This is a genomic window from Aeromonas sp. 2MA4 (genome assembly GCF_029237305.1).
Lineage (GTDB): Bacteria > Pseudomonadota > Gammaproteobacteria > Enterobacterales > Aeromonadaceae > Aeromonas > Aeromonas salmonicida.
Genome location: NZ_JAACFY010000001.1, coordinates 1 through 114,220, shown reverse-complemented (window position 1 = coordinate 114,220; position 114,220 = coordinate 1). Strand labels below are relative to the sequence as shown.

Below are 114,220 nucleotides of genomic sequence, written 5' to 3'. Positions count from 1 at the left end.
GTTTGAAACTCAGGTCAAAATCATGAAGACCGCCGAGGAAAATGACGAAGCCCAAACCCAATTGCTGCGCATCAGCTAATCAAGGAGTTTTACATGAACCCTGCACTTTGGATCAGCAAGACCGGCTTGGATGCACAGCAGACCAACATATCGGTCACCTCGAACAACCTGGCGAACGCCAGCACTGTGGGTTACAAGAAATCCCGTGCCATCTTCGAGGATCTGCTCTATCAAAACATTAACCAGCCCGGAGGTCGCTCTTCGGCGGATACCGAACTGCCGTCCGGTTTGATGCTGGGTGCCGGTGCCAAGGTAGTGGCCACCCAGAAGAACCATGGTCAGGGCAATGTGCAGACCACGGACAACTCGCTGGATCTGATGATCAGCGGCCGCGGCTACTTCGAAATACAGTTGCCCGACGGCAGTGCGGCATATACCCGTAACGGCCAGTTCACCCTCAATGATGAAGGGACCATAGTGACCCCAGGTAACGGTTATCCGCTGCAGCCAGAGATCCAGATCCCCGAAAATGCCCAGAGTGTGACTGTGAGCACGGATGGTCAGGTGTCGATCCAGCTCAAGGGGGATGGCGCTTCCCAGGTTGTCGGCCAGATCAACCTGTCTGATTTCGTCAATGCTTCCGGTCTGCAACCCATGGGTGAAAACATGTTCCTCGAAACCCAGTCCAGCGGCGCGCCCATCGAGGGTGTGGCCGGTGCAGACGGGCTCGGGGTCATCAAACAGGGAATGCTGGAGACCTCCAACGTCAACGTGACCGAAGAGCTGGTCAATCTGATTCAGGCACAACGAGTCTACGAGATGAACTCCAAGGTTCTCTCGGCGGTGGACGGCATGATGTCCTTCCTGATCCAGCGCACTTAAGTTGGCTGTGGACGGAATGAGCTTATTTTTGATCTCGCGCACATCAGTAGGAGGCGCATGATGAAAACCATATGGATGCTGGGACTGCTGGCGCTAGGAGGTTGCAGCAGCACGCTCAATACCGCCAAGCCCGATGATCCCGAGTTTGCCCCCGTTTACGGGGAGTCGGATCCCGTGTCGGTCAGACCTACAGGGGCCATTTTTCAGCCCGATCAGGTCAACGGCATCTACTCGGACATCAAGGCGCACAGAGTGGGTGACATCATCACCATAGAGTTGGCAGAGTCCACCTCTGCCTCCAAGAAAGCCAACACCCAGAGTGGCAAGGATAACAAGCTGAGCATGGAGCCCGTTACGCTGGGCGGAGTGCCGGTCACGGCAGGTCCTTATGATCTGTCGGCGTCGCTGGGCCAGAACAGCGCCTTCAAGGGGCAGGCCAAGGCAGACCAGAGCAACAGTCTGCAGGGCAATATTTCGGTGAGCGTGGCCAAGGTGCTGCCCAATGGCAATCTGGTGGTGCGCGGCGAGAAGTGGATCATGCTCAACAATGGCAACGAATACATCAGGATCACCGGCATGATCCGGCCCGAAGATGTGACGTCCGAAAACAGTGTGTCGTCACAGCGGGTCGCCAATGCCCGTATCCATTACGGTGGTACCGGTGATCTGGCCAACAGCCAGGAGCAAGGGTGGCTTACCAGCTTTTTCAATGGCCCCTGGTGGCCGCTTTAGGAGATGTTATGACGTCACTCCGTCTTGTGACCCTGATCTGCTGCCTGATGCCTTTGGGAATGGCCCACGCCTCCCGAATCAAGGACATCAGCTCGGTGGAAGGCGTTCGTAACAACCAGTTGATTGGTTACGGTCTGGTCGTTGGCTTGCCCGGTACTGGCGAGAAGAACAACGCCTTCACCGAACAGACGTTTCGCACCATGCTCAACAACTTCGGTATCAAGGTGCCGGACAACATCAAGCCCAAGATAAAAGACGTGGCGCCGGTCGCCATCCATGCAGACTTGCCCCCCTTCTCCAAGCCGGGCCAGACCATAGATGTGACCGTATCGGCCATCGGTGAGGCCAAGAGTCTGCGGGGCGGCACCCTATTGCAAAGCTTCCTGAAGGGGTTGGACGGGCGTGTCTATGCGGTGGCGCAGGGCAGTCTGGTGGTGGGGGGCCTCGGAGCCGAAGGGGCCGACGGCTCCAAGGTGGTGATCAATACGCCGACCGTGGGCCGTATCGCCAACGGTGCGACCGTGGAGCGGGAGGTACCGAATTCCTTCGGCCAGGGGGATACCATCACCTTCAACCTGAATCGGCCGGACTTTACCACTGCTCGCCGCCTGGCGGATGTGGTCAATGATCTGGTGGGGCCCAACACGGCGCAGGCACTCGATGCCACCTCGGTCAAGGTCTATGCACCGCGGGATCCAGGCCAGCGGGTCTCTTATCTGGCGACCATAGAGAATCTGGAAGTGGATCCCGCCAGTGAGTCGGCCAAGATCATCGTCAATTCCCGTACTGGCACCATTGTCATCGGCAGCAAGGTGCGGCTCAAGCCTGCGGCTATCAGCCATGGCGGCTTGACGGTTACCATCGCCGAGAACCAGCAGGTCTCCCAGCCCAATCCACTGGCGGGAGGAAATACTGCGGTGACCAACAACTCGACCATCAATGTCCAGCAAGAGCCGGGGCGCATGTTCAAGCTCGATACTGGCGCGACGCTGGATGATCTGGTCCGGGCGGTGAATCAGGTCGGGGTGGCTCCCGGCGATCTGATGGCGATCCTGGAGGCGTTGCAACAGGCAGGCGCCATCGAAGGTCAGCTGGTCATACTGTAACAAGCGGCAAGGGGTTGCCACGGGCGGCAATGAGGTAAGCAAAATGGCAGAGTTTGACACCAACAGCGGCATGAACATGGGCATGGTGCAGGATATCAAGAACCTGGATCGCCTGCGTCAGTTGAGCCAGAGCAAGGATGGGCAGGCTGCCGCACTGCAAAGCGCTGCTCGCCAGTTTGAATCCATCTTTACCCAGACCCTGTTCAAGGGGATGCGCCAGGCCAATCAGGTGCTGACCCAGGACAATCCCATGAGCAGCAGCTATACCCAGTTCTATGAAGGCATGCTGGATGAGCAGCGTGTGTCCGACATGGCCAGCAAGGGTGGCATGGGGCTGGCCGACATGGTGATCAAGCAGTTCTCCCCCGAGACTTTTACCCGTCACGATGGCCGCGTACTCAAGCTGCCGCAGCGTACCGAACGGGTCTATAAACCCTACCAGCCACCCACCTCGGCAGCCAACGATCTCATCTCGGCTTCAAAAGTTGGCAAAGATTTTGCTGATAAAGAGATGGGTGAGACTGCCCAGCCGTTGGCCTCATCGCATCGCATTCATCGCACCGTCCCCCCCATGGGGCTGGTACAAGAGGGTCGTGCTGTACGGGGACCCAAGGCGCTGGACAAGACGACGAAGGTGTTCGAGACCCCGGAAGAGTTCGTCAATCGGCTTATGCCCCTTGCCAAAAAGGCGGCGGACAAGTTGGGCCTGAGCCCGGCGGTGCTGGTGGCCCAGGCGGCACTGGAAAGCGGTTGGGGCAAGCGGGTGATCAAGGATGGGGAGGGGCAGATAACCCACAACCTGTTCGGCATCAAGGCGGATCCGCGTTGGCAAGGCCCAAAGGCGGTGGTCAGCACCCTGGAGTATGAACAAGGGGTTGCGTCACGTCAGAAGGCGGCGTTTCGCTCTTATGAGTCGTTTGAGGAGAGCTTCAACGACTATGTGGATTTCCTGACCTCGGGCACTCGCTACAAGGGGGCCTTGGCCAAGGTGGACAGTCCGGATCGCTATTTCGAAGCCTTGCAACAGGCGGGCTATGCCACGGATCCCCAGTACGCCAGGAAACTGAAACAGGTGTTGCGCAGTGATGCCATTGCTGGCTACTCCGCTACCACCAACACAGAAATGGAGCTGTAAGTCATGGCAAGCGATCTGCTTGGAATTGGTACCTCGGGTGTGTTGGCACAGCAACGCTTGCTGCAGACCACCAGCAACAACATAGTCAACGTCAACAGCCAGGGCTATGTGCGTGAGCGTACGCTGATCTATACCAATTCCGTCGGTATGGGCACGGGTGACATGCTGACCGATCGGGTCATCAATACCTACGCCCAGGGTGAGGTGCGCCGTGATACGTCCGCCTATTACGCCTCGGCCAGTCGCTACGAGCAGCTCTCCAATACCGACATTTTGCTGGGGGATGCCAGCAACAGTGTCGGTGCAGCCGTTACCTCCTATTTCAAGGCGTTCCATACCGCCAACGAGGCTCCCGCCGACATCGCCGGCCGCAAGACCACCCTGAGCGAGCTCAGCGGCATGGTAAACCGCTTTCATACCCTGTCAGCCCAGCTGGACAAGCAGACCGACACCATCAACACCACCATAGGTGACGAGACCAAGAAGGTTAACAACCTCATCAACAGCATCAATGATCTGAATCAGGCCATCCTCCGCACCCAGGGAACGCCGGAAGAGAATCTGATGCTGTTCGATCAGCGGGATGAAGCCATTCGCCAGCTCTCCGAAAAAATGGAGATCAGCACAGTGCCTCAGGCCAATGGCAGCATGCTGGTCAACATGAGAACGGGCCACTCGCTGGTCCTCAATGGCGGGGTCGCCCAGTTCAGCGTTGTGTCGGGTAACCCGGATTCTCGGGAGTCCGAGCTGCAGCTGACTCTGGGGGCCAATAAAACCACCATCAATGACAAAGACATAGGTGGCGGGGTGGGGGGCTTGTTTTCCGCTCGCAATGATCTGGAGCCGAGCAAGCGTGAGCTCGGTCAGTTGGCGGCGGCCATGGCCGATGCCATGAACCGGCAGAACCGGTTGGGAATGGATCTGGATAACGAGCTGGGGGGGGATCTCTTCTCTCTTACCTCCAGCGATGGGCTGACCTATGAGCAGAACACCGGCACCGGAGCCGCCAAAGTCAGCTTCGTGCCCGGGAAAGGCACCGAGGTCACCACCTTTGATTACGAGGTACAGTTCAGCAGCGCCACCGGTTACGAGGTGTTCTCGCTGGACAAGGATGGCAATCGCACCTCGCTGGCAACTGGCAGCACACCACCGGCTACCTTCGAGGTTGCCGGGCATGGCATTCAGATCGACCTCTCTGGTACGCCCGCTGCAGGGGACAGGATCCTGCTGCAACCGACCAAACATGCTGCCGCTGGCTTGGGCCAGCTGGCCACCCGCCCGGAGGATCTGGCGCTGGCATCCCCCCTCAAGGTTGACAAGCACAAGGACAACTTCGGTTCTGCCGAGATCAAGCTTGGCGGCGTCTTCAATACAGGCACGGGTTCGGGTTTTGGCACTAATACGCTGGATCCGGCAGCGCCCCAGGTGGTGAAGATAGATGGCAGCGGCAACTACGAAGTCTATGCGGCAGATGGCACTACCCTCATCGGTGTGGCGCCGGCCTCAAGCAAGGGACAGGATCTGATGGCTGCCATCGAGAGCCCGTTGGGGGGACCCAAGGTATATGCCGATCCGACCCAGTCGCCTGGCTATGAGTTCAGCATCACAGGTACGGTAAGGGCCAATGACAGCTTCACCCTGAGCTACAACAAGGATGGTTTTGCCGACAACGCCAACGGGTTGGCTCTGGCGGAGCTGCAAAACAAGGACTTGGTGCGCAAGAGCACCAACGCCGGCACCAGCAATGACAAGATGACCTTCAACGAGGCTTACTCGGGCCTGGTGACAGGGATAGGCAACCAGACCAACCAGGCCAAGACCTTGCTCAAGGCCAACGAAACAAAATTGAGCCAGAGCACCAGTATTTTCGAGAGCGTCTCTGGCGTGAGCCTGGAGGAGGAAGCGGCCAACCTTATCCGCTACCAGCAATCTTATGCGGCATCGGCCCAGGTGGTCAGCACCGCCAAAACCATCTTCGATACCCTGTTGTCTTCAGTGAGGTAAGTGCATGCGTATTACCACCAACATGGTCTATAGCCGGAATATCACCTCGCTGAACAATGCCAACGAAAGGTTGAGCACGGCTTATGAACAGCTGCAGAGCGGGGACAAGTTCAAGACCTCGGGGGAAGACCCCTCCGGCATGAGCCAGAAGATGGCGTTGACCAAGGAGATCGATCTATTCAAGCAGTATGGCGTCAATGGCAGCCTGCTTGAGAACAGCCTGGGTCATGAAGAGACGGTGTTGACCGCGCTCAACAACGCCATGACCAGTGCCCAGACCCTGATCCAGAAATCCAACGACTCTGCGGTGAGCGCAGATGACCGTCTGGCGATTGCCAGTGAGCTGGAAGGGTTGCAAAAACAGATGTTTGACCTGATGAACAGCAAGAACTCTCAGGGCGAGTTTATTTTTGGTGGCAACCAGAGCAAGACCCAGCCATTTATCAAAGACGCCAGCGGGAATTATCTCTTTCAGGGAGATACCGGCCAGCGCAATATTCAGGTGTCACCGACGGTGCAAATTGCAGCCAATGATTCTGGCTTCAATTTGTTTGAGGTAGTCGCTACCCGCAGAACCGGCAGTGCTGCCAGTGCCAATATTCAAGTCGGGGTGGCCGATCAGGGAAACTTCGACAGTTTTTATCGCAATAATTATGATCCAGCCCTTGCCAGCAACCAATATACGGTAACCACGGCCGCGGGTACGCCGGATACGTATGAAATACGGGATGGCGGCGGCACCCTGTTGCAAAGTGGTGATTATGTCGCGGGCAACAAGATCCCCTTCAATGGCCTGGAGCTGACCCTGGATCTGCCTGCAGGCGGTGCGGCACAAGACTTCGTACTGGATCCCCCCCAGAACAACAATATTCTGGATGGTATGTCCGACTTTATTACCGCTCTGCGTGATCCAAATATTTCAGCGGACGATTTTCAGATAAAAGTCGCGGATGCGACTTCCCACATGAAGAATGCCCGCTTGAATGTCGATCAGGGGTTGGGTGAGATCGGCGGCAGAATGAACAGTTTGGAGCAGGTACTTGGCTCTAACGACGGTTTGAGTACCCTCAATCAACAAGCCAGGGCCAAGGTATCCGAGGCGGATTTGTATGAAGTGATCGCCACACTGTCAAAAGAGGATGCGGCATTGAGTGCCTCCCAGCTCTCTTTCAGCAAAATAAGCAAACTGACGCTGTTTGATTATATTCGTTGATATTTTCACGGGCCCGGTCACCGCAATTTCATTGCCAGGTGACAGGGCCCATTTGCTGAATATCCACTGCCAACCCCCATATGAATCCACTCTCGCCCTAATTGTAACAAGATATTGCAGCAGGCCAATTACCTTGTCCTGGTGGCTTGACTCGTATTGAGCATTCGATAATTATGCAGCCCGCACAACAAAGGGTTGTGCGTACTTTTGCAGCATCTCGTTAGGCGAGGCTCCTGTATAAACAAAGGCCACTGATCTCACGACGTCCAGAGACGCCCAAGATCAGGACAGTTTTCATCGGATTAAGGTGTAAACCCAAGTGGCTTCCGGCATGCCGGATACGTTATGCAGTGCTAAAGCTGGTACGTGGGGATGATGACACGCCGGACGGCGTCATTTCCTGCCTATTACTCGTCAATCAAATTGCTGTTTTCTTTCAGACGGCGACCGGATATCCGATCGCGCTCAGGCCCTGCCTGAAATCACATGAGGTCACTTGTGATGAAGAAAACACAGACTCTACTCAATCGTCATCAACTGCTCGATCTGGCCGCCCTGCAGGGCTGGCTGGAGAATAATCTGGATCCGGTTCAGCGCGCCGATCAACTGCTGACCCTGCGTCCGGAAGAGCTCAACTGTATCTTCGATACCCTGCCCACTGAACAAGGCGCGGCCCTGCTGAGCTCACTGTCGGCCGACGTTGCCGGCCGTCTGCTGCTGCGCTTGCATGCCAGCCTTATCGGTGTGTTGCAAGGGGCTATCCCTCGTCGTGATATGCTGGACATACTGCGCCGACTGGGCAGCAGCGAGCGCACCATGCTGCTTTCTCGCTTCCCGGAGCCGGCTCAGTCCACCTTCTACTCCCTGCTCGACTGGCCACCCGAATCGGTTGGCGCCAACATGCGCCATGAGTTTCTGGCCATCAGCGATCAGCAGACGGTGGGCAGTGCCAAGCAGTTGATCCACGATGCCTGGGACAATGCCCAGTTGTTCCAGAACCTGTATGTGGTCAATGCTGAGCATCGTCTGCTCGGCAGTATCGCGCTCAAATCCTTGCTGATTGCCGATCCCCAACTGCCCGTCAGCGACCTGATGGACAGGGATACGGTGCGCATCAATGCACGTGCGGATCAGGAGATGGCTGCCCGTTTGCTGATTGACCGCGACATCTCGACGCTACCGGTAGAGGAGAAGGGCAAGCTGGTGGGTATCTTCCACGTGGACGATGCTGCCGACATCCTGGAGCTTGAGTCCACAGAGGATGCCGAGATGCAGGGTGGCTCGTCGCCGCTCGATACGCCCTATCTGCAGGCGACTCCCTGGCAACTGTGGCGCAAGCGGGTGGGCTGGCTGCTTATCCTGTTTGTGGCAGAAGCCTATACGGGCACAGTACTGCGGGCATTCGAAGAGCAGCTGGAAGCCGCCATTGCGCTGGCCTTCTTCATACCGCTGCTGATCGGTACCGGTGGTAACAGTGGTACCCAGATCACCACTACCATAGTGCGGGCCATGGCGGTGGGTGAGGTGAGCATGCGCAACCTGGGGACCGTCTTGAAAAAGGAACTCTCCACCGGTTTGCTTATCTCGGCAGCGATTGCGGTTGCGGCATGGATCCGGGCCTGGAGCCTGGGTGTCGGCCCCGAGATCGGTATGGTTGTGACCTTGACCATCATCGCCATCGTGCTCTGGAGCGCTACCGTTGCTTCCATCATTCCCATGGTGCTGCGTCGCTTCCGGATTGACCCGGCTGTTGTTTCTGCTCCTTTCATCGCCACCCTGGTGGACGGTACCGGCCTCATCATCTACTTCGAGATGGCCAAGTGGTTGCTGCCCGAGCTGCAGTAAGCCGCCGTTAAAACGAGTGGATAACAGCAAAAAGGCAGCCTGGGCTGCCTTTTTGCTTGTCTGTTTACGGGGTGGAGAAAGGGGATCAGCTCAGCTGAAACAGCAGCGGCCACCCCTGCTCCTGACAATAACGGTGTTCTTTCTCCAGGTTCTGCATCAGCAGGCGGTTCTCGTCGCACCAATCGATCGGCAGGGTGACCACCAGCTGATCTTCGGCTGCCTGCACCTTCCATTCCGGCAACAGGTTGTCTTGGCGCCTGTGGTGCGCCGCCACGGCGAGGCGAAGGATGCGAATGCAACGCAGCACGGTCTGCTCGTCGTGGTTGGGCAGGGGAGGGAGCTCGGAGAGCTTGAGCCCCTTGCGCTGAAACCGCACCAGTGCCGCCAGCAGTGCCTGATCGTCCTGGTTGAAGCCGGGCAGATCCGTGTGCTGCAAGATATAGGCGGAGTGGCGATGGATGCCGCTGTAGTTGATGGCCAGACCAATCTCGTGCAGTCGCGCCGCCCAGCCGAGGATGGCGCGATAGGGCTCCTCCGGCATCTCCCAGGGACCGCTCAGCGCATCGAACAGGGTCAGTACGCTCTGCTCGACCCGATTGGCCTGGCGCTTGTCGATGCGATAGTGGGTGGAGAGGGCCAGGGCGGTACGCTCGCGAATGTCGTGGTGCTGCAAGCGCTCCTCGAATTCATACAGCAACCCTTCGCGCAGTGCACCGTCCGAATACTCCATTCTCTCTATGGGCAGAGAGGTAAAGAGTCCAAGCAGTATGGCCACAGCGGCGGCAAACACCTCCTGGCGCTCCTCGGTCAGGCCGGCGAGTTTCAACTGATCGACCCGCTTGTGGTCGAGCATCTCTCGCTTGAGACGTTCCAGTCCCGCCAATGTGATGCTGCCATCGGTCCAGCCTTCGCCCTGCAGCACGTCGCGCACGGTTCGAATGGAGCCGGAGCTGCCCAGGCAGCTCTGCCAGCCCAACTTGCGATACTGGTTGATGATGGGGGCGAGCTGATGTTGGGTCTCCAGCACGGCGGCGTTGAAGGCCTTCTCGCTCAGCTTGCCGTTGGCAAAGAAATGCTGGGTGAAGCTGACACAGCCCATCTTGCGGCTGGTGAGTGCCTTGCTGTCGAACCCCTCACCTATGATGAGCTCTGTGCTGCCGCCGCCGATATCCACCACCAGAACTTGTCCTTCAATATGCTGGGTGTGGGCGACGCCCTGATAGATGAGACGCGCCTCCTCCTGGCCACTGATGATCTCGATGGGATGGTTGAGCACAGTGGCCGCCTCGCGCACGAACTCGCGGGCATTGCTGGCGCGGCGCAAGGTATAGGTGCCGGCGATACGGATGTGATCCGGCTTGATGTTGGTCAGTCGTTCGGCAAACAGGGCGAGACAGTCGAGGCCACGTCCCATGGCCTCTGCCGACATGCGACGTTGCTCATCCATCCCCTCCGCCAGCCGAACCCGCTCCTTGATGCGATCAACTATCTGCATACGCCCCTCGTTGAGGCGGGCGATCACCATATGAAAACTGTTCGAGCCAAGATCCACGGCGGCGTACAGGCTATTGTCCATTGTTTGACTCTATGCGTTTGAGGTAGTCGTAAATCGCGACCTGGGAACGGATCTTGCGGCGGTTACCCCGCTTCACATATTCGTTCTTCTGATCCGCATCGATGACGCGAGCCTTGCAGGTGTCGCTCAGTTGCAGCTCGAGAATGTCCATGATGCGCTGTTTGAGGCGCTCGTCATAGATGGGCGTGGCCACCTCAATTCGGCCGTCGATGTTGCGGCTCATCCAGTCAGCGCTGGAAATATAGAGCTGGGGGTTGCCCTTGTTGTGAAACACCATGACCCGCGGGTGTTCGAGGAAGCGGTCTATGATGCTGATCACTTTGATGTTTTCGCTCAAGCCCGGCACGCCGGGACGCAGGGCGCACATGCCGCGGATGATCATCTGGATGTGTACCCCCGCTTGACCGGCGGCATAGAGGCGGTTGATGAGATCCCTGTCCACCAGGTTGTTGATCTTGAGAATAATGCCGCTGGGCTGTCCCACCTTGGCGTTGGTGAGCTCGTTGTCGATCAGCCGATAGAGCTGACGGCGGCTGTTGATGGGGGAGACCAGCAGGTGGTTGAACTTGTAACGCTTATAGGGGTACTCGATGTATTCAAACACCCCTTCCACTTCGGCCGTGATATCCGGATGGCGGGTCAACAGGGAGAAGTCGGTGTAAATCTTGGCCGTCTTCTCGTTGAAGTTGCCGGTGCCGATATGGGCGTAGCGCACCGCCTCGCCATTTTCGTGGCGGGTAATGAGACAGAGTTTGGAGTGGATCTTGAGGCTCGGCACCCCGAACACCACCTTGACCCCGGCGTCAGTGAGAATGTTGGCCCAGTCGATGTTGGCCGCTTCGTCAAAACGGGCCCGCAGCTCCACCACCACTGTCACCTTCTTGCCGTTGTTGGCGGCATCGATGAGGGAGTGAATGATGCGCGACTTCTTGGCGACCCGGTAGATATTGATGCGAATGGCACTGACCGCAGGATCGAACGCCGCCTGGCGCACCAGCTCGGTGAAGTGATGAAACTTGTGGTACGGGTAGTAGAGCAGTATGTCCTGCTTGGCGATGGCATCAAAGGCATTGACGAAGCCGTCAAAGTCGCGGCATTCGAGGGCAGGCAGCTTGGGGTTTTCCAGATAGTCCCGGCCCACGTTGGGGAAGCCGATGAAATCCTTGAAGTTGTGATAACGCCCGCCCGGCATGATGGCGTCGTAGGAGCTGATCTGCAGCTTGAGCTTGAGGAAGCTTATCATGGCGGCGGGCATCTCCCGCTCGTAGACGAAGCGCACCGGCATGGCGGTGAGACGCTGCTTCAAGCCGTCACTCATCTTGTCCACCAGGCTGAGATCCAGCTGATCGGAGAGGTCATACTCGGCATCCCGGGTCAGCTTCACCGCGTAGGCGGCAATCTCGTCATAGTCGAAGAAGCCCTTGAAGATCTCGTCGAGACAAAAGCGGATGACGTTATCCAGAATGATGATCTGCTTCTTGCGGCGGGTGCCTTCCGGAGGCAGCTGGAAGAAGCGGGGCAGATCATCGGTCGGTACCTCCACCAGAGCGTACTGGATCACCTGGCCATTCTTCTTCATCTCGATGGCCAGATAGGTGTACTCATCCTTGAGGAACTTGACCGGGTTGACCTCTTTGTTGAGCAGGATAGGAATGATGTGGCGCAGTACCTTCTCTCTGAAAAAGACCCGCAACCACTGATGGATTGACTCGGAGATCTGGGTCTCGTTGACCAAGAAGATGTTGTGGCGGGCCAGGGCGATCAACAGCTCCTTGTAGGTGTTGTCGAACGCTTCGCCGAGCGCCATCACCTTCTGCTGGATGGCGCGCAGCAGCACTTTGGCTTCGTCACCGCCGCCGTGTACTTCATTGATGAGAATACGGCGCTTGACGTCCGACACCCGCACCTTGAAGAACTCGTCCTGGTTGGAGGAGAAGATCCCAAGAAAACGGACCCGCTCTATGAGGGGCACCGTCTTGTCCATCGCCTCTTGCAACACCCGTTCATTGAATGAGAGCCAGCTCAGCTCTTTTTCTTCATACTGCTTGTCGGTGCTCATCTAATGCCTCTGTATCAGGTCGCGTCTGCGCGGCAGTTATGGCGTGTGAATATGACAGATTGATGACAATCCGCTCAGTCGGTGAAAGCCTGGTCGATATCGACGACAAGATCGTCAGATAGAGATTCAAGTGCCGCCACAAGATCGTCCAGCTCCAGCTGGGGTGGCAGGGCCACCAGGGCGTGAGCATAGAAGAGTGGGGCGCCCGAGTGGGGCGCAGGTTCGCAACCCGTGGTGAGATCGGCCACGTTGATGTTGAGCTGGCGCAGTATGCTGGCCACTTCGTGCACTATCCCTGCTCTGTCGTTGCCGGTGACGCTGAGCATGACCTGGCGTTCCGGTTCCTGGCCGAGCTGGCCTTCGGCAAAGCTGACGGTGAGGCCGGGCAACATTACCAAGGCCTCACACAGGCTGCGGTAGTGCTCATCGGGCACAGTGACGTGCAGGATGCCGGCAAATTGCCCGGCCAGCTCGCTCATGGAACTGCCCAGCCAGTTGCCCTGTTGCTGTGTGATGACATCCGCCAGACTCTCGACTATGCCGGGTTTGTCTGTACCTATCACGGTCACGACCAATTGCTTCTGCATCCTGCTCTCCTTGGAATTGGGTTTCTGTAGCATTGTGCCTGCTGTGGCAGGCCATATGAAGCCCCGTTCGGCCTAAACAGGCTGAAAAAAACCAGAGGGGAGGTTTGTGCCACGTTTCAGCGCTGCCGGGTATCTGACCCCTGTGGTAGAGTGATGCCCTCTTTCGTTTTGTGAACTGGATAGTGCATTCATGAATACCCTTGTCGTATCGGGATTGGTGTTGTTGGTGCTGCTCCTGCTGGTGGTCTTCTGGACCAGGAGCAAGAGAGGCAAGGCGTTGCCCTATGATCTGCAGGAGGCCCTGTTCAGCCCGGCCGAGCGCTCCTTCCTCGGTGTGCTGGACTTGGCAGTCGGTGACAAGGCCCGGGTCTTTGCCAAGGTGAGGGTGGCCGATGTGCTGACGCCACAGGCAGGGCTTGGCAAAAGCAAATGGCAGCAACACTTCAACAAGATCAGCGCCAAGCACCTGGATTATCTGCTCTGCCACCCGGCCGATCTCTCCTTTATTTGCGCCATCGAGCTCGATGACAGTTCTCATCGACATCAGAAACGCAAGGCCCGCGACCTTTTCCTGAAAACTGCCTGCGACAGTGCCGGTTTGCCGTTGCTGCAGATCCCGGCGAGTGCCCATTATCAGGTGGAAGAGCTGCGCGAGCAGATCCTGCCGCTGCTGGTCAAGACAACTGCACCGCTGGTCGACAATGTGATGCCGGGTGAGCGCCGCGAGCCAACCTTCAGCCCCTTGCTGCTGGACGGTGTCGACATGGACGAGACCCGCCATGGGGGACGCTCGCCTTCAAGCTCGTCCCCTGTGATCACCACGCCGGTCAGGAGTGCACTGGTCTCGACCGCCGACAGCGAGCTGGTGGATAACTTGTTTGCCGAAGTGGAGGACGAAGAGGACTCGCATTCGCACCAGGCACCCCATTGTCCTCGCTGCGATGCGCCGCTGGTGGAACGGGAGGCCAAAAAAGGTCCCCATGCCGGTCGCCTGTTCATGGCGTGCAGCCGCTTCCCCGAGTGTCGCTACGCCGCCCCCCACACCAACGCCCGTCACTGATCCCTTGTTGCATGTTCCCGGCCTGTCACTGGGCCGGAAACATGCAGTCAATATCCCTGCCTCGCGGTAGCGCCCCATGCCTCATCAAAAAAGAGGCGACAAAATTTATCTTATTACGCAGTTGCGTCGATAAACTTAAGTCAAATGCGACAAATTTTGACAATGCGTCGGAATTTTGGCACTTTGTGCGACCTGCATAAGGTGCGTGGCTTGACCACAGAAGCACATTAAAACAATAAGTTACGTCTATTATAAGAGGGATGGATATGATGGCGATGGGAGTATTGATTGTTGATGCCGATGCGCAGCGGCGCCAACAGTTGGGCACTGTGCTCTCGTTTATGGGGATCCCCTGGCAGGAGATTGCCGAGAGCGAGCTGGATGTGGCCATCGAAACGTCCGGCCCGCTGCAAGGGGTGCTGGCCGGTGCCTTGACAGGTCGTCCGTTGGACGAATTGCTGACCCTCTTTCCCCGCATTCCGTTTTTGTCGCTGGTTCCGGCTGATTTCCCCAACAGCAACTTCATCGGTGTCGCCGAAGCTCCCTTCACCTACGAATCCCTCACTCGGTATCTGCATTTCTGTCAGGCATTTGTCTCCTTGCATCCTCGCCAGCAGACCCATGACAAGGGCCAGGCCCTGCTGCGTCTGCTGGTGGGCAAGGGGCGTGGCATCCAGGAGGTGCGCCGCCTCATCAGCCAGGTGGCCGAAACCGACGCCAACGTATTGATCCTGGGTGAGTCCGGGACGGGTAAAGAGGTGGTCGCCCGCGCCATTCACGAACTCTCTTCACGCTGTGCCGGTCCCTTCGTGCCCATCAACTGCGGCGCCATCCCGGCCGAATTGCTGGAAAGCGAACTGTTCGGTCATGAAAAAGGGGCCTTCACCGGCGCCATCGCCTCCCGTCGCGGCCGCTTCGAGCTGGCACAGGGTGGCACCCTGTTCCTCGACGAGATCGGTGACATGCCATTGCCGATGCAGGTCAAGTTGCTGCGGGTGTTGCAGGAGCGGCTGTTTGATCGGGTCGGCGGTGGCAAGCCGATCCAGGCGGACGTGCGCATCATAGCGGCGACCCACAGGGATCTGGAGGTGATGATCCGTACCCAGGGCTTTCGCGAGGATCTCTACTATCGCCTCAATGTCTTTCCCATCGAGACGCCGCCGCTGCGGGAGCGGGTCGACGACATTCCGCTATTGCTGCAGGAGCTGCTCAACCGTCATGCCGAGCAGCATCATGGCATCATTCGCCTGACCCAGCGCGCCATGGAATCCCTAATGCAATACCCCTGGCCCGGCAATGTGCGCGAGCTTTCCAACCTGCTGGAGCGGCTGCTTATTCTCTACCCGCAACAGATCGTCGATGTGGCCGACCTGCCGAGCCGTTATCGTCTGCTGCCGTGTGAGCCGAGGGATGAGCGGTTGACCGAAATGGACGAGCGCGATGCGCTGGCCGCCGTGTTCCAGGATCCGCCCGAGCTGGATATGCACAACAGTCACGCCCGCGCCATGCAGCTGCCTGAGGAGGGGGTCAATCTCAAGGAGATGCTGGCCGACTTGGAGGTGGAGCTGATCCGCCAGGCGCTGGAATCCCAGGATGGTGTCGTGGCCCGTGCCGCCGATTTGCTCGGCATGCGCCGTACCACGCTGGTGGAGAAGATGAAAAAGTACGGGATGAGCAAGGAAGTCTAAAGGTCAAAGCCTTGACGCTTATGTTCAAGGCTTTGATTTATAGTGATATTTTTAGTGGCATGGAAATTGAATAACCTGACCTAATCGCCAGTTTGAGGTCAGGTTTATGACAGCCCAGCAGCAGGACAATCCACTCCAGTCTCACGAGGTGAGCCAGCTTTATGCCATCTTCACGGCGCTGCCGACCGGTGTATTGCTGCTCGATGGCGAGGGTCGCATCACCCGTGCCAACCCGGCAGCCCTGGCACTGTTGGGGGAGCCGCTGGAAGGTCAGTCCTGGCGCCAGATCATCGACCGCTGCTTCCAGCCCCGTGAGGATGACGGTCACGAGATCTCCCTGCGTGACGGACGGCGGGTGCAGCTCTCGACCCAGCCGCTGCCGGATCAACCCGGCCAGTTGGTATTCATCACGGATCTGACCGAAACCCGCAAACTGCAGGACAGAGTCAACCACATGAAGCGGTTGTCTGCCCTTGGCAACATGGCGGCCTCGCTGGCCCACCAGATCCGCACACCGCTCTCTGCCGCCATGCTCTATGCGGCCAATCTTGCCAACCGCACCTTGAAACCCGAGTCCCGCAGCCAGTTCCAGCAAAAGCTGATGGCCAGGTTGCAAGATCTCGAGAAACAGATCAACGACATACTGCTGTTCGCTCGCAACGGTGACAACCAGGTGGTGACCCCCATCTCGGTACAGGGGTTGCTGGCCGAGGTACAGGCCGGTGCCGAGGCATTCTGCAACCAGCAAGGCTGCGAGTTGCACATGGAGGCGCCGGAGCCGGATCTGTGCCTGCTTGCCAACAGCAGTGCACTGGCGGGGGCCATCAACAATCTGATCGCCAACGCCCAGCAGGCGGGGGCCACCTCCTTGCTGGTGAGTGCGGTGCGCAGCGGCGCCCGGGTGGAGATGCGCATCCTCGACAATGGCAAGGGGATGCCCGCTCACCTGCTCAACCAGATTTTCGAACCCTTCTTCACCACCCGCTCCCAGGGCACTGGCCTGGGCCTGGCGGTGGTGCAATCTGTGGTGCGTGCCCATCAGGGGGAGGTCAGTGTGGCCTCAGTGCCCACTGAAGGCACCTGCTTTACTCTGTCGTTCCCTCTGCATCAGCAACCGATGCAGCTTGGAGGTGTCGCATGACTCAGGCCCGTATTCTGGTCGTAGAAGATGACAATGGCCTGCGCGAAGCGCTGGTGGATACACTCTTGCTCGGCGGCTACGAGTGTCGTGAAGCGGACAGCGGCGAACGCGCCCTGTTGGCTCTGTCGCGCCAAAGCTTTGATATGGTGATCTCCGATATCCAGATGGGGGGCATGGATGGCCTGACCCTGCTGGCCGCTATCCGCCAGCAATATCCGCAGATCCCCGTGCTGCTGATGACGGCCTACGCCAACATCGACGGTGCCGTGCGCGCCATGCGGGAAGGCGCCATCGACTATCTCGCCAAGCCGTTTTCTCCCGAAGTGCTGCTCAATCAGGTCAGCCGCTATGTGCCGGCCCAGAAAGTGGAGAAGCGCGCCGTGGTATACGGGGATCCCAAGACCGCCGAACTGTTCCAACTAGCGACCCGGGTGGCCAGAAGCGAAGCCACTGTCATGGTGACTGGCCCGAGCGGTACCGGTAAAGAGGTGCTGGCTCGCTACATTCACGACAACTCCAGCCGCGCCGAACAAACCTTCGTCGCCATCAACTGCGCCGCCATCCCGGAAAACATGCTGGAGGCGACCCTGTTCGGCTACGAGAAGGGGGCCTTCACCGGTGCCGTGCAGGGTTGCCCCGGCAAGTTCGAGCAGGCCCAGGGCGGCACCTTGCTGCTCGACGAGATCACCGAGATGGATCTGGGGTTGCAAGCCAAGCTGCTGCGGGTATTGCAGGAAAAAGAAGTAGAGCGGCTCGGCAGTCGCAAGATGATCCCCCTCGATGTGCGGGTCATCGCCACCAGCAACCGGGATCTCAAGAAGGCGGTGCAGGACGGCCTGTTTCGCGAGGATCTCTACTACCGTCTCAACGTCTTCCCCCTGCGTTGGACCGCGCTCTGGGAGCGGCCCGGCGACATACTGCCGCTGGCGGAACACCTGCTGGCACTGCATGCCAGCCAGCAGGGGCTGCCGACGCCGCAGCTGGCAGAGAGGGCTCGCGAACGTCTGTTGGCCCACGCCTGGCCCGGCAACGTGCGCGAGCTGGACAACGTGGTACAACGTGCCCTGATCCTGAGCCCGGATGGCCTCATTGGCTGCGAGCACCTGATCCTGGAAGAGGTGGACGAAGAGGAGATCCGCTTCACTGGCAGCGACCGTATCAGCGGCAGCGAGCATCTGGGCAGTGAGCTCAAGCAGCAGGAGCATCAGATCATCCTCGACACCCTGCAAGACTGCAACGGCAGCCGCAAGGTGGTAGCCGACCGGCTCGGCATCAGCCCGCGCACCCTGCGCTACAAGCTGGCCCAGATGCGGGAGGCGGGGATAGATCTTCCCGCCTGAGTATGGGGGTCGAACCCGTCGTGGCCCTGGTTGCTTGGCCTGGTTATCAGGTGGCCGGGAGCCCCTCTGGGTTGCAAGGTGGTGTGGAAACTGTCGTGACCCTCATGGTCTGACCCTGTTGCCCAAAAGGAAGGGGTCGCCTGTTTGCGGGAAGGTGGGGGTGAGCAATACCCTTGTCCCTGGCTGTCCGGCTTGGTTATCAGTGCAGTCAGGGTGGCGTTGCGTTCGAGTGCCGAGGGTGGGAACTGTCATGGTCTTGGCGGCCTGGCTCGATTATCATGGGGTCCTTGGCGTTTGAGCCTGGCCCCTGCCGTATCGTTGATGCAGGGGACCGAGCCTTTATAAGGGACCCCTATGATCTCTCATCGAAAACTCGAAACCGTACTCAACCATCTACTTGAACCCCACGCCATCAAGGATTACTGCCCCAATGGGTTGCAGGTGGAAGGGCGCGCGCGCATTCGCAAGGTCGTGACCGGCGTCACCGCCAGTCAGGCTCTGATCGATGCGGCCGTGGCCCTCGACGCCGATGCCATTCTGGTCCATCACGGTTACTTCTGGAGCGGCGAGCCGGCCCAGATCACCGGCATGAAGCAGCGTCGCCTCAAGACCCTGCTGACCCACGACATCAACCTGTTTGCCTATCATCTACCGCTGGATGTGCATCCCGAGGTGGGTAACAACGCCCAGCTTGCCAAGCTGCTGGACATCAAGGTGCGCCGTGGCCTGGAGCCCTGGAACAGCAAGAGCGTCGCCATGGTGGGCAAGCTGGAAGAGCCGATGAGCGGTCGCGATTTTGCGAAGCTCATCGCCGAACGGCTCGGTCGTGAACCCCTTTATTGTGGTGATACAGGCCCCGAGCTTATCCGCTCCGTGGCCTGGTGCACTGGCGGTGGCCAGAGCTATATCAATCTGGCGGCGGAGCAGGGGATCGATGCCTTCATCTCCGGCGAAGCCTCCGAGCAGACCATCCACACCGCCCGCGAGATGGGCATGCACTTCTATGCGGCCGGGCACCATGCTACCGAGCGCTACGGCATCAAGGCGCTGGGAGAGTGGCTGGCGACCGTGCAGGGGCTGGATGTCACCTTTATCGATATCGACAATCCGGTGTAAGTTCGATTAGCCGCGTAGCGGCGTAATCGGACATGATTGCAGCAATTGAGCGAGTAGCTAGAAATGACAAGGGAGGCTGAGCCTCCCTTGTTACATTTTACATGCTGCGCTTGGCGGTTACTCGCAGGCATGACCTGCGGGGCCAAGGGCGGCACCGTCCAGCAGGACGGTATCGCCTTGCATTCTCAGCCTTCCCTCGCAGAACCACTGCACCACCAGCGGGTAGATGCTGTGCTCCTGGACCTGTACCCGGGCCGCCACTTCCTCGACATCGTCACCTTCGAAGATGGGGACGCGAGCCTGCAGGATCACGGGACCGCCATCCAGCTCTTCGGTGACGAAATGGACGCTGGCACCGTGCTCGCTATCACCAGCATCAATAGCACGCTGGTGAGTGTGCAAGCCCTGATACTTGGGCAGCAGTGAAGGGTGGATGTTGATCATCCGCCCTGCAAAGTGACGCACCAGATCGGCACTCAGGATCCGCATAAAGCCGGCCAATACCACCAGATCCGGCTGATAGTCATCCATCAGCGCCTGCAGGGCGACGTCATACTCCGCCCGGCTGGCAAACTGCTGCTGGGCCAGAATGGAGGTCGCCACCCCGGCCGTTTGCGCACGCACCAAGCCGTAGGCATCGGCCTTGTTGCTGATGACGCCGGCCACTTCGCCGGCAATCTTGCCGCTGGCGCAACTGTCGAGAATGGCCTGCAGGTTGCTGCCGCTGCCAGAGACAAGCACCAGGATGCGTTTCATAGGGGAGGGCATTTGGCTGCTGATCCGGTCACTCATTGAATGATGACCTGCTCCTCACCCTCGGCCGCCTTGGCGATATGGCCGATGTGCCATGCATTCTCGCCTTCGGCCTTGAGCAGGGTCAGCGCTTTCTCAAGCTGATCCGCAGGCAGGGCGATGATCATGCCGACACCGCAGTTGAAGGTACGGTACATCTCGTGGCGGGTGACGTTGCCGGCCTGCTGCAACCAGCTGAACACCGCCGGCCACTGCCAGCTCTGCTCGTTGATCACCGCCTTGGTGTTGGCGGGCAGTACGCGCGGTATGTTTTCCCAGAAGCCGCCGCCAGTGATGTGGGACAGGGCGTGGATCTCGCACTCCTTGATGAGCTTGAGCACCGGCTTCACATAGATGCGGGTCGGCTCCAGCAAGGCGTTGGCCAGGGTGGTATCACCCAGCGGCTGGCGCACATCGGCCTTTGAGACCTCAAGGATCTTGCGGACCAGGGAGAAACCGTTGGAGTGGGGGCCACTGGCAGCCAGGGCGATCAGGGCATCACCGTCACCCACTTTGCTGCCGTCGATGATCTCGCTCTTTTCCACCACACCGACGCAGAAACCGGCGATGTCGTAGTCTTCCCCTTCATACATGCCCGGCATCTCGGCTGTTTCGCCGCCCACCAGGGCACAACCTGATTGCTCACAGCCGACACCGATACCGGTGACAACAGCCGCGGCCGTGTCCACGTCCAGCTTGCCGGTGGCATAGTAGTCGAGGAAGAACAGGGGCTCAGCACCCTGTACGATCAGGTCGTTGACGCACATGGCCACCAGGTCGATACCGACGGTATCGTGCTTTTTCAGATCGATGGCGAGACGCAGCTTGGTGCCCACACCATCGGTACCGGAGACCAGTACCGGTTCCTTGTAGCCCGCAGGGATTTGACACAGGGCCCCAAAGCCGCCAAGACCACCAAGGACTTCAGGACGACGAGTGCGTTTTGACACGCCCTTGATACGTTCAACCAGTGCATTGCCAGCATCGATATCTACGCCAGCATCCTTGTAGCTCAGTGAGGTTTTGTCAGTCACGCGTATTCCCCGTCATATGAAGAAGTGGAGGGTAAAATTCGGGGCGTATTCTAACAGTGGCCGAGTAAAAGCAGAAAGGAAATCGTTTGCGCGTTTTTGCGTGGAAAAGCTCTACAAGCCGTGGCTTTTGTTGTATGATTCCGCGATTTTTTTCGCGGCAGTTAGAGGAGATAATAATGAAAGTCGTTGAAGTCAAACACCCCCTGGTCAAACACAAAATCGGGTTGATGCGTGAAGGCGATATCAGCACCAAGCGTTTCCGTGAACTGGCCAAAGAAGTGGGCAGTTTGTTGACCTACGAAGCGACCTCTGACTTCGAAACCGAGAAGGTTACCATCGACGGCTGGAACGGACCAGTGGAAGTTGACCAGATCAAGGGCAAGAAGGTCACTGTCGTGCCCATCCTGCGTGCCGGTCTTGGCATGATGGATGGCGTGCTGGAGCACATGCCGAGCGCCCGCGTCAGCGTGGTCGGTATCTACCGCGATGAAGAGACTTTGCAACCGGTTCCCTACTTCGAGAAGATCGTCAGCAACATCGAAGAGCGCCTGGCGCTGGTCATCGACCCCATGCTGGCCACTGGCGGCTCCATGATTGCCACCATCGACCTGCTGAAAAAGAAAGGCTGCCAATCCATCAAGGTGCTGGTGCTGGTCGCCGCGCCCGAAGGCATCAAGGCGCTGGAAGCCGCTCACCCCGACGTTGAGCTCTACTGCGCCTCCGTCGATCAGGGCCTGAACGAGAAAGGCTATATTGTCCCGGGTCTGGGGGATGCTGGCGACAAGATCTTTGGTACCAAGTAATTCCTGATGCCTTGACCACCTTCTCTGTATGAGGGGTGAGAATGGAGCCGGCGCCTTGCCGGCTCTGCTGTTTATGGCATCCTCTGTCTTGCTGCAATGCGCGCCTTGCCGCTACCATAAGCAGCATCTCCCATTTCGAGACTCCTCTCATGCTCAAACGTGTTGTGACCGCCCTCTGCTGCGGCTTGTCATTCATGGTCTCGGCCGCTCAGGTGACCGATCTCTATCAGGGCAAGGCGCCCACCAGCGGCGACATGGTGGCTGCCCAGTCCCAGGCGCTGGGGGATGTGCTCGTCAAGGTGACCGGCAAACGGGACATCCTCACCCAGCCTGACGTGGTCAAGGCGCTGGCCGCCCCCGGCGACTATGTGCAGCACTATGGCTATCAGGATGTGGGGCCGGTCAAGTTTCTGAAAGCCGACTTCAACGTGGCCAAGGTCAACGCCCTGATCTCCCAAAGCAAGTTTGCCCTGCTGGGGCCTGCAAGGCCACAGATGGCACTCTGGCTGGTGATCAATGAGGGGGAGCGCCGCATCCTGCCGGATCAATCCAGCGATGGCTGGGCCAGCGCACTGCGAACCCAGAGCCAGGCCATGGGACTGCCGGTCAGCATTCCTTTGATGGATCTCGATGACAACATGGCGGTCAACGCCACTGACGTCTGGGGTCGTTTTGCCGCTCCCATACTGCAGGCGAGCCAGCGTTATGGCGCCGAGATGGTGGTGCTGGGCAAGCTGACACCGGAAGGTGACAAGTGGAGCATAGACTGGGGCCTTTATGGGCCCAAGGCCGGAGGCGAGCTGGCCGAACTCACCCGTGGCAGCAGCAGTGGTACCCAGGCCGAGGTGGCACAGCATTTTGCCGATGAGCTGGCTGCCTGGCTGGTACAGAACTATGGCGCGCGCATTTCGGGTGTCGCTTCCAGTCAGACACTGGTGGTGGAAGGTTTGTCCGGTATTGATGGCATGATCACGGTGCAGAAGATGCTGCAGGGGATGGCCAGCGTTACCAAGGTGACTATCGGCAAGCTGGAGGGGGACAAGGTGACCTTCGATCTCTCGTTGCAGGGCGACAAGGCCGAGCTCATCCGCGGCCTGCAACTGGAGAGCCGGTTGCGCCAGATTGATGATAATGACAGCGGTTTGCGTTACCAATGGTCGCAGCCCTGATCATTTCATCGTGTTCCCGACCGCCCGGCCAAGTCCGGGCGGTTCTCTATCTGCCTTTGCGATGGTACACTCTGGCACAAATGTCACAGTCAAAGCCTAACGAGTGAAGCAACCGGCCCAACTGTCTTTAGCCGTACAACTACCGGATGATGAAACCTTCGTCAGTTTTTATCCCGGCAACAATGCTCATCTGATCACCGCCCTCAAGAATGCGGCCATTGGTCAGGGATCGCCTTTCCTCTATTTCTGGGGTGCCAAGGGATCGGGACGCTCCCATCTGCTGCATGCAACCTGTGCCGAGGTCAATGCCCGCGATGCGGCGGCGGCCTATCTCTCCCTCGATCAATTTGAACAGCTGGATCCCAGCATGCTCGATGCCCTCGAAAGCTTGCCACTGGTCTGTCTCGACAGCCTGGAAGCCATCGCCGGCAATGCGCAGTGGGAACGTGCCCTGTTCGATTTTTACAATCGCTGGCAGGAGAAGGGGGAAGGTACCCTGGTGGTCACGGGTTGCAGCGCACCGCGCAAGCTGGGGCTGCAACTGCCGGATCTCGCCTCGCGCCTCGACTGGGGGGTGAGTTTCCATCTCGACGAGCTGGATGATGAAGGCAAGCTCAGTGCCCTGCAGCTGCGTGCCGAGCTGCGGGGCTTCAAATTGCCCATTGATGTGGGCCGCTTCCTGCTCAACAGACTCTCCCGCGACATGCGCACCTTGCTTACCACCCTCAATCAGCTCGATAACGCCTCATTTCGCGCCAAGCGCAAACTCACCATCCCCTTTGTGAAAGAGATCCTCGAACTTTGAGCGGGCTGTGGCTGCGTGTGCGGGTAAACCCGGATTGAAACCAAAAAGAAACCCCGGCACCAGGCCGGGGTTTTTGTCTGTGCGACTGTCGTGATCAGTGGAACTGATCTTCTTCGGTCGAACCCGTCAGTGCTGTCACTGAAGATTGTCCACCCTGAATGACGGTAGTGACCTTGTCGAAGTAACCCGTGCCCACTTCCTGCTGGTGAGCAACGAAGGTGTAACCACGGCTGGCGGCGGCAAATTCCGGCTCTTGCACCATCTCGACGTAGTGCTTCATCCCCTCGCCACGGGCGTACTGGTAAGCCAGTTCGTACATGTGGAACCACATGTTGTGGATGCCAGCGAGGGTGATGAACTGGTACTTGTAACCCATATCGGACAGCTCCTGCTGGAAGCGGGCGATGGTGGCATCGTCCAGGTTCTTCTTCCAGTTGAAGCTGGGGGAGCAGTTGTAGGCCAGTATGGTGTCCGGGTACTGCGCCTTGATGGCTTCGGCAAACTTGCGCGCCTCGTCCAGATCCGGCTTGGCGGTTTCACACCACACCATGTCGGCATAAGGGGCATAAGCCAAGCCACGGGAGATGGCCTGCTCGATACCCGCCTGCACTTTGTAGAAACCTTCGGCGGTACGCTCACCGGTCAGGAAGCCTGAATCGTACGGATCCGCATCCGTGGTCAGCAAGTCCGCCGCGTTGGCGTCGGTACGGGCGATCACCAGAGTGGTGGTGCCACAGACGTCGGCTGCGAGGCGTGCTGCAACCAGCTTCTGCACCGCTTCCTGAGTCGGCACCAGCACTTTGCCGCCCATGTGGCCGCACTTCTTGACTGATGCCAGCTGATCTTCGAAGTGTACGCCGGCGGCGCCCGCTTCAATCATCCCCTTCATCAGCTCGAAGGCGTTCAGCACGCCGCCGAAACCGGCTTCGGCATCCGCCACGATCGGCAGGAAGTAGTCGATGAAACCGGCATCCTGCGGCCCCACCTTGTTGGCCCACTGGATCTGGTCGGCACGGGCAAACGAGTTGTTGATGCGCTCAACCACCGAGGGGACGGAGTTGGCCGGGTAGAGAGACTGATCCGGATACATGGTGGAGGACAAGTTGTTGTCCGCCGCCACTTGCCAGCCGGAGAGGTAGATGGCCTCTATACCTGCCTTGGCCTGCTGCACGGCCTGGCCGCCGGTCAGGGCGCCGAGGCAGTTGACGTAGCCTTTCTTGGCGCTGCCGTGGATCAGCTCCCACAGTTTGTCGGCGCCGCGCTGAGCCAGGGTGTGCACCGGCTGCAAGCTGCCGCGCAGATTCACCACGTCTTCGGCGCTGTAGCCGCGCTTGATCCCTTTCCAGCGGGGGTTTTCTGCCCAGTCTTTCTCGATAGCCTGGATCTGTTGCTCACGGGTCAGTGCCATATCAGTTCCCTCTTTCATTGATTTCACGTTTCCATTGACTTGTTATTGGCGGGCTCCGCTGGGGAGACCCGGAGTTCAGAGCCGCTCGTAACCGGGCAGCGTCAGAAAATCGATCAGGGTATCGGCGCAGGTGATCTGCTCCATCAACTCGCTCGCTTCGGCAAAGCGTCCTGCTTGCCAGCGGGCGGCGCCCACTTCATGTTTGACCACCTCCTGCTCCTCGGCCAGCATCTGGCGAAACAGCGCCTTGGTCACCACCTTGCCGTTGGAGAGGCTCTTGCCGTGGCGGATCCACTGCCAGATGGAGGTGCGGGAGATTTCGGCTGTCGCCGCATCTTCCATCAGGCCATAGATGGGCACACAGCCATTGCCACCAATCCAGGCTTCCAGATATTGCAGGGCGACCCGGATATTGGTGCGCATGCCCGTTTCGGTACGTTCGCCTTCACAGGGAGCCAGCAGGTCGGCGGCTGTGATGGGGGCATCCTGTTCGCGCAATACGCCGATCTGGTTCTTGGCGCCAGCAGGAATGGTGGCGTTGAACACGGCCATGGCGGTGTCGGCGAGGCCGGGATGGGCGACCCATGTGCCATCGTGGCCGTTGCTTGCTTCCCGCTCCTTGTCCGCCTTGACCTTGGCAAAGACCTGCTCGTTGACGGCGGCATCCTTGGCCGGGATAAAGGCGGCCATGCCGCCCATGGCAAGAGCGCCCCGCTTGTGGCAGGTCTTGATCAGCAGGCGTGAATAGGCTGAGAGGAAGGGTTTGTCCATGGTGACCACCTGACGGTCGGGCAGCACTCTGTCCCCATGATCTTTCAGCGTCTTGATATAGCTGAAGATGTAGTCCCAGCGGCCGCAGTTCAGCGCGACTATGTGATCCTGCATCTGATAGAGCAGCTCATCCATCTCGAACACCGCCGGCAGGGTTTCGATCAGCACGGTGGCCTTGATGGTGCCGCGGGGCAGACCGAACTTGTCTTCGGTCCAGGCAAACACTTCGCTCCACCAGCGACCTTCCAGATGACTTTGCAGCTTGGGCACATAGAAGTAGGGGCCCGAGCCCTTGGCCAGCAGCGCCTGATGGTTGTGCAGGAAATAGAGTGCGAAGTCGAACAGGCCGCCGGGGATGGGCTCACCATCGAAAGTGACATGTTTTTCCGGCAGGTGCAGGCCACGCACCCGGCAGATGAGCACGGCCGGATTGGGATTCAGGGTATAGGCCTTGCCTTCCGGACTGGTGTAGGAGACGGTGCCATTGACCGCATCGCGCAGGTTGATTTGACCCTCGATCACTTTATTCCAGGCAGGAGCCAGGGAATCTTCGAAGTCCGCCATGAAGACTTTGACATTGGCGTTGAGGGCGTTGATGACCATCTTGCGTTCAACTGGCCCCGTTATCTCTACCCGGCGGTCTTGCAAGTCGGCCGGGATACCGCGCACCGTCCAGTCGCCTGCACGGATATGTGCTGTTTCCGGCAGAAAGTCCGGCAGCTCGCCGCCATCGATACGGGCCTGGCGTGCCACACGTTGTTTCAACAATTCGCCCCGTTGGGGAGCAAAGCGTTCCACCAGTTCGGATACCAGGGCCACCGCATCCGGCGTCAGAATTTGCGCGTATTCGGGAAGCATCTCGCCCTGGATGCGCAGACGGGCGCTACAGTGGGTCTGGGCCGGTGCCGACATAGGGTTCACTCCTTTGAGAATTACATTTTGAACTAATTAACTACGACTAAAGTCGATCCCTGTTTCTTTCAAACTTCCCGTAACAACGGGATAACACGATTTATAAGGTGCGAAATATTGCCCTCTCCGTCAACCACTTTTTTAAAACGCCTGTTTCTGATACATAGTTAAGGTTATGTTTTTAATGGAATTATGTGATTAGCGCAAATGCTCTATGCAGATGGATATGCTCTTGGTTTCCCACCCCCTGTGGTGGTGTGAGCCAGCGGTGTTTTGAATACCCGGAATGTAACTAATTACGTAATAAAATTACAAATTCAAAAACAAATCCCGACCTTACTCCAAGCTTTCAGAAAACGGTTGTATGAAATGAAATTTGGGAGCTCGGTGAATACTCAGCTCTGGCCAGTGTTGGCTATTGAACGTTTGTTTAAAACTTGAATAGGGAAGAGGGGCAGAATGGGGTTTATCTCGTCAGCAGGGGAAAAGTGACGAGCAATAACGTAGGTTTGTATCACCTTGGCTTGCTATTTGGGGTGATGAGGGGAGGAGGTTGGGGAGTGGATAAAACTGATAAGTCGTAGTTACGCAGCATTTTATTGTTATTTGTGTAAGTGGGCCTTCCTGGCACCCGGGGAAGGTAAAAGGGTGGCGAAACCCAAGGGTTCAGCGGCCACTTTTCCTCTTTTACTCTATCTTGAGCGGGATCAGTATTCGTCGTCCGGCGCCGCCAGATCGACCACATCCAGATGCACTATAGTGCCGTATTCATGCTCGCCGAGTTCGATGTCGGCTTGTGGCAGGGGGGCTGGGTGGGGCTGTGATTCAACTGCTTGCGTCATGGGTGCTTGCCTCATTGGATTGCAAGCCGGTCGGTGACTCCATCACCCGGATTCCCACCTCCCTGTTTCATTGCCGGCGGAAAAGTCGCGTATCCTAGCGACACTTGCCACAGGTTTCAAGTGATTCTGAATAAAAAATATACCAACAATGTGTGATGGCTCTGTGGTGGCGCCTGTCGGACAGAGTACTGCCAGGGTCATAAGGAGGGTGAAAGGGCTGGAGTGAAATGGAGGTAAAAAAATAGCCCAGTCGTTTGACTGGGCTATTTCTCGGGGAAAATGGTCGGTGTGAGAGGATTCGAACCTCCGACCCTCTACACCCCATGCAGATGCGCTACCTGGCTGCGCTACACACCGACGAGGTCAGTTCGAGCTGACGGAAGGGAGTCTAATGATATGAATCTGTTGGTGCAACTCCTTTTTTATCAGTGAGATGTCGATTGCTTCTTTATTGCTCAGTCAAGATGCTGCTTGGGCCGGCCACGGAGATTTGGCATAATCGCCGCCCCGTATTGCGGTGGAAAAATTGCGCCGCAGGCCTAGCTTGGCGACTGTGGTCAAGGCGCCAGCATCCACAGGCGTGGTGCCTGTCCCTGGTGCAGGCAAGCGCTGATGAGCGCAGTCACATGCAGGGCAAGCCGTCATGAACAACCAATCGGTCATGAACAACCAATCGAGAGAGGAGCAAGGGGTGGAACCATCAGCAGCCGCAGTATCCCTGAGCCAGACAGCGCAGCAAGCAGAGCAGGATGAGCGCTGGATGCGCCATGCCATGGCACTGGCCGCCCGGGCCGAGGGGATCGGCGAGATCCCGGTCGGTGCCGTGCTGGTGCTGGGGGACGAAGTGGTCGGTGAGGGGTGGAATCGCTCCATCAGCGAGCATGATGCGTGTGCCCATGCGGAGATCATGGCGATCCGTGCAGCCGGTGCCCGACTGGAAAACTACCGTCTGATCGATACGGTGCTGTATGTGACGCTGGAACCTTGCTGCATGTGCGCCGGTGCCCTCATTCACAGCAGGGTCAAACGGGTGGTGTTCGGGGCTCGGGACCTCAAAACGGGAGCGGCAGGTTCCGTATTCGAGATTTTGCAGGACCCCCGCCACAACCACAGAGTGTCGTTGACGGAGGGGGTGCTGGCAGATGCCTGCTCGGCTCAGCTCTCTGCCTTCTTCAAGCGCCGTCGCGCCGAGAAAAAGGCAGCCAGACAGGCATTGCAGCAAGCGACCGACTCTTCTTCTTGATGCAAGCGGGGGCGACTTTTGCCGCTCCTGCTTCTCACCATCCAATATATTTTCATATAAAACAGATGGTTGAATCTGTTTCTTGCCGAAAAGTGCCGCCATTTTCTTCTTCAAAAATAAGCTCTGCTCAAGGGGCTTTGATGTAACAAAACTGTCATGCAACCGCCATATAATGCCGCCAAGCCTAGCTCACATTGAGGTCTTGCATGTCATCGGAATCGATCAACCTGGTCATGGCGGGCAGTAGAAAACGCCGGATCAAGGATAAGTTGGCCAAGTTCGGGGTCACCACAGGCGGTGCCCTGGTGCTGGTGGCCTTGTTGCTCATTTTTTTCTATCTGCTGTATGTGGTGAAACCTATTTTCAATGGCGCCACCATGGAGCCGACCGCATCGTTTACCCTGCCCATTGCGGGCAAGACTGCCTGGCTCGGGATGGAGGAGCAGAACGAGATTGGCTATCGCTTCAGCGATAAGGGGCTGGTCAACTTCTTTGCTCTTCAGGGAGATGGCAAGGTCAAGGTGGGACAAGCCATTGGTCAGGCCCAGGTTGCCGGTGACATCACGACTGTCACCAGCCCGGCGCCGGGTCAGAAGCTCATCGCCTACGGTTTTGCCGATGGCAAGGCTCTGGTCATGGAGCCCCATTTCAAGGTTTCCTATCCCAATGACGTGCGGGTCATCGAGCCCAGCCTGAGATATCCCTTCGGCGAAGAGCCGGTAGTGATCGATCCCCAAGGCAAGGCGCTGCAGTTCATGGTATTCGAAGCCACCAAGGACAAGATGGCCACCGCCGCCGTGACCGAAGATGGTCGCGGCGTGATGACGGTGATGAGCGGCGAGGAGAACTTCATCTCCGGCGACGTGGAGTGGAGCGCCCAGAACTACAGCATTCCTTCTCTGCCGAGCCATGTGGATCAGATGCTGCTGACCCCCAACTTGCGCATCCTGTTTGTGCGTGAGGGCAACCGCCTATCTGTCTACGACATCCACAACCTCAATAATATCGCCCTGCGCAACGTGCTGGAGATCAACGCCCCCAATGCCAATGTGACCCGGATTGAGCTGCTCGCCGGTGCCTCCTCTTTGCTGGTGGGCAACGACAACGGTGTCATCTCCCAGTGGTTCGAAGTGGCCAAGGATGGCAAGCGTCAGTTCACTCAGATCCGTGACTTCAAGAGTGATGGTTCTGTGGATCTGCTGACCCCGGAGCACTTTCGCAAGGGCTTTGTCAGCGCAGGCAAGGATGGCACCATCAGCTTCTTCCACGCCACCGGCGAGAGCAAGCTGCTGAGCGAGAAGATAGAGGGGGGCGCACTGTTGGCGCTGGCCATCTCGCCCCGCCACAACGTGCTGCTGATGCAGCAGGACGATACCTTCAAGCTGTTTGCGGTCGAGAATGACCACCCTGAAGTGACCTGGTCTGCCCTGTGGCAAGAGGTGTGGTATGAAGGCTACCCGGAGCCCATGTATGTGTGGCAATCCACCTCTGCCAGCAACGATTTCGAAGCCAAGCTGAGCCTGATCCCCATTTCGTTCGGCACGCTGAAGGCGGCATTCTACGCCATGATGTTTGCGGTCCCGCTGGGGGTCGCCGGCGCCATCTATACCGCTTATTTCATGTCCGCCGGCATGCGCAAGTTTGTCAAGCCGACCATAGAAATCATGGAGGCACTACCAACCGTTATCCTCGGTTTTCTGGCTGGTCTGTGGCTGGCACCCATTGTCGAGGATTACCTGCCTGGGATCTTCATGATGCTGGTGATGCTGCCGATGGGGATGTTGCTGGCCGCCCTGGCCTGGCATCTGCTGCCGGGCAAGCTCAAGCAGTGCGTGCCGGAAGGGAGCCAGGCTGTCTTGCTGATCCCCGTGGTGTTGTTGGTCGGCTGGTTGTCATTGACCCTGAGTCCTGTGGTGGAAAATGCCTTCTTTGGCGGGGATACCCGTAGCTGGCTGACCCATGAAATGGGGATCAAGTTTGACCAGCGCAACTCCCTGGTGGTTGGCATCGCCATGGGCTTTGCGGTCATTCCCACCATCTTCTCCATCGCCGAAGACGCTGTCTTCTCCGTGCCCAAGCATCTGACTCAAGGATCGCTGGCACTGGGTGCCACTACGTGGCAGACACTGAGCCGTGTGGTGATCCTCACCGCCAGCCCGGGCATCTTCTCGGCAGTGATGATGGGTCTTGGCCGCGCCGTGGGCGAGACCATGATAGTGCTGATGGCGACCGGCAATACCCCCATCATGGACTTCTCCATGTTCCAGGGACTGCGAACCCTGGCCGCCAATATCGCGGTGGAGATGCCGGAATCGGAAGTGGGCAGCTCCCACTACCGGGTACTGTTCCTCGCGGCCTTCGTACTGTTTGTGTTCACCTTTTTCTTCAACACCCTGGCCGAGTTCGTGCGTCAGCGGTTGCGTGAAAAATATAGCTCCATGTAACGGGCAAGGAATCGACAATGGGTAAGTGGTTTAAGTCAGGGGCCCCCTGGATCTGGATGACAGGCGGTGCAGTCAGCCTGAGTCTGGTGGCGGTACTGGGTCTGTTGCTGCTCATCGGCTGGCGTGGTCTGATCTATTTCTGGCCTCACCCCATCTATGAGTGGCAGATCCAAGATGTCAGCGGCAACAAGAGCGTCTTGATCGGTGAAATCAATGACAGCGAACTGGTGCCGGTGGAGCGGCTGCGGGCTGCGGGTATTCCGCTGGAAGGTGAAGATCGCGAGGTGTTGACCCGCTATCTGGTCAAGACCGGCAACCGTGAGTTCGTCGACCTCGATTTCCGCTGGGTGCTGGAGACTGACATCAAGTCCCAGTCACTGCCTGCCGAGATGGCGGTGATCGAACGTACCACCAATGGTAACTTCTATGGTTATGTGGTGCAGGCCAAGGAAGATGGCGTGGTCCATGAGCAGGATCTGCACAAGGTACTCAAGAGGATGCTGGCTCGCAGCAACGGTCTTTCCGAGCAGGCCAGCAAGCTGCAAAAAGGTGCCATAGGATCAATCAACTACCAGTTGGAGAAGTTGCGTCTCAAAGAGCGCAAGGCCGAGCTCAATGATGAGCTGACCGATCAGCTTAAAGCCGAGCTGGTCGAAGAGCGCAAGGCACTCAACGACCGCTATCAAATATTGGAAAAGGAACTCTTTTCCCTGCGTGCCCAAGCGGATCGTGATGCCATCACAGTCAAGGACATGCGTGGCGAGCTGGTGACCATGCCCATGTCCAAGGTACTGGATGTGACCTGGCCCAACGCCATGGGATTGCCTGCCAAGGTGGGCCACTGGTTCCATCAGATAGGCAAGTTCGTCACGGGTGAGCCTCGCGAAGCCAACACGGAAGGCGGTGTGTTCCCGGCCATCTTCGGCACCGTCTTCATGGTGATCCTGATGGCGATCATCGTCACGCCCCTCGGCGTGGTGGCGGCGGTCTACCTGCACGAGTATGCGGGCAAGAATAGCCTGACCAAGCTTATCCGCATCGCTGTGATCAACCTGGCGGGTGTGCCCTCCATCGTCTATGGCGTGTTTGGTCTGGGCTTCTTTGTCTATACCCTGGGTGGCTCGCTGGATCAGCTGTTCTACCCGGAGGCGCTGCCAAGCCCGACCTTTGGCTCACCCGGTGTCATCTGGTCGGCACTGACCCTGGCCATCCTGACCCTGCCTGTGGTGATCGTCTCCACCGAAGAGGGACTGTCCCGTATTCCCAGCACCATCCGTCAGGGTTCACTGGCGCTGGGGGCCACCCAGGCCGAAACCCTGTGGCGTATCGTGCTGCCCATGGCGAGCCCGGCCATCATGACCGGCCTTATCCTGGCGATAGCCCGGGCCGCCGGTGAAGTGGCTCCGCTGATGCTGGTGGGGGTGGTGAAACTGGCGCCGACCCTGCCGATGGATGGCAACTTCCCGTACCTGCACGTGGAGCGCAAGTTCATGCACCTGGGCTTCCACATTTACGACGTGGGATTCCAGAGTCCGAACGTCGAAGCAGCGCGGCCGCTGGTGTATGCCACCTCCTTCCTGCTGGTGACGGTGATCGTTGGCTTGAACCTGACGGCCATCGGCATTCGTAACCACTTGCGTGAAAAATTCCGCTCTTTGGAACATTGATGCGGCAGTCCAGAGGGATGTTGAGACAATGGATGAACAGCATGAACCTGACCGACATCACAGGCATTCGCAACCACTTGCGTGAGAAATTCCGGTCGCTGGAGCATTAATCCGGCGTCCTTGAGACAAGATCGAGAAAACAGATGCGCGGTTCAGAGAGTGCCGCCATCTGTCAGCAGCAATCATGGCGGTCGCTGGCAAGAGTCCGGCCACTCCAGACTGATTTTGAGGTAACAGATGATCAACGTAACGACCACATCCATTCAGCACACAGCGCTGGACCTGCTCAACCTGACCCCGGAGCAGACAGCGCTGGAGGTGAAGGATCTCAACCTCTACTACGGCAACAAGCAGGCGCTGTTCAACGTCAACATGAAGATCCCGAAAGGGCAGGTGACGGCCTTCATAGGCCCGTCCGGCTGCGGCAAGTCGACCCTGCTGCGCTGCATCAACCGGATGAATGACCTGGTGGAGATCTGCCGCATCGAGGGTGAAATCCAGCTGCACGGCCACAACATTTATGACAAGGGGGTGGATGTCTCCGCCCTGCGTCGTCAGGTCGGCATGGTGTTCCAGCGTCCGAACCCCTTCCCCAAATCCATCTACGAGAATGTGGTCTATGGTCTGCGCCTGCAGGGCATCAACGACAGACGCACCCTGGACGAGGCGGCCGAGCGTTCACTGCGCGGCGCTGCCCTGTGGGAAGAGGTGAAGGATCGACTGCATGACAATGCATTCGGTCTCTCCGGTGGCCAGCAGCAGCGTCTGGTGATTGCCCGGGCCATCGCCATCGAGCCGGAAGTCTTGTTGCTGGATGAACCCACCTCGGCCCTCGACCCGATTTCGACGCTTACCATCGAGGAGCTGATCAACGAGCTCAAGAGCCAGTTCACAGTGGTGATCGTGACCCACAACATGCAGCAGGCTGCGCGAGTGTCGGATCAGACGGCGTTCATGTACATGGGCGAGCTCATCGAATACGCGGACACCAACACCATCTTCACCACACCGGCCAAGAAAAAGACCGAAGATTACATCACTGGTCGCTACGGCTAAGGCAAGATTGGTGCAATAAGGTGATTGATATGAACAGCAAGAAACAGATTACCGGCCAGTTCAACGGCTAAGGCATAATCGGAGCATCAAGGATTATTTGTATGGACAATATGAACCTCAATAAACACATCTCCGGTCAGTTCAATGCCGAGCTTGAGAATGTGCGCAATCAGGTGCTGGTGATGGGCGGTCTGGTGGAGCAACAGCTTACCGACGCCATCGCCGCCATCCACGATCAGGATCTGGACGCGGCGCGCAAGATAGTGGCCAATGACCACAAGGTCAACGCCATGGAAGTGGCCATCGACGAAGAGTGCACCCGCATCATCGCCAAACGCCAGCCCACAGCGTCCGACTTGCGTCTGGTGATGGCCATCATCAAGACCATCACGGATCTGGAACGCATCGGCGACGTGGCGGACAAGATAGCCCGCATGCTGACCGACAACGCCAACAAGCCACAGCCGCCGCTGGTGTCCCTCGAGAACATGGGGCGCCGCACCATCAAGATGCTGCACGACGTGCTCGATGCGTTTGCCCGCATGGATCTGGAGGCGGCCATCGCCGTCTACAAGGAAGATGACAAGGTAGATCGGGAGTACGAGTCCATCATCCGTGAGCTGATGACCTATATGATGGAAGATCCGCGCACCATCCCCCAGGTACTCAACGTACTGTGGGCGGCGCGTGCCATCGAGCGGGTCGGCGATCGCTGCCAGCACATCTGCGAGTACATCGTTTACTACGTCAAGGGCAAGGACGTTCGCCACACCAAGGTTGACGAGCTGAGCGATCTGCTTGGCAAGAGCTGATGAAATGAATAAAAAGGCGCGTTTCGCGCCTTGAAAAATCAACTTATAGAATTGAAATAAATGGATTTATTTCAATTCGTGTCCACGCAATGACCACATTGAGACAAAAAGCCCTGGTATGCCGGGGCTTTTTACTGAGTTTTTGAATGTGAATAATTGTGTTGGATTGGCAATGTTAAACTGGAGTCATTTTGTAAAAATTTACATGGATGATGTCGCCGCCCTACTGAAACCTGATCCTAAGTGCTTCACTCGTGAAATTCTGGATCCTTGCCCAAACTACCCGCCAAGCCATACAACATAAGGCTTACATACTTTCCCTTGTGGTCGCACCAGATCCACTGCGCAGCCTCAGATCCTCACGGAAAGTAATCACTATCTGTTTATCCTCAATGACTTACCTTTTCTCTTGCCGAGATCTTTCGTGATCGTTGTCTTGAAAAACGATCGCAAAATGCATTTTTGTGAAATTCTGAATGCCCCCCAAGAACCCAGCCACGGCGCGGCTTAGTCGATAGATTTTCACCATTTTATTTGTGCAAAAAATGCCACATTTTTAGCGCGAAGGTGGGGGGGGAGGAGTGCGGATTTCGTGAGCGGAGCGTTTCCTCTGTCGTGTCTAGGCTGTATGTAGGGCTGGGGACTGGCCACAAAAAGCGACGCAGATGCGTCGCTGTCGTGTACGATGATGTGCCCTCACTGGCTTGCTCCAAGTGGCCCTACGACAACCCATCGCCAGGCAAGGCGAAACCTAACTTGCTTGGAGAGGAACAATATTACAAGGCTCTGCTGGATGTAAGTGGTGAACGAATGGAGGCGCAATTAGATAGGCCAGAACTTGCCAATATTGCCAAAGAAGCTATGCAGACAGTGGTAAAACGTCAACGGGGAAGGCCATAAATAACAGACCAGAGGGATGAATCCCCGTCGCCAGTTGTTCAAGCGGTCATCACTCAGTGGCAACAGAGAAGGCGGTAGAATAAGGCTTATAAGATAAACGAGGCAGGGTTTCCTCTGCCTCGTGCTACCCAATTTAATAGACGTTAATTCATAGCGTAAATATCATGGACCAAGCAATACTGCGAATGCATACATATTGCTAAATATGGTCTGCACATTGGTGAGCTGTGCTTGCACAGCACTGCTGTCGCCACCATTGTTGGCATCTCCCCACGTCACTACTGTGCCATCCTGTTTGAGGGCGGCAAAGGCGCCACTAGATGAGAAAATAGTCTGCACATTGGTGAGCTGTGCTTGCACAGAACTGCTGTCGCCACCACTGTTGGCATCTCCCCACGTCACTACTGTGCCATCCTGCTTGAGGGCTGCAAAGGCGTTACTAGATGAAAAAATGGTCTGCACATTGGTGAGCTGTGCTTGCACGGCACTGCTGTCGCCACCACTGAAGGCATTTCCCCACGTTACCACTGTGCCATCCTGTTTGAGGGCGGCAAAGACACCAGGAGATGAGAAAATGGTCTGCACATTGGTGAGCTGTGCTTGCACGGCACTGCTGTCGCCACCACTGAAGGCATCTCCCCACGTCACCACTGTGCCACCCTGTTTGAGGGCGGCAAAGGCGCCACTAGATGAGAAAATAGTCTGCACATTGATGAGCTGTGCTTGCACGGCACTGCTGTCGCCACCACTGAAGGCACTTCCCCACGTCACTACTGTGCCATCCTGTTTGAGGGCGGCAAAGGCGTAATCAGATGAGAAAATGGTCTGCACATTGGTGAGCTGTGCTTGCACGGCACTGCTGTCGCCACCACTGAAGGCATTTCCCCATGTCACCACTGTGCCATCCTGTTTGAGGGCGGCAAAGGCGCCACTACTAGATGAGAAAATGGTCTGCACATTGGTGAGCTGTGCTTGCACGGCACTGCTGTCGCCACCACTGAAGGCATCTCCCCACGTCACCACTGTGCCATCCTGTTTGAGGGCGGCCATGGCCTGACAGTTATGATTAATGGTCTGCACATTGGTGAGCTGTGCTTGCACGGCACTGCTGTCGCCACCACTGTTGGCACTTCCCCACGTCACCACTGTGCCATCCTGTTTGAGGGCGGCCATGGCATAGCATCCGGGATTTGCGAACAAAGCCTGGACATTTGTCAGCTGAGGCTCCACCGAACTACTGTCCCCCCCTGAAAAGCTTGAGCCCCATGTGACTACAGCACCATTCTGTTTCAATGCTGCATACGCACCATTGTTGCCGATCACGGTTTGAATATTTGTTAATTGTACGGAACTACTATCACCGCCCAAAGTTGGGTTTCCCCAAGTGACAACACTCCCTTGGTTTGTAACAGTCAGATTTCCCGTCGCACTGATGCTATCAAAAAGAGCTGTTATCATGGTGCTACCAGCGGTGACGCCTGTTGCAATCCCAGCGGCGTTGATGCTGGCAACTGCAGGCGAACTGCTGCTCCAGGCAACCAAGCTGGTGACATCAAGTGTGGAGCCATCACTGTAAGTCCCCTGCGCCGTGTAACTCTGGGTCAGGCCTTTCGGGATGGTCGCACTTGGCGGTGTGATGGCGAGCCCGGTCAGAACCGCAGCGGTGACATTCAAGTTGGCACTGGCATTTTGTCCATTCAGCATGGCGGTTACCGTGGTGCTGCCCTCGGTGACGCCTGTTGCAATCCCAGCAGTGTTGATGCTGGCAACTGCAGGCGAACTGCTGCTCCAGGCAACCAAGCTGGTGACATCAAGCGTGGAGCCATCACTGTAAGTCCCCTGCACTGTGTAACTCTGGGTCAGGCCTTTCGGGATGGTCGCACTTGGCGGTGTGATGGCGAGCCCGGTCAGAACCGCAGCGGTGACATTCAAGTTGGCACTGGCATTTTGTCCATTCAGCATGACGGTTACCGTGGTGCTGCCCTCGGTGACGCCTGTTGCAATCCCAGCAGTGTTGATGCTGGCAACTGCAGGCGAACTGCTGCTCCAGGCAACCAAGCTGGTGACATCAAGAGTGGAGCCATCACTGTAAGTCCCCTGCGCTGTGTAACTCTGGGTCAGGCCTTTCGGGATGGTCGCACTCGGCGGTGTGATGGTGAGCCCGGTCAGAACCGCAGCGGTGACATTCAAGTTGGCACTGGCATTTTGTCCATTCAGCATGGCGGTTACCGTGGTGCTACCCTCGGTGACGCCTGTTGCAATCCCTGCAGCATTGATGCTGGCGACTGCAGGCGAACTGCTGCTCCAGGCAACCAAGCTGGTGACATCGAGCGTGGTACCATCACTGTAAGTACCCTGTGCCGTGTAACTCTGGGTCAAGCCTTTTGGGATGCTCGCACTCGGCGGGGAGACGGTGAGCCTGGTTAATGTATTGCCAGAAATATCAAGTGTTCGCTCACCAACCAGATTATCTAACGAAGCAATAATCTGCACGCTCCCAACTGCAACTGTCGAAACTATTCCAGATGCAGATATCGTAGCATTGGCATTAGAGACGGACCATTTGACTCCGTCTTTTGTCACTTTGGTAGAACCATCACAGTAAGTCAGCGTAGCCTCATACTGAGCACTCACTCCTGTTGGAAGTTGATCACTACTAACTCCTTTGAGCAATGGTTGCTGTGGAGCAACCTGAATAGATACGAGTCGATCACAGGTTTCTGGTTGAGAAGGTAATCCACCACTATTACCCCCACCACAGCCAGTGAGTATCATCACCCCAGCACTAATTAAAAATTTTATAATTGACTTTGTCATTTTAGTTGGCTCTTTATAATTTAATGGTCTTAGGACGCTTTGTTATATTCACCAGTGATAACTTAAACCTGCATAAAGTGTATTCAAACTACTACCACCGGTGTTACCACCACCAACCTCATTAATCCATTGGTATTCCAATCGTCCTTTCCATTTTTCTGATAAAGAGTACTCGAGACCAGCTCCGAGCAATGGAGACAAGCCTGTGTCATGAGCCTGATGTTGGAAATATACTTCTTGTCCCTTTACATCTGTACGCCAAGCCATTCCCCCTGCTTTTGCAAAAACACTTAACTCATTTATTTTAAATATATTGTATTTTATGGCCGCAGATAATCCTTGAACCTTCCCCTGATATGGAGCACTACGTTCTGGCGATCCCAGCGACGTGTACATCGCCTTAATCTTCCCGAAATAATCATATCCAACCTCAAGTGAGGCCTGAGGAGTTAAATAATATCCAGCATAAAGGCCTGCGCCCAGTTCATTATTGTCACAAGTAAGCCTGGATGGTTCACAGGCATTATGGGCATGAACCCATCCAGATTTCACACCAATGTAAAATGGCTGTGGTACTGCGAATACTTTGGGAATTAAAATCATGGTTGCCATAAACATGATGGTAATGTTTCTTATCATAAATTTTTCCTTACTCAAGCCTATAGATGTATTTTTATTGCATTTTTAATGATTAATGGATAGTCTATAGGGAAAATCCCAAATGAGACTCAAGTGGAATTTAAACTCTGACCTATCCGCTTGAACTCTATCAGTGGCACATACAATTTGACATACATCTTTTTATGTTTTGACAATCAGTGTTGCATGGACTGACCTCACGACAGTACACAGAGCTAACTCTACATAAGTTGACGTTCATGAGTTGTGAAAATCACCTTAATCAAGGTGGTGAAATGTTAGTTTTTTGACAGGTGGCGGCGGGTTACTGGCCGGCACTCCATCTCATCTTCTTGAACGCCTTGGCGGCGATGGCCAGCAGTTCGGCACTACTTGCCTCGGGCAGCATGGGGCGCGCGGGTGTCTCTACCGTCCATCGGTTCTTCCTGGTCTCACCGGTGGTGGTCCTGATAATGATCGCGGCACGGGTCCGGCTGACGTGCGCTTGTATCCATTTCAGGGACGGCTTGCGGTAGCGGCGGCGCTTGCCGCGTTCTGACAAGACTTTGTATCCCAGCGCACGCAGGCGCACCGCTTGGCTGCGGGTGCATGGCTCATCCGTGGGTTTGAATGGCGCTTGTCTCTTGCCCTTGCCTGAGGCTCTTGGTTTCGCGGGCTTAGGCGGGGCGGCGGTGAACTGCTGTGACATGCCCTGGTGTTGCTGGTTGGCTATCATCCCCGCAAAGCGGGAGTCGAAGTCGATGATGGCTGCATCGTCGGTACTGCGAGCGCGCAGGCGTTTGGACAGGCCGGTGAGCCGCTTGTGCTTTCGCTTGCTCTTGGTGGGCGCCCATTTGGTGCCATCAGGCGCTTTGCCTGCCCGGATGCGCTGGCGGTTCACCTTGACCACTTCCCGGCCTATCTGCTGGGTGATGCGTCGGCGCTTGGCTGGCGGCAGAGAGGCCGCTTCTAGGCGCTCCAGTACGCTGAGCATCGTACCTTGATTGATGGTGAGTGAGATCATCTACACGCCTTTATTCGATGATGGGAGATAGGGTGCTTGCCAGTTGGCCGGCCTGCTCGCTCTGGCCGATGAATGTATCGGCACTGGTTGGCGGTGGGCCGCCGTGGTTATGGCTGGCGGCGGTGGCGGCCAGTTGCTGCACCACGTCCATCAGCTGGTTGAGCAGGCGGAAGATGTTCACCCCATCGCTACCCATCCAAGACTTGGGCGACGCGAAGTGCTGCAGCTCGCCGGCAAGTGCCCGACGAACCAGGGCGATATCTTCATCCAGGTTACCACCCGCTGTCTGACTCATATTACCGGCGCTGCCCAGGATCATGTCTTCGGCGGTCAGCAGCTCGATGTCCCCGAGCGCCTCGATGCGCTTCATACCCCCGATCTTTTCCACGCTACTGGCCAAGACGCTCATCCGGTGCTGACCGAACTCGCCCAGGTACTCGTCCGCCTCGCGGATCATCTGCATGGCTTTGTCGTGCTGGCGGCGGTCAGTATGGCGTGACTGGTTGCCCACGGTATCGGTACGGCTGAACACCTCGGCCCGTTGCTGCTGCAGCTGCTCGCCCGGGGCGATATCCGGCAGAGGCCAGCCAGTGCCCAGGATGGTGCGGATGAACGGCCGGTCTGCCCGACCAAAGGCAAACCCCAGCTCGACCATGGTCCCCTCGATGGGGAACTGCATCAGCCCCTGCTCAGGCCCGCCGAACATGACCGGCAGCGGTACAGCTCGATAGAGCGGTGTCCCTTCATCTGGTTCGCCATTCTCGCCATACAGCTGGACATCTACCGCATAGCGAGGACGAAACGGGTCATTGAGCTGACCGGCGGCGGCCTGGTCGCTGATGGCCTCGACTCTGCCGAACTTGGGCAGGTGCATTTTGTCGGCCAGCTCGGGGAACTCCCCCTCCATCTTGCGCCGCTCCGGCGACTTCACCGGTTTACCTGGTGTGGCTGTGGTCAGGGTCATTTCGTCACCCTTGAGCCGTACCCGCTCCACCCGCTTGCCGTTGACGATGGCCCCCGGGCGCATGGCCGGGATCGGGGCCAGGGTGATGGTGTTACCCGCTTGGCGGGCCGAGAAGGCCGAGTCCAGCTCCACCGCCTTATCTGCCCAGCGGCTATGGGCATGACTGCCCACGAAGATGGCGCCATCCGGTTGTTGATGCCAGATGAAGTCCGGTACCGAGAAGGCGCGGCCCGCATTATCGAGCAGCTGATAGCCGGTGCCGGCGCTGGTGAAGTTGGGGATCGGGGTGTCGGTGTAGTCTGTCCCACCCGGCAGCAAGAAGGTGAGTTGGGTCTGGTCAGTCAGCCAGGCCAGCAGGCTGCGCAGGGTGGCATGCTGGATACTGACAGGGAACTTGCTGCCCAGGATCCCGGCCAGCTCACGGCATAGCAGCTTGCTGGCACCGTTGGCGGCGGGTTGTACGTCATAGACATAACCGGTGAACCAGCGACGCAGTTCACCGTTGTAGCCGGTATCCAGGGTCAGGGTCTGCCCCTTGGTCGCAGTCCCGTCGATGGTCAGGGAAGCACGGCCACCGGCAGAGAGGTCGAGCACGATATCATGGTCAACCAGGTGGGCCGGTTTACCCCCCAAGGTCAGATTGGTCGATAGTTTCACGCCATTACGTCTCCCAGCTTGTCATCCAGCCCCTTCATCACCTGCTCCCAGGAACTGAGCTGCTCCTGCTCAGACGCTGCCGTACTGCTGTCTGTTTTCGCCGGTGTGGCATTGGCGGTACCTTGCCCCACGGTGGCAGCAGCCTTGGGGAGGCGCTGCTCGCGCTTCTCCGGTACCGAGTTGTGCTCGCGCAGGGTGAACTGCACCTGCCACGCCAGCAGGCCTTCTTGCTCGCTGGCGGTGATGCGGCCGGCAAACTTGGCCTGGCGCACCTTCACCGACTTGGCGAGCAGTGACCCGACCCGGTAGATATGGCGCTTGCCGCCGTCACCCTTGGCATCAGCCAACTCAAACAGGCGGCTCAGGGTCTGGTCATCGTTGAACGGTACCAGCCCTGACACATCCAGCTCCTTGGCCTTCTCGCCCTGCTCAGAGCTGCTGGTGCTGCTGGTCTGGCCGCTGCTGTCTTTGTCCTGAAACTGCATCGATGCGGAGATCCGCATCGACTTCATCACAATAGGTTCACCGTCCAGGGTGAGCATGGCCGTTCTACTCATTGGGTTAACTCCTGCCAGAAGGTGAGGGGGGAAGGGGAGAGCAGCAGGGCGCCAACGGTCATGCTGTGACTGTGGTCAGGGTGGCCACTGTCGAGCAGCTGTGCGGCGAGGCTGGCTGGATCGCCATAGCCGTGCCAGCTCCACAGCATTCCGGCAAGGCTGGGCTTGTTGGCCAGTGCCTCATCCAGTTCGGCAGCCCAGGCTGCGCGCTTGGCGGTCAGCACGGCCAGCTTGTCGCGGGTGGTCGCCGGTGCCGGCGAATTCCCCTTGCTCTCCTGCAAGGCATCGTTGGCCGCTGTCAGCACCAAGCGGCGGCGCAGCGGATCCCAGATCAGCGGCTCGTCGACTTTCCAGCGCGGTACCATGGCCGCTGTTGGCTGGGCCATGGTGTCGTTGTTGGCCGTCAGACGGCGCAGTGTGGCGCACCACTCAGGCAGCGGCAGCACGGCGCACACCTGCGCCAGCTTGGTGGCCAGTTCCTGCTCGCTGGTACCGGTAACCAGCCAGACCACCGCATGGAGCGGGCCGACAGGAAGATGGGTATCAGCCCCGTCTTGCAGCTTGGCGGCCATGGCTTTGATGGCGTTGGGGGCCGCCAACGTACATTTCCCGCCTTGTGTCTGTCCCACGGTATGCTGAAACGGCGTCACCGCCAGCGCATGACCGCTCTCCTGCTCCACCTTGAGCAGGCTCATGGCCGTGATATCAGTGCCACTCCATGCCATCAGATCAGTTTTCCATCAGACCGAGTGACCACACATTCCCCTGGGGATGGTTGAAGTGTTCGCAGTTCACCTGCACTTGTCCCAGATGGACCATGAGTTTGCCTTTTGGCTGTTTGCGGATCCCGGACTCACCGCGATAGAAATAGAAACCCAAGGCGGTGGAGAGTGATGGAATAGAGCCATCGTGCTTTCTGAATTTCACCTTGAAGCTGTTGGAGCCGGCTTGCGAGGCGGCGGTATACACGTTCGCCCCGAGATCGAGCATGGTGACCGTCAAGGTCGGGCTGCCGACCAGCAGCTGATGCTCCACCAGGAGCACGCCATTTTCTTCATCCCAGGTGAATGTCAAATCACGGGTGTCCCACTGATCCGAACTGGCAACGACCCACTCTGTGCCGTTGTATGAAATGGTGCCCTCCACATCACCCAGCAAAAACAGGGAGGTCATGCCCGGGGTGGGGGTCTGTTGGTAATGGATCTGCAGGTTCTTGTCCGTTGAACTGGGGGCGACATAGCGCACAATCGCTTCCCGCATCAAGCGCATAGAGGGGTGCGTCAGCGTGACGACGCCTTGGGCACTGATGACCAATTTAAAGCGGACTTTGTCGAAGTAGTGGGTGTCAAAGTCAAACTCGCCCGTGGCCAGATCCACGCTGAACGAGCACGGTGCCCCCATGGACATCACGGCATAGTCATAACCGACCGAGCCTCCGACACTGACACCGTCCATTGCCAGGGTTTCATCAGGTGACAGGATTAGGGCGCCAATCCTCTTCCCCTGGTACTTTATCTTCGGGTTGACGCCGCCCTCGATGCCCCGGCTGTTGACCGGAATGTGCGCCGTGTCGCTGATGACGAACCAGTCACCTGCAACGGCTTTATCTCGCCGGAAAGCGGCCGCGCTCAGCGCATATTTGACCCCGTCATTGCCAAAAGGCAGCCCACCTTTGAGCAGCATGTCTTCCACGGTCTTACCGGTGGATGTTCTGACCTGCTCTGCTCCGGTGTTTTCATTGAGCTGCTCTTTGAGCTTCCCGATATCATCCGGCACCTCTCGCATGTCTGCCCATTGGTGGCTGTGTGTTTCCTTGCGGCGGTGATCGGTGATGCTACCGTCAGCCCCGATGGTGGCAATCTTGGCAACAGAGTGTAGATACCCCGATTGGTCCTGATAGTCATTCAGATCGCTGACACTGGTGACAAGAGAGAAACGGTTCTCCCAGGCACTCAGTAATGTGCCGGCACGGAATGCATCCACCCAGACACCGACCGGCTTTGCCCCCGGGTAAACGGTCTGCGCCTTTTCCAGGTGAAGATAGAGTCCGCCCACAATGGCCTTGCCTGGCATCACCTTGTAGATGCCGGATTGCTCGATCAGTTGGAACCCATCGTCAATGAAGCTGTGATGGCCGAAAAGCTGCAGGGCATGCTGGCGCTGCTCCTCTTCCATGCCATTGAGCCGCGCCGAATAGTCTATTTGCCACGTCCCGGCAGCCACGTTCGTCATGGTGGCGTCTGCCGCGCGGTCGTATTCCATCAGCATCGACTTGACCATGGAGTTTCCCGTGGTGTTTGTCGAGGCGTCGGTTTTTACTTTTTCCTCCCGGCCCTTGAAAACAATCATGCCGACGATGCCAGTCGCCTTGTTGATGAGGTACATGGCATTAAACGAGAAGTCCCCCACTGTGGTGTCCATCACGATGGTGTAGGCCACGGCGTTGTTGTTGACCCGGCCACGTTGATCGACCGGGTGTCGATGAACGATATATCCCGGCGCCGGCAAGCCGGTGTCAGGGTTGATAGGGACGGTGATGTCGAGATCGGGAATATCTGCCAGCACCACTTCATCGAGCACGACGGGAGACTGATCGGTTAAGCAACCCTGCCAGTACGTTTCAAATGCGTTAGTGATGACTTGGCTCATAGGCTCTCCTTATGCTGGAGCTTGGCTCCATAGACGTGCTGGATCATGTGAATTTGTCCTTGGCTTACCTGGCCTTTGGCCTTGTAGGGAATGAGGGTGGCGGCGAACACCTGCTGGGTCATCGAGAACTCGCCCGGGCGCAGTACGCCCGCCACCGGATAGACGACCTGAAAACGGTAACGACGACAGGTGCGGCCGTAGTGCTGGATGAGGGTCTCGACGAGTCGCTGGTTGTCAGCGAGGGTGCTGTCTGCCACCTCGATGGTGATGACGTCCCAGGGGGCGCCTTCTTGGCGTTCATGAAGCTCACACCAGCCGATGCCCAGACGCTCAAAGATGCGCTTGAAACCGGCTACTTCGCCCGAGTCCTGGGCGTTGATGAAGGCGTACTTCACCCGCTTGCGGAGCAGGTCAAGCGGCTCCCCCTTGAAGCGGGTGATGTCCCGCTCCCAGGCGAGCAGCGCCAGCATGGCCTCCGAGCAGGTCATCGGGTCTTGCTGGGTCAGCGGTTGCAGCAGCCAGCCGCGCAGGCGGCGCCAGAAGGCCATGATGCCTTTGGCCAGGAATGCCGGCTCTTGCACTCCCTCGGCGATGGTCTTGCCGTCTTCCCACCAGGGGGCTGTGCTGTCTGGCAGCGGTGGGGCCTTGTCCTGGTGGTTGAGCTCGGTGGTCTTAGTCATGGAGCAACACCTCCAGCGCACTCAGGCGCGGGATGGCAAGGCCTGAGACGATGTCCGACTCGGCGAAGTGCAGGCTTTTCAGCTCGGGGAAGGCCTGGTGCAACTCACGGCCAAGCTGGCTCAGGGAAAAGCGAGACTGCGGCCATGCCCGGGTCACGGAGGGATAGTCAGCTGACTGGCGAAAGGCCGCCTTCACCATCAGCTCCACCTCACGTTTGAGAGTCAGCCGCTGTTCGGCGGTCATGTTCTCGGCCGGCCACAGCTCCAGGTGCAGCGAGTGCTCGGTTTCCGGCATGGCCATCACCTGCAGGTCATCGCCGTGGCCGTGGTTGCCCTGGGTGGTCACGTAGTCATTTAGCTTGTCGACCAAGCTGGCGGGGGTGGACCCCACTTCCAGCAGGATGAAGGCATTGGCGGTACCCGGGCCCCGCGGTGCGTCGTGCTCGAAGAAGATGTGGTCGGTGCGGATCCCCGCCACGCTGGCAAGCATGGAGCGATAGATGGCATCGATGTGATAGCGACCCACCGCCGAGAACTGGTTCTTAATACGCAGGCCAAGTGCGTCATTGCTCTCGGCATCGGCACCTTGGGTGGTAATCCAATCCCGGTCAGCATTGCGAGCAGACAGGATGCCGGTCACCGGTTTGCTCAGCAGGTTGTAATAGCCGGGGGCCAGATTCCAGGCGCCGCCGGCGAACTCGGCCTCGCAGACTACCTTGGCCACGGCTTCACCGGCGGGGCTCACCACCTCTTGCAGCGGTTTCAGGCGGTAGAGGGTGCCGTTGATGCGCTCGGTGGTGATCCAGACATCGGCCGGGATGGTGACGGCTTCGCTCGGGTTGACCTTGATGAAGCTGACCAGGCCCCGAGTCTTCTGGGCGGCCTTGCGGGTGAGATCCACATCCCACGCCTTGAGGTCGAGATAGGCATCATTGGCAGTGGCGGCAAAGCTGGCTGGCAGCACATGGCCCGCCAGCAGGGTGCGGGTCAGCCACAGCGCCGGGGTGATGACTACGCCGCGCACCAGACGCCAGAACGGGCTCACGTCGCTGTCGTTGGTGATGAGGGAGCCTGCGGCCTCCACCTCCTTCTTGAGCTCGACCTCCATGGCCTGCTCGGTTGTCGGTACCCCGCTTTTTGCCAGCAGGGCCACAAAATCCACGGTTGGGCGCAGGTTCACAGGGTTACCTCCAGGGAGCCAAATTCATAGGTGCGGGCGGTGACCAGGAGGCGGTCTGGTGCCTCTTCGCTGATAACGATGGCGCCCGGGATCAGGCGCTCGTCGTTCTCGACCAGCAGCTCTATCTCGGTCATCACATCGGCGCGCAGGGTAGGGCTGCGCTCGCCGATGAGCTTGCGGGCCAGCCCGGACTCCATGATGCGGTGCTTGATGTCCTGGCCGATGCTGTGGCGGTCTTGCGTCATGCGCGGCTGGCCGCCGGCATCGAGCTGCCATGCGCCTTCTATCACCAGGATGTCGATGTACTTGGGATCGGTCATGGGGTGGTCATCCACAGTTCTTGCTCCATCTCTCCCGGTGATACCTGGTTCTGGAAGTGGTTGTGCACCTCGCCGATATGCATGGCCTTGGCTGGCTTCTGGTTGGCCGTGGTCGCTGCCGCGTTGGCTTGGATCAGTTGCTGGCCAATGCCACCGGATGGGATGCTGCTCTGGCCGCCCTGGCGATAGCTGGCTAAAGGGCTATTCAGTACGGATGTAGGGGGCTCTATAGTCGAAGGTGCCGAGGCCCATTTAGGCAGCACGTTCATGTCCAATGAACTGGTGTCGAAGTCGGTCCCGAGAAACTTATTTGAGGCGTCCAGCGCCATCTTGATGAGTTTGATCAGTCCCCTCCACGGAGTAAGCAGGGTATCGAATGCCGTGCGCAGTGCATCAAACACGCCGATATCTGCCAGAGTTGCCTTGATTTCATCCCAGTAAATGATCCCAGCGGCGATAGCCGCGATCATTGCAACGATGCCAAGCACGATCGCGGTGATTGGTGAAGTGATGATTGCCAAGGCGATGCCCAGCCCCAGGGTGGCCAACTTGGCGATCCCGGCTATCAACATCCAGGCGCCAGTGACCATACTCAGGCCCACGATGGCGAGCATGGCGTAGCTCACCACCTTGGTCAGGTTCGGGAAGAGGTGAGTCCAGCGCAGCACATCATTGGCGCCATCAGCAAAGGCGCCGACCACGGCATTGATGGCGGGTAGCACCACGCCAAAGGCGGCGGCACGGATGGCGAACCAGCCTTGTTCCACACGCTGCCACTGGTCTGTCATGGAAGCAGCCATCTGTTCGGCCTTACCCATGCCATGGGTGTTGGCCAGCGCGTTGATGTTGGTGGAGAGTGCCTTGGTGTTGGTCATAAGCAGCTTGATCATGGCCACTGCTTCATCCGAGCCGAACGCCTTCTTGAGCTCGTCCCCCTCGGCCACGCTCAGGGTCTCGCCGTAGCGCAACTTGAGTTTGTCCAACACAGTCAGCACGGGCAGCATGTTGCCTGCCGAGTCGGTGAACTGCATGCCGAGTGCCTTCTGAGCGCCACCGACACCAGCCAGGAACGACTTGAACTTGGTACCGGCCTCGCCCCCGCTCATGGTGGCTTGCAGTTGGCCGAGTACGGCGAACTGCTCATTCATCGAGATGCCGGCGGCAGTGGCGTTGGCACCAATCGCCCCGAAAGCATCAGCCATGCCCTGGCCGGTGGTCTTGAACATCTGCACGGCAGTGGCGGTTTTGCCTGCCAAATCTTCCACCCAGTTGGCCTTGCCCATCATCTTGGCCTGCTGCTCGAAGATGCCGTACATGGTGCCCATGTAGTTGGTAATGGTGGCGGTATCGGCCTTGGTGGCCTTGGCCAGGGTGGTCGATGCGCGGGTAAAGGCGGGCAGCTCGTTCCCCTCCAGTCCGGCGATCGCAGACTGGATATCGTAGGAGGAGCGGACAATCTCTGTGGCTGACTCGCCATACTTGACCGAGAGCGCGAGCGCCTCGCGCCCCAGTGCACCGAGCACATCCTTTTTCACATCAAGGGAGGCGACTTCTCCGAGCGCCCTGTCCATCTCGATGGCAGGGCCAAGGGCTGACTGTATGGCCATGCCGCCGGCGGCCAAGGTGGTTGCGCCCATGGCCATGTTGCTCCAGCCCTGACGACCGGCCTTGCTGACCTTTTCGATCTGGCTGTTGATGCCTTCAAGCGGCCGGGTGACGGCATCTATCAGGGCAATCCTCATGATCAGTTGTTCGGTGACAGAAGCCATGATTTATCCATTGAATGCGGCGGCGATGCCCTCGGCAACGGCGCGGGCGTCACGCTGGGCGTGGTATTTGTCTAACCAGATGGCGCGGGCCAGGCTGTCGAGGTCGTCACCCTCATGGGGCAGGTAATGGCGCCGCAGTGCCAATACCTGCTCCAGTTGGTTGTTGTCGATGGCCTCGGCGCGCGCCGTCAGTTTTTTACTTCGATATCCAGATCAGGGGCGAACTGCTCGTTGACCTTGGCGGCGACCTGCAGCGCGGCGCCTGGGCGAGCCAGCAGCGTATCCAGCGCCTCTTTGCTCTGTGTGCAGACGATGCGCTTGAGGTACTGATGGGACGGCGCCACCTTGTCGGTCATCGACAGCCCGTTGATGTAGCTGTTGTAGGCCACCAGGGTGGGCTCAAAGCCGATGTCGGTACCGGCGATGGTCAGGGTGATGGTTTGTTTGCTCATGGGGTGGTTTCCTCTTGTTCAATCCACTGATTCAGGGTGTTGAGTTGGGTTTGGCAGCGGCGCAGCGCGCCCTGCAGGGTGGGGATAAAGGCCACGGCCTCGCCCCAGGTAGTGCCGTTAAATTCAGGCTCTGGGCAGTGGGGCACTAGCCCCGGCGGTGGCAGGCGCTTGACCACCTGCGTTTGCACCACTGTGGTGGGCTGGCTGGAGCAGGCGCAGAGCGCCAGCAGGCAGAGGCTCGCGAGCACAGTCCGGGCGGCCCGCCGGCGGCGTGGCCAACGCTTGTTGCAGTTCATCGGCGGTTTTCCTGTTCTGGTTGTCGAGCTCGGCCAAGGCGGCGTTCTGGTGTTTAAGCAGGACGCGCAAGCCTGATTCTTTCTGCGAGAGAGTTTCGAGGTCTTCGGCCATCAACTGGTTAGCCAGCTGCAAGGTGCTGATGGTGCTGTCGGCATCAGCTAGCGCCTTGGTGCGTTCTTTTAGCACCTCGTAGCCTGCACGTATGGTTACCAGCAGGGCCAGCACCAGCACTAACTGCAGGTTGGAGAACAGCCACTTGAGGATGTTCATGCCAGCACCCCGCCAAACTCGGTGAACTTGGCCAGCAGGTCAGCCAGCCGATGCTCGCGCTGGCCATAGCCGGCGCCCGGCAGGCTGGCCCAGAGGTTGGCGCACTTGGCGATTGCCTGGGGGATGCGACCGGCCTCCACGTCCGGCAAGGCGCGGCGCTCACGAATAAGTTGGATGGCCCACTTGTCTTGCGACTCGGGGCCAAAGTCCGGCAGGCCGAGCTGGTCACGGTAGTGGGGCCAGTGTTTGGACAGGTGCTGATAGCGCCCGGCGGCCGTGCTGACCAGGCGCGGGTTCACCTGCACCTTGACATTGGGGTGGGTGCGGTAGTCGGTGAAGAACCCCGCCGGGTTGACCAGCTTGTCGTATCCATCATCGCCGAGCCCTTTGGTGCCCTCGGCAAAGGCGAGCATGTCCAGAAAGGCGGCCACTTGCGGGTGGCAGTTACTGCGCGCCATGGTGGGTCTCCTCCTGGCTGATGAGGGCCTGAAATTCCTGGCAGGTCTGGGCAAACTGAGGGGCTTCGAGCTCCACCCCGATAAAGCGGCGGCCGAGGCGCCAGGCAGCTTTGCCGGTAGCGCCAGAGCCCATGAAGAAATCCCCCACCACGTCACCCGGCCGGCTGCTGGTGCGCACGATGTGCTCCATCATGGCGGCGGGCTTTTCGCACGGGTGTTTGCCCGGGTAGGCCTGCACCGAGGGATAGGTCCACACATCGGTAAACGGCACCTCTTTGGTGACGCTGAACGGGCGGCGCAGCTGCTCATACTCAGCCTTGAGCTGGTCATAACTGGCGACCAGGGTCTGATAGGTACGATGCAGTCCCTGATACGTTTCCTTGAGCTCGCGGTGGGGCAGGCACAACGTGCGGGCTTTGCGGGCGAACAGGGCTTGCAGGCGGGCATATTGCGCTTCGCTTGGCAGGCTCCATTGGCTGCGGCCAAACCAGTGGCCCGCCATTTGGCAGCCCAGGGCCAGGTCGATCTCTTTGTTGGAAATACCGCAGGCGGCCTTGGCCTGCTGGAAGTAGTCGATCAGTGGCTGCATCACCTGGCCACGCAGTGCCTGGCAGGCTTGGCGATAACCGCTGGCTTGCGCACTGCCGTGAGCCCCTAGCTGCTCGGCAAAGATGATGCGTTCACTGGCGGGCCAGAAGTTGCGCAAGGCTGACTTGTCCGCCCGGTTCCACACGCCAGAGGGCTTGGCCCAGACGATGTGGCTCAGCACGTTGAAGTGTTTGCGCACCAGCAGCTCGATGTCGGCATTGAGGCTGGGGCTGCAAAACAGATAGAGCGAGCCGTTGGGCTTGAGGATGCGGGCAAACTCCACCACGCACGCTTCCAGCCAATCCAGATAGGCCTCGACGTTGGGCCATTGGTTGTCCCAGTCCAGATCTTTGACCCGGTAATAAGGGGGATCGACGGCCACCAGGTCCAGGCTGTGGGACGGCAAGGTGGTGAGGTAGGCCAGCGAGTCGGCGTTGACCAGCTTGAGGCGCTCGTTGATTTTGTGGATCTGCATTTGATCAGTCATCACGTCTGTTCACTCCTTGAGTAATTTGGTGTTGAGCCAGCGTTTGGCAATACCGCGAATGGTCTCCACACCGATAAGGCCGACCATGCCACCGACAAAGCCGGCCGCTTCCCCCGGGATCCCGAACCAGCCAAAGGCACTGATAAATGCCAAGGTGATCGCCCCACACAGGACGGATTCCAGCAGCCGGCGGCGGCCACTGCCCCCTCCATAGGTGATGCGCAGCCAGGCGGTTAACACGGCCAGGGCGGTGCCATAGACAGTGGGCAGGTTGTCCATCAACCAGGCCAGCAGCAGGGCACTGATGAAGGGGTCTTTATGAGGCATGGCGTTCATGTCCGTTGCTCGGGTTAGCGGGCCAGCCGTTCAAGGCGGGTCTGGCAGGGGACGCACAGGCGCACTCCCGGCACATGGTGGCGACGGGCCGCGGGGATGGGGTCGTCGCACTCCTCGCATTGATGCAGGCTCTGGCCCTGGTAGTGCCCTTTGCCCACTTGGCTTGCCAGGTTGGCGGCCAGCATGCGGGCGGCGTGGTGGTTGGCGCGGTCGATATCGTCCACTGTTCCCCCTTAACCCAGCAGGTGGCGGGTGTCTTCCTTCGAGAGGTAAGGCACGCCGTCGATGTGAACGAAATCGGGGGAGGTCACAAAGCCTTTCACCTTGTGCACGCTCTTGCTGCCACCCTTGGGATCGATGTCGAGCAGGTCGGCTGCGTTGAGCTTGACGCTGAACGCTTCCACCCTGATCTCCTCGCTGCCGGTGTTGGCGTAGAACAGCACATCGTCCGGCTCCATCCCGCGCCAGCTGCCCGCCCGTTTGGCGGCACCAACCAGCAACTTGAAGTTCTTGGTGTCGAGCTCGAACTCACACTCGGCGGCGACGTCTCCATCCACATAGCCATCGGGAATGCCCCGGGTCTGGGCCACGGCGCTGTTGTCAGTGATGGAGAGGCTGGCCTTTTCGACGTGGACCATGGCTCCCATCAGGGTGGTGTCGAAGTTGATACCGGAAAAGCGTTTGGTCACGGGTTAACCCTCCCCGTTGTTGAGGCTCAAATCGAGCATGATGTTGACGGTGATCCCCTTGGGGCAGTCCACGGTGCGCACCACCACATAGACGGAAACCAAGTTCTTGGCAGTCCACTGGATGCTGATGTCGCCGTCTTGGGGGGAGGCAATGTCGCCCGGGAACGGCTGGCCGTTGATGGTGGTCGCCTTGGCCATGGCCCGTAGGTCCTTGCCAAAGTAGGTGATGGCGGCGGCGGTGCTGCCCGGGGTGGAGTTGAAGGCGCGATCACCGATGCGGGCGATGGCACGGATACGGGTTCGGCGCGCCACCTTGTAAGCAATGCGCAGGTTCTCGATCACCTGGTAGTTACCGCCCTCGGCATCGAGCTGGCGCCCGTCTGCCCAATAGAGGCCGTCATAGTCCGGGTACCACATCGGTACCGAGTAGCGGTTTTGTTCCAGGGTCTGCAGGGTGGCCAATGGCAGCGGGATCCCGTCCTTGTCCACCGGCTTGTTGCCAAGGCCGACCAGGGCGCCGGTCTTCACTCGGCAGGGGCTGTCGGCGATGCTCACTGCCCGGTTGCACAGGCGCCCGGCATAGACCCCGATGAGGTTTGGCCAGAGCATCGGCACCAGGCCAATCGAATCGGCCTTGATGCCCTCCTGCAGGGCGGCCAGGGTGGCCTCGTACTCGGGCCAGTCTTGGGCGCCTTCGCCGGTGGCATTGATACCCGGCACCGCCAGCAGCATGAACTGCCAGCGCCCCCACTTGGCGATCAGCTCCTGGTTGAGGGCGTGGGCGGCGTTGATGCTGGCTTCATCCCATGCTTGCCCCAGTACCACGACACCTTCAAAGGATTGGGTTTGCTGCGCTTCGCGCACCGCATCCAGCCAGGATTGGTCGGTGGGCAGCACGTAAGCGGCGGCGGTCCAGTTCTGGCCGGCGTTATCGCGGGCGGCCAGCAGGTTGGCCTTGAGCTCGCTGTCAGCGGCGCCCAGTAGCTGGTCAAAATCGGACTGGGTATTGAGGGAGAGCAGCTTGCCGGTGTTGCTGGCGGCGCTGCCGATAAACAGCAGGTGGCGCTCGACCTCGGTCACTGGCCCCTGCATCTGGTTCAAGTTGTTGATCTGTACATAAGGCCACATGGCGCGGGCTCCTTAAATCTTGGGGTCAGGGGGGTAGACGGGGTGGGCGCTGCCAGCCACCGAGAGGGTGATCTCATCGGCTACCCACACATCAAAGGGGGCGACGGTCCAGGTCTTGCCCAGCCAGTTAACTGCGCCGCGCGGGTCTTCCACGATGCGCAGGGGCTCGGCGAACTGCACCTCCAGCTCGATGTCCGCGCTGTGCTCGTCATTGGGCACCACGGCATAGCTGGGTTCTGGCAAGGCGAACTGCTCGCGGTAGTTGTCGTGCTCCTGGATCCAGCTGGCGGCCACGGCCAGCAAGGTCTCGGTCCGGCATTCGCGAAAGGGCAGGTTTTCCAGGGAAAACACGGCGGTGTAGGTGAGCCAGGCGAGATCCATGCCTGTGACGCCCATATCCTTGGGCTCCAGGCGCAGGGTGCCGCCTTCCATCCAGCTGTCGAGTGAGCGGGCACAACGTTCTGGCAAGACGCGCTCGAGCTCGCGGTGCAGGGCTGACAGAAAGTAGCCCTGGGCATGCAGGGCAAAGCCGGTCTCACTCATATCATCGAGACCCCGATCCGGTGTTTGCTCTTGATGCTGCGTACCAACTGCTGGCTTTCGGCTAGCAGTTGCTCACGCAGATCGGGGGCCCGCTCGGCCAGGTCTTTGCGGGCATCCCGCTCGGTGACCGTGGCGAACTCAGGGAGCAGCATGGCTTTGGCGCGCGCAAAGACGGCCGCCAGATAGGTCTCGGTCAGTGCGTTGTTGCCGCCGGCGATGCGCGGGCCCGGGACCTGCCGCGATTCGGTGTAGCCCTGGGCCCGCAAGGTGGCTTGATGGCGAACCAACTGCAGGTTGATTTCGCTGACGGCCGCCAGCAGGGCCGCACTGATGGCATCGCTGTCCATGTCGGCGGGCAGGGCGCGCCGGCGCTCGAAGTCGCCACACACCACGTCAGGCCAAAAGCCGTCATTGGTGATGGTCTGCTCGCTGTAGTGGATGCTTTTGCCAGAGATCATGTGCTGCCCTATCAATTGGGGCGCCCCTGAGGCCACGGGATTGAGCGCAGTGCGAGCGGTCAGGCTGCAGGCTCATTCCCGCCGGGGCGCGGTGGCGTGGGAGTCGTTATTCCGGATTGAGTGCCCGCAGGCGCATGGCAATCTTGTGGCGCAAGGTGCCGACCCCAATCTTGCTGTGGGTCTTCTCGGCCAGCGCCAGCCAGTGATCGGCTTGCTCCAGGGTGGCGCTGTCCGCCAGGGCGCTGGGACGGGCGATCCCGTCCTTGTCACGCAGCAGCAGACAGCCGGCCAGCTTGTACCATTTGGCGGTGGCCTGTTCGTTGAGGCGCCAGCTGCCCCGCACCTTGTCGAACACCCGGGAGAACCAGGGCTCGACGCCATGACTGAGGGCTGCCTGTTCCTCGGCCCAGCCCAGCACGGTGTCGGCGGTGAAGTGGGCCCAGTCGCGCTTGATGTTGCCCGGGGTGCGCTGGTTCTGCTCGATGGCCAGCAGCGCCCAGCTGATGGCCGTGTCCAGATCGCCGATATCAAACGCCCAGATGATCAGGCGCTGGAACAGCTCGTTCTGGTACACAGTGCCGAGCGCTGCCAGCTCCAGGTACTTGTCCACGTAGGGGCGATATTTGGGAAACAATTCATCGCGTTTCATCGCCACCTTGTCGCTCATCCGCGCCAGTGACTTGAGTCGTCGCATGTCCTGCTCCAGGGCAATCAGCTGCAGGTGCAAGCTGTTGGCCACAAGACCGGTGGCTTGCCCGGTGGTGGCGGCTTGCGCCGCCCCCAACTGGGCCAATACCTGTTGCTTGTGACGCATGCCAGGAGAGAGGGCCATGGGTTATGCCTCCGGCTCTGTCTGGGGGGCAGCGTCTGCCAGGGCGTCAGCACCAGCCGATGGGGCAGCAGGACGCGCCGCGATGACCACATCGGCCTCTTCGTAGCTACCAAAGGCTTCATAGTCGCCGATGGCGTAGCCTTCCTGGCGCCAGTACTGGTTTTCAAAGCCCTTGGTGTCGTCGTTGTCGGCGGCCTTGCGCTTACGTGTGTTGCGCTGGGTGTAGATGTGCAAGTTGGCCAGGGTGGTGATCATCATCCCGTTCGACGGGAAGTAGGGCGGGATGAAGGCCGGGCGACCGGCAATGGACTTGGCCAACTGCTGCGCGGCGATCTGCTCGGTGGGCTTGGTGGCTTCGCTGTAGAGCTTGGCCTGCGCTGCTGCGACCAGGTCGGTACCGACCAGGATCACCAGGCGGGGATCGGTGCGATAGAGCGGGTTGATGGTGGCGTTGATGAGGTCAGAGGCCATTTCATCCAGGGTCTTGAAGTCGCCATGGCCGTCCGGGTCAAAATAGATCTTGTCGCCGGCGGGGGCTTTGACGACCTGACTGCCCTTGTTCCACTCACGCGCCAGCTGTTGCCAGCCCTTGTTGACGTCTTCACCCAGCGGGTACTTGACCGGATCGGAGTCATCGGCGATGTGGGTGCCGTTAAAGCCGACCCGCAGCATGTCGAGCGCGAATGCCTGGTTGGTGAACTCGGACACCAGTTGCACGAACTGGCCCGGGTTGCCGGAGTTGGCCCAGGTGCACAAGGTGCTCCAGTCCAGACGGACACATGAATCGGTCTCGGTCAGGCTGAATTTGTTGCCATCGACCCCAATCTTGCGGCGAAAACGCCCGTCTACCTTGCGGCCGGTGTGCAGGGCACTGGCGCCCACTTGCACCACTTGGCCGGTCAGCTGATCCACGTCTAGGCAGGTGATGAGGCCGAGGAAACTGGTGGATTCAAGGATGGCGCTGCGCAGCACCATTTCCATGGGCTCACTGACCGAGAACTGTTTGGCCAGCGCGTTCTCGGGTACACCAAACGCCTTGGCGAGCAGCGTGTTGTAGTGGTTCAGGCACTTTTCTGCCTGCGGGGTTTTGGTTTGACTCACGGGGCGCTCCTCAGCAAACGGTCGGGTTGGTGTCGCTACCGCCCAGGCCATCAGGGCGCTGGTTCGGTGCTTCTACCGAGAATTTTTCAATCTTGTCGTTCAAGCTGGTGATCTGTTCCCCCAGACCTTTGAGGGTCTGCTCGAAGGCGGAGAATTGTTCGGTCGTGGCGGTGGCCGGTACGGGGTCCACCACGGGTGCCGGTGCAGGGTCTGCGGCATCCGGTTTCTTGTCGGTGGTCAGTGCATCGACCTTGGCGCCAAAGGTTTCAATCTGAGTGCCAAGCGCGGTGAACATCCCCGCCAGCTTGTTCATCTGTTCTTCGTTCATGTCGGTACTGTCCTCGGGTTGGGATCTGGTCGGGGCGTCGCTGGGCCGGGGGGCGGTGGGGGCGCCGTGGCCGCCCAGGAAGTTGAACATCTTGTGCAGGAGCGAGACGCGATCGGGGGCACCCTGCTCGTCCTCGGGGAAAGAGAAGCCGGACAAGTCCAGCGCCTGGCTTTGGCCCACGGCCGGGGAAGGGTGTTTGGCAGAAAACTTGAGCATGGTGGTGCCAGTGCTGGCCGGGATGTCGGTGACCCCCACGGCAAACAGGTAGGTTTTGCCCTGACCGGTGAAGTTATCCAGCGGCTCGATGGAGCAGAATTTGTATTGGCCCCGCTGGTTTTGATAGATGAGGTCGCGGGTCGGGCAGAGGATGGCGAACAGGGTGTGTTTGCCGTCTACCTTGTCGGCCTTGAGGGCCTGCACGTAGCCCAGGTTCTCGCCCCACTTCTCATGGTCTGGCCACAGCTGCGCGCAATAGAAGGTGGGATCGTAGGTGTCGGCCATGTCAGTGATCCACTTGGCCGAGATCTCGCGGCCATCCACGGACTGGCCTTCTGTGGCGATCACCACCCAGCCGGTGCGCAGTGATGAATCTATTGGTGTTGGCACGGCGGCCCCCTGTTGCGTCGAAGTGGCGTCAGGTTATCGGGGCAGAGGAGGGGGAGCACTCACATGCGTTCGGGCGATTTCGGATAGCGGGGGTGATCCGAATTCATCCGAATGAAGGCGGCGGGATGGGCGGGATCGGCTCAGTATCATGAGCCCCAGCAATCAAGACTGGGGAGCCTCATGGCCTATACAGAAGAGGTACGACAAACCGCCAGGCGGCTTTATCTGCGGCACTGGAGCGCGCAGGAGATCAAGGCCGAGCTGGGCCTTGGCAGTGTGCGAGTGGTGTACCTGTGGGCCGAGAAGTACGGCTGGACCGAGCTGCTGAGTGATGAAGCGCTGGAGGATGCGATCACCCGTCGCTACCAGGCGCTGGCCGCCAAGTCGAAGAAGAATCACGCCGACCTGGCCGAGATGGACCGGCTCATCAGCCACCACGTCGCCCTCAAAGAGCAGGCCGTCAAGCTGGCCGAGCGAGAGCACGCCCTCAAGGCCCGCCAGGTGGCCGAGCCACAAGACGAACCGAGCGAGGGGAGTCGCCGGCGCGGGGAGGGCAAACCGAAGAAAGGCGGCGGCAAGAAGACCAAGAACTGGGTCAATGACCTGACGCCGGAAGATTTTGAAGGGTGGCTGGCCTCACTGTTCCCGCACCAGCGGTACGTGCGCGACGTCAAGAATGACCCGACCATGCCGCGCACCCGCAATATCCTCAAATCCCGCCAGATTGGCATGACCTACTACTTCGCCGGCGAAGCGTTGGAAGATGCCATTCTGACCGGTGGCAACCAGGTGTTCCTGTCCGCCACCCGCGCCCAGGCCGAGATCTTCCGCTCCTACATCATCAACATCGCCCGCACGTTCCTGGGGGTGGAGCTCACTGGTAACCCGATTGTGCTCTCCAACGGGGCGCAGCTGGTGTTCTGCTCAACCAGTGCCAACAGTGCCCAGGGCTACACCGGCAACTTCTACGCCGATGAATACTTCTGGATCAAGAACTTCAAGGCGGTCACCGACGTGGCCACCGGCATGGGCTCGCAATCTCACTGGCGCAGGACCTTCTTCTCGACCCCGTCCAGCAAGGCCCACGGGGGTTACAAGCTGTGGACCGGGGATGACTGGAAGGGCAAGGATCCGGCGCGCCAGGCTATCGAGTTTCCGACCGAGGCAGAGCTGCGCGACGGTGGCCGGGTCTGCCCGGATCGGGTGTGGCGTTACATCCTCACCCTGGAAGAGGCGGTATCGAGCGGCTTTACCCTTATCGACATCGAGGCGCTGCGCGAAGAGACCGCGATCGAAGTGTTCGATCACCTCTACATGTGCGCATTCATTGACGATGAAGCCTCGGTGTTCAAGTTCCAGCACATGGAGCGGGCTCAGACCACTATCAGCAACTGGAGCGATTACACCCCGGGCCACCCCGAGCCGTTCGGCAAGCGTGAGGTGTGGCTGGGCTATGACCCGAGCCGCACCCGCGATAACGCCACCCTGGTGGTGGTTGCCCCGCCACTGTTCCCGGGTGAGAAGTTCCGGGTGCTGGAGAAGCACTTCTGGCGCGGGATGAACTTTCGCTACCAGGCGAGCGAGATCGAGAAGATCGCCAAGAAGTTTCGGGTCACTTATCTCGGGATCGACGTGTCCGGGGTCGGTAGCGGTGTCTATGACCTGCTGCAGCCGGTGTTCAAGTCCACCATCACCCCGATCAACTACAACGTCGAAAGCAAAGCGCGCCTGGTCCTCAAAATGGTGGATGTGGTCGAGTCAGACCGTATCGAGTGGGATCAGGAAGACATCGAGATCCCGCTCGCCTTCATGAGTATCAAACGCAGCACCACCGGTGGTGGTCAGATGACGTTCCGCGCCTCGCGCAGCAGCGAGACCGGCCACGCCGACGTGTTCTTTGCCATCGCCCACGCGGTAGACAACGAACCGCTCGACACATCACGACGCCGCAAATCCACCTGGGCCATCAGCAAACGAGGAAAACATGAGCCGCAAACAGCGCTTTCATCAGCGGGCCGAGCGGCCCAGCACCCCATCCAATGTTCCCAGCACCCGTTCCGCCGTGAGCTTTTCCATTCCCGAGCCCATCGACCCCACGGCCTGGATGACCGACTACACGGACGTGTTCTACAGTCCTTGGGGCGAGTATTACCTGCCGCCCATCGACAGGAAGGGACTGGCCAAGGTGGCCCGCGCCAATGCGCACCACGGCGCTATCTTGATGGCGCGGCGCAACATGGTGTCGGGGCGGTTTATCAGCAGCGAAGGCGTGCCCCGGGAAGTGATCACCGCCTTTGTGCACAACCTGCTGCAGTTTGGGGACGCGGCCTTGCTCAAACTGCGCAACGGGTTCGGCCAGGTGGTGGGGCTCTACCCGTTATCGAGCCTGTACGTGCGCCGCTGCAATGATGGCAACTTCCTGATGCTACAGCGCGATGGCAGCTACAAGCGCTATGTCAGCGAGGACATCATCTGGCTGGCCCAGTACGACCCGGTGCAGCAGGTGTATGGCCAGCCCGATTACCTGGGGGGCTTGCAGTCGGCCTTGCTCAACCAGGACGCCACTCTGTTTCGGCGTAAATACTTCCTCAACGGGGCGCACATGGGGTTCATCTTCTATGCCACCGACCCGAACATGGACGATGACCAGGAAGCGGAAATGAAGGACATGATCGCCAGCTCCAAGGGGGTCGGCAATTTTCGCTCGATGTTCGTCAATATCCCGGGGGGCAAGCCGGACGGGATCAAGCTTATCCCGGTGGGGGATATCGCGACCAAGGACGAGTTTGCGGCCATCAAGGCCATCACCGCTCAGGACGTACTGACGGCGCACCGGTTCCCAGCGGCGCTCGCCGGTATCATCCCGGCCAACGGCAGCGGGGGGCTGGGGAACCCCGAGCAGTACGACCGGACCTATGCGCGCAACGAGGTGATCCCACTGTGTGAGCTTATCCAGGATGCCATCAACGGGGCCAACCTGCCGCGCCGGCTGCAGGTGAGTTTCAACCGCTCGCTGGAGGTGGCTGCCACTGTATGAAAACCCAGCTGACGGGTATAATCGTGGGGTTTATGTCGTCGGGAACGGGGGGGATATGCGGGTATTTTGTCGGGAATGTGGGGAGTTGGGGCGCATCACCAAGACGCACCGTCTGAGCCGTGACACCTCGGATTTATATTGTCAGTGCACGGACGCAGAATGTGGCCACAGCTGGGTGTCCCAAATGTCATACAGTCATCCGTTGAGCCCATCGGGACGCACAACCAGCCAACTGGCCTTGAGTCTTATCAACTCACTCAGCCCGGATGGGCGGCAGATCCTGCAGCGAGAGCTTAACCTAGGACAATAAAGAAGGGGCGCATCATGCGCCCCTTGTTCATGTTGGCGGAGCGATAGCGCCCCTAGACATAAATATTATTCATACATGCCACGTATATTGAAAACTAATGGGTATGACATGGAGACCCTACTTGTCGTTTTATAGACTTTTTCCACAAATTTCAGTGTGACATCCGTGGTATTAGTAGACTCTGCATAATCATGGTTGTGGGGAGTTCCAATGAATTTAGCCCCTTGGTTTGTCCCTAAGTCTGGGTAGCATTCTGCCAGCGTAGAAACGCCAATCAAGTCAATGATACTGTATGGCTGTACAACAATTTGTGCATTTGACTTGATGGCGCATGTTGCACTTTCTGTTGCAGGGCATTTGAACTGACTAATGGTGATAGGTTTTAATTATTAAGATATTGCCATTATTATATATCAATTTGTATGATATCACCATTATTACATCCAGCATGCAAATATGTTACCTTCTTATTAAGTAAGTATGCAATTTTCAACATTGAAATTATTTCAGGATCGCCACTATAACCTTCACATGTAGTCGTGCCATCTAACCAAGTGATATGGTATAGGGTAGTTGAAGAGGGAGTATGTGTGGCCTTTAAAGTTTTAATCTCTACATTCTCAAATGTTGTATTTTCTGCATGTACTGTCAGAGAGAACATGAGAGCTAACAGTAGCGAACTTCCTGTCATTATTTTTTTAATAACGTGCTTCATAATATCAATCCTTATTTGTATTGTATATGTAGTTGTTTCTCAAATCAGCTATTTAGGAAACAACGTCGAGGTCGAGTACGGTGATTATTTTCTCTAATATATTTGGGGTCATGTCTACACAAGTATCATCATCTATTTTTTTCGTTTTCATAGCCTCTGTTGTAAAGTATCCTTTATTAAGTTGAGTATCTTTTAGCTTATACTTGCCGTGTATATACATCCAATCTTGAGGGTTTAAAGAAAACACACTTTTTTTCTGTGCCATTTGACTTAAACCAACAGATATGGCATTTAATAAACTTGAAGAATCATCTCCATTATTAAAGCGGATCATGTTTTGGTATACTCTGGAGAGAGTATCAAAATATGCGGCACCAACAACTACGTGCGCATTGCTTTCAAAACCTTCATGCGGGTCATCCGAACGCTGGGCTGGACCAATAAATAAATTACCTGGAAGCCATGCATAAAATTGCTCGAATGTGTCAAACCCTGGAGCCAATGCAGTTCCTCCTTGCCTTGCTAAACCATAACGATGGGCTAGGGCTAAATTACCAGCGTCAACAAGATCATTACCAAGATTGCCACAATCAATACCATTTCTACTTGCGTAAAAACGGAGATTATCTGAGTAGGTATAAAAAAATCCTCCCACATTAGAAAACTGGTTACGCTCAGCAAGTCGATTGTAAAAAGTACGTAGTACATTAAATGGTATTATGTGGTGTCTAGACACTTCAACAGGATATTCTGAACCAGAGCCCTGTGAAGTTAAATCTGTATTGTAGTTACGCATGGCTGGGTATGGTGCAGATGGCCTAGCACCTATATTTAACTCAAAATTACCAATAGGAAGTTGATCATTTTGATTAGCCAAGCTAATGCTTGGAAGTAATAACATCATTATAATGTGAAGTTTTAATCTATGTTTCATGGCTGGTCTCTGGATAGAGTGGGTATAATATTGCCGCATTAAACTAGCTCAGTCGGATTTCTATAATCAATGTTAATTTATTCCTTTTTGTCTAAACAAGAAATAAATCTGGCGGGGCCCGCTCGACCCCCATTTTTTCGAGGGGGTTCACATATTAATGCTTGGTGTGACAAAAAATGTCTCACCAAGCATTAATATGTGGATCTGATATTTTTCTATAAACCTTTGTGTCAACCATTAAGTTGTAACAAGGCATTTCAAAAGCTATCGAGCTTTAGATTTATTTATGTATAAAGGATTTGGTGTTTCTTCATTTTTTGCCGTAGGGCGAGCATATTGTTGAGTAGTATTCAGCACTATTTGCATAATTTTGATAATACTGCGCACGTCTTGATTGACGGAATATCTACACCACACGGTCATTATCCGATGTCCAGAAGAATTCGGCATTGGACAGCTTTTCTTGCCACGCCTCGATGGGAGGTTGTGGCCATGTCTGCAGATCAACCGTATCGCGTAGCCTACCGAGCTGGGCGCTGGCCGCTTCGGCGTTCCCATCCTCTAAGGCACCCAGTAACGCCAGAGCATAATCGGCGCCGGCTGCTGTCATGCTGGCCAGCCAGGCAGCTGGATCTCCTGACTGGGCCAGCAGGCCCCGCACATCCTTGAGCTCCGCCAGGCGTTTTGCCTCCTGGCGTCTGGCTTCGACCTCAATATGATACGGCGATGGCGCGCTGGGTTGTGAATACGGGTGTTGTTCGGTGACTTTCAAGTCACCATGCCGGATGCACACGAACCTATCACCAACCCTCACAACCGAGCCGCGCCGGATCATGGCCACATCATCCGCATCCAGTCCCAAATGGAATAGATTACTATCGCTCAAGAGATCCTCTTTAGATCCTTGGTGATCGCCGCGTACAGTTATTGCCAGAGCTCCAAGGGGGGAAAGACCCTCGCTTCGCTCGACACCCACTAACTCGCTGCGCTCGCCCACACCGACAGACACCCCAGCCTGTGCCACTGATGCGGCGTGTGAGCCACATTTACGCAGTACCCACTCTCCGGTGCGGGTCGGTTGAGTGATGCCGTCACAGGCCCTTACGCCCACGAGCTTTGTCATGGCTTCGCCGTACTGGTTGGGTTCGCTAAAGGCGGTGCGGTAGATACTCAAGGGGCGGGCATCACGGCGGCAGCAGGGGCCGCCCATGGCCTGGGTGAAGTTCTTCCAGTCCACGGCATCGGCGTAACGGCGGCACTCTTCCATGATGGGGCTGGCCAAGGGTGCAACGACGATCCCTTTGGCTTCTTGCAAACGGCCAGGCAGCCGGCGCAGCTCGCGCCATATACCGACCGGCGGCCCTTTCAGAGGTTGGAACTGGCGCAGGCCCCAGAGCGAGGCCCAGGCCCGCACCCGGCGGGCGCCTTCGGTGGCGGCCGTCTCGGCTTCCAGATCGCCTTCGTCGCCGACCCGGTACCCGTCGATATTCTTGGCGATGTACTTGACGATATAGCCCACGGCGCCGCCCTTCTCCTTGTCCATCACCTTCCAGTCAAAGCGGGGAGTGATATCGCTATAGGGCTGCTTGCTGTCGGGGTGGCGCTTACGCACCAGATCGCCTTTGTCGTGGCTCAGAGCGTAACGCTGCAGGATGCTGATCAAACGGTGCTGGTGTTCAGGTTTGACCCAGATCAGCAGGTGCCAGTGCGGTGTCCCGTCGTGATGAGGTTCAACCACTCGGAACCCGAAATATTCTATGGGGTCCTCAGTTGGGGGGAGGTCGCCAACCTGGGAAAGGTTGCGTGCCAGTGCTGAGCGGCAGCGTTCCCACAGCTTGCCGATATAGCGCTGGGTATCGCGGGGCGATGAGCCGTCATATTTGGGGTTTTCGGTGGTGCGGTCAGGCTGGTTTGGCTGTGACTTTTTGATGGTCTTCCAGGGGTGATATTTACTCGGCGCTGTCCAGGTAAAGAACAGACCCACATAACCCATTTCATCGGCCACATCAGAAAAGCCCCGAGCCCGCACAACCAGTTCATGGCGGCGGTTCTCGGGATTGGCGATGGACGCTTTGACCGCATCTTCCAGGCTGATGATGATCTCTTCCTGGGCGTTATAGGCTTCCATGTCCTTGAGCCAAGCTGCTGCCATCTGCTGGCGCTCGATGAAGGCCCGCAGCCCCTGGCTGGATACATAGGCAGACACCCCCCGGCGAACGTGGCCCAGTAGGATGGCGCAGTGCTCACCATACTGTTCCCATATCTTGCGCAGTTTGCGGGCCCACCACTTGGGGTCAATCCAGCGCACAAAGTGTGCGGCAATAAAGGCATCGCGGGTCTCGGCTGTTTTGAACTTGGGCAACCGTGGCAGCAACCCCCATGCAGCAAGTGGCTGGCTGCATACCTTCCAAAGCCGGAGCGCCGGTACCTGCTGATCGCCAAAGTCGGTGGTGGCATTAAACAGCCTCATGACCCGCTCAACGTAGTTCACGGCCAGGCGCTCGCGGTCTTCTTTGGTACGCAGAGACTCCAAGGGTTCGGGGATGGCGTTTTGCACTTGCCGCAAAGTGGTGATGCGACTTGATAGCCAGCGGTTGGCATCCTGGCAGATGGCCACACCCTTGAGCACATCCGGGGCACGGCGTATGCAGTAGCCAACAAATAGCTCGGCTACCAGGTCGTTTGGTAGTTGTACCCCTGGCCCACCTCCCTCGCGTGGAATGGGACGATCAAGCAAGTCAAGCGCCCAATCCAGTGCATATGCCCCGGTGATGCCGACAAAATAGGATTTGATGGTCTCGATCCTGGTATCGATATCGCCACCGGCGAACTCAGCACGGCGAGCAGCAGGCAGGCGAGCGGCAGACAATGGATAGAGAGAGACACGACGACACGCCATGATGCGGCGCGCCATGGCTTTTGTGGACACAGCCAATTTCCAGGCAGCGGGCTGCCTGGGTGGTATGGGCTTGGCGTCAAATAGCTCGGTGTAATAGTCCCGCATCAGAACGGCAGGTGCTCGTCACAACGCAGGTTGGCGAGATACCGCTCCTGGTGAGCAATGGTATCCAACGCATTCATGCGGTCGCGGCGCGTCCATCTGCATTCAAAGAGCAGGCGGCACAAGGCGAATTTTGGTGCTGGCAGGCGAGCCTCCCGCAAGGCAAGGAGCTCGCACTGGCACTGACGCAGGGCTTCCAGCTTTACCTTGGCGATGAATGACAAGGCGGCAATGTCGGCCTCAAGCTCCGCGTGCAGCGCTGAAAAGTCTGGGGTGTTCTTGGTCATCGGATCACCTCGCCTTGTTCATGCAGAGGGGCTGACTCTTTCCACCAGTCACCGATCTCGGTGGCCAGTGCCGTCTCACCCTGTCCCAAGGCTTGCCAGTAGATCGAACGGATCGCCCCTAGTGCGAGTAGCTCAGCTGTTTGCATCAACGGGGCTTCACGAGCGCCGATGAACTCAGCTCTTGCAGTAAGCCAGTGCATGCTGAGACGACTTGCAACAGGAACCGAGCCCAGTCCGTCATCCCCCTCTTCATCGCCATCGTCCATCAGGGTTGCCGGGTTACTGGTGGCAACCAGGTGTATCTGGATGTACTGCTGGCCAGAGTGGAGTCCACCCAGGCATATCCGGTTATCCTCGGCGCGGGCTGCGAACATATCGGCAAGCAACCCCTCGATCAGTTTGGGGGCCTGACGGGCAATCTTGATTGCGTCGCTCATGATGGTTTCCTCATGGATGGGGCTGCTTGCGCAGCCCCTGATGGGATTAGTAGGGTTGGGTCGGGCGTACTTGCTCGGGGATGATCAGCGAGCCTTTCATGAGCCAAACGGCATAGTCCGACAGGCCTGGGGTGTTAATGATGCGCAGCAGCAGGCCGCCACCAATCTCGCGATAGCCCAGCTCGTAGTTCTTGAGCGTGGTGGGGGGGATATCCAGCTGCTGGGCAAACTTGGGACGGCTTAATCCCAAGGATTCACGCAATTGGCGCAAGCGCTGGCGAGTTCCGTCGTTCAGGACGGTCATGGATGGCATTTCAGTGTTGGGCATGGTCATGGTTGTGACTCCGGCAATGGGCGATAGCGTTAAGGTGGCAATGGAGGTCGAACCAACGTACGGCCTCAATTTCCACTCTGCGCGGATGGAAGAAGTTGGATTTGGACGGCGGGACCTGTTGTGTTGCAGACAGACGCAAAGCCAGCAGAGTGCTCCTCACTCCATGGCCGGCTTCGCGAGGGCCGATAGGGAAAAACGTCACGCCACCCCCTCCACAATTTGAACCCGGCCACTGGTCAAGTTTTCAAGCCGGGCATAGCCATGCAGACCGCGCAGCCAATTGGTGCCGATACAGGTGTACCCCTGCAGAAAAAGGTATGTGTGCGCGTCTTTGATCCCGGGAACGGTACGGCGCGAAATCACGGCAGCACTTGCCATCAGAGACCCCCTTTGCGATGACTGACCAACGCAAACAGCGAGCCCCATGCGATAGCGGTAGGGCGTTCGGCAACAGCGATACGGTCAGGATGAAAAACGAAGTGGCGGCCAGCGTGACCAGCCAATTTGTGTTGTTGGAGTCGGGCATTGCGGACAGCCCGATCAATAGGTAAAATTTGCATGTCAACTTACCTTTCTAAAGCGGTTGATAAAGGACCCCGTTAGGTGTTTGCGGCACCAGTGATCGGGGTTTTCTTTTGCCCGTAATTTACGGGCGGGTGCTGGTTGACCAGCGTATTCAACAGATGTTTGCTTCTCTCCAGCCGTTCGGCCTGGTGTGTAATCTCCTTCGGTTTTCCTCTTGATTGTTCTGCTGGCACACAACCCTCGTGCCATTCGTAATGGGACATGCAGCCATGGAACAGAGATTGCCATTCGAGCCTGATCACGGCTTGGCGTATTGCCTCCCGGTCACCCTTAACCATTGCCGTGATGGCTTGCTCGGCGTGGGAATCTGGATTCAGGCGTGCGATGTAGCAGATGGCACTGCGCTGGTCGCGATTGGCGGTGAGCCAGTAACGAGCAACGGCTGACTTGCTGCCCTCGACCTGTTCACGCAGTAACGAAAGTCGTAATGGGTTCATGGTCGTGCTCCTCTTACATCGCCAGTGCTGCAAGTGGTGACATCACCTGGAAGCGCTGCTCGATGTCATTGATAAGCAGAGCAACAGAGCCCATCGCCGCAGTGGCAATACTCATGAAAGAACGGTGCTCGTTATTGGTAATGCGGCCGCGTTCTGTCAGCTCCAGCGTGCGCTGGCCGATGCTCGCTATCTGTGAGTTCAGCTGGATCACTTGGTGAGTGAGTGATGGAGCTCGCTCGGCACTGGGGATTGCGACAGCAGTCAGGCCGCATTCCAGCAACAGGGCATCGAGCAGCGTTTCGTCTTGGGTCGCGTGGTAGAGCGCGATCAGGTCTTCGCCTGAAAGCTTGTGTTTTTGTGCCTGATTGAACTTGTTACGCAGTACATGGGCAGACATGCCAATGCTGGCGGCCACTTGCTCTACGTTGTGATCCTTCGCGAAGCTGGCACAGGCTCCGCGGTAGTGGGGGTGTAGGCTTTTAGTGATATTCGACACTCTGATATCCCTCCAAAGGTCGCTATGGTTTGGTGGCAAACGAGCCACAAACAGAGAGGCATATATGCAGTTCATTCAGACACTCAGCCCAAGCCATGCGAGCCAGCCATCACGGATTTCCTTGGGCCGACTTTCGAAGGCCAATTTCAGCCCCGCATTCCAGGCGGGCAGGTATACGTAGTAGTCACCTTTGGCATTGGGATTTCCTGGAACCTTCATTTCTACGCCGGGTAACTTACCCATCTTGATCATCTCCACCACGGCTTTGCGGGTTTTGCCGATGGCATGGCCAAACGCATCGGCGGTCACTGCATCGGTGTGAACCAATGAAGGGGTTAGACCGACAGCAAACTTGGCTGGCACTTCGGTCTGATTGCTGGGGGTTTTGGTTGCATCACTCATATCTGATACCCTCTCTGGTTACCCCTGCTAGCTGTAGAGAGCTTTCAGGGGCTTTTACTGTGAAATTCCGAATGGAATTTCATATCCCGTTCGGAATAATATGTTTCGAGGAGAAGTTGTGTCAATAGATACATCAGAGAAACTGAAGCTGATCAGAGAGTCAGAGAGGATGAACCGAAAGCAGTTCGCCGAGCTTACTGGCGTTCCATACAGCACACTTACCGGTTATGAGACGTTGGGAAAGGAGATTGGGTTTACTGCAATCCAGAAAATATTCAGCCAACCTAGATTCAGGAAGTACCACAGTTGGTTCATGTTCGATGAAGTGTCACCAGAATCCGGCCAGATCGCGCCGGTTCTCGCACACGTTGGGCAAGACAGCAGTGCGTTACCGCACTCAGACCAGAAAACTGGCTAACCCTACATAGAGATTTTCTCGCCTATATAGAGGCGCGGAGCCTGAACCAGCAGGTATCAACAAGCAGTATCGGAGAGCTTCGCTATGTCGATTAAGAAGCTCGATGATGGTCAGTATCAAGTGGACGTTAGACCGAGGGGACGCAATGGAAAGCGGATCCGGCGGAGGTTTGCCAAGAAACACGAAGCTGTTGCCTTTGAGCGGCATGTGCTGGCGACGCAGCATGACAAGCCCTGGCAGAGTAAGCCTGCAGATGCTCGCACGCTGGCTGAGCTCATCGAAATTTGGTGGGCGCATAAAGGGCAGCATCAAAAATGGGGTACTCATGCGCGCCGCACTTTACTACGTGCAGATCGTTATCTGGGTGAGGTGCGGGTCAATCAGCTTAATGCCCATACTTTAACTTTGTTGCGCTCACGTATGCTGGCCGCAAGCATAACCCCCAATAGCGTCAACCGCCTGGTGGTGGAGTTGAGTGGCATGTTCAACTTCCTCATTGAGGGAGGGTTCTACCACGGTGATAACCCGATTCGGGAACTGAAAGCCTTGAAGGTTGCCCCCAGAGAGATGAGTTATCTTTCCCCACTTGAGGTACAGCAATTGTTAGCTGGGTTGAGCGGGGATGATCGGGGAATCGCAGTGTTATGCCTGAGTACCGGCGCACGGTGGAGCGAGGCTTACACTGTGCGGGCTGAGCATGTGGTCAACCGACGGGTAACGTTCGTAGCTACCAAAAACGGTAAAAATCGGACGGTACCTATCAGTGCAGAGGTTGAGGCTCAATGGGTGGCGAACAAACAAGGGGTGTTGTTTCCCACGGCGAGCTATCTGCGGGTGCGAGAGATATTAAGGGCTGTGAAGCCTGATTTGCCAAAAGGGCAAGCCTTGCATGCACTACGACATACCTTTGCCACTCACTTTATGGCGAATGGCGGGAACATCCTAGTGCTGCAACGGATCCTAGGTCATGCGTCTATCCAGCAGACGATGACCTATGCTCATTTCGCTCCTGATTTTTTACAGGATGCCGTGCAGTTCAATCCTCTGAAAGGTGGAGCTGGTTAGGTGTGAGGTGTCCACATTATTGACCACACCTGACCATTCATGAGGGGGAATGAAAGCTTATCAGAGCTTCCAGCTTAGCTCTTAGGGATTACGGTAGTAAGCCAGGCATAGCAAGGCGCCTGGCTGAATTCCTTGAGTTTGCAGGGCTTAGTAAGCCTGATGGCAGAATGCATAAAAAGGCGCGTTTCGCGCCTTTTTTGTTGCACTGCATGTCAGAGCAAGATATCGCCACCCGGATGGCGGTTTTCTGCTAGAATATGCCCCCTGTGTGAGTCTCGGATGGACTCACGGTCTGGTCTCCCAGGCCCAGTTTGCCGTCTTGTGCTAAGGCGGGTGTAGCAATAGGTTAATCATGAGTTTTGCCGATAGTATATTTCTTCTGATGCTGCTGGTTGCCGGCAGTGTGTTCTTCTCCCTTTCCGAGATCTCCCTCGCCGCCTCCCGCAAGATCAAATTGCAGGTGATGGCCGATGAGGGGAACCGCCATGCCGCCAAGGTGCTGGCACTGCAGGCCCAGCCGGGTAATTTCTTTACCGTGGTGCAAATTGGCCTCAACACAGTCGCCATCCTGGGCGGTATCCTGGGCGAGTCTGCCCTGAATCCGGCCATCAAGGGGTTCATCTCCGGCTTCTATCAAGGCCCCTGGCTTGGCCAGATAAGTTCTGCCGCCTCCTTCGTGTTCGTCACCGGCATGTTCATCCTGATCGCCGACCTGATGCCCAAGCGCCTGGCCATGACCATGCCGGAGCGGATCGCCGTGGTGGTGGTTCGCCCCATGCTGCTGTGCGTGACCCTGCTGATGCCGCTGGTGTGGTTCTTCAATGGCATGGCGAATGCGTTGTTCCGTCTGCTGCGGGTCTCCATGATACGCAACGACGAGATCACCTCCGACGATATCTATGCGGTGATGGATGCCGGCGCCGAGGCGGGCGTTATTCAGCGCGAAGAGCATCAGCTCATCGAGAACGTGTTCGAGTTGCAGTCCCTCGGCGTGACCTCCGCCATGACGGCGCGGGAGAGCCTGATTTACTTCACCCTGCAAGAGGGTGAAGAGAGCATCAAGGCCAAGATCGCCGAGCACCCCCACAACAAGTTCCTGGTCTGTGACCACAACCTCGACAGCATCAAGGGCTTCGTCGATGCCAAAGAGTTGCTGATCCGCGTCATCAGCGGCCAGAGCATAGATCTCAACAGCGGCTCCCTGGTGCAGAACGTCATCATCATTCCCGATACCCTCAACCTCTACGAGGCGATGGAGTATTTCAAGAACCACAGGGGTGACTTCGCCGTTGTGATGAACGAGTACGCCCTGGTTGTGGGGATAGTCACCATGAACGATCTGATGAGTACCGTCATGGGTGAGTGGGCCACCCACGTAGTGGAAGAGCAGATTGTGCAGCGGGATGAAAATTCCTGGCTGGTGGATGGCGTGACCCCCATCTCTGATGTGATGCGTGCTTTCGACATAGAGGCGTTTCCGGATAGCCAGAACTACGAGACCATCGCCGGTTTCATCATGTTCATGCTGCGCAAGATCCCCAAGCGTACCGACTCGGTCAAATACGCGGGCTACAAATTTGAAGTCGTGGATATCGACAGCTACAAGATCGACCAGCTGCTGGTCACTCGGGTTGAACCCATAGTGACCGACAAGTCCGCTCAGGAATCGTAAAGGAGCTACCAAGGAGTCATGAAGATGCAGTCTCATTCCCGTGCGCTGGCCTGTGTGGCGCTTGCCCTGGCGCTGGGCGCTTGCAGTCAGAGCGCCCCCCGCAAGGCGGTTGTCGTTGCCAAACCGGTTGCCGCCAAGGCAGAAGTTGTGCCGCAATCCGATCCCGATGCCGTGGTACAAAGCGCCGTAGTGGAGCCAAGTCCGGTCTTTGATGAGGAGTACCACGGCCCGGATCAGGGATCCCTGGAGTCGGTAACCGCCCTGTTTGCCCGTGGTTACATCGAATCAGCCATGCGTGAAACCATGCTGGCGGCGGTGCACAGCGACTATCCGCTGCTCGGCATGCGGGATGTGCGGTTGACCGATCCTGTCTCCAAGTTTCTCACCTCGACCCAGGCTGCCACCACGGCCCACGACTATCTCTATGCCGGTGTGCAGCGTCGTCTCGGTCGTCCTCTGAGCCCGGCCCAGTGGGCGCAGATCTGGCAGGGATTGCCCCAGCAGGGGCGGGTCTCTGACTGGACCAAGCAGATCAAGCGAGTGCTGGCAGGGCGTTAAACCGCCAGCTAACCAGACAGCAGTGAGGCCACCCTTGGGTGGCCTCACTCATTTCTACCTTTCCTCATCTTTGCGTTCTGATTTCTGTTGATACCGATTGCTGGCTGCACTGCTTTGCTTTATCTTATTTTAGCCATCTAAACATCTATATGCTTTTATGGCTGGTATTGATAGGGATGCCTCACCACGATGAGGCCCGGCGACGCACAGCCGCAGAGCAACGCTAAAGAGTGCATGGCAGCTCAAAAAAGCTGCAAATCGACAAAGCAGACAAACACAGAACAACAAAGAGACACGACAGATGGAAACACAGGCATTGTGGGTACTGGATGGTGGCATGGGACGCGAGCTGGCACGGCGAGGGGCGCCATTTCGCCAACCTGAATGGTCGGCGCTGGCGCTGATGGAGGCGCCACAGACGGTGCGCGAAGTGCATCAGGCCTATGTGGCGAGCGGTGCCCGTGTCATCACCACCAACAGTTATGCCCTGGTGCCGTTTCATATCGGTGCCGAGCGATTCGCCGCCGAGGGGGAAGCGCTGGCGGCGCTGGCTGGCCAGCTGGCCCGTGAGGTTGCCAATGAGCAATCGGGCTCGGTGCAGGTCGCAGGATCCTTGCCGCCGCTGTTTGGCTCCTACCGCGCCGACCTGTTCGAGGCGGACAGAGTGGGCGAGCTGGCCACACCGCTCATTCGGGCGCTGACGCCCCATGTGGACATCTGGCTGGCCGAAACCATGAGCCTGATTGCCGAGCCGCTGGCCCTCAAGGCGCTGTTGCCACAGGATGGCAAGCCGTTCTGGGTTTCCTTCACCCTGGAAGATGAAGCGCCGGGCTGCGAGCCTGCGCTTCGTTCCGGTGAGCGGGTGGCGGATGCAGTCACCGCACTGGCCGCGGTCGGGGTGGACGCCATCCTGTTCAACTGCTGTCAGCCCGAGGTGATCGAGGCCGCGCTGACGGTGGCCGGCGACAGCTTGCAGGCGCTGGGTCGAGGGGATATTCGCCTCGGCGCCTATGCCAATGCGTTTCCGCCCCAGCCCAAGGAGGCGACCGCCAACGACGGGCTGGACGAGATCCGCGCCGATCTTGGGCCGCTGGATTACCTCGGCTGGGCCGAGCGTTGGCGTGCCGTGGGGGCCTCTCTCATTGGCGGCTGCTGCGGCATAGGACCCGAGCATATTCAGGCACTGGCCAGCCGGCTGCGCTAAGGAGAACACATGAAAGAGAGCAAAATAGGCCTCTGGTCCCTCACTGCGCTGGTATTCAGCTCCATGGTGGGGGCGGGCATCTTCAGCTTGCCCCAAAACATGGCCGAGGTGGCCGGTGCCCGCGCCGTGCTGATCGGCTGGGGCGTGACCGGGGTGGGCATAGTGGCACTCGCCGCGAGTTTTCTCTACCTGTCGCGGCTAAGACCGGATCTCGATGGCGGCATTTACAGCTATGCCCGCGCAGGCTTTGGCGATCTGGTGGGTTTTTTCTCCGCCTGGGGCTACTGGCTGTGCGCCACCATAGGTGTGGTGGGTTACCTGGTGATCGCGTTCGCCGCCCTTGGCAGCTTCGTCGATACCCCTGAACACATCTGGTTTGGCGATGGCAATACCCTGGCGGCCTTTATCGGCGAGTCCTGCATCCTCTGGGCGGTGCATCTGCTGGTGGCCCGTGGCGTGCAGCAGGCCGCCCTGTTCAATCTGGTGGCGACCCTGGCCAAGAGCCTGCCGTTGCTGCTGTTCATCCTGTTCGCTTGCTACTGGTTCGACCCTGTGACCTTCGGGGCGGATCAGGGGGGCAGCACGCTTGCTGTGCCGGTCTCCGAGCAGGTGCGCAACACCATGCTGATCACCCTCTGGGTCTTTACCGGCATCGAAGGGGCCGCCGTCTTGTCGGCCCGGGCGAGGAACAAGCGGGACGTGGGCACGGCCACAGTGCTCGGGGTAGTGCTGGCGTTGCTGCTTTATGTGCTCATCTCGGTACTGGCGCTGGGGATATTGAGTCGCCCCGAGCTCGCGGCCATGCCCAATCCCTCCATGGCGGGGCTGATGGCCCAGATGACAGGCTCCTGGGGCAAGGTGCTGATCAGTGTCGGCCTCATCGTCTCTGTGCTCGCTTCTTACGTGAGCTGGACCCTGTTCTCGGCCGAGGTGCCCTACAGCGCTGCCCGCCACGGCGCCTTCCCGGCCATCTTCCGGCGCCAGAATCGCAACGGCACCCCCATAGCGTCGCTGTGGCTCACCAGCCTGACGGTGCAGGGCTGCCTGCTGCTGGTGTGGCTGCTCGGCAAGGGGTATACCAACCTGCTGCTCATCTCCACCTCCATGATACTGGTGCCCTATCTGCTGGTCGGCCTGTTCCTGCTCAAGCTTTCCTTGAGTGGTGAGGGCAATGGCCTGATGCGGACTGTGGCGCTGGTGTCGAGTGGTTACGGCCTCTGGCTGCTCTATGCAGCCGGTGTGGAATACCTGCTGCTCTCCTTGCTGCTGTACGGGCCGGGCCTGCTGCTGTTTCTCTACAGTCGCCGACAGCTTGGTGACCATCAGCGGCTCAGTGGTCGCGAGCGACTGCTGGCCGGGATAACCCTGGTGAGCCTCATTCCCGCACTCTGGTCATTTGCCTCTCCATGAAGGGGATAAGTGATCCTTGCAAAATGAGAGAGCGCCCTGGTGGCGCTCTCTTTTTTGCTCTGTTCCCGGGTTCTGGTTCAGGCGCTGCCGGGGCCGGCCGGTTTGCCAAACAGCACCTTGAGCTTCTCTGACCAGGGCAGGCTACGGGCCTCGCGCAGCATGTCGCGCCACTCGTGGAAGGTGAGGGTGAGCGGATTGAAGCTGCGAACCGGTTTGGTGATGCCAAAGCGGCATGGCTCGGCGGGATCCTCTTCCACAAAGGTGCCAAACAGCCGATCCCAGATGATCAGCACGCCGGCGAAGTTGCGGTCTATGTATTTGGCGTTGCTGGCGTGGTGCACCCTGTGGTGGGAGGGGGTATTGAAAACCCACTCAAGCCAGCCGAGCTTGCCCACCACCTGGGTGTGAACGAAGAACTGAAAACCCAGGCTCAGCAGCACGGTCGCCACCACGGCCTGGGGCGGGAAGCCGATGAGGATCATGGGGATCCAGAACAGCCACATGCCCGAGACGGGGTACATCAGGCTCTGGCGAAAGGCGGTGGAGAGGTTGAGTCGCTCCGAGCTGTGATGCACCACGTGGGAGGCCCACAGCCAGCGCACATGGTGGCTGGCAAAGTGGAACAGCCAGTAACAGCAATCCTGCAGCAGGAACAGCAGCAAGATGCTCCAGAGATTGAGTTCTATGTCGAACAGGCGCCAGCCCCACAGGGCGTCATACAGGTAAGCGATGGCGATGGCCGTCAGTGCGTCACCCCCCTGATGCATCAGGGCCAGGGTGGCGTTGGCGAAGAGATCCTTCCACTGGTAGGTGGCGGTGGGAAAGGCCGCCCCGTGCTTGCGCAGGTAAAGCATCTCCCAGCCGACAAATGCCAAAAAGACGGGGGAGAGATAAAGCAGCAGCAGTTGCACATCCATGTCGAGCGTCCGGTTTGGCCAGTTGTGTTCCAGCATACCGAATGGATTTAAAATTTCATTAACATATTGCACCGCCATCTGGTGACTGACTTATGGAAAAATTAGGGTAAGCATTTGTTTTAATGTGACAAATAAGATGGCTACGAGATTTGGCAGGGACGAAGTACCTGGCCCTGTGTTGCTGCAGGATCCAGCCCCATTAAGATGGCAGGCCAAGTCCGTGCTGGAAAAACAGAGGGAGCCATGGGCTCCCTCTTCTGCTTTCTACGGCTGTCAGCGTCAGAGCACCTGACTCAGGAACTGGCGCAGGCGCGGGGAGGGAGGATTGTCAAAGAAGTCGGTGGGCTTTTCATCCACCAGCAGCTCGCCGTTTTCCATAAACAGTACCCTGTCCGCCACCTCGCGGGCGAAGCCCATCTCGTGGGTCACCACCACCATTGTCATGCCCTCGCGAGCCAGCCCCTTCATGACGTCCAGTACCTCGCCCACCATCTCGGGGTCCAGCGCACTGGTGGGTTCGTCGAACAGCATGATGCGCGGCTGCATGGCAAGCGCCCGGGCGATGGCCACCCGCTGTTGCTGGCCGCCGGAGAGCTGGGACGGATAGCTCTCGGCCTTGTTCGACAATCCCACTTTCAGCAGCAGGGCCTTGGCCCTGTCCCGCGCGTCATTGCGCGACAGCCCGCGCACCTTCTGAGGGGCGAGGCAGATGTTGTCCAGTACGTTCAGGTGGGGGAAGAGGTTGAAGGACTGGAACACCATGCCCACCTCTTCTCGCAGCTTGTTGACGTCACCGGGCTCGGTCAGGCAGATGCCATCGACCACTATGTTGCCGTCGTTGATGGTTTCCAGCTGGTTGAGGGTTCGCAGAAACGTGGATTTTCCCGAGCCGCTCGGCCCGACGATCACCACCACTTCCCCTTCGGTGACTTCCGTGCTGACGTTCTTCAGGGCGTGCACACCACCGGCGTAGATCTTCTCCACTCCGCTGGCTTTTATGATGGGATCAGGCTTAGTTGCTGCGTGCATATATCACCTCCAGACGACGCACCAGAAAAGAGAGGGTGCCGGTTAGCACCAGATAGAGCAGGGCCACGGTGAACCACACCTCGAACGGGCTGAAGGTGGAGCTGACCACCTCACGCCCCGCCTTGGTGAGATCCGTGATGGAGATGACAGACACCAGGGAGGAGTCCTTGATGAGGTTGATGAACTGGCCTGCCAGCGGCGGCAGCACCCGCTTGAAGGCTTGCGGCAGAATGACGTAGCGCATGGTCTGGGCCGAGGTGAGCCCCAGGCTGCGGCCCGCTTCCATCTGTCCCTTGTGGATTGAGCTGATGCCGGCGCGCACGATTTCGGCCACATAGGCGCCGGTAAAGACGGCCAGTGCCGCCACCCCGGCGGTGAAACGGTCCAGGTTCAGCACAGTGCCGATAAAGAAATAGACGATGAAGATCTGCACCAGCAGTGGCGTGCCGCGAATGAGCTCCACATAGGTGACCGCCAGATTGCGCAAGGCCGGATTGGGGGAGAGGCGAGCCAGCCCGGCCAAGGTGCCGAGCAGGATGGCAAACACCCCTGCCACTAGGGAGAGCTTGACCGTGACCCAGACACCCCAGGCGATGGGGCCCGCGGTCCAGGTGAGTTCGGTATCCAGGGTATCGCCCCGGAAAATAGTGTCCCCTTCGGTGACCTTCACTCCTGTGCTGGCGATGGCCTGTCGCTGATTGGGGTCGAGATCATGTTGCAGGAACAGTTTGCCCTGCTCGGCGCTGGTGGTGCCGGCGATCACTGTGCCGTCAAATTCGGCCAGGTTGTTCTGCTCCGCCTGATAGGCGATGTATTGGGGAATTCGCTCCCAGCGCCAGGTGTAATCCACGGACTGAACCGCTTTATAGATGCCGAATACGGCAGCCAGCAGCATCAGCAGGAAGACGCCGTGCCAGAGCAACTGGTTGGGTTGTTTTTCCATCTGTCTTGTTGGGTTGTGCACTGTCGCAACCTCTTTGTAGTTATTGTGTGGGGATCTGCGTGAAGGGGCGGCAGGCCGCCCCTTGCGAGGTTACTTGAGCTGATTCAGCCAGGCGTTGGATTCGAACCACTTCTTGTAGAGGCGGTCGTAGCTGCCATCGCCCTTGATCTGGCGCAGGTAGTTGTTGAACCAGTTGAGGGTGTCCTGATCGCCCTTGCGGATGGCCCAGGCCAGGGGTTCGAAGGTGAACGGCTTGTCCAGGTGCACAACGGCACCGGTATTCTGGGAAGCGAAGATGGCGTTGTAGGGCAGGTCATAGACGAAGGCATCGACCTTGCCGTTGATCACTTCCAGCTTGGCGTCATCCTGGGTTTCAAACTGCAGCAGGGTCGCTTTGGGGATCAGACGTTTGACCGCCTGCTCGCCTGTGGTGCCGAGCTTGACCGCGATTTTGTACTTGGGATCGTTCAAATCGCTGAAGGATTTGATCTCGCCGGCCTTGTCCTTGCGCAGCACTATGGTCTGGCCCACGACTATGTAGGGATCGGCAAAGTTGACCCTCAGGTTGCGCTGGGGGGTGACTGTCATGCCGCCCATGATGACGTCGAACTTGTCGGTCAGCAGCGCAGGTATGATGCCATCCCAGGCGGTGTTGACGAACTCCACCTTGACGCCCATCTCCTTGGCGACCATCTTGGCGAGATCCACGTCAAAGCCGATGTACTGGCCCTGCTTGTTGGTCATTTCAAAGGGTTGATAGCCGGCGTCGAAACCGACTCTCAGCACGCCGCGATCGAGCACGGCATCCAGGGTGGAGGCAGGGGCGGCGGCGTTGGCGAGCCCGCACAGCAGCAAGGTAGAGAGAATGAGTTTTTTGATCATAAGTGACGTCTCTGTCGGTGGTGTGTTCGGCCTTGAACCTGATCCCGTGCGACTCCGTGGCACAAGAGACTGCTGCATCCGGCAACAGGCAAGACAGGATTATTGTCTTGGTTGAGGCAAAAGCCCCATATGAGATTCCATTTTCTGTGTGCTGAGTGAAAAATGTACCAAATTCCGATTGTGCCAGATGACTCAACAGGTTAGTGGCGCTTTTCCCCCGTGACTGCACTCATAAAATCACACGAAAACAACATATCTATCTAATGGAGCGGGTTCAAGTCCAAAATGCCGGCGGGACACTTTGTTACATCCGGCCTCGTCATCGGCAGTGCCAAACGTTACTCACTTTCTCAACTGCGGCACTGATGGGATTCTAATTGAGCATATTTAGCGGATTTTTATGCAATACGTGAACTTTTATTGAGGATTTAGTCAGACACCACTGGGTCTTGTTTTGCGCTTCAAATATACTCAGTTACCTTCGTTTAGTGGCACGGGTATGGACGCCTCAATACTGCTCAAGCTGGATGTATTCACCCTCATGGTCATGGCCCTGGGTGGCTACAGCCTCGGTTTTATCACCCTCTCCATCATATGGTTGACCCACAGGGAGATCCCCGGACTCGGATTCTGGTGGTGGTCGAGCCTGTGCGCCCTGGCGGCCCAGAGTCTCTTCTCCCTGCAGGCCTTCATGCCCAATCTGGCGGGGATCTGGCTGGCCAATCTGCTGATCACCGTCTGTATCGCCCTGATGCCGCTGGCACTGCAGCGCTTCTTCGGCAAGCCTCTCAGCTGGGGGGCAAGCGCGCTGTTCATGCTGGTTTATGTGCTGATCCTGAGCTGGAGCATCTTGTTCAACGACCATATGGCGCCCCGTGTATTGCTGGCCTGTCTGAGCTACATGGTTTTGGGGGCCGTGATCGTCTTCCTCATCTGGCGACACGGCTATCCCGCCTACCTGCCGGCTGTGCTGGTGTTCACCGTGGTCAATATCCTGCTTTATGGCTTCAATCTGATGCGGATGGGCTTCCTGCTGGAAGGGGATGCCAGGGTGCTGATGGATCAGAGCGGGGTCAACGTGCTGCCCTTTCTCTCCATGTTGATGGGCAGTTACCTCTCCACCTTCGGGGTGCTGCTGCTCTGTACCCAGTATCGTGCCCTGGCCCTGCGTCAGCAGGCCAGCCATGACTCCCTGACAGGTCTGTTGAACCGGCGCGGTTTCATGGAGCAGATGGGAGCTCGGCGGATTGGCGAGTTCGGCGCGCTGGCCGTACTGGATCTGGATGACTTCAAGCAGGTCAATGATCGCTATGGCCATGAGATAGGGGACAGAGTGCTGGAGGCGGTCGGCGCCTATCTCGGTGCTCAGCCTGAGCTGGTGGCCAGCCGTTTTGGTGGGGAAGAGTTCGTCTTGCTGCTACCTAGAGAGGATGAACAAGCCCAGCAGGCACGCTGCGAACGGATATTGCAGGATCTGGCGGCGCTGGATCTGAGCGGGATCCGCATCACGGTCAGCATGGGGCTGGCGCGCTGCCAGCACGACTGGCATTTCGATACCCTGTTCAGCCAGGCCGATAGCGCCCTTTATCAGGCCAAGCGAGAGGGCAAGAACCGCATCTGCCGACTGGCCTGAAGGGACTGGCTCATACTGCTTCTGCGGCGAGAGGGCGTGGTGCTTGGGCCTTGAGGAAGGGGAGCAGCAACAGGGCCGAGACCCCTGCCGCGACCGAGATCACCACGAAGAAGCCGTTCCAGTGCCAGATCTCCATCACCTTGGCCAGCGGATAACCCGACAGCGCCGCCCCCATGTAGGCAAACAGGCCGACGAAGCCGGTGGCGGCCCCCGCCGAGTTTTTATGGGAGCACTCGGCCGCCGCCATGCCGATCAGCATCTGGGGGCCGAACACGAAGAAACCTATGGTAAAGAAACAGGCTGCCTGCATCACATAGCTGAAGAAGGGCATCAGCCACAGCGACCCCACCGCCAGCAGTATCCCCACCGCGAAGATGAGGTTCATCGGCCCGCGATTGCCGTTGAACAGCTTGTCCGATCCCCAGCCCGCCACCAGGGCACCGATAAAGCCCCCTACCTCGAACATCGAGATAGCCGAGTTGGCGCTCATCAGATTGAAGCCGCGCTGCTCCGTCATGTAGAGATTGCCCCAGTCGTTGATAGCGGTGCGCACCACATAGACCAGCACGTAGCAGCAAGCAAGCAGCCAGATGTAGGGATTGCCAAGCACGTATTTGCGCAAGATCTGGCGATGGGAGAGGCCGGCATCCTGAGTCTGCTGGGCCAGCTCCATGGCATCCTGGCGCCACTCCCCGACCGTGGGCAGCCCCATGGCGCTCGGGGTATCTCGCAGTCGCCAGCACAAGAACAGCCCGGCCAGAATGGCGATGACGCCGGGCACTATCATGCCGTAGCGCCAGCCGTGCTGCAGAGCTATGGTGCTGACGATAAGGGGAATGAGCGCCCCACCCACGTTGTGGGCCGTGTTCCAGGCCGACCACCAGACGCCCCGCTCGCTGCGGGAATACCAGCTGGTAAGCAGCTTGGAGCAGGGGGGCCAGCCCCAACCCTGAAAGAAGGCGTTGGCAACCCAGAGCGTCGCGAACAGCCAGAGGGATGATGACAGGCCGAACAGTATATTGATGACACCGGTGGCCATCAGCCCCAGCCCCATGAAGTAGCGGGGGTTGGCCCGGTCGCTGATGATGCCGGAGAAGAACTTGGAGCAGCCGTAGGTGATGTAGAACAGAGTCCACAAGATGCCGATGTCGGACTTGTCCAGCATGCCGTCCGCCAGCATGTCCGGCATGGCGAAGTTGAAGCTCTTGCGGGTGAAATAGAAGACAGCGTAGCCCAGGTACATGGTCAGCAGAATATGCAGTCGCCAGTGACGGTAGCTGGCATCGATCTCGGCCTGATCACGGATGAGCGGCTGTGGCGGTGCGCTCCTCATAAAGCTCAACATAAGACGGTCTTCTCCCTGGATGGCGCGTCAGTCACGGGGATCTTCCCGTTTGCGATTGGGCAGGTGTACGGTCAGCTGGGTGCCGTGGATGCAGGAGAGTTGCAGGCTGCCACCCAGTGCCTGCACCCGCTCGCGAATACCGAGCAGGCCATAACCCTGGGGAGATCTGTGCTCCGGCAAGCCGCAGCCGTCGTCTTCCAGCAACAGCAGCAAACGCTCGGCCTGGCGATGGGCACGAATGGTGACCGAGCTGGCGTTGGCATGCTTTACCACGTTGTTGAGTCCCTCCTGACAGACCCGGAACAGGGTGACCCGCTGGGCGTCGGAGAGCCCCTCGTCCGTCAGCTGCCACTCGAGCCGGGTGACGATGCCGTGGCGTTCCAGCTCCAGCTCCCGCAGCAGGCCGCGCACCGCCTGCTCCAGACTCATGTCGTCTAGCTGGCGGGGACGCAGGCGGCCGAGCAGGCCGCGCACCGCATCATAAATACCCAGCGACAGGGTTTCGATGAGGGCGCTGCTCTGGCCGACCCCGGCATTGTCCGGCGCGAGACGCCGTACTATGCCGGCCTGGGTGCGAATGGCGGTGATGGTCTGGCCTATGTCATCGTGCAGCTCGCGGGCCACTTCCTTGCGGATGCTCTCCTCGGTTTCCAGCAACCGCTCTGTGAGTTGACGGTTATGGGCGAGCTGGCGGGTCAGCGCCTGATTGAGCTCACGCTGGCGCTGGATGCCGGCCCCCAGCAGCAGGCCGGTCAGGCTCTGGGCCAGCAGGGAGAGCAGCAGATCCAGCGGGTGTTCGTGCCAGGCCTGCCCTGCCATCAGGGCGACCGTGTTCATCAGGGTGGCGAGCAGGGCCCCCTGCCAGCCGTAGCGCCAGGCCATGGCCATGATGGGAATGGCCAGACAAAACGGGGTGAAGCGCACCAGCGAGTCCGGCAGGCCGAGCTGCAACCAGAGGCTCAATACAAACAGCAGCAGATACCAGACCAGATGGCGAAAACGCCAGTCCACCGGTTGATCCACCAGAGCGGGTCCCAGCGGCACCCAGGTAGCACGGGTGAGGTAGTGCCAGATCAGCATGCAGGTGGAGGTGAGGGTCAGGCCGCCGGTCAGGGTGAGCAGCAGGGCGGTGAGGCCATCTTCCCCGGCCAGATGCCAGAGCAGGGATTGCAGCAGCGCCGCCACCGTCACGGTGGCGAGCAATACCAGCAGTTGTTGCCAGTCATTGCGCACCTGCTGGCGGCGGGCGATGAGCAGTGGCAGCAGGGTGAGCAGGCTGCCCGCCTGAACAAGTGGCCAAGATGGCAGGCCGACTTCGCTGTCGAGCCAGTAGAGCAGCAGGGATTCACTGAGCAGCAGCGGCGGCCAGTAGGCGATCGGGCTTTGCAGCAGGAGACCCAGGCGCAGACCAAACGGGAACAGCAGCACCGCCAGTATGGGGGACCCCGCCAGATGCAGGCTGATGCTCCACAGGCAAAACCAGCCGGCGGCAAAGATGAAGCAGGCCGCCAGCGAGATGGCGACATAGCTGGCAAACCGGGAGATCACCAGCTGTCCAGCATGCGGTGGGCCAGCTCCACGTTGTTGCTGACTTTCAGTTTGTCCATCAGGTTGGCGCGGTGCACGTGGACCGTCTTGGGGGAGAGTCCCAGCTGCTCGGCAATGGCCTTCACTTCCAGCCCCCGCGCCAGAAGCTGCGCCACTTCCCGCTCCCGGTTGGTGAGGGGATCCTGACTGTTGCAGGCCAGCTTGTGGGCTATGTCCGGGGTTAGATAACAGCCACCGTGGGCGGCGGTGCGCACAGCGGCGATCAGCTCGTCCGGGCTGCAACGCTTGGAGAGAAAGCCCTTGGCGCCAGCCTGCAACGCCTGCTCGATCAGCGCCGGGCTGTCGTGCACCGACAACATCACCACGGCAAGGCCGGAAGGCAGTCGCTTGAGCAGGTCCAGCCCGGATTGATCCGGCATTGAGATATCGCACACGCACAGCTGCACGCCGCTGCCCGGCAAACCGGCCAGGGCGTCGGCGGCGCAGCCGAATTCGGCCACCACCTTGAGGTCTGGCTCGAGATTGAGCAGTTGGGCAAAGCCGGAGCGGACGATCTGGTGATCGTCGATGAGGGCAATCTTTATCATGATGTCAGCCTGAAATCTGCGGCCAGGGTGCTGGCGCGGCCAACAAGATACCTGCCGCTTTGCCCGGGCTCAAGGGGAAGCACAAATTGTGGTCAAGATAGGGGCGGATTAAGCCCTAAAGCTTGATCGGGATCAGGGGAGGGGATAGCTCAGAGCTTAGGGGGGACCGGGAGCAGACAAGAGCAAGCGCCGCCGCCGAAGGCTGTCGGCGCATGCCCGTGTTGGCAGCTAGCTAGCGGTGCAGCTCTCCCGCTCGTTCCGGCTGATAGACCACTTCCAGGATCTCGACCTGGATGGTGCGACCGGCGGGGCCCGGCCAGGCGATGCTGTCGCCCACCTTCAGCCCCAGCAGGGCGCTGCCGACCGGTGCCAGCACGGAGATCCTGGACTCATCCCCCTGTACATCCTTTGGATAGACCAGGGTCAGGCAAAATTCGTTTTCGCTGTTTTGCATCTTGAAGCGCACAGTGCTGTTCATGGTGACCACGTCCGGCGGCATGTCGGCCGGTTCGCGCATCTCGGCGCGATCCAGCTCCTCTTGCAGTGCCAGGTGTTGGGGGTGGTTGCCGAGCAATTGTTCGATACGATCCAGGTCCAGGCTGGAAATCACAAGATTAGGTTTTTGCATAAGATATTCCTTATCAATGGGTTATATGACCAGGATGGCAGGCAAGCTGGTCGCAAAAAGAGTATTGGATACGAAAAAACAGATCGGGAAGGCGATGCCCCCGAACGACTCGCTGTCAGGGGCGAGGGCGGGGGCTCAACGGGGTGTGAGCTGGCTTGGAAAAATCTTGAACGCTTTCATGGGGATACCATAACCATTCTGGACTGCTTTGGCAATTATCCTGATAGGGTTGTCAGGGGGCCTGATAATCGTACTGCTTGAGGATGCGGGCCAGGCTGCCATCGTCGTGCATGGCCAGAATGGTTGTGCGCCAACGCAGCGCGTCGGCAGGGGGAAAACGGGGGCTGGCGGCAAGATAGAGGGTGCTCTCTTGCAGAGTATCGCCACGCACCAGATCCGTCAGTGGCAAGCCCGCCTGCTGCTGGTTGTAACGGGCCGTATTCCAGGCAACGGCCCAGCCCTGAATGCGGTTTCGGGCCAGCTTGTTGGCATTGCTGACCTCGTCGGTGACCGGGTCCTGCTTCACCCGACCAAGCGGCTGGATCAGGTTCTGACCGTGGGAGCCACGCATCACCCCTATGGTCAGGCCTGGCAATGTTTTGACAGTGAGTGGCGCCGGGTGGAATTGGCGATGGCCCACCAGCACGAAGGCTTCGTCCAGCAGGGGGGCAACCCAGAGAAGCAGAGGTTCACGCTGGGGGGTTCTGGCCGGTGGCAGCAGCAGCACATCCTGGCGATAGTGAGTCTGGCTGAGGGCGCGGGCCAGCGGCATCAGCTCTATGGTCAAGGGCTCCTTGAGGCGACGGGCTGCTTCTTCCAGTACCTCTATGGCCATGCCGCTCGGAGCTCCCTGGTTGGAGCGAATGACATAAGGGGGGATCTCGGCTGCAAGGACCACGACGGCGTGGGCCTGAGCGCCAGCGAAGAGGGCGGTGCAGAGCAGCAGGAGCAAAACGGGAATGCGCATAAGAGGCCGGATCCGGGATGAGTACACAGAGTGTAACATCCCGTTACCGCAAGTCAGCTCACCCCATGCAGGGGACAGGATCAGTCGAAGAAGTCCCGCAGATCCAGAGTCTGATAACCGTCCAGTTGCAGCCAGGGCAACTGCTTTGGCAAGGATTTGAGAGTGACCTCCATCCGGTAGCTGCGATAACCGTCCAGGCTGGCGGATTCCACCACCAGGGGTATCTGCCATCGGCTGGACCAGAGGATGCGGGTGCGCTGTTTGCCCTCGCGTTTTTCATACCAGCGTGCCTGCTCGGGAGCCGCCTCATCGAGCGGGGTCATCTCTTGCAACAGGGCCGGGTTGATGAGGTAGCGGATCCGCTCCCAATCCGGTTTGAAGGCCACCTGACCATACTCTTCCACCGGCACCTCCACCAACTGGTTGTGCCAGGCGTCGGCGTAGCGCAGTTGCAGCTCACCGCGCGTGTCGCGGGTTACCCAGCGGGCCGCCATCTGGTGGGTAAAGTGCTTGTGGCCAGGGGTAGCATCGTGGGTGGCGTGATAGGCACGGGCCAGGGGCAGGGGGATCAATCGCTGGCTCCACACCTGGTTGTCGACCCGTATCCATTTTTCCTGCCAATGGTTCTCCCGGGCTATGCCATCGCTGCTGGTGACCCTGTCCTGATAGCTGATCCGGGCGGCGAGATCCGGGGGCGTGTCATCGGCATGGACATGAAAAGAGAAGGTGCTGCCGAGCAGCAATAAAGGAAGCAAGCATCGCATCATCATCTGTCGCTCGAAAGAGCCGGGGCCCGGGCTCAGGGTGAAGCCGGGCCCCCGCTGCTTACAGGCCGAGCGCCTCCCGCAGTTTGCCGAACACCTTGGTATTGTCCAGTGTGCCCTTGAAGCGGCTGCTGCCGGCGCCATCGGCGAACAGCATGACGTCACCGCCACCGTGGGTCTCGGAGCCCAGCTTGACGCCTGTCTCCTGCAGGTAGTCGTTACCCATCACCTCGTCGCTGGTGAGGGTCGGGCGCACATCGGGGCGGTTGGGGCCGTTGCCAAACACCAGGGTCGTGAAGGGTTTGCCATCCACGTCGTTCTGGGTCGAGCCATCACCGCTCTTGACCAGATCCAGCACAGGGTTGCCCTTGGCGGAGTAGCCGTTGATGGTCATGGTGTGGTCATGGTCGGCAGTCACTACGACCAGAGTATCTTTCAGATCCACCTTGCCCAGCGCCGTCTTGAGCGCTTCATCCAGTGCCACCGCATCGGTGAGGGCACGCTTGGCGTTGGTGCCATGCAGGGCGTGATCGATACGGCCCCCTTCCACCATCAGGAAGTAACCCTGACTGTTCTGGCTCAAGAGATCGATCGCCTTGGCGGTCATTTCGGCCAGGGACGGCTGGGTATTGGCATCCCCCTTGGCGACGCGGTCCAGCTCGTAATCGAGGTGGGATTTGGTGCTGAACAGACCCAGCACCTTGCCGCTGCTGACCTTGGCCAGCTCGCTCTGGGTGGTGACATAGTTGTATCCCTGAGCGGCCAGCTCGGCGGTGAGATCCCGACCATCGGCGCGGCCACCTTTATTGCTGGCGCTGTAAGGGGTCCAGTGATTGGCACCGCCCCCCATCAGCACATCGACCCCATCCCCGAGGGCGGTGTTGAAGCCGGCGCCGCCCGGCACCGCCTGTTCGGCGATGGCATAGGCTGCATCTCTGTGGCAGATGTGGGAATAGGTGGCCGCCGGGGTGGCATGGGTCAGCTCTGTGGTGGTGACGGCGCCAACCGACTTGCCGGCCGCCTTGGCCAGCTCCAGTATGGTGGGCGCCGGCTTGCCGTTGTCGGCGGTGCAGTTGTTGATGCCCTTGTTGCCGTTGGCATCCTTGCTGGGCGCCACGGCCAGGGTGTCGCTGCTCATGGCGATTACCTCGTTGTTCATCTTGACCCCCGTGGTATAGGCCGCCATGGAGGGGGCCGAATCCGTGGTCTGGGCATCGTTGGAGAAGGTCTTGATGCGGGCGCTGCGTGGCAGCTTCATTATCTCCAGGTTGCCCTCTTCCCCGACTTTGAACAGGCGGGTGGCGGTGAGCACTGTGGGGCCCATGCCATCACCGATAAAGAGAATGACGTTTTTGGCGTCACCGGCTTGGGCCTGGGTGGTTGCGCCCAGCGCACTGAACAGGGCGGCGCAGACCAGGGTGTGCTTGATGGATGTATTCATCTGTTTGCTCATGAAAGTGCTCCTTACAGCTTGGCTGCAGCCTTGACCTTGCCAAAGACGGCTGTGTTGTCGAGAGAGCCGTGGAAGCTGTCCGCTCCCTGGCCGATGGCGCCGAGGAAGACGTCGGTACCGCCGTGGGTTTCGTTGCCAATGTCGCCGACCTTGACCACGACCTCCTGGTGATAGTCGTTGGCAGAGACGGTGGCATCGTCCAGCGGTGCCACGCTGCTGCGCGGGCCATCCACCCGGTTGTAGCCGTTGCCAAAGCCGATGATGGTGTAAGGCATGCCATCGGCATCCTTGTTGGGTTCACCGGTTTGGTAGTTCTTCACCAGCCCGAGTACACCCGGGTTGCCTGTGGTGGTCTTGCCGGTGCGTTTGGCATAACCGTTGAGCACGAGCGTATGATCATGGTCGGCGGTGACCACAATCAGGGTGTTCTTCAGCTCGGGGTCGGTTTTTTTCACCTCATCGATGGCGGCCTTGATGGCGTTGTCGAAGGCGAGGGTATCTTGCAAGGCACGCTTGGCGTTGGTGTCGTGCAGGGCGTGATCGATGCGGCCCCCTTCCACCATCAGGAAGTAACCCTTCTCCTTGTCCTTGAGCTGCTTGATGGCGGCCAGCGTCATCTGTGCCAGTGAAGGCTCATCGGCCGGGCGGTCCAGTTCATATTTCATGTGGCTAGAACCGAACAGTCCCAGCAGCGGCTTGCCAGCCTCGGCCTTGTTCAACTCGCTCAGGTTGCTGGCAAACTGGTAGCCCTTGGCCTGCATCTCGCTGATGAGATTGCGGCCATCCTCCCGCTTGCCCTTGTCGGCTTTTGGCAGGAAGAAGCCGCTGCCACCGCCGAGCACCACATCCAGCCCCTCTTTCAGGGCGCCGTTGTAACCGGTGCCGCCCGGCACCAGCTGGACGGCGATGTCATTTTCCAGATCCCGGTTGCAGATATGGGCATAGGTGGCAGCCGGTGTGGCGTGGGTGACCCGGGTGCTGGTGACGACACCGGTACCGCGGCCGTCGGCCTTGGCCAGCTCCAGCAGTGTGGTGACCGGCTTGCCGGCACTCTTGCTGCAGTCGTTTTCATAGGTGGCATCGCCGTCCATGCTGATGACGCCGTTGTTGCTCTTGACCCCTGTCATGTAGGCCGCCATGGAAGGAGCGGAATCTGTGACCTGGGCATCGTGGGAGAAGGTCTTGATAAAGGCCGTCTCTGGCAGGTTGTCTATGGTGAGACTGCCCTCTTCGCCGACACCGTAGATGCGGGCCGCCGTCAGGGTATTGAGGCCCATGCCGTCACCGAGAAAGAAGATGACGTTCCTGGCGCTGGGGTCGGGTGTGGTGCTGTCGTTGTTGGAGTTGCAGCCGGCAGCCAGGGCGGCGCCGATCATCAATGCAAGTCCTGCCATTTTTCTCATTGGGGTTCGCTCCTTGTAAAACCTGAGCGCAGCCTAGAGGCAGGAGATGACACTTTTACTGATTATCGGTGACGGTTGTATGAAAAGATGAAATAAATGTTACATTATATCAGTGTGTTATGTGTCAATTGCTGAGGGAGATTGGTACCGGGCCGCCACTCTTCTCCCTTCAGGGCTGCTTGGTGGTTTTATGGCCTGATGGCTAGAATGACCTGTCAAATCGGGGCGCCAGCAGGTAAAATGCGCCCCCTTGCGACGCCTGACGTCTGCCATCGCCCGCCGCTCGTTCCATAGCAAGCCAGCGCCCGCAGCCCCTATTTAGAGAGTAACGGATATGTCCATCAACTGGTTCCCCGGCCACATGCACAAGGCCCGCAAAGAGATTGCCGAGGTCATGCCACAGGTCGATGTCATCATAGAGATGCTCGATGCCCGCATCCCCTTCTCCAGCGAAAACCCGCTGGTGCCCGAGTTGCGTGGCGATACCCCTGTTATCAAGGTGCTGAACAAGGCGGATCTCGCCGACCCCGAGATCACGGCGCTGTGGGTGGCCCACATGGAAAAGGAGAAAGGGATCAAGGCCCTGCCGCTGACCCAGCAGGAGCCCGAGAAGATCAAGCAGCTGCTGACCCTGTGCCACGAGATGCTGCCGGAGCGCAACCTGGAGTTGCGCGGCGTGCGGGCCATGATCATGGGGATCCCCAACGTGGGCAAATCCACCCTGATCAATACCCTGGCGGGTCGCATCATAGCCCGGACGGGCAACGAGGCAGGGGTGACCAAGTCCCAGCAGCGGATCAAGCTCGACAACAACGTCGTCCTGACAGATACCCCCGGTTTCCTCTGGCCCAAGCTCAACCCGCCCTCCTGCGGTTATCGTTTGGCCATCACCGCGGCCATCAAGGATACGGTATTCGATTATGCCGATATCGCCATGTTCGCCGCTGACTACTTTATCAAGGCCTATCCGGAGCGGATCAAGGCACGTTACCAGATAGCTGAACTGCCCGAGACCGAGATCGAGCTGCTGGAGATGATCGCCCGTCAACGCGCCTTCGTGCGGAAAGGGGGTCTGGCCGATCTGCACAAGGCGTCCGAGATCCTGATTAACGAGTTCCGCTCAGGCCTGCTGGGCCGCATCTCGCTGGAGACGCCGGAGATGGTGAGCGTCGAGATTGTCGAAGCCGCAGATGAAGCCGAGCAAAAAGCCAAAGAGAAGGCCGAGCGGGAAGATGAGCGTCAGGCGCGCGCCCGTCGCAAGTACGCCAGGAAGCGTCAAAAGTAGGTTCAACGTTATCCCGCCAAGGCAGGTTTGCGAAGTGTGAGCAGACTGTTTGACGCCTGTGTGGTCGAGGTAAAGAGACAAGATAATAAAGAAGAGGCGACCCAAAGGATCGCCTCTTCTCTATTATGAATCCGGGTACAGGGCAGGCATGCTGGTTTGGCCAAAGCGCTTGCGCGCCTCCTCAAACAGCGTCATGTGCAGCGGGATCAGCTGTTGCCACTCCCGACGGTAACCACCACCGGGTACAGCGGCGACAGGCAGCCCATGCTTGATTGCACAGTCAAATACCATGGCATCGCGCTGGCGAATGCCTTCATCACTCAAGGCCAGATAGCCGAGCTCGTCGGCATGGTGCACATCGGCCCCGGCCTGATAGAGAACGAGGTCGGGATTGTACAGGCGCAGCGCCAGAGTGAGTGCCTGCGCCAGGGTGTCGAGATAGGCATCGTCCTGCATGCCGCTTGGCAGGGCAAAGTCCAGATGGGAGGCCGGCTTGTGGCGGGGAAAGTTGTGCTCCCCGTGAAGCGACAGCGTGATGATGTCACGCCGCCCGGCACAAAGGGCGGCGCTGCCATCCCCCTGATGGACATCGAGGTCCACGATCAGCACCTGATCGCAGCGCCCCTCGTCCAAGCAGGTTTGCGCAGCAATCACCAGATCGTTGAACAGACAAAAACCGCTGCCGTGAGCCCGGTGGGCGTGGTGATAGCCGCCGGATATCTGCAGTCCGCAGCCCTGTTCGAGAGCGTGGCGGCTGGCGGCCAGGGTAGCCCCGACCGAGAGCAGGGTGCGCTCGATGAGCCGTGGCGACCAGGGAAAACCGAGCTGGCGGATGGCGTTATCATCAAGCTGGCCTGCAAGTGCGGCACTCACATAGTCACTGTCGTGAACCCGGTCGATCTGCGCTCGGGTTGCGGCTTGTGTCTTCTGGAGCGGATAGCCCCGGGTGCTGAGCGTCTGAAACAGGGCCTGGTATTTTGCCAGGGGAAAGCGATGGCGTTCGGGCAGCGCCAGAGAGGAGTAATAAGGGTGATAGAAAATGCGCAGTGACATGGGTGTCAGACCGGATGGGGTATGAAAAAGGGGAGCCAGGCTCCCCTTTTTGCACGATACGGCATTACTGCTGCTGGATAACCCAGATCTGGAAGGCTTTGCGGGTTTCCGCGTCGGCCTTGTTGTACCAGCTCTGCAGCTGGGTCAGGGCTTCCGGATTGCTCTGAGCCTTGCTCGGGGCAACCTGTACCGGCGCGCTGGCGGCGGCCATGACGGCGGCGGTAGAAACGGCGACTGTGGTCGGCTGGTTGAAGGCCTTGCCCATGCCCAGCAGCTCTTGCTGATAGTCACGGGTCAGCTGGAAGCCTTCGACCTTTGGCATCACGAACTGCTCGCTGGCAACGATTTGGCCGCTGTTCTTGTCTTTCAGAACGACTTTTTGATCCTTCACAAACTGCTTGGCTTCGCTTTCGTTGCGCGGCTTCTTGAAGTCCAGTACCAGTTTCTGGTTGTCGGCTGCGGTGAAGTTGATCACCAGCGGCTCGGCGGTCACCAGTTTGATGTCGCTACGGCTTGAGTAGTTGCCTTCGAAGGCGACGACCAGTTGATGATCACCCGCCTTGATGGGGTAGGTGTTGCTCTTGTCGAGCAGCTTGGGATTGATGGGTTGGCCATCGATCAACTGGGCAACATAAGGATTGGTGACTTCCAATTGGGCATCGGCCAGGGCACTACCTGCCCACAAAAGACCAGCCAGAGCCGGCACCAGAACAGTCAGTTTCATTTCATCTCCTTGAACAGTCAGGCGATTGCCCACTGAAAAACAGGGGCTCATTTTTACAGGTTTGCCCAAGGGCGGCAATAGGCGTTTATGGTGCCTCATATTTACCCTGCTGCTCACTTTGCTATGAAACAGTGGTCATGCCAGTGGGCCATGCTGGCCAGTTCAGAGCTGGCCCTATTCAATCCGGCGACTGAAGGGGGGCAATGCATCGAGCAGTCCCTTGCCATAGCGCTTGGTCAGCAGACGCCTGTCGAGGATGGTGACCCGGCCCCGATCCGCCTCTTTGCGAATGAGGCGGCCGCAGGCCTGGATCAGCTTGCGAGAGGCTTCCGGCACCGTCAGTTGCAGGAAGGGGTTGCCACCCCGTTTCTCTACCCACTCGGCGGTGGCCTCTTCCACTGGCGAGTTGGGCACCGCAAACGGCAGTTTGGTGATCACTAGGTTGGTGAGGTAGTGACCGGGCAAGTCCAGCCCTTCCGAGAAGCTGCCGGTGCCAAATAGAATGCTGGGCTGACCGCCATCGCATTTTTGTTTGTGCAGAGTGAGCAGTGCATTGCGGGATGCCTCACCCTGTACCAGCAAGGAGAGTCCCTTGGCCCTCAGCCCTGCCACTACTTCGTTCATCTGCCGATAGGAGGAAAAGAGCACCAGGCTTGCCTCCTTGCCTGCCAGTATGCGGGGCAGCACGCTGATGAGCTCCTCGGTAAAGGCGGGGGAGCTGGGCTCATGTTCCATCTTGGGCAGATAGAGCTCGGCTTTTTGGTAGTCAAACGGGGAGCGCAGGCGCAGATAACGGGTGCCGTCATGCTCTTTCAGTCCCACCTGATGGCGAAAATAGCTGAAAGAGGAGAGGGCTGTGAGGGTGGCTGACACCAGCACGGCACCGAGGCATTTGGACCAGAGCCACTCCTCCAGCAGATAACCCACCTCTATGGGGGAGGCGTGCAACCAGATGTCGCCATCATCGCTCTTGGCCATCCAGCGAGCGAGCGGTGTCTTGCCCTCGGGCACATGGCGCCCCAGCATCTCCCACAGGGCGCAGAAACTCTCCAGCCGTTGCAGGTAGAAGCCGCTCTCCGCCAGCAGGAGCTCGGCCTCCTTGCGCCGGATCTCGCCATCCTTCAAGGCTTCGCCAATGGCACCCTGCATCCTGTCCAGTGCCCGCAGCGCCTTCTTGCTCGCCTCTTTCAGATTTTCCGCCAGCATGGGCAGGGGATCGGGCAACACGCCTTCGGCGAATCGATAATGTGCCTCGCCATTGAACAGCTTGTCGTTGGCACCCAGCCACTGATCCAGTGCCTTGAGATCCGGTTGCAGTGAGGCCAGCGCATCCTGCAGCTTCAACTGGGGATCGAGCAGGCTGTCCTTGTTCAGCGTTCTGGCCAGTTTGCCTGCGCTTTGCGTCAACTTTTCCAGCCAGCGGCGGGAACCCTTGATGCTCGCCGAGGCGGCGCCGTGATCCCGGGCTATGGTGGGCAGGTGGTGGGCTTCATCCAGTACATAGAGGCACTCATCGGGTGGCGGCAAAATGATGCCGCCACCCATGGTGAGATCCGAGAGCAGCAGGGCATGGTTCACCACCAGCACATCGGCGGCATCCATGTCGTTGCGGGCGCGATGGAAGGGGCAGTGCTGATGATGGCTCAGCGCCTTGTTGCAGGTATGGCGGTCGGCAGCGATGCGATTCCAGCAGAGATCGGGAATGGGCGTTGGCCAGTTGTCCCGATCGCCGTCCCATTTTCCGTCTGTATAAGCTTGCCACAGCGCCTGATAGCGTTCCTTGTCAGAGTCGGATGGCTTGTGTTTGCTGAGTGCGTCGAAGTTGAATTCGAAGTTGGCCATTTCGGTACCGCTGGCAGCTTGCTCCAGCAGATGCTCGCAGCAGTAACGTTGACGGCCCTTGACCAGCATAAAGCGAAATGGCAGTTCGCTGTGGCGGTGATAAAAGGGCAGGTCCTTGTGGATCAACTGCTCTTGCAGGGCGACAGTGGCGGTGGAGATCACCAGCTTCTTCTGGGTCAGCCGTGCCACCGGAATGGCGCCCTGGGCATAGGAGAGGGATTTACCGATACCAGTGCCCGCTTCGGCCACCAGAATACGGCGCTGCTTGTCATATTCCCCGGTCAGGGTCTTGGCGATCTCCGCTACCAGAAAATTCTGCTCCTTGCGCGGTACAAAACCGGGTAAACCATCGGCAATTTGACGATAGGTATTGCGAATGGCGGCTTTGAGGCGGGTAGAGAGCATGAAAGAAAGGACCGTTTCGGGGAGTGAAGGGAGACAGGATACCTGTAACTGCCAACCCGGGTCGAGGCATGGCTCAGCGCACAAATTTGACCTCTTCTTCTATTTATAAGGCGCGCCGTCGCCATTGTGCGATAAATCACCAAAGTGGCCTGATAAAGCCAGCGATTATCGCTGTAAACGTTTTCCCTTGGCATGCAAATAATATGAGATTCAGATCACACTTTTTTCGCTAAGACCATGTGTTTGGTAGAAAGTTCCAAGTTTTTTCATTGCGGTTCAAAAAATCCGGTGCTAGTCTCGGCTGCATAGTGATGCAAAGAACATCGCTAACACAGGGAATAACAACAACTTAGTGTTTAATTACAGTAGGCATTGGAAACTATGAAAAAGACAATTCTGGCTATTGCTATCCCGGCTCTGTTTGCATCCGCCGCTAACGCTGCAGTGATCTATGACAAAGACGGTACCACCTTCGACGTATATGGCCGCGTACAGGCTAACTACTACGGTGACCACAACACCGCCGACGCTACCGCAGCATCCGGCTACAAGGATGTTGACGGTGAGCTGGTTGGTTCTTCCCGTCTGGGTTGGTCCGGCAAGGTTGCCCTGAACAACACCTGGTCCGGTATCGCCAAGACCGAGTGGCAAGTTTCTGCCGAGAACTCTGACGGTTCCAAGTTCGATACTCGTCACCTCTACGTAGGCTTCGACGGTACCCAGTACGGCAAGATCATCTTCGGTCAGACCGACACTGCTTTCTACGACGTGCTGGAACCGACCGATATCTTCAATGAATGGGGTGACGTAGGTAACTTCTACGACGGTCGTCAAGAAGGCCAGGTGATCTACTCCAACACCTACGGTGGTTTCAAAGGCAAGCTGTCCTATCAAACCAACGACGACAAGGCTGTTAAAGTCACTGACGTCGGTCAAGGCATCAAAGAAACTGCCGTTTATGGCCCGAATGTAAAGCGTAACTACGGTTATGCCGCTGCCGCTGGCTATGACTTCGACTTCGGTCTGGGTCTGAACGCTGGTTATGCTTACTCTGACCTCGAAAACTCTGTCACCAATCGCAACGGTGACAAGAAAGAGTGGGCACTGGGTGCACATTATGCAATCAACGGTTTCTACTTCGCCGGTGTTTACACCCAGGGCGACCTGAAATATGACACCACCACTAGTGGTGACAAGGACAAGGGCCGTGGCTACGAGCTGGCTGCTTCTTACAATGTTGACGCCTGGACCTTCTTGGCCGGTTACAACTTCACCGAAGCTAAGGTCAACTCCAATTCCGCTGGTTCCGAGTACAAAGATCAGATTGATGAAACCCTGCTGGGTGTTCAGTACAACTTCACTTCCAAGCTGAAAGCCTATACCGAGTACAAAATCCAGGGTATCGACAAGAAGGACGACGAGTGGACTGTCGCCCTGCAATACAACTTCTAATCTAGCTTTAGCGTAGATTGAGTTGATAAACGGCCAAGCTTGCTTGGCCGTTTTGCTTTATCTGATCCTGACTTGTTTTCTGCCTACTTCGTTCATGCTTCCCCCTTTCCGCCTGCGCCAGTTCACGTTGTCTCTTTTTTGCCCTTGGCTCTCTGCCTGTGAATCGCTAGATTATTCCACTCGTTGAAGGATGCTCGACAAACAGGGAAGGGCAACGCTTGATTGACTTCAGTCACCCGCAATGGCGGCAACTGGCCCGCCAGTTACTGGATCACTCTCCTGTGGTGATCCGGGCTCGTCAGTACCTGCCGTTGGTGGGTTTGCTCAAGGACAACCAGTTGCTGCTTGCCCTTGGCAATCACAGTTATGAGCTGACCCCGGCCGGACGGCGTTACCTGACTCGCGAGCTGATGCTGGCCGAGATTGCCACCGCGCCCCCTGAGCCTGAAGAGTGGCTGCAGGCCCATGGCTGGCAACTGGGGGAGCGAGTCAACGATCGGGTACTGGCAGCACTCTATCGTAAACCAGAGGCTACCTTCAGTCCGGTCGAGCAGATCGATTTCGAGGACAAGGGAATTCGGCTCTGTGCCGATCAGCTGCTGCGGCTGCGAGCGCCTGTGCCTTTCAGCCTGTTTTTCAGCGGTGGCACCTTGCTCGATGCAGCGCCCTGGTTGCAGGCGCTGGGGGAAGTGGCTGTGCCGGAGCGCACACTGTCAGGCCTTGGCAAGATACTGTGGGGGGAGGGGGAGATTGAGCGGGTGATCACCACCGACAGTGTCGGTGCCTTTGCTGAGCTAAGCCTTTGTGCAGGAACCCTGCTGGTATGGGCACCCGCTACTGCCCAGCTCGCCTTGCAGCAGATGGTGGCGGCGTTGCCGCCCAAGGTACAGTGGAGCCACCTCACCTCCCTCGATCCTGCCGGAGTGGATCGGGTATTGGCACTGGCCCAGCGGCTCGCTCGTCCTGCCAGCTGGTGGTTGCCAACCGGCTTGCCCCCCATCATGGCAGCCTATGCCCAGCCACTGACCGATTCCCGCCCCTGGGAACCGAGCCGTATTCCCAAGCCTTTGTTAGCAGTTTGTAGCGGTTTGGTTGAGTCCAATGGTGGCTTGTCTGCCGAGGTGTGCGCCCTGGCGCCAGCATGGCATGCCATCGGTTGATATTGCCGCAGATGCCGTTGAGAAAGCGGTTTTCCCCCATTGAGCGCAGTGATATAAAGAGTTGACGAAGCGCTCGTCAAACGGGCGCTTTTGTCTGCCACGTTTTTGCGTGCGACAGACGGTTTGCCAACACGCTTTGCCACCAACGAACTCAACGGAATACAGGGAATACCATGTTTGAAAAGGTTGTTGCCGCCCCAGCGGATCCGATCCTGGGCCTGACCGAAGCCTTCCGGGCTGACTCTCGCAGCCACAAGATCAATCTGGGGGTCGGGATCTACAAGGATGAGACCGGAGCTACCCCAATCCTTCACTGTGTCAAGAAAGCAGAACAGAAGCTGCTTACCGACGAGAAGACCAAGAACTACCTCGGTATTGAAGGCAATATCGAATATGGCCGCATAGTGCAGCAACTGCTGTTCGGGCCGCATTCTGCGCTGGTCGCCAGCGGTCGCGCCAAGACAGCCCAGGCACCGGGTGGTACCGGTGCCCTGCGCATCGCCGCCGAGTTCGTGGTGCGCAACGGTCTGGCCAAGACCATCTGGATCTCCGATCCCACCTGGGCCAACCACGTCAGCGTGTTCCAGGCCGCGGGTCTGACCGTCAAGTGGTACAAGTACTACGATGCCGCCACCAAGGGGCTCGACTTTGCCGCCATGCAGGCCTCGCTGGCCGAGGTTCAGCCAGGTGAACTGGTGCTGTTGCACGGCTGCTGCCACAACCCGACCGGTATCGATCCCACGAGCGATCAGTGGCGCGCCCTGGCCAAGCAGAGTGCTGCTGCCGGCTGGTTGCCGCTGTTTGACTTCGCCTATCAGGGCTTTGCCCGTGGTATTGAAGAAGATGCCGAAGGTCTGCGCATCTTTTCCGAGTGCCATGACGAGCTGCTGGTGGCGAGCTCTTTCTCCAAAAACTTCGGCCTCTACAATGAGCGGGTCGGCGCCTTCACTCTGGTCAGCGCGAGCAAAGAGATTGCCGATGTGGCCTTTACCCAGGTCAAGACCGTTATCCGTGCCAACTACTCCAACCCGCCGTCACACGGTGCCGCTGTGGTCACTGCCGTGGTGAGTGATCCGGCCCTCTATGCAGAGTGGGTAGAAGAAGTGGCCGCCATGCGGGTGCGCATTCGCGAGATGCGCGAGCTGCTGGTAGAGAAGCTGGCGGCCCTCGGCGTGAGCCAGGACTTCAGCTTTATCCGCGAGCAGAACGGCATGTTCTCCTTCTCCGGTCTCTCCAAGGATCAGGTTGAACAGCTCAAGAGCGAGTTTGCCATCTACATCGTCGGTTCAGGCCGGATCAGCGTGGCCGGGATCACCCGTGCCAACATAGATCCCCTGTGCGAGGCCATCGCCAGGGTGCTGTAAGCGAGCCCTCATTGTTCGGTGATGTATTCGCTCAGTAAAAAGCCCGCCAGGATCTCTGGCGGGCTTTTTCGTTCCTGCTGTTTGCACCTCAGCGACGTCGCTTGTTCCCCCCCAGCAGGGAGCCGAGCACCCCGCGTACCAGCTGGCGCCCCACTTCGTTGCCTATGGTGCGGGCCACGCTCCTGGCTGCGGTCTGCACCACACCATCATGCTGGCCTCCGCGCGGGCCTGTGCGGCCAAACAGAATGCCGTTGAGGGTATCGAGCAGACCTCCAGTCGCTGGCGGCGTCTCTGTTGGGTCAGTCAGCGAGCCTGCATTTTCCCTCTTGCCGTCATTGAGCCGCTCGAAGGCTGACTCGCGATCCTCGCGAGTCTCGTATCTGCCATAGAGCAGGGATCCCCGGATCAGGGCAAGTCGCTCTGCCTCGCTCAGTGGCCCGATGCGGCTGGCTGGCGGGGCGATAAAGGCGCGTTCCACTACGCTCGGGCGACCCTTCTCATCGAGCAGGGAGACCAGGGCTTCGCCCACCCCCAGTTCTGTGATGGCGCCAGCCGCGTCGAAGGCCGGGTTGGCCCTCAGGGTGTTTGCGGCGATACGCACCGCTTTCTGGTCACTTGGAGTAAAGGCGCGCAGGGCATGCTGCACCCGATTACCCAATTGCCCCAGCACGCTGTCGGGAATATCGGCCGGGCTCTGGGTCACGAAATAGACGCCCACTCCTCTCGAGCGGATAAGGCGCACCACCAGCTCTATTTTTTCCAGCAGCGCCTTGGGGGCATCGTTGAACAGCAAATGGGCTTCGTCGAAGAAGAACACCAGCACGGGTTTGTCCGGATCGCCCACTTCGGGCAATTGCTCGAACAGCTCGGACAGCAGCCAGAGCAGGAAGCAAGCATAGAGGCGGCTGGACTGGGTCAGTTTGCTGGCCGCCAGCACATTGATATGGCCGTGGCCGACCCCGTCGGTTTGCAGCAAGTCCTGAATGTCCAGCATGGGCTCACCGAAGAAGTGATCACCCCCCGCGCTCTCCAGGGTAAGTAGATTGCGCAAGATGGCGCCGATGGAGGCGGTCGACACATTGCCGTAGCGAGTGGTCAGGGATTTGGCGTTCTCACCGGTAAATTGCACCATGGCGCGCAGGTCTTTCAGATCGAGCAGCAGCAAGCCCTCGTCGTCCGCCACCTTGAATACCAGCTCCAGCACCCCGCTCTGGGTGTCGTTGAGGCCGAGCAAACGGGCCAGCAGCAAGGGACCCATGTCGGAGACGGTGGCGCGCACCGGGTGCCCCTGCTCGGCGAACAGATCCCAGAAAAGGGTCGGGCTGGCGGCAAAGGCGGGGGCTGGGATACCGAGCTGGGCAAGTCGGGCATCCAGCTTGCTCGACCTGGCACCGGCGGCGCCCAGGCCGCTGAGATCTCCCTTTACATCGGCCAGAAAGACCGGCACCCCGAGGCGGGAGAATCCCTCCGCCAGTACCTGCAGGGTGACTGTTTTACCCGTGCCGGTGGCACCTGTGATGAGACCATGGCGATTGGCCATGGCGGGCAGCAGGGAGTGCGGTTGGCCATTGGCATAGGCCAGTGTCAGTGGTGCGGCCATGGTGGACTCCTTGTCCTGGCAGGTGGTGTGGGGCAGCTAGCTACAAGGAGTGTGGCGGCAGAGCCAAATGATGGCAAGCGGGGGCAGGCAAGGGATAAGGGGAAGCAAGGGGATAGCCCCCTTGTCAGGACAAGGTCTGTCTTGACAAGGGGTTGCCGGGTCAGCGGGGACGGATCAGCTTGCCCAGTTGCAACAACAGTAGCGTCAGCACAGCCCCCAGAATGGCCGTCAGCACCGCCAGCAAGAGGCTACCGAGCAGGAAAGGGGGCACCAGGGTTGCCGCTTCGTGCTCAAGCCAGTGCAGGGACCAGGTGAGATGGAACGGTTCCGGCGTCTTGTGCAGCACCAGACAACCGGTGCGGTAGGCATAGAGATACATGAAGGGGAGCGTCACCGGGTTGTTGAACCAGACCGCCAGCAGGGCCAGTGGCAGATTCAGACTGAACGCCAGTGCCAGAGCGACGGCGATCAGCGAGTGCATGGGGACCGGGATCCAGCAGGCGAAGATACCGGCCGCCACGGCGCCGCTCAGGGCGCGACCGCCACCTTGCCACAAGGCAGGTGCCAGCAGGCGATCGCCGAACAGCGCAAACCACTTCTGCTGGCGCAGGGTATCGGGGTCGAGTTTGAGACGGGGCAGCTTCATGCACGGGCCTTGCGGCGGCGCCATTGACGAATGATGCTCAAACGCCACATCAGGCGGATCGTGACATAGCCGAGCACAGAACTCAGCATCGCCAGCGCCAGTGACCCCAGCAGCAGGGGCGGTGCCACGGTTTCAAACACAGAGCTCAGCCAGTGCCAGGTAAATTCGATATCGACATGCTGGGCGGGGTGGCCGAGCAGCAGGCAGCCAACCCGATAGGCGGCATAAAACAGGGGGGGCATGGTAATGGGATTGGTCAGCCAGACCAGGGCGACGGCCAGCGGCAGATTGACCCGGCAGGCGATGGCGCCGCCAGCCGCCAGCAGCATCTGGCAGGGCACGGGGATCCAGGCCATAAAGAGGCCGACCCCGAAGGCGCCAGCGGCAGAGCGGCGATTGAGGTGCCAGAGGTTGTTGTCGAGCAACAGGTTACCAAACAGCTGCAAGCGCTTGTTTTCTTTGAGCGTCTTCTGATCCGGCATCCAGCGTTTGATGATTCGTTTGGGCATATTGAAACCTTGCTAAATACTTGCACCATGGATCTGCGCTTGTTGTCGTTTGCCCTTGGGGCAAGCTCCTCGTTACTCTGGCCATGGTTGCCTTCCATCGCATGGGGGGGCGTGATGCTCTGCCTGCTGGTTCCCCTTGCATATTATCGTGCCTGGCGGCTGTTGTTTCTCCTGCTTGGCATCCTCTGGATGCAGGCCAATCTGTCATATCGACTCGCCTGGTTGGATCAACTGGGAGCGCAGGGGAACCACATCATAACCGCACGGCTGCAAAGTGCAGAGCCTCAGGGTGATAAATTTGTCCGGCTGCTGCTGCGGGTGACCTCTCTTGATGAGCGAGAGGTGACGCCTGAGCCCCTGATCCGGGTCAACGCCTATCAACAGTTGCCAGCCATGCCGGCGGGCAGCTCAGTGACCCTGGTGACGTCGTTGAAACCGGCCCATGGTCTTGCCAACGAGGCGGGGATGGATGGGCGACGTCTGCTGCTTGGCAAGGGGATCACCGCCACCGGCAACCTGCGCCGCATCATCGAGATAGACCTTGCTTCCCCGGGCTTGCGTGATCGCTGGCTGGCAAAGGCCACCGCCAGTTGGCAGGAATTGGCCCAGGCTCCCTTGCTCGCGGCCCTCACCTTTGGCGAGCGCAGCGGTATCAGCGATGAGCAGTGGGATCTTTTTCGTGGCGGCGGACTGACCCATATCATCGCCATCTCCGGCCAGCATATCGCATTGGTCGCCGTGCTCGGCTGGTGGCTTGGGCGGCTGTTCGGGCTGAGGGGGGCCATTGTAGTCGCCCTGCTGTTTGCCGCCATTTACAGCTGGCTGGCAGGGTTTGCAGTGGCCACAGAGCGAGCCCTCATCATGGTGCTGGTGTGGAGCCTGTTGCGCTGGAGCAAGCGGGATTGGCCCGCCTATCGGGTCTGGTTGTGGGCGTTTGTGGTGCTTTGCCTGTGGGATCCTTTTGCTCTCTATTCGGCCGGATTCTGGCTCTCGTTTCTGGCGGTCGCCATCTTGCTGCTGGTGGCCTATCTCAATGCCAAGCCACGGTTGTGGCAGCTCCAGTTATGGTTGTTACTCGGTCTGTTACCCCTGCAACTGGCACTGTTCGAGGGCGTAGCGCCACTGGCCATGATGATCAACCTGCTGGCGTTGCCGCTGTTCTGCATTGTCATTATTCCGCTGGCCTTGCTCGGTGTTCTCTGTTCGCTGCTTTCACCCGCAGTGGGCCATGGGCTCTTCTGGGTGGCAGATCTGGGTCTCGGTTGGGTGACTGGCCTGCTCGGCTGGTTGGCTGCCAGATTCCAGCTCTGGTGGCCACTTCCCGGCTGGTGGGTACCGCTGTGTGCCCTGCTGCTATTGCTCTGGCTCGGTTGGCGCTGGTATCAGGCGCGCTGGATCTGGTTGCCAGGCGGTGTCGCTCTGTTATTGGCTTGTTGGCCTGTTTCCGAAGGGTGGCAGTTGCGTGTGCTGGATGTGGGGCAGGGGTTGGCGGTGCTGATCAGCCGAGGTGAGCGGGCCATCCTCTATGATACCGGCGACAGTTATCCCGGCGGCTACAACATGGCGCAAGCGGTGATCTTGCCTGTGTTGGGTCATCTTGGGATCAAGCAGCTGGACCGGCTCATTATCAGCCATAAAGACAGGGATCATGCCGGTAATCGCCAACTGTTGCTGAAGGCATTGCCGGTACGGGGGGAGTTGTCCTCGTTTGCATTCGAGCCGGCAGTGTTGCTATGCGAGCGTGGCCAGCAGTGGCGCTGGCAAGGGCTGACGTTTGCGGTGCTGTGGCCGGAACGCCCGGGGCATGGCCGCAATAACGACAGTTGTGTGGTGCGCATCAGCGATGGCCAACACAGCGTGCTGCTCAGTGGGGATATAGAGCAACGCGCAGAGCAGCGCCTGGTGTTGCTGGAGGGAAAAGGGCTGGCCAGCACCCTGCTGGTGAGTCCTCATCACGGCAGTCGCACCTCATCCACTGTGCCCTTTGTCGAGGCTGTGGGGGTGGGCTATGTAGTACACAGCGCAGGGTATCTCAATCAGTGGGATTTTCCTCGCCCCGAAGTGGTTGCCAGGTATGGACAGGCTCGCCAATGGGTGACCGGACAGGATGGCGCCATCCTGATTGAATCCGCGTCTGGCGGGCTCAATATCCGCGCCGAGCGCGACTTGGGGCCCTGGTATCGACGAGGTGGCAGCTGGTGGACGCCCAAGCATTGGCTTGGGCATTAATCCGTCATTTCCCCCTTGGGTTGCGGGTATCGAGATGGCGGCGCCTGGTGGATGCCCAAGCTTTGGCTTGGGCATTAATCCGTCATTTCCCCCTTGGGTTGAGGGTATCGAGATGGCGGCGCTTGGTGGATGCCCAAGCTTTGGCTTGGGCATTAATCCGTCATTTCCCCCTTGGGTTGTGGGTATCGAGATGGCGGCGCTTGGTGGATGCCCAAGCTTTGGCTAGAATACCCCGTCATTTCCCTTATTAACGGCTATTCATGCAACAAGAAACCTCACAAGACAGCTGGCCTGTCTTCAAGCGTCTGCTCGGTTATGTCCGGGATCGCAAGTTGGGTCTGGTCGGCGGCATCATAGGGATGCTGGGCTATGCCGCCGTGGATACCACCTTCGTCTACTCCATCAAGCCGCTGATCGATCAGGGCCTCAATGGCAATGACAGCAGTGTGCTGAAGTGGATGCCTTTCTTCGTGCTTGGCATCGTTGCCCTGCGTGGCTGTGCCACTTTCCTCTCCAACTATTGCATGGCCTGGGTCGGCAACCATGTGGTGATGCGGCTGCAACAGCAGGTGTTCAGCCACCTGATGGCCATGCCCATGAGTTTCTTCGACCGTCAGAACACCGGCAACCTGCTGGCCAAGGTGACCTATGACGCGGGTCAGGTCTCCTCTGCTGCCAGCTCCACCCTGGTCTCGCTGGTGCGGGAAGGGGCGACCGTGATCGGTCTGCTCGGTCTGATGTTCTGGCACTCCTGGCAGTTGTCGGTGATCTTCCTGGTGGTAGGCCCGGTCGTCGGGATCCTCATTGGCCTCATCAGCCGACGTTTTCGTAAGATCAGCCGCCACATACAGCAGGCGGTGGGCGACATCACCACCTCGACCGAGCAGATGCTCAAGGGTCATAAAGAGGTGCTGATGTTTGGTGGCCAGCAGGTGGAAGAGAAACGCTTCTTCCGCGTCAGCAACCATATGCGTCAGCAGACCATGAAGATGGTCGCCGCCGATGCCATCGGCAGCCCCATCGTCCAGATGGTGGCCTCCGTTGCGCTGGCCGTCTTCCTCTACGTGGCGACCATCGACAGCGTCAAGGCGACCCTGACAGCCGGTACTTTCACCGTCATGGTCACCTCCATGATGATGCTGCTCAAGCCGCTCAAAAGCCTGACCGACGTGAACAACCAGTTCCAGCGCGGCATCACCGCCTGTCAGAGCCTGTTTGGTCTGCTCGACTCCACCCCGGAAGAGGACACAGGTACCCGTACCCTGGATCGTGCCCGTGGCGAGATCGAGTTTCGCAATGTCACCTTTACCTACCCGACCAAGGACACCCCTGCGCTGCACAACGTCAGCTTCAAGGTGGAGGCGGGTAAGTCCGTGGCCCTGGTGGGACGCTCCGGCTCCGGCAAGAGCACCATCGCCAGCCTGCTGACCCGTTTTTACGACGTGGAGCAGGGCGAGATCCTGCTGGACGGCGTCAACATTCGCGAGTACCGCCTGAGCGAGCTGCGCAAGCAGTACGCCCTGGTCTCCCAGCATGTGCACCTGTTCAACGACACGGTCGCCAGCAACATCGCCTATGCGGCGGAAGAGCGTTACAGCCGGGAAGAGATCCAGCATGCGGCACGCATCGCCCATGCCGACGAGTTCGTCAGCAAGATGACCCAGGGTTACGATACCGTGGTCGGCGAGAACGGGGCTTCGCTGTCCGGTGGTCAGCGTCAGCGTATTGCCATCGCCCGCGCTTTGCTGCGCGATGCCCCCGTGTTGCTGCTGGATGAGGCGACCTCGGCACTCGATACCGAGTCAGAGCGTCACATCCAGGCTGCCATCGACGAGCTGTGCAAGGCGCGCACCTCCCTGGTGATCGCCCACCGTCTCTCCACCATAGAGAAGGCGGACGAGATCCTGGTGATCGACGAGGGTCATATCGTCGAGCGCGGCAATCATGAGGCCCTGATGGCCAACCAGGGGACCTATGCCCAGCTGCGCGCCATCCAGTTCGGTAACACTTCCGTGGGTAACAAGGGCTAATGCTGCAGCAACTCTGGTACGGCAAGAGCGGCTGGCGCTGGTTGCTGGCCCCTTTTGCCCTGTTGTTTGCCATTCTTAGCGGCGCGCGCCGCTTCGCCTATCGGCGTGGCTGGTTCAAAACCTATCGTGCCACTGTCCCTGTGGTGGTGGTGGGCAATATCTCGGTGGGCGGTAACGGCAAGACCCCTGTGGTGATCTGGCTGGTGGAGCAGTTGCAAGCTCGCGGATTCAGGCCCGGAGTGGTGAGCCGTGGTTATGGTGGCAAGGCGCCCCATTACCCCTATCGGCTCGATGCCGCCAGCACGACCGCGCAGGCGGGGGATGAGCCAGTGCTGATCGCCCGGCGCTGTGGTTGCCCCGTGGTGGTCGCCCCCAAGCGAGCCGATGCGGTGCGGCTGCTGGAGCAAAGCGGTGAGGTGGATATCATCATCACAGACGACGGCCTGCAGCACTATGGGCTGGCCCGCGATATCGAGCTGGTGGTGGTGGATGGGGTACGCCGCTTTGGCAATGCCTGCCTGCTGCCCATGGGGCCGCTGCGCGAGCCTGTTACCCGGTTGAAGCGGGTCGATGCCATCATCTGCAATGGCGGTGAGCCTGCCAAAGGAGAGTATGCCATGCGCCTGGTGGCCGATGTGCCGCGCCGGGTGCGGGATGATGCCCAGGCCACCGAGCCCTTGCCCAGAGCGGTGGATGCCCTGGCCGGGATAGGTCATCCTCCCCGCTTTTTTGTTACCTTGGCCGAGCTGGGGTATGAGTTGCACCAGCAGGTTGGTTATGGGGATCATCATGCGTTTGACCGCGATGAGCTGGTCACACGCTTCGGGCAGCGTCCGCTGCTGATGACAGAAAAAGACGCGGTCAAGTGCCAGACGTTTGCGCTGGATAGCTGGTGGTATCTGCCGGTCAGTGCCGAGTTGCCTGCCTCCTTGCTCGATACCTTGCTGCAAAAACTGCCATCGCTGACAGTGCCGCGTTCAGGCTCCGGATTGTGACGCGACATCATTGGGGCCTGGCTGTATCACCCGCTCGACATGGTTGAAGGGGGGTATTTCGGCCCGAAATCGAATATTGAATAGCTCGACATCATAAGGGCCTGGTTGTCTTGCCCGCTCGACATCGTTGAAGGAGTTTATTTTGGCATTGGACATTAAATTGCTCGACATCATTGCTTGCCCGGTTTGCAAGGGGAAGCTGCATTACAACAAGGCCGTGCACGAGCTGGTCTGCCGCTTCGACAAGCTGGCCTATCCGCTGGAAGAGGGGATCCCTGTGCTGCTGGAAAACCGTGCTCGCCAGCTCAATAGCGATGAGATGCCGTCATGAGTTTCGTGGTGGTCATTCCTGCCCGCTACGCCTCGACCCGCTTGCCGGGCAAGCCGCTGGCAGATATCCATGGCAAGCCCATGGTGCAGCACGTGGTGGAAAAAGCCCTGCAATCCGGTGCGGATCGGGTGATCGTCGCCACCGATGACGAGCGGGTGCACCGCGCCCTGGCATCTTTTGCCGAACAAGCCGGTGTCGAGGTGTGCATGACATCGCAGGATCACCAGTCCGGCACCGAGCGACTGGCGGAAGTGTGCCGTCACTACGGCTTCCCTGCCGACACTATCGTGGTCAACGTGCAGGGAGATGAGCCGCTCATTCCCCCCGCCATCATTCGTCAGGTGGCCGACAACCTGGCTGCGGCGAGCGCGCCCATGGCGACGCTGTCCGTACCCATTCAGGACGCAGAAGAGGCGTTCAATCCCAATGCGGTCAAGGTCGTGACGGACAAGGATGGCTATGCCCTCTACTTCAGTCGCGCTTGCATTCCCTGGGACAGGGATCGCTTTGCTGCCAGTGATCGCGCTGCTGGGAGCCACGAGCAGATTGGCGATCACTACCAGCGTCACATCGGCATCTACGCCTATCGCGCCGGTTTCATCCAGCGTTACGTGGACTGGGCGCCGAGCGTGCTGGAACAGGTCGAAGCCCTGGAGCAACTGCGGGTGCTCTGGTACGGGGAGAAGATCCACGTGGCCCAGGCGCTGCAAGCGCCGCCGGTCGGGGTGGATACCCAGGCCGATCTGGACAAGGTGCGGGCGTTGCTGGCGAACTGATGCCAGTACAATCAATCTGACCCTCTGGACGGTGCCTGCAGGCACCGTTTTTTGTGTTGAATCTTTATATAATTATTTGATTACAAACACCATTTACGAGCACTTTCAAACTTTTCCCGCCCATGGTTTGCCAAATGAACGAGTTTGGTTATGATGCAAGACGCCGTGTTAACCCTAACTGGCGTATAACGAGATAAAAAACGGGGTGTTTGGGTGATTAATGTATTCCTGGTCGATGATCATGAGTTGGTGCGTACAGGGATAAGACGCATTTTGGAAGATGTCCGCGGGATCAAGGTAGTGGGTGAAGCACAGAGCGGGGAAACCGCCGTCACGTTTTGCCGTCAGCACCATCCTGACGTGATCCTGATGGACATGAACATGCCGGGCATCGGCGGCCTGGAGGCGACCCGCAAGATACTGCGGATCCGGCCTGATGTGCGCATCATAGTGCTGACCATTCATTCAGAAAACCCGTTCCCGACCAAGGTGATGCAGGCGGGCGCCGCCGGTTACCTGACCAAGGGAGCCGCGCCGGATGAGATGATCCACGCCATTCGCCTAGTGCATTCAGGCCAGCGTTACATCTCCCCCGAGATCGCCCAGCAGATGGCCCTCAGTCAGTTTGCCTCGGCGGACGAGAATCCCTTCAAGTCCCTCTCCGAGCGCGAGCTGCAGATCATGATGATGATCACCAAGGGACAGAAGGTGACTGACATCTCCGAACAGTTGAACCTGAGCCCCAAAACGGTCAACAGCTACCGCTACCGCCTGTTCAGCAAGCTCGACATCAATGGCGATGTGGAGCTGACCCATCTGGCCATTCGCTATGGCATGCTGGATGCCGACACCCTGTAACCGGCTGTCGTGTGGCAAGCAAAGGCGGCCCGGCCGCCTTTTTGCATTTCGCTGGCCTGGCGCAGTATGCTCTCTCCGTTGATGCTGACTTCTATCGTTTTCGCCCCTTTGTGTTGAATCGAGTAGCCTGATGACCTTTTCTCCCGAGCCCCTCTTTGACAGCAAAGCCTTTTTGAGTGCCGTGACCACCATATCGACGCCTGTTGCCGGAGCCATCATGACGACTTCTGAACCTCTCTTTGACAGCAAGGCTTTTCTGAGTGCCGTGACCCACCAGAGCGGCGTTTACCGCATGTATGACAGCGGTGGCACCGTCATCTATGTGGGCAAGGCCAAGGATCTGAAAAAGCGGCTCGCCTCCTATTTTCGTACCAATGTCGACAGCATCAAGACCCGTACCCTGGTGCGCCAGATCGCCGACATTCAGGTCATGGTGACCCACACGGAGACAGAGGCGCTGATCCTCGAGCACAATCTCATCAAGCAGTACCAGCCGCGTTACAACGTGTTGCTGCGGGACGACAAATCCTACCCCTGGATCATCATCACGGCGCACCAGCACCCCCGCATCGGCGTACATCGCGGTGCCCGCAAGATTAAAGGGGAGTACTTCGGTCCTTACCCTTCCGGCGGCGCCGTGCGCGAGAGCCTGCATCTGATGCAGAAAATCTTTCCTGTGCGCCAGTGCGAAGACGCCGTCTATGCCAACCGCACCCGTCCCTGTCTGCTCTATCAACTCAAACGCTGCGCCGGTCCTTGTGTCGCCGGTCTGGTGAGCGAGGCTGAGTATACCCAGCAGGTGGGGCTGGCCAAGCTGTTTCTGGCGGGCAAGAACCAGCAGGTGATAGGCGAGCTGGTGGGCAAGATGGAGTCCGCCAGCGGCGATCTGCGCTTTGAAGAGGCGGCCCGCTATCGGGATCAGATCCAGGCGCTGCGCCGGGTAACAGAGCAGCAATCGGTGAGCGGCAACGTGCTGGACGACCTGGACGTCATAGGTGTCGCGTTCGAGCAGGGCGCAGCCTGTATCCATGTGCTCTTTATTCGCCAGGGCAAGGTACTCGGCTCGCGCAGCTACTTTCCCAAGGTCCCGAGTGACACGCCCCTCGAAGAGGTGGTGCAATCTTTCCTGCTGCAGTTCTATTTGTCGGGGCAGGGGGGCAGGCAGATCCCGAGCGAGGTGCTGCTGGACGTCGCCCTCGAGGATGAAACCCTGATCGCCGACACCCTGAGCCAGACTGCTGGCTACAAGGTGCGGGTGGTGAGCCGTACCCGTGCCGAGCGGGCTCGCTTCATCAAGCTCGCCTCCATCAATGCCGAGACTGCGCTGCGCTCGCGCCTCGCCCACAAGAGCACCACCACGGCCCGCTTCAGCCAGCTGGAAGAGCTGCTGGAGCTGGAGCGCCCCATCGCCCGCATGGAGTGTTATGACATCTCCCACACCATGGGGGAGCGTACCGTGGCCTCTTGCGTGGTGTTCAACCGCGAAGGGCCGCTGAGCTCAGAGTATCGTCGTTTCAACATCGACGGCATCACAGGCGGTGATGACTACGCTGCCATGGAGCAGGTGCTGGAGCGGCGCTTTGGCAAGCTGCAAGAGCCGGACAAGGTGCCGGATGTGCTCTTTATCGACGGCGGGCTCGGTCAGTTGCGCCGCGCCGAGGAGATCCTGGCGCGTCAGCAGGAGTTTCTCGGCGGCAAATACCCGCTGCTGGTGGGCATTGCCAAGGGGGTAACCCGCAAGGCGGGGCTGGAGACCCTGATCATGGGGGAGAGCCACGAAGAGCTGCACTTGCCGGCAGATATGCCCGCTTTGCACCTGATCCAGCATATTCGCGATGAATCCCACCGTTTTGCCATTACCGGCCACAGAGCACGGCGCGCCAAGGCCCGTACTAGCAGTACCCTGGAGGACATTCCGGGGGTCGGGCCCAAACGTCGTCAAGCCCTGCTCAAGTATCTGGGGGGCTTGCAGGAGGTGAAAAAGGCAGGTGTGGACGATCTCGCCAAGGTGCCGGGTATCAGCCAGGAGCTGGCCCAGTCGATCCACGATGCACTGCGTTCGCTCTGAACATAGCTCTCAACCCCGGATCCTGATGCACAAGAGCCGTGACGCAAGGGGGCTGAAAATGCCATAATGGCCCGCATCCTGAGGTTATTGATGGATTAATAGACCAAGGCGGGCGCCTGTCCGGTTGCATCTGTGATCGGCTTGGGGCTACCATGTAGCGGCATACAAGAAGTGGCTGAAAATAATGACAAATATTCCTAACCTGCTGACGTTTTTTCGGATTTTGCTCATCCCCGTCTTCGTCATCCTGTTTTATGTTCCCTACCAGTGGTCCTATCTGGCGGCGGCTGTCGTCTTCATTCTTGCGGCCGCGACCGACTGGTTTGATGGCTATCTCGCCCGCAAGCTGAATCAGTCAACCGCCTTCGGTGCCTTCCTCGATCCGGTCGCTGACAAGATCATGGTGGCCGCGGCCCTGGTGGTCATAGTCGAACACTACAACACCATCTGGGTCACCATCCCCGCCATGACCATGATTGGCCGCGAGATCATCATCTCGGCCCTGCGTGAATGGATGGCCGAACTTGGCAAGCGTTCCGCGGTTGCAGTCAGCTGGATTGGTAAATGGAAGACCATGATCCAGATGGTGTCGCTCACCGGCCTTATCTGGCAATACGACATCTGGATGGTGTGGCTCGCTTACGTGCTGCTGTATGTGGCGACCGTGCTCACCTTCTGGTCCATGTTTCAGTACATGAAAGCGGCCTGGGGCGATCTGACCTACCACTCCCGCTTCTAGTTTCTGTCCTGGCAGAAAACGGCGTTTCCTTGTCGTTGGGGCAGGGAAACGCTCATGAGTGGTAAAAGTACAGGAAAAGGGTAAAAAACACCCGAACGATCAGGGTATTAAATATTTTTGGTTGACTGAGCGAGGAACATCGCTAGAATGCGTCCTCGTAGTCAGGCAGTCAGCCAGACCAATGCGGGAATAGCTCAGTTGGTAGAGCACGACCTTGCCAAGGTCGGGGTCGCGAGTTCGAGTCTCGTTTCCCGCTCCAAATTCAGACAATAGAGAGCCAACTCTCTTTTGCATGGCGCGTTAGCAAAGCGGTTATGCAGCGGATTGCAAATCCGTTTAGTCCGGTTCGACTCCGGAACGTGCCTCCATATTGACAAGCCCGCCACGCGGACTTGATACCGATTGCGGTGCCCGAGTGGTGAAATCGGTAGACACAAGGGATTTAAAATCCCTCGACGTTCGCGTCGTGCCGGTTCGATTCCGGCCTCGGGCACCATTAAAATCAAAGACTTACGAAGGCCACTAGCGATAGTGGCCTTTTTGTTTTCCTTCCAGTGTCCACATTTGATCCACACAGATTTTTCTTGCCATCACTGAGCCCCCTGTATTGCTCTAAGCATCTGACCGTACTGCAACCCATTGGATCAGCAGATCATGATTACCTGTGAGCCTATTTGTCTCTGACCCCAAAAATTCCCCAAGGAGTTCTACGCTCTTTAGTATGGGATTTTTAACATGGGAAAAATAATTCAAAAACAAGTGCTTACTTGCAGTCTTGCTAGTTGATCAAGCGGTTGTGGCGGCAACGAATTTGATGATCGATATCTGTTGATGGCACTGATTTAACAGAATGTCGCATTATGCGCGGTCAGGCTTAGGGGCATGACAAAGGGGCCGGAGGCCCCTTGATAGCTTGTTCAACCGCAGTCACTCAACAACAACGAGCGTATTTTGGTTAAAAATTGCTGATGATGGCGTTTGAGCAAGGTTACGATGCGCAAACCAAATACACGAAACTCGTTTTGAATAACCATCATCCTTAACGTATTCAACAGTCATGTCCGGTCCGCCACTGCGAAGCCTCACCATCTGGCCAGGATGAAGCTGCACCTCTGGATGCCCAGCCTCAGGCTCCCCATAATTTAGGCACAGACTCTCTGCGTAGAACGTCGCATCTAGCAGCTCTGCACTTTCAGGTGTATGGAACCAAACACACGTGACACCGCCAGTTTCAGCCCGAATGCTGCTGACAACCATATCTGGACCACCGCTTGGCAGGCCAACAACATGACCAACGGAAAATCGAACACCATCCTGCATACTTAACTCCTTGTTACGCCGATCACTGGATTTATCGGCATCATAAAGTGAACGTAATAGGTTTGCGTCTGACTGGCTCTATCGCACTAATGAATTGATGTATATCACAGATATGGGATTGCAAATCCCCGTTTTTATCGACGAAAGAATATCCAACCATAACCGGAGAATTGGGCTCTGAAATGATAGAGTCAATGGTTGCTTCTATCCCCAAAACCCTAAGCCTTACAATCCCACCTACGTTAAACCCCTCTACCATATAGCCTCCATGAATGAGCACCCTGCTCCATACGGATATTGGGGCTATTGCTTGAAAACCAAGCCCTTACTGACAAATAAATACCTCGTAAGAGATATTACTCCTGCCTCGTTGCTGTATCGAGCATGTGAGGATTGAATTCCCCCAATATTACTATTAGGGATTGCGACTGCCATTTTTCATTCTGGCAGTTCTTCCAGCTTCACTTCGAGTTGTACGCGGTTGGTGTAGCCCTGATTGGTGAGGTCGTGCACCACCTGGGTGAGCAGCCATGGGGCGGCGTCGATGTCGGGTTTGAAGCCCCTGACGGTGGTGGGTTGTTCCGGGTAGAGTTCTGGGCGGCCTTTGGCCAGGGTGATGTCGAACTCGGCCACCCCGCGCTGGATCCGTTCCCACTCCGCACGTGCGGCCCGCATGGCGTTCGCCTGGTTGGCGTAAACATGGCGCAGCTCTTTGACGTTCTCGCTGTTGCCGACCAGCAGTTCGTGTTCCTTCTTGTTGACGACGACACCCGGTGGCAGTGGCCGCTCCGGTTTCGGCTTGGTCTTCTTCTTGCGCTTCACCTCTATTTTCTTTTTCTCGGCGGCCTTGTTGTCTTGCCAGTAGGCGATGACGCCTGTGTAAGCGTCGCGGTCGGCCACTGAGAAGCGGTGCTGATCGCCATCTTGGCGGGTGATGGTGATGGCCGGCAGGGGTTGGCCGCTAGCTGTGTAAACCCACCAGGTTGTTCACAGATTGAAGACGACTGATGGGGGGCTTATAGCCCAGACTTGCATGAGGACGATGCCAGTTGTACTCATGCAGCCACGGTTGCAAGTGTTCTGCCCGTTGCGCTGACGAGTCATAGCTCCGTGCATACGCCCATTCACGCAGCGCTGTCTGAATGAAGCGCTCTGCTTTGCCATTGGTTTGAGGTGTGTAAGGTTTGGTGCGCAGGTGCTTGAGTCCCAAGCGACGACACAGCTTCTGGAAGCGTTTCGACCGATAACAGGCGCCATTGTCAGTGAGTAGCCGACGGAAGCGAATGCCGAGCCCGGCGTAGTAGCGAAGTGCCTGTAACAGCGCCAGGCAGGCACTGCGTCCCGTTTCATCAGGCAGCAGGGCGCTGAAGGCCACACGGGAATGGTCATCAATCGCCACATGCGCATACTCCCATCCAGCGCCACGGGAATCCTGGCGGCGGTCACCAGTCACCCGATGGCCGGGACGACGGAAGCGCCCCAA

The 114,220-nt window shown here is 58.5% G+C and carries 106 protein-coding genes, 4 tRNA genes, 1 pseudogene and 1 riboswitch (1 of these 112 cut by a window edge); of the genes and pseudogenes, 45 read left to right on the top strand and 66 right to left on the bottom strand.

Going from position 1 to position 114,220, the window contains the following annotated elements:
- From flgF to mgtE, 8 genes are all read left to right on the top strand, one after another.
- A protein-coding gene (gene flgF / locus GWQ31_RS00560) for a flagellar basal-body rod protein FlgF (protein WP_005320205.1) crosses the window boundary here: on the top strand, positions 1–79 show its final stretch. 668 nt of this gene lie to the left of the window's left edge; 79 of the gene's 747 nt are visible here — the last part of the coding sequence; its start codon lies beyond the left edge, outside the window; it ends in the stop codon at positions 77–79.
- Positions 80–93: 14 nt separating this feature from the next.
- Positions 94–882, top strand: coding sequence for a flagellar basal-body rod protein FlgG (gene flgG / locus GWQ31_RS00555; protein WP_021139243.1), 789 nt, complete (start codon positions 94–96; stop codon positions 880–882).
- A 60-nt stretch (positions 883–942) separates the two neighbouring features.
- Positions 943–1,614 carry a flagellar basal body L-ring protein FlgH gene (flgH, locus tag GWQ31_RS00550; protein ID WP_021139242.1) on the top strand — a complete coding sequence of 224 codons (672 nt, stop codon included), beginning with the start codon at positions 943–945 and terminating at the stop codon, positions 1,612–1,614.
- A gap of 8 nt (positions 1,615–1,622) precedes the next feature.
- Positions 1,623–2,720: a flagellar basal body P-ring protein FlgI gene (locus GWQ31_RS00545; protein WP_265462404.1), complete on the top strand. Its 1,098-nt coding sequence runs from the start codon at positions 1,623–1,625 to the stop codon at positions 2,718–2,720.
- Positions 2,721–2,763: 43 nt separating this feature from the next.
- On the top strand, positions 2,764–3,855 hold the full coding sequence (flgJ, locus tag GWQ31_RS00540) for a flagellar assembly peptidoglycan hydrolase FlgJ (protein ID WP_275908400.1): 1,092 nt from the start codon (positions 2,764–2,766) through the stop codon (positions 3,853–3,855).
- 3 nt (positions 3,856–3,858) lie between these two features.
- On the top strand, positions 3,859–5,859 hold the full coding sequence (locus tag GWQ31_RS00535) for a flagellar basal body rod C-terminal domain-containing protein (RefSeq protein WP_275908399.1): 2,001 nt from the start codon (positions 3,859–3,861) through the stop codon (positions 5,857–5,859).
- Positions 5,860–5,863: 4 nt separating this feature from the next.
- Positions 5,864–7,072, top strand: a complete 1,209-nt coding sequence (gene flgL, locus GWQ31_RS00530; RefSeq protein ID WP_265421219.1) for a flagellar hook-associated protein FlgL — start codon at positions 5,864–5,866, stop codon at positions 7,070–7,072.
- A gap of 209 nt (positions 7,073–7,281) precedes the next feature.
- A riboswitch (M-box (ykoK) riboswitch) is annotated at positions 7,282–7,451 on the top strand.
- A 122-nt stretch (positions 7,452–7,573) separates the two neighbouring features.
- Entirely contained in the window at positions 7,574–8,917 is a 1,344-nt protein-coding gene (gene mgtE, locus GWQ31_RS00525; RefSeq protein WP_005320192.1) for a magnesium transporter, read from the top strand.
- A gap of 85 nt (positions 8,918–9,002) precedes the next feature.
- Here mgtE and ppx read toward each other — a convergent pair whose 3' ends face one another.
- From ppx to GWQ31_RS00510, 3 genes are all read right to left on the bottom strand, one after another.
- A complete protein-coding gene (gene ppx / locus GWQ31_RS00520; protein WP_265462400.1) occupies positions 9,003–10,493 on the bottom strand; it encodes an exopolyphosphatase in 1,491 nt (496 codons plus the stop codon).
- Positions 10,483–12,552 (bottom strand): polyphosphate kinase 1, encoded by a 2,070-nt coding sequence (gene ppk1, locus GWQ31_RS00515; protein ID WP_275908398.1) that lies wholly within the window; start codon positions 12,550–12,552, stop codon positions 10,483–10,485. Before ppk1 ends, ppx begins: the two co-directional genes overlap by 11 nt.
- A 74-nt stretch (positions 12,553–12,626) precedes the next feature.
- Complete coding sequence (locus tag GWQ31_RS00510; RefSeq protein WP_021139235.1) at positions 12,627–13,139, bottom strand: ACT domain-containing protein; 513 nt, start codon at positions 13,137–13,139, stop codon at positions 12,627–12,629.
- Between the two features lie 190 nt (positions 13,140–13,329).
- On the opposite strand from GWQ31_RS00510, the gene GWQ31_RS00505 reads away from it, so the two are divergent.
- The 5 genes from GWQ31_RS00505 to GWQ31_RS00485 all read left to right on the top strand — a co-directional run bounded on the left by GWQ31_RS00505 (position 13,330) and on the right by GWQ31_RS00485 (position 19,484).
- Positions 13,330–14,199 carry a DUF2726 domain-containing protein gene (locus GWQ31_RS00505; protein ID WP_005320184.1) on the top strand — a complete coding sequence of 290 codons (870 nt, stop codon included), beginning with the start codon at positions 13,330–13,332 and terminating at the stop codon, positions 14,197–14,199.
- Positions 14,200–14,465: 266 nt separating this feature from the next.
- The gene (locus GWQ31_RS00500; protein ID WP_034523731.1) at positions 14,466–15,887 is read left to right on the top strand and encodes a sigma-54 dependent transcriptional regulator; all 1,422 of its coding nucleotides are present in this window, start codon (positions 14,466–14,468) and stop codon (positions 15,885–15,887) included.
- Positions 15,888–15,993: 106 nt separating this feature from the next.
- Positions 15,994–17,028: a sensor histidine kinase gene (locus GWQ31_RS00495; RefSeq protein ID WP_275908397.1), complete on the top strand. Its 1,035-nt coding sequence runs from the start codon at positions 15,994–15,996 to the stop codon at positions 17,026–17,028.
- A complete protein-coding gene (locus GWQ31_RS00490) occupies positions 17,025–18,368 on the top strand; it encodes a sigma-54 dependent transcriptional regulator (RefSeq protein ID WP_275908396.1) in 1,344 nt (447 codons plus the stop codon). Before GWQ31_RS00495 ends, GWQ31_RS00490 begins: the two co-directional genes overlap by 4 nt.
- A 354-nt stretch (positions 18,369–18,722) precedes the next feature.
- Positions 18,723–19,484 (top strand): Nif3-like dinuclear metal center hexameric protein, encoded by a 762-nt coding sequence (locus GWQ31_RS00485; RefSeq protein WP_021139230.1) that lies wholly within the window; start codon positions 18,723–18,725, stop codon positions 19,482–19,484.
- Positions 19,485–19,601: 117 nt separating this feature from the next.
- On the opposite strand, the gene purN is transcribed toward GWQ31_RS00485, so the two are convergent.
- Both purN and purM read right to left on the bottom strand, forming a co-directional pair.
- Positions 19,602–20,240: a phosphoribosylglycinamide formyltransferase gene (gene purN, locus GWQ31_RS00480; RefSeq protein WP_271774581.1), complete on the bottom strand. Its 639-nt coding sequence runs from the start codon at positions 20,238–20,240 to the stop codon at positions 19,602–19,604.
- Between the two features lie 32 nt (positions 20,241–20,272).
- Positions 20,273–21,310, bottom strand: a complete 1,038-nt coding sequence (gene purM, locus GWQ31_RS00475) for a phosphoribosylformylglycinamidine cyclo-ligase (protein WP_271774582.1) — start codon at positions 21,308–21,310, stop codon at positions 20,273–20,275.
- Between the two features lie 176 nt (positions 21,311–21,486).
- On the opposite strand from purM, the gene upp reads away from it, so the two are divergent.
- The 3 genes from upp (at position 21,487) to hda (ending at position 24,087) form a co-directional block, all read left to right on the top strand.
- Positions 21,487–22,113 (top strand): uracil phosphoribosyltransferase, encoded by a 627-nt coding sequence (upp, locus tag GWQ31_RS00470; protein ID WP_005320172.1) that lies wholly within the window; start codon positions 21,487–21,489, stop codon positions 22,111–22,113.
- A gap of 149 nt (positions 22,114–22,262) precedes the next feature.
- On the top strand, positions 22,263–23,282 hold the full coding sequence (locus tag GWQ31_RS00465) for a DUF2066 domain-containing protein (protein WP_099993830.1): 1,020 nt from the start codon (positions 22,263–22,265) through the stop codon (positions 23,280–23,282).
- 103 nt (positions 23,283–23,385) lie between these two features.
- On the top strand, positions 23,386–24,087 hold the full coding sequence (gene hda / locus GWQ31_RS00460; protein ID WP_005320168.1) for a DnaA inactivator Hda: 702 nt from the start codon (positions 23,386–23,388) through the stop codon (positions 24,085–24,087).
- A 94-nt stretch (positions 24,088–24,181) separates the two neighbouring features.
- Here hda and aceA read toward each other — a convergent pair whose 3' ends face one another.
- The 4 genes from aceA to GWQ31_RS00440 form a co-directional block, all read right to left on the bottom strand.
- Positions 24,182–25,495: an isocitrate lyase gene (aceA, locus tag GWQ31_RS00455; RefSeq protein WP_021139226.1), complete on the bottom strand. Its 1,314-nt coding sequence runs from the start codon at positions 25,493–25,495 to the stop codon at positions 24,182–24,184.
- Positions 25,496–25,570: 75 nt separating this feature from the next.
- Complete coding sequence (gene aceB, locus GWQ31_RS00450; protein WP_275908395.1) at positions 25,571–27,178, bottom strand: malate synthase A; 1,608 nt, start codon at positions 27,176–27,178, stop codon at positions 25,571–25,573.
- A gap of 707 nt (positions 27,179–27,885) precedes the next feature.
- Positions 27,886–28,020, bottom strand: coding sequence for a hypothetical protein (locus GWQ31_RS00445; RefSeq protein ID WP_005320161.1), 135 nt, complete (start codon positions 28,018–28,020; stop codon positions 27,886–27,888).
- 280 nt (positions 28,021–28,300) lie between these two features.
- Positions 28,301–28,377, bottom strand: a tRNA-Pro gene (locus GWQ31_RS00440).
- A 304-nt stretch (positions 28,378–28,681) separates the two neighbouring features.
- On the opposite strand from GWQ31_RS00440, the gene tadA reads away from it, so the two are divergent.
- The 5 genes from tadA (at position 28,682) to phoU (ending at position 35,242) form a co-directional block, all read left to right on the top strand.
- Positions 28,682–29,263, top strand: a complete 582-nt coding sequence (gene tadA / locus GWQ31_RS00435) for a tRNA adenosine(34) deaminase TadA (RefSeq protein WP_111587579.1) — start codon at positions 28,682–28,684, stop codon at positions 29,261–29,263.
- A 206-nt stretch (positions 29,264–29,469) separates the two neighbouring features.
- Entirely contained in the window at positions 29,470–31,707 is a 2,238-nt protein-coding gene (locus GWQ31_RS00430; RefSeq protein WP_021139223.1) for an ABC transporter permease subunit, read from the top strand.
- Positions 31,708–31,724: 17 nt separating this feature from the next.
- On the top strand, positions 31,725–33,374 hold the full coding sequence (gene pstA / locus GWQ31_RS00425; RefSeq protein WP_265463230.1) for a phosphate ABC transporter permease PstA: 1,650 nt from the start codon (positions 31,725–31,727) through the stop codon (positions 33,372–33,374).
- 237 nt (positions 33,375–33,611) lie between these two features.
- The gene (pstB, locus tag GWQ31_RS00420) at positions 33,612–34,430 is read left to right on the top strand and encodes a phosphate ABC transporter ATP-binding protein PstB (protein ID WP_159166747.1); all 819 of its coding nucleotides are present in this window, start codon (positions 33,612–33,614) and stop codon (positions 34,428–34,430) included.
- A gap of 101 nt (positions 34,431–34,531) precedes the next feature.
- Positions 34,532–35,242 carry a phosphate signaling complex protein PhoU gene (gene phoU / locus GWQ31_RS00415; protein ID WP_111587581.1) on the top strand — a complete coding sequence of 237 codons (711 nt, stop codon included), beginning with the start codon at positions 34,532–34,534 and terminating at the stop codon, positions 35,240–35,242.
- 1,062 nt (positions 35,243–36,304) lie between these two features.
- On the opposite strand, the gene GWQ31_RS00410 is transcribed toward phoU, so the two are convergent.
- From GWQ31_RS00410 to GWQ31_RS00285, 26 genes are all read right to left on the bottom strand, one after another.
- Entirely contained in the window at positions 36,305–38,959 is a 2,655-nt protein-coding gene (locus tag GWQ31_RS00410; protein WP_275908394.1) for an Ig-like domain-containing protein, read from the bottom strand.
- Between the two features lie 48 nt (positions 38,960–39,007).
- The gene (locus GWQ31_RS00405; RefSeq protein WP_275908393.1) at positions 39,008–39,598 is read right to left on the bottom strand and encodes an outer membrane beta-barrel protein; all 591 of its coding nucleotides are present in this window, start codon (positions 39,596–39,598) and stop codon (positions 39,008–39,010) included.
- A gap of 304 nt (positions 39,599–39,902) precedes the next feature.
- Complete coding sequence (locus GWQ31_RS00400; RefSeq protein ID WP_275908392.1) at positions 39,903–40,571, bottom strand: phage virion morphogenesis protein; 669 nt, start codon at positions 40,569–40,571, stop codon at positions 39,903–39,905.
- Between the two features lie 40 nt (positions 40,572–40,611).
- Positions 40,612–42,222: a hypothetical protein gene (locus tag GWQ31_RS00395; protein WP_275908391.1), complete on the bottom strand. Its 1,611-nt coding sequence runs from the start codon at positions 42,220–42,222 to the stop codon at positions 40,612–40,614.
- Positions 42,219–42,779: a hypothetical protein gene (locus GWQ31_RS00390; RefSeq protein ID WP_275908390.1), complete on the bottom strand. Its 561-nt coding sequence runs from the start codon at positions 42,777–42,779 to the stop codon at positions 42,219–42,221. Before GWQ31_RS00390 ends, GWQ31_RS00395 begins: the two co-directional genes overlap by 4 nt.
- A complete protein-coding gene (locus tag GWQ31_RS00385; RefSeq protein WP_275908389.1) occupies positions 42,776–43,504 on the bottom strand; it encodes a hypothetical protein in 729 nt (242 codons plus the stop codon). Before GWQ31_RS00385 ends, GWQ31_RS00390 begins: the two co-directional genes overlap by 4 nt.
- Before the next feature lie 4 nt (positions 43,505–43,508).
- Complete coding sequence (locus tag GWQ31_RS00380; protein WP_275908388.1) at positions 43,509–45,428, bottom strand: phage tail protein; 1,920 nt, start codon at positions 45,426–45,428, stop codon at positions 43,509–43,511.
- Entirely contained in the window at positions 45,425–46,108 is a 684-nt protein-coding gene (locus tag GWQ31_RS00375) for a phage tail protein (protein ID WP_275908387.1), read from the bottom strand. The genes GWQ31_RS00380 and GWQ31_RS00375 overlap by 4 nt, the downstream gene beginning before the upstream one ends.
- A complete protein-coding gene (locus GWQ31_RS00370) occupies positions 46,101–47,288 on the bottom strand; it encodes a baseplate J/gp47 family protein (protein ID WP_275908386.1) in 1,188 nt (395 codons plus the stop codon). The genes GWQ31_RS00375 and GWQ31_RS00370 overlap by 8 nt, the downstream gene beginning before the upstream one ends.
- A complete protein-coding gene (locus GWQ31_RS00365) occupies positions 47,285–47,608 on the bottom strand; it encodes a DUF2590 family protein (protein WP_275908564.1) in 324 nt (107 codons plus the stop codon). Before GWQ31_RS00365 ends, GWQ31_RS00370 begins: the two co-directional genes overlap by 4 nt.
- The gene (locus tag GWQ31_RS00360) at positions 47,605–49,377 is read right to left on the bottom strand and encodes a phage tail tape measure protein (RefSeq protein ID WP_275908385.1); all 1,773 of its coding nucleotides are present in this window, start codon (positions 49,375–49,377) and stop codon (positions 47,605–47,607) included. The genes GWQ31_RS00365 and GWQ31_RS00360 overlap by 4 nt, the downstream gene beginning before the upstream one ends.
- A 3-nt stretch (positions 49,378–49,380) precedes the next feature.
- On the bottom strand, positions 49,381–49,521 hold the full coding sequence (locus GWQ31_RS00355) for a hypothetical protein (protein ID WP_275908384.1): 141 nt from the start codon (positions 49,519–49,521) through the stop codon (positions 49,381–49,383).
- A gap of 44 nt (positions 49,522–49,565) precedes the next feature.
- Positions 49,566–49,829, bottom strand: coding sequence for a putative phage tail assembly chaperone (locus GWQ31_RS00350; protein WP_275908383.1), 264 nt, complete (start codon positions 49,827–49,829; stop codon positions 49,566–49,568).
- Entirely contained in the window at positions 49,826–50,017 is a 192-nt protein-coding gene (locus tag GWQ31_RS00345; RefSeq protein ID WP_275908563.1) for a hypothetical protein, read from the bottom strand. The genes GWQ31_RS00350 and GWQ31_RS00345 overlap by 4 nt, the downstream gene beginning before the upstream one ends.
- Entirely contained in the window at positions 49,953–50,396 is a 444-nt protein-coding gene (locus tag GWQ31_RS00340; RefSeq protein ID WP_275908382.1) for a hypothetical protein, read from the bottom strand. Before GWQ31_RS00340 ends, GWQ31_RS00345 begins: the two co-directional genes overlap by 65 nt.
- Positions 50,393–50,854 carry a glycoside hydrolase family 104 protein gene (locus tag GWQ31_RS00335; protein ID WP_275908381.1) on the bottom strand — a complete coding sequence of 154 codons (462 nt, stop codon included), beginning with the start codon at positions 50,852–50,854 and terminating at the stop codon, positions 50,393–50,395. Before GWQ31_RS00335 ends, GWQ31_RS00340 begins: the two co-directional genes overlap by 4 nt.
- Complete coding sequence (locus GWQ31_RS00330) at positions 50,841–51,929, bottom strand: site-specific DNA-methyltransferase (RefSeq protein WP_275908380.1); 1,089 nt, start codon at positions 51,927–51,929, stop codon at positions 50,841–50,843. Before GWQ31_RS00330 ends, GWQ31_RS00335 begins: the two co-directional genes overlap by 14 nt.
- 9 nt (positions 51,930–51,938) lie before the next feature.
- Positions 51,939–52,256, bottom strand: a complete 318-nt coding sequence (locus tag GWQ31_RS00325) for a phage holin, lambda family (protein ID WP_275908379.1) — start codon at positions 52,254–52,256, stop codon at positions 51,939–51,941.
- A 23-nt stretch (positions 52,257–52,279) separates the two neighbouring features.
- Positions 52,280–52,489: a TraR/DksA family transcriptional regulator gene (locus GWQ31_RS00320; RefSeq protein WP_275908378.1), complete on the bottom strand. Its 210-nt coding sequence runs from the start codon at positions 52,487–52,489 to the stop codon at positions 52,280–52,282.
- Positions 52,490–52,498: 9 nt separating this feature from the next.
- A complete protein-coding gene (locus tag GWQ31_RS00315; RefSeq protein ID WP_275908377.1) occupies positions 52,499–52,954 on the bottom strand; it encodes a phage protein in 456 nt (151 codons plus the stop codon).
- Positions 52,955–52,957: 3 nt separating this feature from the next.
- Complete coding sequence (locus GWQ31_RS00310; protein ID WP_275908376.1) at positions 52,958–54,082, bottom strand: DUF2586 domain-containing protein; 1,125 nt, start codon at positions 54,080–54,082, stop codon at positions 52,958–52,960.
- 12 nt (positions 54,083–54,094) lie between these two features.
- Positions 54,095–54,625, bottom strand: coding sequence for a phage tail protein (locus tag GWQ31_RS00305; protein WP_275908375.1), 531 nt, complete (start codon positions 54,623–54,625; stop codon positions 54,095–54,097).
- A complete protein-coding gene (locus GWQ31_RS00300; protein ID WP_155603651.1) occupies positions 54,622–55,083 on the bottom strand; it encodes a head completion/stabilization protein in 462 nt (153 codons plus the stop codon). Before GWQ31_RS00300 ends, GWQ31_RS00305 begins: the two co-directional genes overlap by 4 nt.
- Positions 55,084–55,189: 106 nt before the next feature.
- Entirely contained in the window at positions 55,190–55,915 is a 726-nt protein-coding gene (gene gpM, locus GWQ31_RS00295; protein WP_275908374.1) for a phage terminase small subunit, read from the bottom strand.
- Between the two features lie 3 nt (positions 55,916–55,918).
- Positions 55,919–57,016 (bottom strand): phage major capsid protein, P2 family, encoded by a 1,098-nt coding sequence (locus GWQ31_RS00290; protein ID WP_275908373.1) that lies wholly within the window; start codon positions 57,014–57,016, stop codon positions 55,919–55,921.
- A gap of 10 nt (positions 57,017–57,026) precedes the next feature.
- Positions 57,027–57,950, bottom strand: a complete 924-nt coding sequence (locus GWQ31_RS00285) for a GPO family capsid scaffolding protein (protein WP_275908372.1) — start codon at positions 57,948–57,950, stop codon at positions 57,027–57,029.
- A gap of 180 nt (positions 57,951–58,130) precedes the next feature.
- Between GWQ31_RS00285 and GWQ31_RS00280 the strand changes: the two are divergent.
- From GWQ31_RS00280 to GWQ31_RS00270, 3 genes and pseudogenes are all read left to right on the top strand, one after another.
- Positions 58,131–59,924 (top strand): annotated as a pseudogene (locus GWQ31_RS00280) (terminase family protein); the annotation flags it as partial.
- A 10-nt stretch (positions 59,925–59,934) separates the two neighbouring features.
- On the top strand, positions 59,935–60,987 hold the full coding sequence (locus GWQ31_RS00275; RefSeq protein WP_275908371.1) for a phage portal protein: 1,053 nt from the start codon (positions 59,935–59,937) through the stop codon (positions 60,985–60,987).
- A gap of 55 nt (positions 60,988–61,042) precedes the next feature.
- On the top strand, positions 61,043–61,297 hold the full coding sequence (locus GWQ31_RS00270; RefSeq protein ID WP_275908370.1) for an ogr/Delta-like zinc finger family protein: 255 nt from the start codon (positions 61,043–61,045) through the stop codon (positions 61,295–61,297).
- A 406-nt stretch (positions 61,298–61,703) separates the two neighbouring features.
- Here the strand turns inward: GWQ31_RS00270 and GWQ31_RS00265 are convergent, their stop codons facing one another.
- The 10 genes from GWQ31_RS00265 to GWQ31_RS00220 form a co-directional block, all read right to left on the bottom strand.
- A complete protein-coding gene (locus tag GWQ31_RS00265) occupies positions 61,704–62,012 on the bottom strand; it encodes a hypothetical protein (protein WP_275908369.1) in 309 nt (102 codons plus the stop codon).
- A 52-nt stretch (positions 62,013–62,064) separates the two neighbouring features.
- The gene (locus GWQ31_RS00260) at positions 62,065–62,946 is read right to left on the bottom strand and encodes a hypothetical protein (protein ID WP_275908368.1); all 882 of its coding nucleotides are present in this window, start codon (positions 62,944–62,946) and stop codon (positions 62,065–62,067) included.
- A gap of 406 nt (positions 62,947–63,352) precedes the next feature.
- A complete protein-coding gene (locus tag GWQ31_RS00255; protein WP_275908367.1) occupies positions 63,353–65,875 on the bottom strand; it encodes a replication endonuclease in 2,523 nt (840 codons plus the stop codon).
- Between the two features lie 74 nt (positions 65,876–65,949).
- Positions 65,950–66,234, bottom strand: coding sequence for a hypothetical protein (locus GWQ31_RS00250; RefSeq protein WP_275908366.1), 285 nt, complete (start codon positions 66,232–66,234; stop codon positions 65,950–65,952).
- The gene (locus tag GWQ31_RS00245) at positions 66,231–66,671 is read right to left on the bottom strand and encodes a hypothetical protein (protein ID WP_275908365.1); all 441 of its coding nucleotides are present in this window, start codon (positions 66,669–66,671) and stop codon (positions 66,231–66,233) included. The genes GWQ31_RS00250 and GWQ31_RS00245 overlap by 4 nt, the downstream gene beginning before the upstream one ends.
- Before the next feature lie 46 nt (positions 66,672–66,717).
- On the bottom strand, positions 66,718–67,005 hold the full coding sequence (locus GWQ31_RS00240; protein WP_275908364.1) for a helix-turn-helix transcriptional regulator: 288 nt from the start codon (positions 67,003–67,005) through the stop codon (positions 66,718–66,720).
- A gap of 198 nt (positions 67,006–67,203) precedes the next feature.
- A complete protein-coding gene (locus GWQ31_RS00235; RefSeq protein WP_275908363.1) occupies positions 67,204–67,383 on the bottom strand; it encodes a hypothetical protein in 180 nt (59 codons plus the stop codon).
- A gap of 221 nt (positions 67,384–67,604) precedes the next feature.
- Complete coding sequence (locus GWQ31_RS00230) at positions 67,605–68,027, bottom strand: hypothetical protein (protein ID WP_275908362.1); 423 nt, start codon at positions 68,025–68,027, stop codon at positions 67,605–67,607.
- A 13-nt stretch (positions 68,028–68,040) separates the two neighbouring features.
- Positions 68,041–68,523 (bottom strand): phage regulatory CII family protein, encoded by a 483-nt coding sequence (locus GWQ31_RS00225; protein WP_275908361.1) that lies wholly within the window; start codon positions 68,521–68,523, stop codon positions 68,041–68,043.
- A gap of 75 nt (positions 68,524–68,598) precedes the next feature.
- On the bottom strand, positions 68,599–68,925 hold the full coding sequence (locus GWQ31_RS00220; RefSeq protein WP_275908360.1) for a Cox family DNA-binding protein: 327 nt from the start codon (positions 68,923–68,925) through the stop codon (positions 68,599–68,601).
- 502 nt (positions 68,926–69,427) lie between these two features.
- On the opposite strand from GWQ31_RS00220, the gene GWQ31_RS00210 reads away from it, so the two are divergent.
- From GWQ31_RS00210 to GWQ31_RS00190, 5 genes are all read left to right on the top strand, one after another.
- On the top strand, positions 69,428–70,408 hold the full coding sequence (locus GWQ31_RS00210) for a tyrosine-type recombinase/integrase (protein WP_275908358.1): 981 nt from the start codon (positions 69,428–69,430) through the stop codon (positions 70,406–70,408).
- A gap of 352 nt (positions 70,409–70,760) precedes the next feature.
- The gene (locus GWQ31_RS00205; RefSeq protein ID WP_011898555.1) at positions 70,761–72,080 is read left to right on the top strand and encodes a hemolysin family protein; all 1,320 of its coding nucleotides are present in this window, start codon (positions 70,761–70,763) and stop codon (positions 72,078–72,080) included.
- Between the two features lie 18 nt (positions 72,081–72,098).
- Positions 72,099–72,638 carry a hypothetical protein gene (locus GWQ31_RS00200; RefSeq protein WP_005320140.1) on the top strand — a complete coding sequence of 180 codons (540 nt, stop codon included), beginning with the start codon at positions 72,099–72,101 and terminating at the stop codon, positions 72,636–72,638.
- 301 nt (positions 72,639–72,939) lie between these two features.
- Complete coding sequence (locus tag GWQ31_RS00195; RefSeq protein WP_059168689.1) at positions 72,940–73,842, top strand: homocysteine S-methyltransferase family protein; 903 nt, start codon at positions 72,940–72,942, stop codon at positions 73,840–73,842.
- 9 nt (positions 73,843–73,851) lie between these two features.
- Positions 73,852–75,252 (top strand): basic amino acid/polyamine antiporter, encoded by a 1,401-nt coding sequence (locus GWQ31_RS00190; RefSeq protein ID WP_265462269.1) that lies wholly within the window; start codon positions 73,852–73,854, stop codon positions 75,250–75,252.
- 77 nt (positions 75,253–75,329) lie between these two features.
- Here the strand turns inward: GWQ31_RS00190 and GWQ31_RS00185 are convergent, their stop codons facing one another.
- From GWQ31_RS00185 to GWQ31_RS00170, 4 genes are all read right to left on the bottom strand, one after another.
- Positions 75,330–76,169: a sterol desaturase family protein gene (locus GWQ31_RS00185; RefSeq protein WP_275908562.1), complete on the bottom strand. Its 840-nt coding sequence runs from the start codon at positions 76,167–76,169 to the stop codon at positions 75,330–75,332.
- A gap of 279 nt (positions 76,170–76,448) precedes the next feature.
- Complete coding sequence (locus GWQ31_RS00180; protein WP_275907275.1) at positions 76,449–77,198, bottom strand: amino acid ABC transporter ATP-binding protein; 750 nt, start codon at positions 77,196–77,198, stop codon at positions 76,449–76,451.
- The gene (locus GWQ31_RS00175; protein ID WP_275908357.1) at positions 77,182–78,141 is read right to left on the bottom strand and encodes an amino acid ABC transporter permease; all 960 of its coding nucleotides are present in this window, start codon (positions 78,139–78,141) and stop codon (positions 77,182–77,184) included. The genes GWQ31_RS00180 and GWQ31_RS00175 overlap by 17 nt, the downstream gene beginning before the upstream one ends.
- A gap of 90 nt (positions 78,142–78,231) precedes the next feature.
- Positions 78,232–79,023, bottom strand: coding sequence for a transporter substrate-binding domain-containing protein (locus tag GWQ31_RS00170; RefSeq protein WP_017412027.1), 792 nt, complete (start codon positions 79,021–79,023; stop codon positions 78,232–78,234).
- Positions 79,024–79,522: 499 nt separating this feature from the next.
- On the opposite strand from GWQ31_RS00170, the gene GWQ31_RS00165 reads away from it, so the two are divergent.
- Positions 79,523–80,656 (top strand): GGDEF domain-containing protein, encoded by a 1,134-nt coding sequence (locus GWQ31_RS00165; RefSeq protein WP_275908356.1) that lies wholly within the window; start codon positions 79,523–79,525, stop codon positions 80,654–80,656.
- A 10-nt stretch (positions 80,657–80,666) separates the two neighbouring features.
- Here the strand turns inward: GWQ31_RS00165 and GWQ31_RS00160 are convergent, their stop codons facing one another.
- The 8 genes from GWQ31_RS00160 to GWQ31_RS00125 form a co-directional block, all read right to left on the bottom strand.
- Positions 80,667–82,001 carry an MFS transporter gene (locus GWQ31_RS00160; protein WP_265467078.1) on the bottom strand — a complete coding sequence of 445 codons (1,335 nt, stop codon included), beginning with the start codon at positions 81,999–82,001 and terminating at the stop codon, positions 80,667–80,669.
- A 27-nt stretch (positions 82,002–82,028) separates the two neighbouring features.
- Positions 82,029–83,549, bottom strand: a complete 1,521-nt coding sequence (uhpB, locus tag GWQ31_RS00155) for a signal transduction histidine-protein kinase/phosphatase UhpB (protein ID WP_096118236.1) — start codon at positions 83,547–83,549, stop codon at positions 82,029–82,031.
- Positions 83,546–84,136 (bottom strand): transcriptional regulator UhpA, encoded by a 591-nt coding sequence (uhpA, locus tag GWQ31_RS00150; protein WP_021139640.1) that lies wholly within the window; start codon positions 84,134–84,136, stop codon positions 83,546–83,548. The genes uhpB and uhpA overlap by 4 nt, the downstream gene beginning before the upstream one ends.
- 232 nt (positions 84,137–84,368) lie before the next feature.
- Positions 84,369–84,764 carry a nucleoside diphosphate kinase regulator gene (gene rnk, locus GWQ31_RS00145; RefSeq protein WP_005320129.1) on the bottom strand — a complete coding sequence of 132 codons (396 nt, stop codon included), beginning with the start codon at positions 84,762–84,764 and terminating at the stop codon, positions 84,369–84,371.
- 232 nt (positions 84,765–84,996) lie between these two features.
- Positions 84,997–85,731 carry a transporter substrate-binding domain-containing protein gene (locus GWQ31_RS00140; RefSeq protein WP_275907279.1) on the bottom strand — a complete coding sequence of 245 codons (735 nt, stop codon included), beginning with the start codon at positions 85,729–85,731 and terminating at the stop codon, positions 84,997–84,999.
- 80 nt (positions 85,732–85,811) lie between these two features.
- Positions 85,812–86,498 (bottom strand): hypothetical protein, encoded by a 687-nt coding sequence (locus tag GWQ31_RS00135; RefSeq protein WP_058394315.1) that lies wholly within the window; start codon positions 86,496–86,498, stop codon positions 85,812–85,814.
- A 58-nt stretch (positions 86,499–86,556) separates the two neighbouring features.
- A complete protein-coding gene (locus tag GWQ31_RS00130) occupies positions 86,557–87,948 on the bottom strand; it encodes an alkaline phosphatase (protein WP_275908355.1) in 1,392 nt (463 codons plus the stop codon).
- Positions 87,949–87,959: 11 nt separating this feature from the next.
- On the bottom strand, positions 87,960–89,351 hold the full coding sequence (locus tag GWQ31_RS00125; protein ID WP_275908354.1) for an alkaline phosphatase: 1,392 nt from the start codon (positions 89,349–89,351) through the stop codon (positions 87,960–87,962).
- Between the two features lie 334 nt (positions 89,352–89,685).
- Here GWQ31_RS00125 and ylqF point away from each other — a divergent pair, with 334 nt between their 5' ends.
- Entirely contained in the window at positions 89,686–90,636 is a 951-nt protein-coding gene (gene ylqF / locus GWQ31_RS00120) for a ribosome biogenesis GTPase YlqF (protein WP_005320120.1), read from the top strand.
- Positions 90,637–90,759: 123 nt separating this feature from the next.
- Here ylqF and GWQ31_RS00115 read toward each other — a convergent pair whose 3' ends face one another.
- The 3 genes from GWQ31_RS00115 to dinG form a co-directional block, all read right to left on the bottom strand.
- Positions 90,760–91,689: a histone deacetylase gene (locus GWQ31_RS00115; RefSeq protein WP_275908353.1), complete on the bottom strand. Its 930-nt coding sequence runs from the start codon at positions 91,687–91,689 to the stop codon at positions 90,760–90,762.
- A 64-nt stretch (positions 91,690–91,753) separates the two neighbouring features.
- Positions 91,754–92,413 carry a DUF2057 domain-containing protein gene (locus GWQ31_RS00110; RefSeq protein ID WP_096118242.1) on the bottom strand — a complete coding sequence of 220 codons (660 nt, stop codon included), beginning with the start codon at positions 92,411–92,413 and terminating at the stop codon, positions 91,754–91,756.
- A 174-nt stretch (positions 92,414–92,587) separates the two neighbouring features.
- Positions 92,588–94,660, bottom strand: a complete 2,073-nt coding sequence (gene dinG, locus GWQ31_RS00105; protein WP_275908352.1) for an ATP-dependent DNA helicase DinG — start codon at positions 94,658–94,660, stop codon at positions 92,588–92,590.
- Positions 94,661–95,041: 381 nt separating this feature from the next.
- Between dinG and GWQ31_RS00100 the strand changes: the two genes are divergently transcribed.
- The 3 genes from GWQ31_RS00100 (at position 95,042) to GWQ31_RS00090 (ending at position 98,636) form a co-directional block, all read left to right on the top strand.
- A complete protein-coding gene (locus tag GWQ31_RS00100; RefSeq protein WP_275908351.1) occupies positions 95,042–96,112 on the top strand; it encodes a porin in 1,071 nt (356 codons plus the stop codon).
- A gap of 218 nt (positions 96,113–96,330) precedes the next feature.
- The gene (locus GWQ31_RS00095; RefSeq protein ID WP_275908350.1) at positions 96,331–97,272 is read left to right on the top strand and encodes a hypothetical protein; all 942 of its coding nucleotides are present in this window, start codon (positions 96,331–96,333) and stop codon (positions 97,270–97,272) included.
- 173 nt (positions 97,273–97,445) lie between these two features.
- The gene (locus GWQ31_RS00090) at positions 97,446–98,636 is read left to right on the top strand and encodes an amino acid aminotransferase (protein ID WP_275908349.1); all 1,191 of its coding nucleotides are present in this window, start codon (positions 97,446–97,448) and stop codon (positions 98,634–98,636) included.
- Between the two features lie 88 nt (positions 98,637–98,724).
- Here the strand turns inward: GWQ31_RS00090 and GWQ31_RS00085 are convergent, their stop codons facing one another.
- The 3 genes from GWQ31_RS00085 to GWQ31_RS00075 form a co-directional block, all read right to left on the bottom strand.
- A complete protein-coding gene (locus GWQ31_RS00085) occupies positions 98,725–100,236 on the bottom strand; it encodes a helicase HerA-like domain-containing protein (protein ID WP_275908348.1) in 1,512 nt (503 codons plus the stop codon).
- 160 nt (positions 100,237–100,396) lie between these two features.
- Positions 100,397–100,882 (bottom strand): DUF2062 domain-containing protein, encoded by a 486-nt coding sequence (locus GWQ31_RS00080; protein ID WP_275908347.1) that lies wholly within the window; start codon positions 100,880–100,882, stop codon positions 100,397–100,399.
- Positions 100,879–101,391 carry a DUF2062 domain-containing protein gene (locus GWQ31_RS00075; RefSeq protein ID WP_021139626.1) on the bottom strand — a complete coding sequence of 171 codons (513 nt, stop codon included), beginning with the start codon at positions 101,389–101,391 and terminating at the stop codon, positions 100,879–100,881. The genes GWQ31_RS00080 and GWQ31_RS00075 overlap by 4 nt, the downstream gene beginning before the upstream one ends.
- A gap of 27 nt (positions 101,392–101,418) precedes the next feature.
- On the opposite strand from GWQ31_RS00075, the gene GWQ31_RS00070 reads away from it, so the two are divergent.
- From GWQ31_RS00070 to GWQ31_RS00020, 11 genes are all read left to right on the top strand, one after another.
- A complete protein-coding gene (locus tag GWQ31_RS00070; protein ID WP_275908346.1) occupies positions 101,419–103,620 on the top strand; it encodes a DNA internalization-related competence protein ComEC/Rec2 in 2,202 nt (733 codons plus the stop codon).
- A gap of 260 nt (positions 103,621–103,880) precedes the next feature.
- On the top strand, positions 103,881–105,650 hold the full coding sequence (gene msbA, locus GWQ31_RS00065; RefSeq protein ID WP_265422354.1) for a lipid A ABC transporter ATP-binding protein/permease MsbA: 1,770 nt from the start codon (positions 103,881–103,883) through the stop codon (positions 105,648–105,650).
- Entirely contained in the window at positions 105,650–106,645 is a 996-nt protein-coding gene (lpxK, locus tag GWQ31_RS00060) for a tetraacyldisaccharide 4'-kinase (RefSeq protein ID WP_275908345.1), read from the top strand. The genes msbA and lpxK overlap by 1 nt, the downstream gene beginning before the upstream one ends.
- A 142-nt stretch (positions 106,646–106,787) precedes the next feature.
- Positions 106,788–106,976 (top strand): Trm112 family protein, encoded by a 189-nt coding sequence (locus GWQ31_RS00055; protein ID WP_005320086.1) that lies wholly within the window; start codon positions 106,788–106,790, stop codon positions 106,974–106,976.
- Positions 106,973–107,752 (top strand): 3-deoxy-manno-octulosonate cytidylyltransferase, encoded by a 780-nt coding sequence (kdsB, locus tag GWQ31_RS00050; RefSeq protein ID WP_275908344.1) that lies wholly within the window; start codon positions 106,973–106,975, stop codon positions 107,750–107,752. The genes GWQ31_RS00055 and kdsB overlap by 4 nt, the downstream gene beginning before the upstream one ends.
- Positions 107,753–107,965: 213 nt before the next feature.
- Positions 107,966–108,610 carry a UvrY/SirA/GacA family response regulator transcription factor gene (uvrY, locus tag GWQ31_RS00045; RefSeq protein WP_005320080.1) on the top strand — a complete coding sequence of 215 codons (645 nt, stop codon included), beginning with the start codon at positions 107,966–107,968 and terminating at the stop codon, positions 108,608–108,610.
- A 217-nt stretch (positions 108,611–108,827) separates the two neighbouring features.
- Positions 108,828–110,678: an excinuclease ABC subunit UvrC gene (gene uvrC, locus GWQ31_RS00040; RefSeq protein ID WP_275908343.1), complete on the top strand. Its 1,851-nt coding sequence runs from the start codon at positions 108,828–108,830 to the stop codon at positions 110,676–110,678.
- A gap of 184 nt (positions 110,679–110,862) precedes the next feature.
- The gene (pgsA, locus tag GWQ31_RS00035) at positions 110,863–111,417 is read left to right on the top strand and encodes a CDP-diacylglycerol--glycerol-3-phosphate 3-phosphatidyltransferase (RefSeq protein ID WP_059113890.1); all 555 of its coding nucleotides are present in this window, start codon (positions 110,863–110,865) and stop codon (positions 111,415–111,417) included.
- A 183-nt stretch (positions 111,418–111,600) separates the two neighbouring features.
- Positions 111,601–111,676: transfer RNA gene (locus GWQ31_RS00030), tRNA-Gly, on the top strand.
- A gap of 35 nt (positions 111,677–111,711) precedes the next feature.
- Positions 111,712–111,785: transfer RNA gene (locus GWQ31_RS00025), tRNA-Cys, on the top strand.
- Positions 111,786–111,826: 41 nt separating this feature from the next.
- Positions 111,827–111,913, top strand: a tRNA-Leu gene (locus GWQ31_RS00020).
- Positions 111,914–112,344: 431 nt separating this feature from the next.
- Here GWQ31_RS00020 and GWQ31_RS00015 read toward each other — a convergent pair.
- The 3 genes from GWQ31_RS00015 to GWQ31_RS00005 all read right to left on the bottom strand — a co-directional run.
- Positions 112,345–112,737: a DUF2158 domain-containing protein gene (locus tag GWQ31_RS00015; RefSeq protein ID WP_275908342.1), complete on the bottom strand. Its 393-nt coding sequence runs from the start codon at positions 112,735–112,737 to the stop codon at positions 112,345–112,347.
- Between the two features lie 438 nt (positions 112,738–113,175).
- Entirely contained in the window at positions 113,176–113,637 is a 462-nt protein-coding gene (locus GWQ31_RS00010; protein ID WP_345893578.1) for a hypothetical protein, read from the bottom strand.
- A 61-nt stretch (positions 113,638–113,698) separates the two neighbouring features.
- The coding region (locus tag GWQ31_RS00005; RefSeq protein ID WP_275908341.1) for an integrase core domain-containing protein at positions 113,699–114,220 on the bottom strand (522 nt) is incomplete at its 5' end.

Excerpts from the sequence above, each read along its gene's own strand:
- GWQ31_RS00180 (WP_275907275.1), bottom strand. The coding sequence starts at position 77,198 with ATGCACGCAGCAACTAAGCCTGATCCCATCATAAAAGCCAGCGGAGTG.
- GWQ31_RS00325 (WP_275908379.1), bottom strand. The coding sequence starts at position 52,256 with ATGCCTCATAAAGACCCCTTCATCAGTGCCCTGCTGCTGGCCTGGTTG.
- GWQ31_RS00275 (WP_275908371.1), top strand. The coding sequence starts at position 59,935 with ATGAGCCGCAAACAGCGCTTTCATCAGCGGGCCGAGCGGCCCAGCACC.
- GWQ31_RS00165 (WP_275908356.1), top strand. The coding sequence starts at position 79,523 with ATGGACGCCTCAATACTGCTCAAGCTGGATGTATTCACCCTCATGGTC.
- GWQ31_RS00405 (WP_275908393.1), bottom strand. The coding sequence starts at position 39,598 with ATGATAAGAAACATTACCATCATGTTTATGGCAACCATGATTTTAATT.
- GWQ31_RS00250 (WP_275908366.1), bottom strand. The coding sequence starts at position 66,234 with ATGACCAAGAACACCCCAGACTTTTCAGCGCTGCACGCGGAGCTTGAG.
- GWQ31_RS00230 (WP_275908362.1), bottom strand. The coding sequence starts at position 68,027 with ATGAACCCATTACGACTTTCGTTACTGCGTGAACAGGTCGAGGGCAGC.
- GWQ31_RS00085 (WP_275908348.1), bottom strand. The coding sequence starts at position 100,236 with ATGGCCGCACCACTGACACTGGCCTATGCCAATGGCCAACCGCACTCC.
- mgtE (WP_005320192.1), top strand. The coding sequence starts at position 7,574 with ATGAAGAAAACACAGACTCTACTCAATCGTCATCAACTGCTCGATCTG.
- GWQ31_RS00160 (WP_265467078.1), bottom strand. The coding sequence starts at position 82,001 with ATGTTGAGCTTTATGAGGAGCGCACCGCCACAGCCGCTCATCCGTGAT.
- GWQ31_RS00300 (WP_155603651.1), bottom strand. The coding sequence starts at position 55,083 with ATGATCTCTGGCAAAAGCATCCACTACAGCGAGCAGACCATCACCAAT.
- GWQ31_RS00090 (WP_275908349.1), top strand. The coding sequence starts at position 97,446 with ATGTTTGAAAAGGTTGTTGCCGCCCCAGCGGATCCGATCCTGGGCCTG.
- GWQ31_RS00240 (WP_275908364.1), bottom strand. The coding sequence starts at position 67,005 with ATGACCATGCCCAACACTGAAATGCCATCCATGACCGTCCTGAACGAC.
- GWQ31_RS00380 (WP_275908388.1), bottom strand. The coding sequence starts at position 45,428 with ATGAGCCAAGTCATCACTAACGCATTTGAAACGTACTGGCAGGGTTGC.
- upp (WP_005320172.1), top strand. The coding sequence starts at position 21,487 with ATGAAAGTCGTTGAAGTCAAACACCCCCTGGTCAAACACAAAATCGGG.
- GWQ31_RS00200 (WP_005320140.1), top strand. The coding sequence starts at position 72,099 with ATGAAGATGCAGTCTCATTCCCGTGCGCTGGCCTGTGTGGCGCTTGCC.
- GWQ31_RS00365 (WP_275908564.1), bottom strand. The coding sequence starts at position 47,608 with ATGACCGATCCCAAGTACATCGACATCCTGGTGATAGAAGGCGCATGG.
- pstA (WP_265463230.1), top strand. The coding sequence starts at position 31,725 with ATGGGTAAGTGGTTTAAGTCAGGGGCCCCCTGGATCTGGATGACAGGC.
- GWQ31_RS00190 (WP_265462269.1), top strand. The coding sequence starts at position 73,852 with ATGAAAGAGAGCAAAATAGGCCTCTGGTCCCTCACTGCGCTGGTATTC.
- GWQ31_RS00335 (WP_275908381.1), bottom strand. The coding sequence starts at position 50,854 with ATGGCGCGCAGTAACTGCCACCCGCAAGTGGCCGCCTTTCTGGACATG.
- GWQ31_RS00305 (WP_275908375.1), bottom strand. The coding sequence starts at position 54,625 with ATGAGTGAGACCGGCTTTGCCCTGCATGCCCAGGGCTACTTTCTGTCA.
- lpxK (WP_275908345.1), top strand. The coding sequence starts at position 105,650 with ATGCTGCAGCAACTCTGGTACGGCAAGAGCGGCTGGCGCTGGTTGCTG.
- GWQ31_RS00495 (WP_275908397.1), top strand. The coding sequence starts at position 15,994 with ATGACAGCCCAGCAGCAGGACAATCCACTCCAGTCTCACGAGGTGAGC.
- GWQ31_RS00175 (WP_275908357.1), bottom strand. The coding sequence starts at position 78,141 with ATGGAAAAACAACCCAACCAGTTGCTCTGGCACGGCGTCTTCCTGCTG.
- flgJ (WP_275908400.1), top strand. The coding sequence starts at position 2,764 with ATGGCAGAGTTTGACACCAACAGCGGCATGAACATGGGCATGGTGCAG.
- GWQ31_RS00465 (WP_099993830.1), top strand. The coding sequence starts at position 22,263 with ATGCTCAAACGTGTTGTGACCGCCCTCTGCTGCGGCTTGTCATTCATG.
- dinG (WP_275908352.1), bottom strand. The coding sequence starts at position 94,660 with ATGCTCTCTACCCGCCTCAAAGCCGCCATTCGCAATACCTATCGTCAA.
- ylqF (WP_005320120.1), top strand. The coding sequence starts at position 89,686 with ATGTCCATCAACTGGTTCCCCGGCCACATGCACAAGGCCCGCAAAGAG.
- GWQ31_RS00125 (WP_275908354.1), bottom strand. The coding sequence starts at position 89,351 with ATGAGAAAAATGGCAGGACTTGCATTGATGATCGGCGCCGCCCTGGCT.
- gpM (WP_275908374.1), bottom strand. The coding sequence starts at position 55,915 with ATGGCCCTCTCTCCTGGCATGCGTCACAAGCAACAGGTATTGGCCCAG.
- GWQ31_RS00245 (WP_275908365.1), bottom strand. The coding sequence starts at position 66,671 with ATGAGCGACGCAATCAAGATTGCCCGTCAGGCCCCCAAACTGATCGAG.
- GWQ31_RS00350 (WP_275908383.1), bottom strand. The coding sequence starts at position 49,829 with ATGAGCAAACAAACCATCACCCTGACCATCGCCGGTACCGACATCGGC.
- GWQ31_RS00015 (WP_275908342.1), bottom strand. The coding sequence starts at position 112,737 with ATGCAGGATGGTGTTCGATTTTCCGTTGGTCATGTTGTTGGCCTGCCA.
- GWQ31_RS00205 (WP_011898555.1), top strand. The coding sequence starts at position 70,761 with ATGAGTTTTGCCGATAGTATATTTCTTCTGATGCTGCTGGTTGCCGGC.
- flgG (WP_021139243.1), top strand. The coding sequence starts at position 94 with ATGAACCCTGCACTTTGGATCAGCAAGACCGGCTTGGATGCACAGCAG.
- uvrC (WP_275908343.1), top strand. The coding sequence starts at position 108,828 with ATGACGACTTCTGAACCTCTCTTTGACAGCAAGGCTTTTCTGAGTGCC.
- GWQ31_RS00510 (WP_021139235.1), bottom strand. The coding sequence starts at position 13,139 with ATGCAGAAGCAATTGGTCGTGACCGTGATAGGTACAGACAAACCCGGC.
- GWQ31_RS00485 (WP_021139230.1), top strand. The coding sequence starts at position 18,723 with ATGATCTCTCATCGAAAACTCGAAACCGTACTCAACCATCTACTTGAA.
- GWQ31_RS00490 (WP_275908396.1), top strand. The coding sequence starts at position 17,025 with ATGACTCAGGCCCGTATTCTGGTCGTAGAAGATGACAATGGCCTGCGC.
- GWQ31_RS00310 (WP_275908376.1), bottom strand. The coding sequence starts at position 54,082 with ATGTGGCCTTATGTACAGATCAACAACTTGAACCAGATGCAGGGGCCA.
- uhpA (WP_021139640.1), bottom strand. The coding sequence starts at position 84,136 with ATGATAAAGATTGCCCTCATCGACGATCACCAGATCGTCCGCTCCGGC.
- GWQ31_RS00075 (WP_021139626.1), bottom strand. The coding sequence starts at position 101,391 with ATGCCCAAACGAATCATCAAACGCTGGATGCCGGATCAGAAGACGCTC.
- GWQ31_RS00220 (WP_275908360.1), bottom strand. The coding sequence starts at position 68,925 with ATGAGTGATGCAACCAAAACCCCCAGCAATCAGACCGAAGTGCCAGCC.
- aceA (WP_021139226.1), bottom strand. The coding sequence starts at position 25,495 with ATGGCACTGACCCGTGAGCAACAGATCCAGGCTATCGAGAAAGACTGG.
- GWQ31_RS00070 (WP_275908346.1), top strand. The coding sequence starts at position 101,419 with ATGGATCTGCGCTTGTTGTCGTTTGCCCTTGGGGCAAGCTCCTCGTTA.
- GWQ31_RS00140 (WP_275907279.1), bottom strand. The coding sequence starts at position 85,731 with ATGCGCATTCCCGTTTTGCTCCTGCTGCTCTGCACCGCCCTCTTCGCT.
- GWQ31_RS00500 (WP_034523731.1), top strand. The coding sequence starts at position 14,466 with ATGATGGCGATGGGAGTATTGATTGTTGATGCCGATGCGCAGCGGCGC.
- GWQ31_RS00270 (WP_275908370.1), top strand. The coding sequence starts at position 61,043 with ATGCGGGTATTTTGTCGGGAATGTGGGGAGTTGGGGCGCATCACCAAG.
- GWQ31_RS00330 (WP_275908380.1), bottom strand. The coding sequence starts at position 51,929 with ATGACTGATCAAATGCAGATCCACAAAATCAACGAGCGCCTCAAGCTG.
- GWQ31_RS00390 (WP_275908390.1), bottom strand. The coding sequence starts at position 42,779 with ATGAGTAGAACGGCCATGCTCACCCTGGACGGTGAACCTATTGTGATG.
- GWQ31_RS00130 (WP_275908355.1), bottom strand. The coding sequence starts at position 87,948 with ATGAGCAAACAGATGAATACATCCATCAAGCACACCCTGGTCTGCGCC.
- GWQ31_RS00265 (WP_275908369.1), bottom strand. The coding sequence starts at position 62,012 with ATGAAGCACGTTATTAAAAAAATAATGACAGGAAGTTCGCTACTGTTA.
- GWQ31_RS00385 (WP_275908389.1), bottom strand. The coding sequence starts at position 43,504 with ATGGCATGGAGTGGCACTGATATCACGGCCATGAGCCTGCTCAAGGTG.
- ppx (WP_265462400.1), bottom strand. The coding sequence starts at position 10,493 with ATGGACAATAGCCTGTACGCCGCCGTGGATCTTGGCTCGAACAGTTTT.
- kdsB (WP_275908344.1), top strand. The coding sequence starts at position 106,973 with ATGAGTTTCGTGGTGGTCATTCCTGCCCGCTACGCCTCGACCCGCTTG.
- GWQ31_RS00375 (WP_275908387.1), bottom strand. The coding sequence starts at position 46,108 with ATGACTAAGACCACCGAGCTCAACCACCAGGACAAGGCCCCACCGCTG.
- GWQ31_RS00445 (WP_005320161.1), bottom strand. The coding sequence starts at position 28,020 with ATGACGCAAGCAGTTGAATCACAGCCCCACCCAGCCCCCCTGCCACAA.
- msbA (WP_265422354.1), top strand. The coding sequence starts at position 103,881 with ATGCAACAAGAAACCTCACAAGACAGCTGGCCTGTCTTCAAGCGTCTG.
- rnk (WP_005320129.1), bottom strand. The coding sequence starts at position 84,764 with ATGCAAAAACCTAATCTTGTGATTTCCAGCCTGGACCTGGATCGTATC.
- GWQ31_RS00235 (WP_275908363.1), bottom strand. The coding sequence starts at position 67,383 with ATGGCAAGTGCTGCCGTGATTTCGCGCCGTACCGTTCCCGGGATCAAA.
- GWQ31_RS00210 (WP_275908358.1), top strand. The coding sequence starts at position 69,428 with ATGTCGATTAAGAAGCTCGATGATGGTCAGTATCAAGTGGACGTTAGA.
- GWQ31_RS00115 (WP_275908353.1), bottom strand. The coding sequence starts at position 91,689 with ATGTCACTGCGCATTTTCTATCACCCTTATTACTCCTCTCTGGCGCTG.
- purN (WP_271774581.1), bottom strand. The coding sequence starts at position 20,240 with ATGAAACGCATCCTGGTGCTTGTCTCTGGCAGCGGCAGCAACCTGCAG.
- GWQ31_RS00135 (WP_058394315.1), bottom strand. The coding sequence starts at position 86,498 with ATGATGCGATGCTTGCTTCCTTTATTGCTGCTCGGCAGCACCTTCTCT.
- ppk1 (WP_275908398.1), bottom strand. The coding sequence starts at position 12,552 with ATGAGCACCGACAAGCAGTATGAAGAAAAAGAGCTGAGCTGGCTCTCA.
- GWQ31_RS00195 (WP_059168689.1), top strand. The coding sequence starts at position 72,940 with ATGGAAACACAGGCATTGTGGGTACTGGATGGTGGCATGGGACGCGAG.
- GWQ31_RS00100 (WP_275908351.1), top strand. The coding sequence starts at position 95,042 with ATGAAAAAGACAATTCTGGCTATTGCTATCCCGGCTCTGTTTGCATCC.
- pstB (WP_159166747.1), top strand. The coding sequence starts at position 33,612 with ATGATCAACGTAACGACCACATCCATTCAGCACACAGCGCTGGACCTG.
- GWQ31_RS00260 (WP_275908368.1), bottom strand. The coding sequence starts at position 62,946 with ATGAAACATAGATTAAAACTTCACATTATAATGATGTTATTACTTCCA.
- GWQ31_RS00340 (WP_275908382.1), bottom strand. The coding sequence starts at position 50,396 with ATGAACATCCTCAAGTGGCTGTTCTCCAACCTGCAGTTAGTGCTGGTG.
- GWQ31_RS00400 (WP_275908392.1), bottom strand. The coding sequence starts at position 40,571 with ATGCTCAGCGTACTGGAGCGCCTAGAAGCGGCCTCTCTGCCGCCAGCC.
- GWQ31_RS00185 (WP_275908562.1), bottom strand. The coding sequence starts at position 76,169 with ATGGATGTGCAACTGCTGCTGCTTTATCTCTCCCCCGTCTTTTTGGCA.
- pgsA (WP_059113890.1), top strand. The coding sequence starts at position 110,863 with ATGACAAATATTCCTAACCTGCTGACGTTTTTTCGGATTTTGCTCATC.
- GWQ31_RS00535 (WP_275908399.1), top strand. The coding sequence starts at position 3,859 with ATGGCAAGCGATCTGCTTGGAATTGGTACCTCGGGTGTGTTGGCACAG.
- tadA (WP_111587579.1), top strand. The coding sequence starts at position 28,682 with ATGAACAACCAATCGAGAGAGGAGCAAGGGGTGGAACCATCAGCAGCC.
- GWQ31_RS00080 (WP_275908347.1), bottom strand. The coding sequence starts at position 100,882 with ATGAAGCTGCCCCGTCTCAAACTCGACCCCGATACCCTGCGCCAGCAG.
- GWQ31_RS00430 (WP_021139223.1), top strand. The coding sequence starts at position 29,470 with ATGTCATCGGAATCGATCAACCTGGTCATGGCGGGCAGTAGAAAACGC.
- flgH (WP_021139242.1), top strand. The coding sequence starts at position 943 with ATGAAAACCATATGGATGCTGGGACTGCTGGCGCTAGGAGGTTGCAGC.
- flgL (WP_265421219.1), top strand. The coding sequence starts at position 5,864 with ATGCGTATTACCACCAACATGGTCTATAGCCGGAATATCACCTCGCTG.
- GWQ31_RS00545 (WP_265462404.1), top strand. The coding sequence starts at position 1,623 with ATGACGTCACTCCGTCTTGTGACCCTGATCTGCTGCCTGATGCCTTTG.
- GWQ31_RS00360 (WP_275908385.1), bottom strand. The coding sequence starts at position 49,377 with ATGGCTTCTGTCACCGAACAACTGATCATGAGGATTGCCCTGATAGAT.
- GWQ31_RS00110 (WP_096118242.1), bottom strand. The coding sequence starts at position 92,413 with ATGAAACTGACTGTTCTGGTGCCGGCTCTGGCTGGTCTTTTGTGGGCA.
- GWQ31_RS00170 (WP_017412027.1), bottom strand. The coding sequence starts at position 79,023 with ATGATCAAAAAACTCATTCTCTCTACCTTGCTGCTGTGCGGGCTCGCC.
- GWQ31_RS00505 (WP_005320184.1), top strand. The coding sequence starts at position 13,330 with ATGAATACCCTTGTCGTATCGGGATTGGTGTTGTTGGTGCTGCTCCTG.
- aceB (WP_275908395.1), bottom strand. The coding sequence starts at position 27,178 with ATGTCGGCACCGGCCCAGACCCACTGTAGCGCCCGTCTGCGCATCCAG.
- GWQ31_RS00410 (WP_275908394.1), bottom strand. The coding sequence starts at position 38,959 with ATGACAAAGTCAATTATAAAATTTTTAATTAGTGCTGGGGTGATGATA.
- phoU (WP_111587581.1), top strand. The coding sequence starts at position 34,532 with ATGGACAATATGAACCTCAATAAACACATCTCCGGTCAGTTCAATGCC.